The organism is Clostridium sp. Cult1 (assembly GCF_021655095.1).
Classification (GTDB): domain Bacteria; phylum Bacillota; class Clostridia; order Tissierellales; family Tepidimicrobiaceae; genus Schnuerera.
Genome location: NZ_PPXW01000001.1, coordinates 1,158,792 through 1,260,952, shown reverse-complemented (window position 1 = coordinate 1,260,952; position 102,161 = coordinate 1,158,792). Strand labels below are relative to the sequence as shown.

Here is a 102,161-nt window from a genome sequence, read left to right as displayed (position 1 = left end):
TCTTTCTATAAACAAATTCATCTTCTTTCATATTGTTTCTAAGTCGCATAGATGCAAAAAGAGTGTTTTCATAGGCTGGCGGAAAAGGATTTCTAATCCTCTAAAAAAGATTTTAAAAGCCCTTATTTGATGTAATTACAACTGAAGTCTGTTCATGTAAGGCTGATATTAACTGGGAAAACATATTAGCCTTCTCACGATTAATTGGTAGATATCCTATTTCATCAATGATTACAAGGTCTAAAGAATAGATTTTATTTATCTTTGTCTTACTTTTTCTCATTATATCCTGTGTTTTTAATAAATAGACTAGATTACCATTGATATAAAACTTACCTTGTATCCCATGTTTATAGCTTTATAGCCTAATGCTATGACTAAATGTGTCTTCCCCACACTGGGGAGCCTAGGAAGATAAACATATTTGTCCAAAATCAATTTGTCCCTGAAAACCCATTGGAAGTTCTCGTGCTGCTTCATGTTGTCTTTTAGATAAAACCTTTGGAATATCATATTTATCTCTTATGTATCTTACATAATTTCTCACACTCCTATCTGTGCATTTAATCTCTCCATATCTTTCCTTTAACCAATCCAGAATCTGGGCTGGACTCATATCTAGAAAATCTCTTAACTAACCTACTAGCCCATCTTCATATTCATCTAGTATTTTCTTTCTAACCTTCACTTTTTCCATAAATTCAGCAAATTTCTTTACCTGCATACTCCAGTATATAGATACTGTTCCATAGTCCAAATCTAAATATCTTGCTACCTGAGATTTCTTTAGTCCTAATTCTTTCATGTTTTTAATTTGATTAAACATATACCAACCCATCAATCCCATTTTCTATCTACCTCCTGTAAAATATTTTACAGGAAAGTAGATTTGTTTCATATACAACTGGAAAAATTTCAGGATTCTTATTTTCCGAAATCTCATGATTTTATTTTACCACTTACAATTAAATCTACATCCTTATTCATATTACTCACTCCCTATGCTTTGGTTATATATATTTTATATTATAATTGAAATTATAACTGAAATTTTTACCTGTAAAATGTAGCACTAAATGGCAACTTCCGCTTCAATTTGGATTTTCGGTTTATTTAAGGTCTAATATAGGCATAACCTTCCATTTGTTTCTCTGCTATTTCTATAACTCCAGCAGGAATAATCTTTACAAATTCTCCAATATTTTCTGGATTTATATTGTTTCCTTTTAATGCATTATTACAGGCTGAAAATACTACTCCTTTTTTATTAAGCTCTTCCATAGTCTCAAATAATTCATAATCAGGCAAATATCCTTTTACTGCAACTGCATTTGCCACAACTAATATATCTGAATCTTTTGCACCGTTTAAAAAATTATTAATATTTTTTAAAGTTAGTTTCCATTTTTCTATTTCATCTACATGAAATAAAACTTTTAGTTTTTTCATATAAATTCTCCTTTACTTTAATATTCAACTAAATTTAGGATACTTAATTCCATTCTTTTATATTTTATCTCCAATAGCAGTAGATACATCAATATCAAATTGATTTGCCAAAGATAAACAATATATCATTACATCTGCCAATTCTTCCTTTACATGTATGGCTTCTGAAGAATTCATAAGCTCCCATGATTCTTTTTCATTTAGCCATTGAAAAGCCTTCATTAATTCACTAGATTTTATGGCTATTTTCATAGATAAATTTTTTGGATTATGAAACTTTGCCTAATTTCTTTCTTATGTGAATTCTGATATTTTTTTATTGGATTATTATTTAATAAGCTGGGATTAGGTTCAATTTTATTTTTTTGTTTTTTCTATTATAAAATACTATAAATCCAATAGAAAGTAAGGTTAAAATGCTTATTAATGAATCTTTAGCATCTGATAAACTTTTATTGTCCACATTATAAGTTGGTACAAACAAAAGAATATTCATTATTATGCAATATATAATTCCAATGATATTAATATTTCTTTCATAAGGTTTTTTACGTATTAATATAAATATTCCAATGTATGGCATAAATACTATAATAAATATCCTTAATATCTCTTTAAAATATTCTCTATTAGTTTTCATGATCTACCCCCTGCCTTCCTTTACTTCAATCGAAATAAATGTATACTACAATCCTTTAATACTACATATTTATCTTCTTCTATTTTCATTTTAGTCTCTATATTTTTCGTCCTAAATTCAAATATCCTTTCTGCTCTAGGTTTTTTCTTAATTTATTATTTTTGAAATGTTTAAGATAAATTCTTCTGGATTTCTTCTAAATAAATAAAATGCATTTGGTTTTATTCCTTTTAATATATCTGGTATGGCCGTTCTAGTTAATTTTTGTTTCATCAACTAATTTCTCAATTAAATCATATCTTAATATAGTAACTATTTTAGAATAATCTTTATTCGACAAAATTCAGGTGATACCAAGTACCATTTTGGGTTTATTATAGTGTTAATAAATAAGCTGTATTCTTATTCTCTTTAATGCAACATAAAATGACCGTCTTTCCTCTGCAAAATTAAACTCATAGGTGAGTTTAAAACCGTGTATTCTCCAGGATGCATTGAAACTCTCATGTCTGAACTTCTAATTTTTTCTCCTATGGATTTAAACTGAGAAGAAAATATCACCCACCAGTTCAATGTATTTACAGGGCTTGACCCAAATGGAATTAAATCTGAAGTAATTCTAAATAGTTTAATACTATTTTCAATATTGTAATCAATTATATTATTTAAAGATTTCAAATTATGTTCTATAATTTCTAACAATTTTTCTTCACTTGCATTTTTCATGGTTACAGATCTAAAATTTGTATTTTTTATACCTATTACTAAACAAGCATATCCAATTTTCATTTTTATTGACTCCCATATAAATGTAATAGCCTTAACCCTTTGACACAATTAGGGTGGTACTAGGTAATATTTTATTATTTAAATATTTCTATCTGTGAAAATGGAAATACCCTATTTTATCTATATTAAAGCCTATTTTGTATAGCTCTTCTCTAATATCTTTTCTTTCGCCTATAGAAATATCATCGGTTCCTGATACAAAATAATTTCCTATATAATCTGCATTAAGGGCCTTAAAAAATAAATCAATTGTTGGAATAGTGGCAGAAAAATGTTCATGGGAATATTTAGCACCTCCAACTGATAAAAATATTCCAATCCTATTATTATTCCTTTTATAATCTTTTCCTAATTGATATTTAATAGACCAATATTTTTGGCATCTATCTATTAGATTTTTTGTTATGCCATTAACAGTATTAAAATACAAAGGAGAAGCAAGAATAAAAATATCACTATTGTCAAAATAATCATATATCTTTACCATATCATCCTTTATAACACATTCTCCTTTAGTACCACAATAATTGCAACCTTTACAGGGAGAAATATTTTCTTTAGAAATATAAATCTTATTTATCTCATTACCTTTGTCCTCTGCTCCTTTAAGCATTAAATCAAGAAGTGTATCAGTATTTTTATTAATTCTTGGGCTGCCCATTAAGGCTAATATTTTTTTCATAAATCCTCCTTGTGTAAGATAAATTTGTCCATTTACTCTTGCTACTTTTCCTCCTATAATTTTAATAGTATTTTTGTATAAAACATCCTAGGCACCAGATATTAAACCCAGCAAATCATTCTCTATAAAATCCCAATCTTTAGATAAATCCAAGGTTTTAAATTCAATATAATAATTCTCGGGGCTAATGTATTTCTCGTGAAACCTATATCCATTACTCGGATAGATTAATATCCCCCTAATATTTTCATACACTTTTTTGTTTCTATTTATATAGGTACTAATTTGATACAAATGATTGGGAATAAACTTTTTGGATTCAAATCTATAATTAAAAGCATCTTTATAATATTTTGCATCGATTATTATTTTTTCTCTTCCCTTTGTAAGTTCTATATCCGTTTCCATAATAGGTAATAAATTTATGTCACTATTATTTACAGGATCTAAATCCCAATTATATTTCCTTCTACTTACATTATAATTGGAGTGTATTTTATAAAAGTTTCTTATAAAACTTTCAAAAATAGCACTCATTTTTTCTTCATCCTTAAAGATTTCTATAAATTTATATCTCCCATACTCCTCTGTAGGAATTGAACTATTATATATAAATAAGCCCAGCTCAATTGCAAATCTATAATCTTTATTTAATTGATTATAATGGATTCTATTTAATAAATCCTTACTAAGTAAAACTTCCTCAATATCATTGAACTCAAGCAATAAGGCCTTTGCTTTCCTTTTAAAATTAGAATTTATATCTTTAAATTTGGATAACCTTAATAAAACAGTTTTAATAATTTGATTTAGAATATTATTTTGAGAAAACTCATCATATTGACAAATTAAATTTGGTTTCACTAATCTTATTGAATCCTGTATTTGTATTTTCCCTTTAATATACTTTGTATTATGTGTATTTTCATTATACTCACCATATAGACCTTGCTTAGATAATCTACTAACTTCATTTAGAAATAGTTCAATAATGACTTCGTTGCTACTTTGAAGTTTTTCAATGCTTTTGTCATTTAAGAGATCCTTATTATCTATTTTATCCCAAGCATATAGCACCATATAATAAATATTCTTTATAGGTATTTCATTCATATTGTATCTCCTAAAATCATCTTTAGCTCTTCAACAATATCCAAATCATCAAAGAAATATTCTTCTATTAATGGTAGTATTTCATAATTTATTATTTCATTATACCAAGTGTTGAAAACTTGAATATTTTCACTATCCTCTATAAAATAACTATGGCCAATTTCAAATTCCTCTCCCAATGTATCCCTAATTATATTATTAGTTTTAATCAATCTAGAATTAATCTTTTCAATTTGTTCAGAATCTAATTCCATTTTATTTTGAAGATAGTTATTAAATTTTTTAGTACCAAAGGCTGGTTTCAAAGTTATAAATGAAAATCTTCTACGAAGAGCATAATCCACTAAAGCCAAAGATCTATCTGCAGTATTCATTGTACCAATAATATACAAATTAGATGGAACAGTAAATTCTTCTTTTGAATAAGGTAGTCTTACTGTATATATATCTCTTTTATCATTTTCAATTAACATTAATAATTCACCAAAGACTTTAGATAAATTAGCTCTATTTATTTCATCTATTATTAAGAAGTATTCATTCTCTAGGTTTTCTCTTGCATTAGTACAAATATCGTAAAAAATTCCCTTTTCTATATCATATCCACCATTCATCTGAGGCCTTAGACCCTCTACAAATTCTTCATAGGAATAACTTTGATGAAATTGAATCATTTCTATGCTATTTTCAGATAAATTTTCAAAATTATTTTGTATTATGCTTTTAATACTGAATGTTTTTCCAACACCTGGGACTCCCCTTAGAATAATTGCCTTTTTTCGCTTTAATACTCTTACTATTTCATCTATATAATCATCATCAATAAATATATCTTCTAAAGTATCTATTTTAGTTTCAATTGTTACTACATCAGGAGCCTCTGCATCTTCAGAAATAGTCTCTAAATAATAAATCCATATTGCACGGGATAATTTAATTAGATCTCCACCAAGCCCCTGCTCCTCCATAAATTTTTTCAATTTTATATTCATCATTATAGAGTCCATATTTGAATTATATTCCATTCCAAAATATTTAAATATCTTTCTAAAAATAGTTACAGAGCTTAAATGCAACAACTCCCCTGGTCTATATAGCATTAATACTTTTCCCCGAATAGTGTTGGTACCGCTAGGTAATCCCACAATATCTCCACTTTCATAAGTATCTGTGTTAAATTCCTTTATTAATTTATATAGTCCTTTTTTATATAATTCAAATATTTCTTCAATAGTATTATTAGGATATTTATTTTTTAAATATTTAATTGTATCATATTCATTTCCATCAGTATTGAAAATAATTTTGTTTTGGTTATTTCCCAAAAAACCCTTAAATATTTCATTTGTGCCATGTTCTATTGCATAAGCTAGAGTATCCTTAGACCCTTTTTTATCATATTCTTCTAAATTTAAGTCTAGAAGATTCTCCAATGGGAAGTCCTCATTAAATTTTGTAATGCAATCATCTACTTCTTTTGGATCTATGTCTAATTTAAAATCCTTATAAAATTTCTTAAAATCTTCAATTCTATATTGGTATTCCAGTAAATCATCAATTGTTTTCCCATCTCTTGTTTTCCAATTCTTATTACCCGATGTACCATTGGTTAATATAACTCCTGAAGCATGATAGGGTATTTCAAAAACATAGTCTTCAATAAATTCATAGTTTTGAATAATCTTCCTATTAATTAACTTATCCCTTAATCTTGCAATATTTTCATAATATCTTCGAAAAGAATTAGTTTCCTCCTTTGCGACCATGCTACCCTTTAATACCTTTAAGGTATTATCTTTAATATTGTATAAACCTTCTGCTTTGAGATTTTTGCTGCTTAAATACACTCTAATAATTTCATCCATTATTATCACCTTCGTATAATATATATTTGACAAAATTCGGGTTGTACCAAGTGCCTTTTACTTATTCAAAATTAACTTCTATTGCTGGTGTATCCATAATAGCATTCCAACCATCAGTTTCAAATATATGGAAACTCAATTCCATATTATCTATAGATTTTATATCATTATCTATTAGATCACTTTCTAAAAATGTTATAGTATCATATGCCTTTTTGCCAGCAACTACTTCACTAGAAAAAATAGGATCAACCATAATACCGTTAATCGAAACATCTCTTGTTTGAATAGTTATATCCTGGTCGGTATTATTTTCTATATATACATACACGTCAGCGCCCCAAAAACTATCTTCACTGCTAACCCTCTTTATTACAACTTTTATATCGTTTTCGTCTAAAGCTACAATACCACTTTCATCGTATTCTTGGATATATTCTTGATCTGATATAGTATCAATAGAAATAGCAGTAGAGTCAAAAATAGCATCCCAGGTATCAGAATTAAACACATGAAACTTTAATTCAAAATTCTGTATTCTTTCTATTTGAGCATATTCTAGTTCTGATTCCATAAATGTTATTTTATCATTTGCCTTCTTACCTGGTGCTACATCACAAGAGAATATTGACTCGACCATTATTTCGTTGATTGATGAATCACGAACTTGTACAGTAATTGGCGCCGTAGAATTGTTTTCAATAAAAACTTTCAGCGAAGGGCCAAATAGTCCATCAAATTCAAGAGATTTTAGGGTGATTTTAATATCATTTTGATCCAATAGCACCTGTTCTTCGACTGTTTCTCTTTTAGCCTTATCTTTCTGTGTTTCCTGCTGAGTATTATCACTAGATACATTGGTTGCATTGCTATTTTGTTTATTCCCTTGTTCTCCAGGAGATGATGAGCAGGCCACCATCAATACCATGGATAAGATTAACAATAAAGATAAATACCTTTTGTTTGATTTAAGCATAAAATCCCTCCTAATATTTTTAATTTCACTTCCGTCTTTAAGGTATAAATTTGCCCAAAAATACAATATTTATTATCTGATACCTTTTCCATAATCCCTTTCCTTACTAAGCTACTTTTCATTTTATAATAGCTTCCGTGGCAGCTGGTCTATTGTCTAAAACAGCAGTTGATCCTTTAAGAACCATTTATTTATCTTCATCTATTATCACTTTGACTTCAACATTTTTTATTTTATATTCAAATATTTTTCTACTCTAAGCTTTTCTTCTTCGTAAAATATCTTTTGACATTCTAGTATATCTATCCCTATTGAAAACAATATTAACTTTATTACTTCTAATAATTGTTCTATTCCTGAATTATCCACTGCCAAGCTTACAATCTTCATGATTCCAATCTCTTAGGTCATATTTAGGTTCTCTATTGCTCCAGCTAATTAGATTTAATTCTTTAGTCTAGCCTTTAGCTGATTCTGAGATTATATCTATATATTCTGTGATTTCATATTGAAAATTTGACATTTTAACTCCTCCTTAATAGAATTTAAATCCCTTCGATATCAAATATTTTTCCATCTCAATATCTGATTTCACACTATCATAATTACTTTTTATTTTACCTACTTTCAAGTCCTCAATTATATAAATAAAAAATTCTTCAAAATCTACATTATCAGCAATAAGTCTATCTATAGTAGTCCAATCTAAATCAGTCCTTTCTCTAGCAGGTAATATGATCTCGCTTTGAGATACATCTTCACTATTTAATTTAATTACTCCTATACCAAAAGCACTATTTAGTCTTTGTAATTCATTTATAAGTTCTGAATCATCTTGAATATTCAAACATACTAAATACCCTTCATTAGCCCAGCTTGAGTTGGATACAGCTTGAAAATAATATTCTCTTAAACTTGAAAAGTCTAAGTCAATTTTAAGTTCAAAAGAAAATAACTTAATACTATTCACAGATAACGACCTTTGTACCTCCGTTGTTAGATTTTCAAAATCTTCAAAAGGAAAATAAACTGCTACAATATCTGGGTGCAACCATTTGTTTACTCCTTCTCTCTTTTTAATAGATTTTTCATGATAGACTGTCTTAGCATATGCTTTAAAATGTGGATCCTCGTTAATAAATTTAACTAGCAAAGGGTGTATATCTCTTTCATTATATTGTGTAGGTTTCTCAAATCCTTCTGGTTTTTCAATCTTTTCTTGGATAATATTGGGATTCTCCTTCTCAGCATACTCTTTCAAATAAAATCTAGTTGGTCTTTTGCCGACTTTAACATATTTAGAATTTTTATTGTCTCTCATATCTACATACAATCTTGCACTTATTGTTTTCCAAGGAGTCTTTCCAGTACTTCCAAGTTTCTTATCCAATCCTAATTCCACTGCCTTTTCCCATAATTCTTTTTCAGATAATGGTTTTTTACTATATTCTAAAACTTCATCTACTAGATCAAGAAATGTATATGTAGCCAAAATTATCCCCCCATTGATTTATAAATATTACTCCACTCCCAATGCCTTAAATACAGCATCTTCTGCCGAGCTATAAAATATTAAATTAAAAGAACCTACAAGCTCAGGCGGTACTGTTCCTAGATCAGCTGCTGATGTTAGAGGTAATAGTACCTTCTTTGCTCCACTATCTTGACATACTTGTAATGTATTGGCTAATTCTTCAACTTTTATCAAAGTTCCTCCTATACTTACATCTCCTAAAACAGCCATACTAGTAAGTACTGGCTTTTTTAATGCTACTGAACATATAGCTATTATGGTAGGTAAAGTTAATTCTGTTGCCATTCCTATTCCATTTAAATCTTGTATATGTATAAGATAATCCTTTGTTGTTGTACTTATATTTCCACTTATGCTGCTACTATTAGCTTTAAGATACTTATAAGCATTATCTACTGACTCTTTAGCTCTAGAATTTGAACCAATTCCTGTCCTTTCAAATTTACCATTTCCAGAAGTCATTTGAGTTTCTAATTTGAATACTCCTATCATTCCCGATTCTCCCCTAGAGACACTATACAAATGTCCTGGCTTACCTATTCCATCTGGAATAAGGGTTCCGCTACTTTGTTCTGGTACAGGTACATATTCTTCTTCGAATGTTTCATTGTCTATATAAGAGAAGTTAACATCGTAAAATTCCATTCCACCTATTTTCTTAAGTTGTTCCTTAACTCTCCTTCTCATTTCCAATGAAAATCTCAGTATTTTTTCAATATCATTTTTCGTATATTCTCCATGAGGATATATTAGCTTTACCATACCTGATACAGTCTTTTTAACAGCAATAGTATCCCTTTGATTTAATTGGCTACCTAGTTTGAAATATTTTTCATAAGCATCCCCATAGGATATTTTTCTCAATTCTCTCATTACTTCAGCAAAATAATCTGTTATAAATCCATAATCGTTTGTAAAATGGTATGGCCTATACTTTGGAATTTCCCAACCTGGTGAATAGCAATGCATTCTATCTAAAAAAGCTGTATCCATTCCCATGGCTTCAGGAAAAGGTTCAAATAAATGAGAAGTCTTTAATAGAACATCTACAGATTGATTAATATTTCCTACAAAAGCAAAAGAAGCTGTGGCATTTTTTTCTTCCTTTCCTCGTGAGAAAGAACCAGAAGCCATATAGTCTTTCATTATTTGTACACCATCTTTATCTTTAAAAGTAATTCCTGCAACTTCATCAAAAGCTACACAATCCCACATTCCCACAAGCCCGACCTGTCTAGTGTTCATATTATAAAATAGATTAGCTACAGTAGTTTGTCCACCTGAAACCAATATAGAATTTGGTGAAATCTCCTTATATACATGGGATTTCCCTGTTCCTCTAGGACCTAGTTCACAGAAATTATAATTATTTTCTACTAATGGTACTAGTCTTACTAAATGCAACCATTTTTCTCTTTCATTAAGTTTATCTGGTTCCATTCCAGTGCTTCTCAAAATTATGTCTATCCATTCTTCAGTTGTGAATTTTCCCCTAGCCTTTTTAAACTCATCCATATCAATGCTTGGCATCTGAACAGGAGTTAATTTGTTGATGATAAAAGGAACTCTATTCCTATCTCCTTCGTCAAAAAAATATTCCATCTGTACTATACACCAAATACCCCCTGCTAAAAGTCTTTCATATTTTGAGGGATAAGTATCTGATATAGGAACTCCTTTAAGTCCTAAATTGGAAAACTCTGCTTCATAAGTATCCGTTCTATAATTTAATTTTACCGATACCTTGTCTATAACAGTATAGCTTCCTGTCTCTCTAAGCTTTGAAATTATCTTCTGCGCTTCATCAGGTCTTACATAGTTTCTAGATAATATATTCTTTACATTCTGAACTCCTTGTTCTATTACATCTTCATCTTGAGATGAACAATACATACCTAGCAAATATTCCAGTACATATACTGGAACATTTGCCCCTTCTTTTATTCTTTTAGTTAAATCCTTTCTCACAATTTTACCAGGAAAATGAGTTAAAAGTTTGTTAAGTAATTGGTCCCTATCTAATAAATTAGGCATTTAACTCCCCCTTATATATCAAAGCCAAAATCATCTGCAAAAACTATATCTATGATAACTTGCTGTCTATAAATTTCTATTCCTGTTTCCGCATCTGTTATTGTAAAATAATATTCTTCATCTCTACTATATTTTTTATTTCTAAGGCTAAACTTTAAATTAAATATACGATCTGAAGAATCTTCTGACTTACTTTTGGCGACATATATTTCCTCATTGGAAATCAATTCTCCATCTTTATCTATGAATCCAATTTTATAGGTAGCTGGTTTAATAATATCTGAAACGGGTTCCTGTTGAACAAAGTCTAAATTAAGTAATAAACTAGTAATCTTTGATACCATGCTTATAAGAGATATCTTTACCTTTTCTACTTCTACAGCACCTCTAATAGTTTTTACTTTAATTACAGGAACTATAATCTCTTGGGGTGAGCATCCACCATGAACAAAGTTTTGTCCCCCTCCCTGTGTTTTAAATACATTGGATGTTAAAGGTGTTGTTATAGTTCTTTCATCATAATTACCTAAAACATCTGATACAATGATGTTTTTAGTACCTAATATATCATAGCTATGTTCTGATATTATAAATCTCCTATTGATCTTATCCTCTTTTTCAAAAAACTTATCTATCTTGTCAGACTCTTTATTGTTGTTTCTAGTATATATAAACCCATGATCTGATGTAATAACAAATCTAGTTGCTGAAACATTATTGGTAAGTCTTTTTATTATATCTTCTATTTCCTCCATTGCTTCATAACAAGCATCAAAAACCTCATCTTCTGCACTATGTGCCCTAGCATCTATTTGATTGTGATAAATATATATTACCTCTTTGCCAGCAAAAAACTCCCTCATTTCCTGCTTTTTCATTTTGATTAATTTATCATATTGTATGCTATCACTTTTAGGATTTTTAGATTGTAATATGGTATTCCTCTCCACAATATTGCTAGTAGGATTCCCATCCACATAGACTCCATAATCATCAGTAATTTCAATATTTTTATTAGGTAAAAGAGCTGCCATACCTAAAGTAGTATAGCTTGGTAATACACCAATTTGAGGCTCTATTTTAGCTTCAATTTTTTCATCATACTTAAATCTTTCCATTAACTCTTTTCCTACTTCATATCTAAAAGCGTCAGATATTATTACAATTATTCTTTCAGTTTTTCCTACTATAAAATTATTGTAAAAATCCTTTTGGAACTTATATTTGCCTTTTAGCTTACTATAATCCATCATATTACTGAATTCTTTAGAAACTACATCTAAATATCTATTTACATATATGTTTTCAACTAAAGTTTGTAATTCTTCAAATATAACATTATTTTTAACTTTATCTAAATGATAATAGAATCTTCTATAATAAGTGTCCATCTTATAATATTCTTTATCATATTCCACTACTAGATCAAATATATTATCTTTGGGCTTAAAATCTTTATTTAGTATTAAATAATAAGCATTTATTAAAACATCATAATGATTGCTATATTTGTCCTTGAAATGTTTGAACTTTCTACTTTTACATATTTCGGGTATAGTTAAACCTTCGACTTCTACATTTAAATTTTCATCTAATAATCTGTCTGAAATCCAATTAATTATTCTTTCATCAATACCTTTAAATACATCTACATTTATTAAATCTTGTATTTCACAATCTATAAAAATTCTATCTCCATCTATGCTCCTATATACTTCTTCAGAAATTCTTCTAAAACTATCTTGATATAAATTACTATTCATCATCTGATCAACAAAAGCCATAACTGTACCTGGTTTATCTAATATATACTTGTTTAAATTTGAAGGTAATATCCCATTGGTTTGGTTTTTTGCATAGGTTAACAATAAACTTATGCAAAACTTTATAAGGCTTGGTTCTTCGTCTATATAGGAAAATTTAATCTTACAATATTCCCAAAAAACTTCCTCTAATTCATATTTAGAAAACTCCTTCATATATTTATTATTGGATAAATCTTCAGATAACACAATCCTCACAACTTCCTCAAAATTTGCCACCTTTGATTTTGCTAATGCAGCTAATAAACCTACTTCTATACTCTCTTTATTATAGATATCTACTTCTAAATCATAGAACCTTTTAGTCCTCTCTTTGGAATTAAAAAATTTAATATATTTTTCTAATACTGGTTTGTATGCTATATCAATGCCCAAATCTGCAACTAAAAGAGAAACCCTATCGGCAAAAAACTCTTTAGAATAAAGAATGGTATCAGCTAAATGATTGTTCCTATTATCTGGCTTTTCAAATGGTGCATATATAAGGTAATTACTCTCCTTATCTTCCCTCTCTAATAATACTTTGGTTTTAAATAGATTTGTTGGAGTTAAGTAATGAATCTTAGTATTTTCAAGATTCAAACTTTCTATATCATCTACAAATTCTTGTTTTTCATCATACCAAAATATAATAACCCTGTCTTCTTCTTTAAACTCATCATTTAATTTGTCTTCAATTTGTTTTAAATTTAACTCAGCCATAAATCACACTCCACTTCCTAAATCTTAGCAAGTATTTGATATTTTTCCCCATCATTATCTGTTTGCACCTTTTCATAATTTACTTTTACACCATCGTCTAAGTCTATAGCTATTCTTGAAAGAGCTATATGCCCTATTTTTTTATCATAGTCTTTACATTCTTTAAGTTGTTTCATTATCTTTTCTAGTTTTTTTTCTGATTTAGCTACTTCATTTGCATTGCTATTATTTGCTATGTCATCCCTTAAAAAGTCTATCCTATTTTCATAAATTCTTTGTAGTTTGTGCAAATAATCTATTCTTACTCTACCTGTAGTATCCTCATCATATCTATGCATATAGATTAATGCTTTAAAACCATTTTCTTTTCCACTATCGTATAACCAATAAATAGGTCTTTTACCCTCCCTTGGCATACTATATTGACTACAATGATTATCATAAAAATCATTTAAAAAATATTTTCTTATCTTCTCTTTTGGAGTTCCTATACCTTTTAAAGAATCTGCTATGAATTTAAGATTTTCTTCTAGATTTTCTTTTCCAAAACTTATCCTAACAAATTCTACAAACCTATTTGCTAAATCGTCTTCAAAGTATTCCTCATCTGTTATTACTACTATATTGTCTTCTACTGGTTTAAATTTATTATATCTACTTATATCAAATTCCCCACCTGCATAGACTAAGCCTTTTTCATCTAAACTATATCTTCCAAAAATACATCCTACTCCATAGGATATAAAAGATTTAACTACATCCTCTTTAGTTAGAATATATTGATTTCCTTTGATATCTTCATATATATCTTTTTTATCATCAAATATTTTAGCTATGGTAATATCTTTGTCTGATACTTCTGGTGTTAATTCGTCTTCTAAACCATAAATTTCTATAAATATTTCATTTAGTAGTTCTTCATTAGATTTAAGTTTAGCAAATTCACTATGGGTAAAATCCTTCCACTTATAATATGCGTCCTCAATTGTCAAGTGTTTATTATCAATTTTGAAATACAAAAATGGATGGGTTTTAAAATTCCATGAAGTTTCAAAAGAGTCCAAGTCTGTTTTTGAGATTTCAATATTTTCTTTTACTAATTTTATTACCAATTTGTATTTAACATTATCAACAACATATGGCAAATTATATATATCACTTATATAAGTATTTAAAGTTGGATTTAATACACTTAGAAATTTTCCAGATATATTACTATTTAAAAAACCCAACACATAGTGTAGTTCTTCTATATTAGCATTGTATATCATAGGTGTACCTGTACCACATACACAATTTTTTAACATACTATAATTTTTTTGTTTATTTGAACCAGTCTGTGACCATCCTACACCTTTTGCAAAATAATAATTTTTATCCCCTCTTCTCACAGATTTCCCAACCTTATTATCATCCCATAAATCCGAAAGCTTTATAACATAATTAATATTTCCATACCATTTTTTAAACGATCCCCCTTTAGAATATAATACATATTTATGGTTTATATCATATGGTTTATACTCAATAAAATCATTATTTACCTCATACCAATATCTTATAAAATATATATCTTTGCCCGTTACAATCCCCGCCTTCGGTATGAATGATTCTTCTATACTATTATGTTCTTTATATAACTTGATTTGTTTCTCAGTCAATGAATATACAAAAATGTTTTCTGGCAGCTCTAATATTCTTTTCATATCATATAAATATAGGATATTATTGTGCTTGTGTCTAAAATGGAATTTTTCTTCTTTGTTTTTAACTTCTACTAATCTTAAAATCGTAGTGATGTAATCTATATTAAACTTTCCCACTACAAATGCAATCGACTGAACAACTTCCCCAGATATTTCCTCGAAAGTTCCTGGTCCCAAATGCAACATCGAAAGAATATTACTATAATTAACAACATTATATCTAAATTTTACATAACTATATGCGAACATAAAGTTATGTTGGGTTATCATTGAATTATACCCAAATCTACTGGTAATAATAAAACATTTTTCCATAAATACAGAGTACAAATCATACCAACTATCTTTGTAATTTCTTTCGACATACTTTTTTAAAATTTTCGACATATTATCAGAACCTAAGTAAGGTGGATTTGCTAGTACTATACTATATCTATCTGACAATGTTCTAGTTAGCTCTAGTATATAAATTATATCTTCTTGAGTAGTTTCTATTTTGTCTGCCTCCATAGGTACTTGCCCATGGAGGTTTAGTGCACTTGCAAATTTTATAAGTTCATCATAATTATATTCTTTATCAATTTTTATTATAGAACCCAATTCTCTGCCATCTTTAAATAATTCTACTATTTCTAATATGTCCTTTTTAAGGGCTTCTCTATATTTTTCATCTTCTATATTCCCACCTAAAAAATCTATCTGCTTTACATTTATATCTTTACTATCTATAAAATAATATAAATTGTTTTCTATCTCTTTATTAAGTATTCTTCTACTATATTGTCTACCTTTCATCATAAGAGAAAAATATGCTAGTTGATATGCTCTTTTATCTATGTCCAATCCATATAGATTGTTCTCTATTATACTTTCTGCTGCTTCTCGTTCTGTATATCCTTCTTCTAAATGAAATTGCATAAACATTTCAAAAGCATATACAAGTATATGTCCACTTCCCATAGAAGGATCTATAAATGTTATATCTTCAACTTTTAAATATTTTCTATCTTCTCTGATGTTTTTAAGATCTACTTTTACTTCTTCCACTTGTTCTGCTTCTGGTAGATAATATTCCCATCCATATTCTTTAGCTAATTCTTCCTCTGTTTTATCTGTTCCAATTGCTATTTTTCTCTCTATCCAAAGTCTACCTAAAGAGTTTTGTACCATGTATTGTACAATCCATTCTGGAGTAAATAACTGGGTTTTAGCTGGTAGAGTGTTTTTATCCACTTTCTTGTTTTTCTTAACAGCTGCATCTATCTCTGCTTTAAGTTCAGTATTATAATACTGATACAACCAACCTATTATCTCTATCTGCCCTGTTTCTTCTATATCAAAAGGCTCTTCTCCTATGTCTTCTATTAGTTTGTACACTACTCCTTCTGGATCGTTATAAGATATATTTAAAAGCAGCTCTGCATAGTCATCGGTTTTTTCAAATAGTTCTGGTAGATTTTTGTTTAATGCATTACATTGTTTGATAAACATAAATTGGAATAGATCATCCATGGCTTCTGCACTACCGTCCAGTTTTAGTTCATCTAATTTTTCAAATTCTTCTTCTGTTATTCCTATATCTGTATCCCTATAGTAAGTTACAAACTCTGGTTCTCTAACTCCTTCTTTACCTGAAGATAATATTCTCATTTTATCGGGCATATAATTGTTTACTTCCATAAATCTTATAGCAATTATTCTATTAAACCAAGTGTAAGCTACTTCTTCTATTAAGGTTTTATATGCTGTTTTGTAGCCTGATTCATCTTCTCTTTTTTTAAGTTCTTTTACTAATTTTTTATACTTTTTTACATCTTCTCCATGTATTCTATAAGGCTCAATCTCCCCTATATTAAAAATAAACATATCCTCAGTAGATTCAGGAAGAGGGTCTTTAATACCCTCTTTTGTTATTCCTATAAAATTAGCTTTCGTTTCTATATCCTTTATGAGTTTTTGTCTTGAATACATGGCAAAGTTTTTAAGTGCTGTTTTATCCATTGTTGCCCTCCTAAAACTCAATGTTTAAAATAGTGTTTTCTTCTAATTCTTTTTCCAAACTTTCTCTTAGATTCTTTAAATACTCGTCCAAATCTTTCTTATTTTTTATTTCCCAAGAACCTGATGGATTAATGTCTTTTATACTAATATATTTACGCTTTTTAACTGGTGGTACTACTGTTTCAGTTCCTGTACCACCGCCAATAGGTTTTTCCGTTTCTCTTTTCTTTATTTCCTTAGCTATTTCATTTAAATATCTCTTTTTTAAGGTATCTGCTTCAATTTTAAAGCCATTTACCTTTGCAACATTATTGCAAGATGCAGCTCTTTTAATAAGATTGTCAAAGCTATTTCTATATTTATATCCAAGTTTGTCTTCTAAATCTGTTTTTTCTAATTCTTCCATAACTCTAGCCTTTGCCTGTTCAATTTCTTCTTTTACAGGTTCTAATTCTTTGTCTAAAATATCATTATATAGATCTAAAAATCTATTATTTAATTCTGGTAAATCTTTTATTTTATTATAGGGGCTAGGCATAGATATTATCTTTTTCATCTCTTCCGTAATCTTTTCTATATCCTCATTTAATATATAGGATTTACTTTCATCATATATTAATATATAATGTTGAGTCTTATTCCATATGTTTTTTTGGTTTCCTTTAAAAAAGGATTTTATAGGTTGATAATCTTCTTCAAAATCTAAATAATCATCTTCGTTTTTGTTTAAATGTTTAAATATATCTAAAGAATTTGACATGCCCCTTGTTTTGTTTATTAAATCAATTCCTTCTATAATAATTTTTTCTCCAGGATATTCGCCACTGTCATAATAGGATCTTATTGTGTTTAATTCATCAATCATATTTTTAGCATATTCATTAAATTTTTTTACCATCATATCTGTATCTTCAAATTGTATTCCTTTACCAAATACTGTCGAGGATATATTCTTCAAACTCTTTATATATCTTTCATCTATTGCTTCTTTTTCTTCTATTAATAGTTTTTCTACATATTGTTTCTTAGTTATATAATTTATTATTTCTTCTTCTGTTTCGTTATATAATGAAACAGTTTCTCCATGTAGAGTAAAACTTATCTTCCCATCTAAAAATAGTTTAGCTATAATCCATTCTATATCTACGTCTAAAAATCCATAGGGTGCTTTTAAAAACCTTTCTTTTACTTCTTTAAGGGATATTTTGCTATGGTTTTTAGTCCTTAGTTTTATATAGTTTAATACTTCTCTTATTGCGTTTTCATTAGGATTTTCAAGCACATCTAATTGTACATCTCTATTGTCTCTATTTTTAAATAGGTTTTTAATATCTACTTCGTCTACTGGAGTATCTATATATTCCAGTTTATGATATACAATTTCAGTTAGTCTTTCTAAGCTTTCCTGTACATTAAATTTAAAATCCTTACTCTTAAATTCTAGTTTGTCCCCATTTAAGTAAAAATCAGCTTCTTTTAATGCTTCTCCTAAATAAAGCTTTCCTCTATCTTGATGGTCTCTAATTTCTACACGTTTTAAGGCTCTTATTTCTTCTAGTTTTGGAATATTACTAGTACTAGATAGGTTTAAATATTTTTCTATCTTCATTTCTGTTCTTATTTCGTCTATAAAAGCTCTATCATTTGGTAAATCTACATAAACAATATTTTCCCTTTGACTATTCATCCTTAAAGTACTTTCTATTCCATTTTTCTCTGAATTGGGAGTTATTATGTCGATTCCTATATCAAAAGCTTGATTAGATCTATATGGTTCCCCATCTACAAATCTATTAAAGCCAAAATTATATCTATTACCAAATTTACTATAGCTTACCTTATCTTCTGAAAGAATTCCTGCATATATTATTTCTGAAATCTTTTTTGTAATAGCTTGGGATTCAATGTGTTGTCTATCAATTTCTCTATTTATTTCCTGTTCTTCATTGGTTAAGAATATATATAAATCACCATTTTTTTGTACCAGTGTTTGTCCCACTAAAATATTTAGTGCTTTTTCTACTTTATCTTTTAGTTCAATTCGATCATCCTTTATATTAGATACCATAAGAGTAGTAATATTTTCTAAATTAGCCTCTATTTCTTTTACATACTTAATCAAAAATAGGGTCTTTAATACATTTACATTGAAATTGTCTTCTTCTCTACTTGGATTAATATAATCATTTTCTAAGGCTTTAGTTATGACTGCCGAATGACTGTGATCTAAGAACTTATCCAATCCATCATAGAATATATTAAATGGAACTATTTCACCATCTTCTTTATCCATTATCTTTTCTGCACTTTCTTTAAACAAGGCTAACATGGAACGTTCTCCTTCTGATAGATGTTTGCCACTGGCTCCATGTTGTCTTATAGATGTAAGTACACTACCAAGTAAATTAAATTGATATGGTATAAAAGGATATACATCGCAAAAATCTTTTTGATTTTCATAAAGTTTTTTCTCTATACCATCGTTAAATATAATTAAATTTTTAATTATAGTTTCGTTGTTTTCATATAAAACACCTAGAGTTTCATTGGCTGTTTCAGTTTTTTCTAATATACGAAGCTTAATTACTTCGTCTACATTGGCAGATGTCAAATTAAGTCTTGTATCAAATCTACCTTGAATTTTTGAAAAATCTTTTCCACTAACCTCTGTTATAGAGTCTATATCTTGTTGACTTGTTACTACTATCCATGCTTTTCCATTGCAAGCTGTTCCTAAATCTTCTGTTATAGTCTGTAGATTAAGCATTAAATCAGTATTGTCACCTATATATTGTCCCATTTCGTCTACTAAAAATACTATATGGTGGTTTTTACCTTTACTGTCTAAATATTCTTTAACTAGTTCTGCAAATCTATCTATACTTATTTCATAAGGTACTGTTGTACTCTTGCTCCAATCTCTAGCTGATTCTTCACTCATAAAACCTATGTCAGCTAAAGTTTTAACTACCTTGTCTCTATGAAATTTAAATTTATGACGATTTTCTACCCAGTTTAAATTGTGCATTTCTTCATATCTAGTTTTAAATTCTTCATATATTCCATCTTCTGTTAGTTGTCTTTCCAAGTCTGCTAAATGAGGATCCGTGCTAAATCCTTGCATTTCATTGAATACTCTTAAAAATACATTTAATATACTATCTTTACCTTTTGGCCCTGCAGATTTACTTTTAGAATCTATATTAAATAAAATAACGTCTGTTGGAGTATTGCATGCAAGTTTCATATCTGCTACTACCATAGGGTCTTTTATCTTTTCATCTTCTAGGAAATAATCAAGTGCTTTTTTCCCTTCTACTTCACGGTTCTCTAATAAATATGATAATATCTTTAAGAAATGTGATTTACCACTGCCAAAAAAGCCGGATATCCAAACACCCATTTTGTCTGTATTTCCAACTATACCTTTTTTATAACTACTGAAAAAGTCTCTAAAATGTTTTTGAAGTTCTTTGGTTACCACATATTCTTCTAATTCTTGTTTAATGTTTTCTTCATCATCTTGTCCAACTTTAATAACACCTTGTATGTCTCTGTTTATTGGTTTTACAAACATATCTTTAATTTTCATAATATGCCCCCCTATCTTATAAGCGGAAATGCTCTATAATAGTTATCGTCTTTAAACTCCGAAAATAACATTAAGCTTTGGCCATCATATTTGCCTGGATAAAAAAGCACTACCGGAGCTCTATCAAATACTAAATGAAGCTTATTTAAAATTCCATGAGCTCTTGCAAAGGGAAATATTTTTCCTATTCCTGTAATAAATACAACTGAATTATTTGGTGTATTTTCTTCTATATAAGTATTGAAATAATTATCATCATAATCTATTCTTAATATATCATTTACTGCTGAAATCAAATAATCTAGTCCTTCATTTACTTCCATTTCTATGCAATTTTCCATTAAACCTTCTTCTTCTATTAAATCGAGCATAATATCATAAACATCATAAATTACTAACTCATATCCTTGAGGTTTTGATTTGTTTTTTAGGTTTTCTAGATATTTTCTTACTTTTATTTCTTCTTCAGCTGGATAATCAAAAATATAATAGCCTACTTCATTACTTAAGCCTTTATTTTTTCTAAAATTTTCATCACTTATTACTTCTTCAATCATCATTAATTTTTCATCTAATGTTTTCAATGCTATTCCCCCAGAAAAACTCTTAAATAAGGATATAAACCCTTGTTTTTCATCTCATTTTCCAAATTAATATCTAAAATAGGTTTTTTTATTGTTACTGAATTATTATCTTCTACTATAAGATTTGCTTCCTTTAAATATGTCCTATATGCACCTGCTAATCTTTTCTTGGTTTGTGATGTGAAGTTTGCAACTTTTTCGCTTTGCTCAGATTTATTTTTAAAAAATATTCTCGTATCGCTATTATCAAATTGTAAATTCCCTGTTATAATTTTTCCCCTATATACCTCGTACATATACTCAAAGAATAATCTATCCGTCATCATTATTCCTAAAATATTTAATATCTTCTGATCTGAAACCGGTAAGCTGATGAACATTATAGATATTTCTTTAGGTAATGCTCTAATTCGTTTAGATACTTCATTTATCATTTTTTTACCATAGTCAGCTGATGGAGCTAATAGTATGTTTTTTTCTTCTTGCATTTTTTTTATTTCTGCATCCTTTAGCCCTTCACTAATTAAAGTATTATATTTTTTAAACTCTTGAAACCAAAATCCTTTGCTCACAGCCCCAGCACTATATTTTAATTTATTTACTCCATTAATACTCATTTTTTTCCTCCTCATGATATACTACTATATATTATTATACCATTGTAAGGAGTTCAAATTTAAATTTATACTATATTGTTCAAGAGATGTTTTCTTATAAAATTTATATGCTAGTTCTACTATTTCTTATCCTCTATCTTGTAACCCCAATGAATTGTATCTAAAAATTGATTACTTACTGTATACCAACAGTAAGATACATTGGCGTCATATTTATATCCATCTTCAAATTCCTTTGCTTCTTTTTCAGCTATTTTAGATGGTATAAATTTTCTTTCTCTTTTCCTAAAATGCTTATCATGGCCATTGTTTGGCATATCTGCATGTAGTACTTCATGATATACTAAAAATTCCATTACAAATCTCGGTACTTTAAGTGAATTTAGCACTTTATTAATTTTTATAGTCTTATCACTATATCTACATGAGCCCAAATATGTTTATAAATTTCTAATACCTTTCCTTATGGAATCTATCCAGTTTTTCTTCCGTCATATCCTATAAGGCTTCTTCATAGGTCACAGATTTTATCTTTTTATCTTACCTCCCCTTCTCTCCAAATTTCCAGATTATATTATAATATTCTACAAATCTTTAATTTCTCCTTCCACAATTCCCTATTTAAATAACTTTTTCAGGACTTTAAATATATCAAAAGTAGTCCTATTATATACTTTATTGTAGGCATATTTTCTAGGATTTCTTACCCAGCCATATCCTCTTGGCATTTTAAAGCCGCCCCTGTGGACTATTTGTCTTTTGATGCTGGTTCTGGCACCTATTCTCTTTTTTATACTTGGTTTTCTCATTCCAAATTTCATTATATCCATCCTCTTTTCTAATATATAATTATTTATGTAATGTATTATTATATTACATAATATTTGAATATATGTCAATTAGTCTCGATGTTCAGTGCTATTATAGCACATTTTATATTCACAATAATATAAGGGCTTAGCCCTTTTTATCTTTTAAATATTAAATTTTAAATACTCCCTTCAAGATACCTATTTTTTAATCAGTCTACCTTAAAGGGAGTATATTGCAATGATTTGTACTTATTTAGTTTTTCTACGGACAGGAATCCAAACTTCACTATAAGCATAATCTTTTTTGTCTTTATCCATTTTAGTAAAAGAAAAAGCAGGAGCATTGATTACTTCATAGTTGGAAGATGGAAGCCATTCTGAATACACTTTTGCCATTGTTTCTTGTAATGTTGAAGGAAATGGACCTTCATTTGGGAAAACAGCCCAAGTATATGCATCAACTGGCACCTTTTCTAATAGGTCGCTTACTTGATTTTCAGTCGTTAAAACACCTATAAGATGGGTTAAATCTCCTTCTTCTTTTAAAAAATTAGCGTCTGCCTCATAAGAAGCATTGACGATTTCATAAGGTTCCATATTTTGAAGAGAGTGCATTTCTTCTCTTTGTTCGTCTGTTATACTTTCTGCTAGTTTTACAATCTCATTATTGACACCTTCAAATTGCATTGGGACACGTTTACTAACGCCGACTAAATTAAACGCTGGTTTTTCTTCGATTCTAAATTCCATATTAATTCCTCCCTTAACAGTTATGACAAATGAAAGTTTAGGAAAAGTTTTGCTAATGCCTTTTTTTATCACTTCTGAAGGCAAAAAACCACTCCACTTTTTAAATGCTCGAGTAAAGCCATCTATTGATTGGTAACCATATTTAAAAGCAACATCTGTTACTTTTTCTCCATGTAATAAATCCATACTAGCTTCCGATAATCTTCTGTTTTTGATATATTCACTAAGAGTCAATCCTGAAATGTAAAAGAATATCTTTCTAAAATGATAATCAGAAACCCCAGCATATTCAGAAATTTCTTCTAGAGATAGATCATCGGTTAAACGCTCTTCAATATAGTCAATCACATGGTTTAATTCGTTTAACATCACCTTCCTCCTTCCATATCTACATAATACCAAAGTTGCTTTTACTATGCTCGACTTTTTTGACACAAAAAATACCGAATCATTATAGATTGGAAAACAGATGAATTCTTATAACTTATTTATTGTAATGTAAAGTTTCTCTTTATAACTTGCAGTAAAAGAAAAACCACCTATTATTCGGTGGTTTCTATTTATAATCCTTTGACTTTATAGATAATTTCTTCATTATAACTTGTCAATATTCTCATATATCTATTGAACATCTTATTTACCTCATCGTCACCAGTGTCTACTAAGATTGGTTGTCCTCCTAAGGATATGATTTTGTTTTTTGTAGCTATAATACGTATATTATCTTTTCCTACCATTTTTATGACATTTCCACTTAACTGTTGATTGCCTCTACCGAATATATATCCTTGGCCTCCAATTACTGTGACGATGATTTTGGCTTTTTTACCATTTATTATCTTTAATATATCTTTTTCACCAACATCGGAAGCTACAAGTTTTTTATTTTTTACTATATCTATGCCTAGAAGGGTATTAGGTAATCCTAGTTTTTCCATAATAGGTCTTGTAGAGGTTCCAGATCCTATAATATAAAAGATATCTGGTTCCATTTCAGATACTATCCTGTCTGCTATTGATTTTCTTGCAGATTCTTCTTGTTCTGGTCTTCCTGCTTTAAGGCTCTGGACTAATTGGCGTTCATAAGGCACTTTCATATAGCCATATAGTTTTGCTGTCACTTGTCCTTCTCTATAGGCTTCTTCATCAATATCCATTACTTCAGCTTCCCTTATTGTTTTAAGTTCACCTTTTAGATACTTTAATGCCACTTCTCCTGCACTTCTGGGATGGTTAGCATAAACTGCTGAATGAATCTTTACTCCTGCTGGTATACCAATGGCTGGTAGCTTGTCGCCAATTACATTATAAATATTTCTTGCAGTGCCATCTCCCCCAGCGAAAAGCAATAGATCAACGCCCATTTCTAGCATCTTACTTGCTGCTTCTTCTGTATCCTCAGGCCCTACATTAGTTTTTCTATCACCTATAATTATAGATTTAAATCCTAATTGGGTAGCTTCATCTTCTCCCATGCTTCCAGGACAAGTTATGATTTCAATTTGATCAATAAGAGAAATTAGAATTTTCAAAGCTTTTTTAGCCTTCTCTGGTGCTTCGGGATATGCACCTAATTGGCGAGCTTTTTCTAAGACTTCTTTTCCATCAGTACCCTTCAAGCCTACTTTGCCTCCCATGCCTGCAATGGGGTTTACTATGAATCCTAATTTCAAATTTTCACCTCCTTAAATAGTAGATTTTTGTTGCCTGCAAAAGTCTGCAGGCTTTCGCAGGCGATATATAAGTTATTAACATTTATTCTTTTCTATGTTTTTTTAAATATGCTCGCCAAGTTACTGCCCATTTATCTGGATCGTTTAATTCTTCTGGTTTTACTATTACATTACTTGCACATTTATGTGGGGAAGCTTTCACAAGCTCTGGATCTTTTCTGGCCTCTTCCGCTATTCTCTCTAATACTGCTGCATATTCATCAAGATCTGCCTTTGAGTAAGTTTCACAAGGTTCAAGGGTAAATGGTTCTGGTACTACCCAAGGATGATGACTAGTCCAGTAATGTTGTATACCATAATCTCCTATTCTACGCATTATATCGTCAGTACCTACTCCTGTTTCCTTTTCTAGTTCAATCCAATTATACCTTACTTGTTCTAATCGATGACGGCCTCTAGCATACCAAACATCTACTCCTGGGATATCCTCTATCTTCTTCTGTAAATAATTATTGTTTAATACAGAGATTTCAGCTACTTCTTTCAGGCCTTCAGCACCTAGCATCATTACCCAACTATATGCTTTTAGAACTACTGGTGCAACTCCGAAGAATCCTCTTACCTTTCCAATGCTTTCAGGTCTATCATAATCAAGGTAATATTTTTCTCCATTAAATTCTACTGTAGGAATTGGTAAAAATCGAGCTAAATAGTCCCTAACCCCCAAAGCTCCTGTACCAGGCCCTGAACAACCATGAGGTGTACCAAAGGTTTTATGAACATTGAAATGGCACATATCAAAACCAGCTTCCCTAGCCCTAGCAATGCCTAACATACCATTGGCATTTGCCTGGTCATAGAAACATAGGGCTCCGGCTTCATGGACTATTCTAACAAATTCATCAATATCCTTATTATAGATTCCTGTATCTTCTGGATTGGTTATAAATACCGCTGCAGTACGTTCAGATACAGCTTCCTCTAAAGCCTCTATATCTGGAATCCCAGTTTCTTCGTTTGGAAATAATGTTATGACCTTAAAACCTGCAGTAGCTGGTGTTGCAGCATCGCAGGGATGTGAGAATATTGTAGTTATAACCTCATTTCTCTGCTCTAGTTCACCCTTTGATTCATGGTAGGCTCTAATTATCGATGCAGCTGTATATACTGCATGAGAACCTCCACCAGGCTGCAATGTGAATCTATCCATTCCCGATATTTCTTTTAAAAAGTTTTCAAATCTATAGTAAATACTTAATATTCCCTGCATAGTATTTTCATCTTGGGACGGATGTACGTGCTGAATAAGGGTTGCTAATTTTTCATTAATTCTAGGATTATATTTCATAGTACAAGTACCCTGACTTATATCATTGTTTAAGTTAGAACCTAAAGTTTCTTGAGAAAGATGTAAATAATGGGCTAACACATGTTTTTGAGATATTTCAGGTAAATTAGGTTTATCTTTTCGTCGCATATTTTCTGGTAGGCTAGATAATATATCCCCTGATTCATCTTTTATCTCCTTCTCCGGTTGAGGAACCAATATCCCCCTTTCTCCAGGTGTTGAAAGTTCATATATAATGGGTTCATCCCATCTAGCTTGATGGTAATTTTCCCGTATCTTTAACTTTGCCATATTAATACCTCCCTTATCATTCAGAATTTTACGCTAATACTTTCTTAAGGGCATCTGCTAATCTATCTATATCCGATTTAGTATGAATTTCTGTAATACAATATAGAGCATTGTTGCCTAGTTCTGGAAACTCTTTGGAAAGGTCTTTTCCGCCAAATATTCCATAATCCAATAGATCTCTATTTATTTCGGATATTTTTTTGCCAGTTGCATCAAAATTCACTATAAATTCTTTAAAATTTATTGAACTTAACAAAGGTACCTTAACTCCTGGGATTTTACTTAATACCTTTTGAGCATAATCTACCCTTTGCATTATTCCTTCTCCTAATTCTTGCATACCTTTTGGCCCCATTAACGCAAGATATACTCCTGCTGTTATACCCCATAAAGCGGTTTGAGTACCTAAAAAATCCTTAGCATTTTCCCTTGATGCATAAGACGTTCTTTCAAAACTTACATCTCCAAATCCATATTCTCCTTCCCTAGTGGTTTCCGTTATTCCCCAAAGTTGGGTAGGGTATTCAGCAACATATTTTTCTTCATCCCGAGAAGCTATGAATCCAGCAAGACCTCCTCCAGCATTTATGTGGATGCCTAAAGGTTGTAGTTCTCCGCAGGCTATGTCTGCTCCATAATGACTTGGAGGTTCCAATACTCCTAGTGAACTTGGATCTACTCCGACTATACTTATGGCATCTTTTTCATGGGTTATTCTTGAGATTTCTTCTCCCTGAGTTTCTATAAATCCAAGATAAGATGGGTTTTCAAAATAGACAGCTGCTGTTTTATCTGATATCTTGGCTTTTAAATCTTCTAAATCTAGTAAACCCGTTTTCCTATCATATTGTATTAATTTAATTCTAATGGTCGGTTTACAAAGGTTTTTAATACATAGGTAGCGATCAGGTGATATGGTTTTAGGGATTAATACTTCATTCTTTCCTGTCATCCTAGCTGCCATTCTTATGGCATAACCTGCTGCCATTCCCCAGTCATATGTTGGAGTACTTACAACATCAAAATCTAATAGCTCTCCTAACATACTGGTAAATTCGAACATAGCTTGATATTTACCATGATCTGCATAGGCAGCTCCCACATAGGCTGTGAGAAATTCGTCCCTCGAATTAATAGTATCACATACTTCCGGCACATAATGTTGCCAGGTTCCCCCCCCTAGGAAATTTAAATATTCCTTACAATCCTTATCCTGAGCTAAAATCTCTTCAACATGCCTTTTTAGTTCATATTCTGATAAGAGAGGTTCAGGTAAATCCATTTCATCTTTAAACCTTAAATGTTCAGGAATTTCCGCATAGATTTCCTCTACATCCTTTAATCCTAATTCTTCTAACATTTGTTTTTTAACTTCAGGTGCTGAATTAGGTATGTAAGGATATATAATTTTATCCATAATCATCCCTCCATTAATGATTTTAGTTTTTTCTTATAAAAATTCACAGATAATTAACCTAATCTATAGAGATCACCCCCTAGGTAGGTAAATGGATATAATTTTATGAAGTTGGATATTTAATTGATTATTCTAAGTGATATTATAAGATATGAATTTAATAGAAAAATATTATTGTAATTGATTTTCTTTTGTAGTTGTTCTTGTTGCTATTTAGAATTGAATTCTTGATTTGTTTAATGTACTTCGTATTTTCAATTTAATTGTAGCGAATATTTTGAATATTGTCAAACATAAATATATCAACCAACAAAAGCCTAAGTAACATAACTTAGGCTTTTGGTTCTATATTGGAGATAGATATATTATACTTACTGCCACTCTTTATTACCTGTGCTTGATTTTATAAACCTTTCTAATTCTATAACAAATTCCTTTCCAATGTCTCCATCACTATAATTGGTAGGTACATCTATTGTTTTAAGATTAATTTCTAACTCTGATGCTAAACTCAACAATTCCTCCATTAAAATTCCTTTTTCTTTTCTAATACCACAGGTTGGACTACTGTTTATACCTATGAGTCCTACTATTTGGTATCCATTATTCAAATATTCTTTCATAACATTTATTATATCTTTAGATATTTTTTTACAGAGAATTCTATATTCTTCAGTGTCATATTCCTCTTTTGTCATTGGTTCTCTTTTTAATCCTAGATGCCTAAATTCCGGACATGGTAACTGATGAATCCCTATTCCGTAATCCATAATTATATTTATTATATCCCTATAGGGCCCTTTTGCTCTAGCTAATGGTGATACAACTGTATTTTGATTTAATATACAATGAGAAATAAAAATTACTTTTTTGCTTCTTTCCATTTACTTGGCTCCTTGTATAAATTTATTAGGTAACCTTTGCATTAGAAAAGCTACAATCATACAACTTGCTACTTTATCAACTATATTACTAGTTATTCTAGGGATAAAAGCGGCAGTAAAAACTGTTTGACCAGTCTGTACTAACCATGTAAAAAACACATCATTAAAATCTCCAGTTATTCCTCCATAAACATATACAGCAATAGGTGTCCCAACTAATGGGGCTATTACTGCTAAAATTAGCCCAGTTATTATTGCAGTTAGATAAGTAAATTTTTTCTTTCTTGCTATTAAACCAACAATAATCCCTACTACAATATTTACTAATGCAAAAGGAATACTTTTAGGGTTAGTAATGATTCCTTGAATCACATTTGTAAGTCCTCCAGTTAAGGCTCCATAAAATGGTCCAAAAGTTGCGGCAGTAAAAATGGTTCCTATAGTATCTAGAAATAATAGAGGAATGTTTAATATGCTAGATACAGTGCCTAGTACTATATTTACTGCTATTCCCAAGGCAGAGAAGATTAGTGCATAAGTATTATTTCTGTTATTCATTTCATTACCTCCATATAATTTATTATTTCACGATAATTATAGTACGTAGGCTCCTTAATGTACAATAGATATATTCTATAGATTATAATTTAAAAATAAAGTCCTTCTATAATACTAGAGTTTAATTAATAATTTGATGGTGCTATGATTACTTCCCTACCATAGCATTTTACTTTATATTCTAATTATCTTCTAGACTCTCACCATAATACTTCAGATATACTTTTTGCTAGATTATGATTTTTATCATATTAGAACCTTTGTGGACTATTTGTCTTCTGATACTAGTTCTTGCACCTATTCGCTTTTTGATACTTGGGTTTTCTAATTCCAAATTTCATTATATCCATGCCCTTTCGTAACATTATATGTCATTATATTTTAATATATCTCAATCCTTGAAATGTTTTTATACATCTTTATTTCTTATTGTATTTATAGCATAATAAAAACCTAAGTAACACAACTTAGGTTTTTATTATCAATTATATTTAATTTTCCACATATCCTAATTCTTCTGGACTTAATCCAATGAAATCCAAAGTCTTTTTTAACTCATCATAGGAAACTTTCCCATTTTCATAATTAGCTTTAACATATATTAGATATTCTTTTGGGATGTAGTTTTCTTTAGATGGAACAATTAAGTTAATGCTATATCCTTCTTCTTTGGTTAAGGACTGAAGTTTATCTTTGTTTTTTAGAGAAGCAATATCAATAAGCTCCGCATATTTGTCTAAGGAGCAAAGGTCGAATTGAACAAGCCTTTTTAGCATTGCTTTATAGCTTACCTTGAAAAAATTATGCATTCGAACTATATGTTTAGGTTCTATTTTTTGTTTATCTACGTTTACAAATTTATAAAATATCTCTTTTACATAATCTTCTGGCATTAGAAATTCAGCTGCAAATACATCTGCTTTTTTCTCTTCTTCTATATATTTGTCCTTATCTATAAAGACTTTCTCTTTCTTCAATATATCTTCATTATAGATTATATGATATAATTCATGAGCCCCTGTATATCGTTCATGCCCTAAAGTAAAATTACTATTTAAATATACTATGAAATGGCCTTCAAAATAGGTAATGAATCCAGAAAGTCCTTCTATATCTAAAGGCTTTCTGATTAGAAAAGCGCTTTCGGAGAGAATGTCGAATATGTCAGATAGCCCTTTTTTAGCAAATTTTATCCTAACTTCTTCTGCTAATTCTTTAATTTTAAGCCTGAACAATTCATCGGGAATACTTATATTATTTTTCAAACCAATTCATCCTTCCTTTACAACTATCCATTATTCTTGTTCTCCCTTATACATCTTCTCATGATTTATAAACACTTTTACCATATCTTGAAGTTTGGAGATTTCTTTTAGAGAATCTTTAGAGAAATTTTTTTTTCTAAAAAAAGTCACTAAATCCCCTGGTTCTTCTTTATAGAAAAAATCGCTTATATCTACACCTAATACGTCAGATATGGCTTTTAGTTCTATAGCAGAAATGGACCTGTTATTGTTTTCCATTTTACTAAGGGTTTCTCTACTCATATTTATATCTTTTTGTATAAGTTTTTCTACTACTTTTGATTGGCTTAATCTTTTTTCTTTTCTAATTGTTTTTATCTTTTTTCCAATCTCATGTTCTCCAAGCATGAATAAAACCTCCTTGTAATATAATATTACATAAGAGGTTTCAGCTTGTCAATAAGATAGTTATACTCTTATTCTTTAGTCCCTATTACCTAAAAACTTTTCTATATCATTTATAGAACTATATACATCATTTTCATTTATGGCTACAAATGGAATTTCCAAATTATATTGCCCTAGGTATCTTTTTAGTTCCTCCATAAATACTCCTGAACTATTTATCTCCTTTAAGTCTTTGATTTTATGGTTTATATCATCTTTAGAGGAAGGGTCTCCTTCCCAATCTCCTGAACAAGTGAAATTCACCCCACAGCTTGGACTACCATCTATTCCTATTACGCCTATTATCTCATAGCCTGTATCTATATAGCTTTTCATTTGACCAATTATAGGCTTTATCATTTCTCTACAGTTTTCTCTATAGAATAATGTATCGAATTGTTCTTTCACATGACCCCATCGTTTAATCCCATATATTATCATTTCAGGACAAGGAAGTTGAATAATCCCTATACCTTCTTCATAAATCATATCTACAATTTCCTTAAATATACCCTCATATTGACTTAAACCTTCTACTTTTGAATTAGAGTTTAATATACAATGGGAGATAAGTATAATTTTTTTGCTTCTTTTCAATTCATCACTTCCTTCATCAAATATGATCTATAAATTAATGCAGAAGTCTTTTTTTACTCTAAGAAAAACATGTTGTTCTAACTGATAAAGTTCTTTTCCATCATTAAGAACATCTATATCTAATAAAGCTTCTTTTATATTTACAGAATAGCGGACAATATTTCCTTGGGGAAGAATTCCTATAACTTTTCCAGAAAAATAATAGTATTCTTGGTCATTTCTATAGTCAACATTTGAAATATCGATAAGTTCTGGTCGTATAACTATATTATTAAACCCTGGATATACTTCATCAGTTAATTTAGAAAAAATCTTTGTTGGTAAAATATTATAATTGCCTATGAAACTAGCTGCAAAACTATTTTTAGGTCTACTATAAAGTTCAAAAGGGTTTCCCGATTGCTCTATAACTCCATCTTTCATCAAATGTATGGTATCTGACATTGTCATCGCTTCATCTTGGTCATGGGTTACAAAAATTGAAGTCATTCCCAATTCTTTATGAATTTCTTTAATCCTTGATTGAAGGGATTTACGAAGCTTAGCATCAATTGCACTTAATGGCTCATCTAATAGAAGTACTTTTGGCCTTGTCACAATACATCTAGCTAAAGCTACTCTCTGCTGTTCCCCTCCAGAAAGCTGTGATGGGTATTTCTTTTCTTTTCCATCTAGATCAACCATTTTAATTGCATTTTTTACCCGTTCATAGATGATATCCTTTTCTACTTTTTTCATTTTTAGACCAAATGCAATATTGTTATATACATTCAAATTAGGAAAAAGGCTATATTGTTGAAAGATCATACCTACATTTCTATCTCTTGGATTTGTATAAGTAATTTCTTTTCCATCAAGGAAGATTTTTCCACTACTTACTTGTTCCAATCCTGCAAGACATCTTAATAAAGTACTTTTGCCACAACCAGAAGCACCTAATAATGTTACAAATTCACCTTTTTCCACTGATAAATTGGTCTTTTTTAAAACATGATTTTCACCGTAGTATTTTTCTATATCTTGAAAAACTATATATGCCATAATTATCCCTCAAATCCTATTCCCTGAGAATACAGGGAATTCTTTATTGCATATTTAATGTTTCTTTTGCATTGTTTACATAAGTCATATCAATTACATTATCATATCCGATAGGTTTTTCTATAATTTCCTGTTCTAGACAAAACTTTTCGATTGCTTCGTATCCTTCTTTACTGTAATTCCCATCAATTGTTAATGAATCTCTTAATATACTTATTACTTCAACCATATCTTTACCTTCAAACATTGGTGATACCACTTCTGCAATCTCCTCATCTGTATGCTCTGTTTGCCACTGAATGGCCCTCATAACTGCGTTTACAAATTTTTGTATTGTTTCAGGGTTTTCCTCAGCAAACTTTTTCGTAACAGTAACCATTTGGGATTCATAAAATTCAGTGCCGTAGATGGCTTTATGTTGTTCTGGATCCATAGTATTGATTAATATATTTGCATTTATTTCTTCTAATTTGTTTATATAAATACCATCGAAATAAGCAGCCGAAATAGTTCCCTGTTCAAGGGCAGCTAATGCAGCTCCATATTCCATATTAATCCACTCTACATCATTTACTGTTAGTCCTGCTTCTTCTAGAGCCGAGGCAACAAAAGAATATGGTGCAGAACCAGGCATACCTCCAAAAATGGCTTTGCCTTTTAATTCTTCCATACTAGTAATTTCTGAATTAGTAGCAAACATATATTGTTTGCTTCTAACTGTTGGAAGAATAATTGTAGATTCTAATCCTTCATCAAAGGCGCGTAAAACTGGTTCAGTTGAAAGCATACAAAATTGAGAATCCCCTGCATGCATTCCTTGGAAAGCTATAGGTCCATCTTTATAAACAACAAATTCTGTTTCCAGCCCTTCATCCTCAAAGTATCCAAGCATTTCAGCTACATAGACTGGTAGCCAAGATTCTCCTCGCATCTCAGAGATAATAATTTTTTCAAATTCTTGTTCATTCTTTTCAGTTTCTTCACTTTGACTTTGATCCACTGATTCCTTTGGATTATTTAGTTCACTTGTACAGCCTGAAACCAAAGATACCATTAGACCTACTAGTAAAATTAATTTTAAATATTTTTTCATTTATTTTTCTCCTCTCATTATCTAATTTTTTGCTATTTTTATGTATTTCTTTTATTTTCCATAGATAGATTAGTCGGTGCTCTCCAACGAAGTAAATATTTTTCAATTTTATCAAGAGAAAAGTTTAAGAGTATACCAACGATAAGTAATATTAAAATACAGGACATAACACGTGCAATATTAAAAAAAGAACTTGCATATGCTATCATCCATCCAAAACCTGCTGAAGCGCCTATATACTCTCCAATAATAGCTCCTACCAAGCTGGAACCAACTCCTACACGAATCCCTGATAATATGAAAGGCATACTAGATGGTAAAACTACATGTACCAGGGTTTGCACTTTTCCTGCTCCCAGTAAATTAGCTGATTCAATGAGTTTAGGTTCTACATTTTGAATTCCTGCATAAGTGGAAAAAAACACATGAAAAAACACCATAAGACCTGCAAGGAAAATTTTCGATGTAAGCCCTAAACCAAACCACAGAATATAAATTGGTGCTAATGTTAGTTGAGGAATCCCATGTACTGCTGTAATAATAGGCAAAAGAATCTTCCCTAATATTTCAAACTGACCTAATATTAAACCTACTATAATTCCAGTAACCGTTCCATAAAATAATCCAATAAAAGCTTCCCTTAATGTTACCGATGTATGTTTTACTAAATCTCCACTTGTATAAAAATCAACTAAATCTTTAAGGATTTCACTTGGATAACTTGTAAAAAGTGGATTATATAGTTTTGATCGGGCTGACCATTCCCAGAATAAAATAAAAGCTCCAATAAGTAATAGTCTTATGATAATGATAAAATACTTTTTCTTATTTCCCATGGCATGCCTCCAATCTACGAAAGCTATCCGAGATTATTAACTTGTCGTAGTTAATTTCTTAACAATTGCGATAGAATGTATGTTAACAACATAAATTAGATTAGCATATTTTATAACAATAATCCAATAGATAATAGCTATACTCTTTTTTCTATTATTAATTTTTTGAATGGTAGTAATAATACAATATGAATTTTCAATTCTATTTAACAAATATACTAGTAATGATACAATATATTTACTATTAGCAATTTAAAGGAGGCCTAATTCATGATTAAAACGAATAAAGACAAACTAGTGATTCAATCAGTGCAAGGTCAAATATCAAGCCCTGCTACTAGCAACAATCCTTATAGAATTGATCAGGAAGGTTTGGCTCATATACTTCCAGCAACTGGTGGCATTTGTTACAATGTAAAAGTTGGGGATTCTTGTATGAAATGGGTAGGAGATCATATTGAGCCTGGTGTTAGTATCAAAAACGATAATACACCAGACAACAAAGCATTAATGCTTTTAGCATGTATAGGTAATGAAGCTCAAGTTATAACTGGTAATGCAAAAGGTGCCAAAGGTTTTGTAACGGGTGTGCATGGCGGGGTTGACCATACTTTAATCTACTTTGGAGACGAAGATTTGGAGAATATGGCTATTGGAGACACTATTTTAGTTAAAGCTTATGGACAAGGTTTAGCTATAGAGGGATATGAGGATATTAAATGTATGAATATAGATCCTCGCCTATTTGAAAAATTAAATATTAAAGAAAATTCAAAAGGAATTCTGGAAGTTCCTGTGGTTACAGAAATACCTGCTTATCTAATGGGTTCCGGAGTAGGAGGTGCTACTGCCTTTTCTGGAGACTACGATATTATGACTGGAGACAAGAATGCCAATGAAAAGTTTGGGATAAACAAACTAAGATTTGGCGATTTAGTTCTACTTAAGGATTGTGACAATACTAATGGTAGACAATATTTAGAAGGTTCTATTTCCATCGGTGTCATAGTCCACAGCGATTGTATTAAATCTGGTCACGGTCCAGGGGTTACCGTTATTATGAGTTGTAAAACTTCTAAAATTAAAGGTGTTATAGATGAAGAAGCTAATATTGGTAATTATCTTGGAATCTTATAATTAAAAAAACCTTCCATATTCTAAAATTGATTTATCTGGATATGGAAGGTTTTTTCTACATAAATACCATTACTAATTTATAAATCCAATTTGCAGCAATTCCTGCACATATTCCGCCTATGGTATGACTGAATATGGCTTTCCCTGTTAGGTTTCTAAAGTTTAAACCATCCATCATAGCCACATGAGTACTTAAATATCCGCTCCAACACATACACATAGCTGTAAATACTGCCACATCATTACCATGAGCTAATCCAGTACTAACCATAGTTGATGCTATGCCTATAGCTGCACCAGCTGCTCCTAAAGCAGTAATAGGTACAGATATAGCAGCTGCAGAGGTAAATCCAAAAAGAGGAGTGGTTATGAAACTAATCTTTTCTCCAATCCAAGGAAGAAGGTTTACTCCCTCATAAGCAGCCCCTGTATACACTCCAGTTTCTGGAGCACTATTTGATAAAATCATAACAATACTGCATATAATTAATACTCCTGGAATTATTGCAAAACCTACCTTTACTCCAGAAGCGCCCCCTTCTAGAATGGTGTTCATTATTCTTTCAGCTATATTGCCTTCTCTAATTTCACGGTACTCTACTATATCATATTCGTTTCCATGTGATTCTTCAGCTTCAAGTTCCGTTCCATATACTTTTTTAGTATGTAGAAGCATTAAACGGACCGAAACTATACTACCGATTATTGCACCAATATTACCGATAATTGCTGGTAGGATAAAATTTTCTCCACTAGGGCTAGTTAGTCCCATCATAAAAATAGTAACGATTAGTCCCATACCAAAGGAGGTACCAATATTAGTTAGTGCTGGTAATTGATATTTCTTAAAATACCTACGAAATCTTCTGTCTTCAGCTAAAGTCAATACTGCTGGATTGTCTGATAAATAGGTTGTAAATATACTTATTACACTTGCTCCAGGAAGACCGTAGAGAGGCTTCATCAAAGGAGATAATAATTTATTTGCTAGTGAAATAACGCCAAATTCCGTTAAAATACTAGCTACTGCTCCTGCTATTACTGCTATGGCCATTATTTTAAATACTGTATTCATGAGTAAGTCATAGGCTGTATTTAGTAGAGTGTTTATCGCATTTATTAGCCCCATTTTACTTCCTAAGATGGTAAAAAATCCAATTATTATTGCCAAGCATACAAATCCTTCTAAACCTACAGCTTTTTTTAATTTTGTATCTGCCCTAGCTTCAACACCATATTTTTGACTAGCATCTACCTTATTAACATTAGATTGGTTAATCATCCCTTCACACTCCTCTGTGTAATTCTTTACTAAAGCATTTTTTACAGTAAAAGATTTATTTCTTTTAATTTTATTACCATATACTATTATACATTATTATTTAATAAATGCTTATTTTTTTAATTTTTTGACAATTGATTATAATGTAACTAATTTGTAGCATTTTTCTTGTCTATCTATTGTATAATCATATTAAAGAGGTGATCCTAGTGATAAATACTAAAAAGAGAATTCTTTTTTTGTTCAGTGTATTACTTGTTTTATCTATGATAGTTGGTTGCAGTGCAGAAAAAAGTAATAATACATCTGTAGATATGGCTATATCCGATTCTGATTCTCATGAATCCTCGGAAAAAGAAGGAAGCAGTTTTAAAAATGAATCGTCTAGTCCATTGGAACCAGAAAAAGTCATCACCACAATTGATATTAGGTTTGAAACTACTGAGTTTGATAGATCTAATGATGAATTGAATAAGGTTATAGAAAAACATCAGGCTTATGTAGAGTATTCCAATATATCCTATAGTTCTAGGAATTTTCAAAATGGAGAATTTACTATTAGGGTTCCTAAGTATAGTATTAATAATTTCAAATCCGATTTAAAAACGATAGGGAATAAAGTTTGGGAAAGTACTAATAAACAAGATGTGACCAAACAATATACTGATACAGAATCCAGAATGAAAGTTGTTGAAGTAAAAGAAGAAAGAATTCTTTCCCTTATGGAGAAAGCTGACAAAGTAGAGGATATTATCGCTTTAGAAAAACAGTTAAGTGAAGTCATATATGAAAAAGAAAGGTTAAAATCTAGTCTAATGGATTTGGATGATAAAGTGGATTTTACTACAATCAATTTATATATCCAAGAAGTTGAAAAACTAACTAGCTCAACAAGTCCAGAAACTTCCTTTGGTAGAAAAGTTTTAGATGCTATTGATGAATCTTTATATTTCTTTAAAAACACCTTGGAAAAGTTAGTAATTTTACTAATTTATTTATTACCCTTTATTATTATCCTTGGAATAATTGGTTTCTTAATCCATAAGGCTATGGTTAAGTATAAGAAGAGTAAAAAATAATTGAAACATTAGCCTTAGTTTCTTTGTTTAAATTGGAGACTAAGGCTATTTAAATGATTTTGTTTCTTTTCAGCACATTTATTACACAATCCATGAAACATAATATCCACATCATTTATTTGAATTTTATAATTGTTTTCTATAGAATTGTTTATATTTAAATATTGCAATATTATATCCCTATCTTTTATATCAACTAAGGTTTCACATTCTTCACATATGAAATGGATATGTAAAGGTTTTTTAGCATACATTTTTAATTCATAATAGCTTGTTTCATCGATTTTGAATTCCTTCAATATATTTAAATCTACAAAAAGATTTATATTTCTATAAACTGTTGAAATTCCAATTCCTTCAGTTTTTAATATATTATAGACTTTTTCTGCATTCAAATGTTCATCTTTGTTTTCAATAAATTCCATCAATATCCTTTCTCTTTGGGTAGTCAGCTTGTATCCTTTGCTTTCTATGAGCTTTTTTATCAATTCATAACTTTCTTTTTTTTGTTCTTTTAACTCAACCACATAATCAACACCTTGTATAAATTAAAATGAAACTGCCAAAATGAGAAATACATTTATTTTTAGTTTTGGGTTTATGTTCGTTTAATTATATTATATAACTTAGTAAACTTATGTCAATAATGTTGGCTCAATTATTCAAATTATTTATTTCTCTTTCTATTCACTTCCATTATCTTTTCATTTATATAATCATATCCTTTCGGGGAATGGGGTATTAGGCAGTTGGTACAGTCCTTTATTCCATTATTGTCAAAATGATTTCCTCCACATTCTTCTAAAAAATATAATGGACAATAACAGAACATACAATTAAAATTTTCTTCATCTTTTACTTTATGACAAGGAAAATACTCACAAGCAGTATTTCTATAAAATCTATAGCAATTCTCCATTAGACATGCCTCCTTATTATTTTTTCTATGGAATCTAAACTATGAAAGCCATCTTCCATCTCCCTCCCTATTATAATAGGGATTATACCTAATTCCTCACAAGCCCTTATTTTATCTAGGGTACCCCCTTCTTCTCCACTATCCTTCATTACTACATAATCTACACCATACTCTTTAAACATAGCTTTATTATATTCTACTGAGAAGGGCCCTAGGACAGCAACTATGTCCTTTAACTTTATATTATATTTTCTACATATTTTAATACTTTCTAATGCAGGTAGTATTCGATAAATAAATCTGTTTTCTCCTCGCACTTTTTCAAAATCACCTATATTTTTTGAACCTGTGGTGAAAAAAACTGTCCCATTTATTTTAGCAATATAATCATAGGCTTCCTCATAATTCTTCAAGTATATACCTTTAGAATTTGAGACTACTTTCTTTCTAGCATACCTAATATATCCTATATTCTTTTCTTCTGCCACCTTTTTTGCATTTTCTGTTACTACCTTTGCATAAGGGTGGGAAAGGTCTACTATTAAAGATATACAGTTTTTAGAGACAAACTCTAGCATTCCAGCATAGTCCATTCTTCCCGTATAAAACTTTAGATTTTCAATAAACTCTTCCCCACTTTCTGTTGCCACGGTAACAATATAGCTATCCAAATCCTTTATTCTATCTATAAGCCTTCTAGATTCGCTAGTACCACCAATTATCCAGATCATCTTATATGGTACCCCCTTGGAGTTATCATCTGGTCATCTTTTACATAGGTATTACTATTCCCTATTATTAATATACTTAGCATGTCCACCTTTTCATAAGAAATGTTTACTAAGGTAGTTAAGATTATTTCTGTATTTCCACGACCAGAATTCTTTACTATCCCCACCGGTGTGTCCCCTTCTTTATATTTAAGCATTATTTCTACGGCCTTTTCTAAATGGTCCTTCCTTCCCTTACTTCTAGGGTTGTAAATAGCTATTACAAAATCCCCTTCTGCTGCCTTTTCAATCCTTTTCTCGATTACTTCCCAAGGAGTTAATAAATCACTAAGGCTAATGGAAGCAAAATCATGCATAATAGGTGAACCTAATTCGCTAGCTGCAGAAAAAGCTGCCGTAACTCCTGGAATTATTTCTACTTCTATATCCTCCTTCAATTCTAATATTGGCCCAGCCATACCATAAAGTCCAGCATCTCCTGTTGAAATTATAGCGGTGTTTTTTCCTTCCTTTACTTTTTTTATTGCTAATTTACACCTTTCTATTTCCCCTTTCATCCCTGTAGAATAAATTTCCTTTCCTTTTACTAAATCCCCCAGATAGTCTATATACGGGGTATAGCCTACAATAATATCAGATTTTTTTATAGTTTCTATGGCCTTCAATGTCATATGCTCTCTACCTCCAGGCCCTATACCGATTACATATAGTTTAGCCATCTTATACCTCCTTTGCTACAGATATGGTTATTCCATCTATTTTAATTTTCCCAGTTAACATCTTCCCTCCTAGTAGATAGGCAGAAGGTTCTGATACAGAATATACTCCTATTGTTTTCTTTACGAATTGGGATTTTGGAAAATTATCTTCTATCTTTTTTATCTCCTCTAAGGTAAATATTTTCAAAGGACAATTGAAATGATTGCAAGCCTCTATTATACCTATTTCACCCTTTTTCACTTCTATGGTTCCTATAGCTTTAATTCCCTTAGAAGATAAATTTAATTGAGTTAGTATATTTTCAATGGCTTCTATGATCCTTTTACCTTCCATACCCCTTTTACACCCTATACCTATATTGATATTCTTAGGTATTAATCTACAGTGTTTTTCATAGGGGATGTCTATCCTTTTTTGAGAACTTACTATAATAACTCCTTGAATAGAATGGTCTTTGTCCTTATAATTATCTAGTATTTTTAGATTGTCATATTTTATAACTTCCTTCAACTCAGAATAAAACCCTACTTTGTTTTTATTTACCATCATGGCAGTAATATCCTTTACTGCCCCCATATCTTCCATATTGTAATTATTTTTCATAGCAAATAGATCTATAGATTCTACACCTCTGTTATCCGAGGCAGTGGTAATAACAGGAATAGCTCCTATAATATCCCCTACCCATTGGGCCAATCTATTTGCACCACCAATATGGCCTGACAATAGGCTAATGGAAAAATTACCTCCATCATCTACCACAACTACAGCAGGATCTATAGTTTTATTAATAATATAAGGATTCATAAGCCTAACAGCAATTCCTGTAGCAGATATGAAAATGAGTCCATCATATTCCTTGACTAAAAAATCCATTCTAGACTTTATGCCTCCATGAATTTCATCGTTAATAAAATGGTTGGCAGTGTATTTATTATTTTTAAAGCTTGCTTTAACTAGTTTTTCACCTATTTCTTTTCCCTGTTGGGTAAAGGAAATACAGGCAATTTTCATTCATAAGCCTCCCTATATTCATGGGAAAAGGATGGGTCATATAGTTTAGACCTTTCGTATTCTCCTTTTATAAAATCTCCTACTAATATCTGGGCGGTTTTAGCAATTCCTGCCTGCTCTACCTTTTCTTTTATATCCTTTAAAGTACCCATTATTATCTTTTCATCATCCCAAGTTGCCTTATATACTACAGCTACTGGTACATCTTCCCTACCATAACCTTTATTTAACTTTTTAACTACCCTATCCATATCCTTTACTGATAGGAATAAGGCCATTGAGGCTTTATGTTTAGCTAATAGCTCTAAATCCTCTTCTTCTGGCACTGGAGTTCGCCCTTCTATTCTGGTTAATATAACTGTTTGGGTTACATTAGGCAATGTAAACTCTTTTTTTATGGCAGAACAGGCAGCAGTAAAGGAGCTAACACCAGGGATAACTTCGTACTCTATGCCCATTTCATCTAATAAATCCATCTGTTCTCTTATTGCGCCATAAATAGTTGGATCTCCTGTATGTAACCTTACTACTTTCAACCCTTCCTTTACTGCCTTCTCCATCTTATCCACTATTTCTTCTAAGGTCATGGAAGCGCTATTATATATCTTACAAGAATCTCTACAAAATTTTAAATGATCCTTTGACACTAGGCTTCCAGCATATATAACCATATCTGCCTTTTCTAATAGCTGTCTTCCTTTAATGGTTATTAAATCCACATCTCCAGGACCTGCCCCTACAAAACTAATCATTAGATTTCCTCCTCCCTAAAATATAAACATATAGCCTTTTCATCTTTTCACTCCCTTTGCTATAAATATAGGATTATTCCCCCTCATAAGTCCTATCTTATCCATATAAGAAGACTGGATTAATTGGACATCAACATTTGTGTATTCATAAGCTTTTAATAATTGGAGAAAATGGTTTAAATTGTTTAAGGTAATAAAATTGCCACATAATATGCCCTCTGGTTCCATATGATCATTTAGATATTCAAATATTTCCTTTAGCTTACCACCACTACCTCCTAGGAAACATTTATTAAATTTGATATCTGGTAGAACCTCTGGTGCTTCTCCCTCTATTACATCTATAGTTACATTAAATTTAGACTTGTTTTTATTTATAATATCTATCCCCTCTTGATTTTTTTCAATTGCCCAAACTTCAGCCCCTTGTAGGCTAGCTTCTATAGATATGCTTCCTGTACCAGCGCCTATGTCCAATAACTTGTCCCCTTCTTCTATGGATAAGTAGGCCATAGTTAGTATTCTTATATTGAATTTGGTCATGGGAACCTTTCCCCGTATAAATTCTTCATCTCTAATCCATTTCATTTTCTATCACCACCACAGCTAAAGGAGTAATATCATCTATTTTTTTACCTATCTCTGCCTTTATTATCCTTTCATCTTCATAGGAAAGATTGAAACCTACATATATCCTGCCTTTAACTCCCATTTCATATAGGCTTTTAGAGATACGTGAAGGGGTATTGTCTTTATCCGTAAGGATTATAGATAATTTATAATCCTTTACACTTTCTAGCTTTCCTTTTCTTCCATGTAAAGAAAGAAAATTTGCTCCTTGCCAGCTTATGCCTAATTTTGCCATCATATATTGAAAGGAGGATAGTCCAGGCAATATCTTTTCAATCTTTATATTCTCCCTTTTAAGGTATTCAACAATTCCATAAAAACAAGGGTCTCCTGAGGCTAATATTAGAATATCTTCATATTCTTCTAGAAGTTTATCTATATGAGCAATTTTTTCTATTCTTATAAAATCCTTCCTAATATGGCCTAAAGAATTGGAAACCCTGCCAAAGGCTACTACTTTTTCAAAATTTTCTATGGCATCCTTTACCTCCCTAGTTAAAAATCTAGGATTTCCTGGACCTATACCAGCTACCACTACCCCATATGAACACCCCTTTCCATGGAATAGATAATTACCTTAACTGGATAATCTTCATCCTTCAAATATTTTTTAACCCTTTCTTCTGCTCCTTTTTCCATATCCTTTACAATATTCCCGTATCCTGCTTCAATACAAAGATTTAATCCTTCCTCTGCTGTTAAACAATTATTTATCTCTTCTAACAATGATTTAGATACTCCTTTTAAAGATAGATAATAAATAAAAGCTTCCATCCGTGCATCAGATATATTACTATGGGTATTAAATATACCTATGGATAGTTTGGCAAATTTACCAATATGGCCTACTAAAGTCATAGATTTAAATCCTTTATTATATATATAGAGGATACTGTCCCCAATAAAATTGGAGATCTTCACTATACCACCTTTTAAATCTAGAGATTTTGCTAATTTCTCCCCATAATTTCCTGGTACTAAGATTATATTTTCCTTACCATATCTATCTTCTATAGCATCTACTTCCATATATATAGTCTTTATCAAAGCCTCCTGGGACATAGGATATACTATGCCTTTAGTTCCTATAATGGATATACCGCCTTTAATTCCAATATTCTCATTGTAAGTTTTTTTACTAATCTCCTCTCCATTGGGAGCATAGATTAATACATTATATCCTTTAATGGATACCTTTCTTATTTCCTTTTTTATCATCTCTTTGGGTACAGAGTTTATGGCAGCTTCTCCAATCTCTCCAAACAAACCCTTTCTATTTATCCTCCCAATGCCTATTCCTCCGTCTATGACTATTTTTTCATCTTCCCTTTTTTCTACTTGGGCATATATTGCCATTCCATCGGTTACATCTGGGTCATCGCCCCCATCTTTAATTACGGAACAGGAGGCTTTATTTCCTTCTATCTTTGGATTGTTTATTTCAAGTTTCAGCCTTACCCCAGCTGGAGTATCTATTACCACATAGTTTGGAATTTCTCCAGTTTCCAACATAAGAACTGCTGCTTTAGTAGCTGCTGTAGCACAGGAGCCAGTTGTATATCCACATCTTAGTGGTTTCCCATCTTTTATCACATACATATCCAATTTCATCTTCCTACCACCATATACAATAGGGCGTTAACAATAGAGGCTGCAACGTTACTACCGCCTTTAGTGCCTATTGTAGATATGGAAGGAATATGGAATTCCCTTAAGTATTCTTTAGATTCCTTGGCACCAACAAAGCCTACTGGAACCCCTATGATAAATCTAGGATTAACTCTACTTTCCTTTGCTAATTCCAATAGCCTAAATAAGGCAGTAGGTGCATTTCCTATGACGAACATATCTATTCCCTCTTCTATAGCTAAATCTATAGCTGCCGCCGAACGAGTAGTATTTAACCCTTCAGACAGAGCATAGGCCCTTTCATCATCGATTAAATATTTTAATTTACACCGAGTTTTTGATAGGGCTTTTTTATTTATTCCCATATAGGCCATTTTAGTGTCGGTAAAAATAACGCCTCCTTTTTTTATACTATCCACTGCCTCTTCAACAAAATTTCCTTTAAAGGATATAATATTTCTATATTCAAAATCTCCTGTTGTATGGATCATCCTCTTTGCAATTACCTTCTCTTTGTCAGTAAAAGATGTATCCCCCATTACTTCCTCTATAATATCCATACTTTTGTTCTCTATTTCCATTGGATTCTTAATATACATGATTTCCCTCCTTATCTTTTGTTCTCTATCCTATCCAGCAGATAATTAAAAGCCTCCATATTACCTAGGAAATTAATATGGGGATATGCTCCTAAAACATTTTTATAGCTATATCCGCACTGCCAATTTCTATTGGTTTTAGGTTTACTTATATAATATAAAGGTCTATCTTCTATTTCTATTATAGAGCGGTGAAATTCCTGACCGACTAACTCTTCTCCCCTTCTGCCCAATATAGTATCCTCCATTAGTTGAATATTTGTATATCCAAACCTTTGAAGTCTATCCGTCATATAGGCTTTCCCTTTGAATATCCCTACCATAGGAGCATTTTCTATATTCTCTACTAAATACATAAAACCTCCAGCTTCCCCGTATATATAACCTCCTAATTCTACCATTTTTCTAATAGAATTTATCATAGTTTGATTTTGAGAAAGCTCTTTTTTATATAATTCAGGGTATCCTCCACCAATGTATAATAAATCACATTTTGGTATTTCTTTATCCTTTAGTGGAGAAAAGTATTCTACCTGACAGCTATTTTCCAATAGTCTTAAATTTTCATTATAATAAAAAGAGAAAGCTTTATCATAGGCTATGGCCACTTTAATATTTCTTTTTCTTGGATATTCATATTTTGATATATCTAAATCATTCATAAGATGGATTATCTCCTCTAAATGGACAGTTTTTTCCATAATCTTTGATAGCTTATCGATTATATTTTCTGCATATTGGTTTTCCATACTTTGAACTAAACCAAGATACCAACTTTGTATTTCAAGATCCTTATCTTCTTCTACATAGCCTAATACTCTAATCCCTATATATTCTTCGATTTTTTCTTTTAATAGAAGGTAGATATCCTTTCTTACCTTATTCAAAATGATCCCTTTAATCCTAGAATCTGAAAAATCTACCATACCTTTTATCTTGGGAATAGCTGAAAACATCTCACCTTTTGGCGTATAGATAAGAAGAGCATTGATATTTAGTTTTTTTGATATATGATAACTGGAATTCTCAAAAGTATTATATATTCCATCAAAATATCCCATGGCTCCTTCTATTAGGGCGTATTCTCCTCTGTTCATAGATAGACCCACCTCTAATCCTTCCTCACCCATCATATACATATCCAAGTTTCCTGCTCTTTTTCCCGAAGCTAATCCTAAATACCTGGTATCGATAAAATCTGGTCCAGTCTTAAAGGCAGATATATCTAATCCCCTATTTTTTAATGCTCTAATTAGCCCAAGGGTAATTAAAGTTTTACCAGTATTGCTAGAAGGGGCTGTAATCATTATAGTCTTCATCTATGATCTCTCCAATTCCTTAAAGGTTTTTATTAGCTTTAAATTATTCTCTCTGTTTTTTATAGCCAACCTAATATAGGTATTATCTAATCCATTAAAACTGGAGCATCTTCTAACTAACAAACCTCTTTTTAGAAAAAAATAGAATACATATTCTTCATTCCATTTCAATAGTTTTATTAGGATGTAATTAGTATGAGTTGGATAAGGTTTTATCCCTTCAATTTTGTCTAATTCCCTTAATAGAAATTCCCTTTCACCTTCTATATAAGCTTGACTCCTTTTTATATAGTCTTTACATTGGAAAATGTACCTACCAGCCCTATCTGCCAAAGAATTAACGCTCCAGGGTAATTCTATTTCTCCATATTTTTTACTTATATCCATTGATACACAACCATAACCTAATCTAATACCTGGAAGGGCAAAGAACTTAGTAGCAGCTCTAATTATTCCAACATTTTTAAAAGAGTCTTTTCTAAATATTTCAATACTATCATAATCCTTTGGACAGAACTCATAGAAGGCTTCATCTAGTAGTAGGTAGCCTTCCTTTTCCTTGATTATTTCGTATAATTCCATTAAAGTTTCTTTTTCAATCCTCAGCCCTGTTGGATTGTTAGGATTCCCTAGGATTAATAGATCTTCAGCCTTTATTGTCTTTTCTATAGAGGCTAAATCCAGAGTGAAATCCCCATTATAATCTAATCTAACCACTTCCTTTTCATAGATTAAAGCCCTTTGTTCATATTCTGAAAAGGAGGGTAATGTAACTATTATTCTAGGAAACATAAGTACAAAATTATTTATTATATCTACTGCTCCATTGCCTACTATTACATTCCCTGGATTACATCTTAAATACTTTGATATACTGGATTTAAGATGCCTATACTTTATATCTGGGTAGTTTGTCATATTGTTAAAACCGTGGATTAATTCTTCTTCCAGACCTTCTGGAAATCCTAAAGGGTTTATATTGCTACTAAAATCTATTAACTCCTCTTCATAATATTTTTCATAAGTTATTAAATCTCCACCATGTCTCATCTTTTCACCTGCCTAATAAGATATTAATTAGTCCATAAATAACAAGTAATAATACTTCTGTTCTATACATAATCTCAATGGTTTTCTTAATATCCTGTCTATGAATATTCCTAATTCTATCCCCTATAGTTGGCTTTTCTACTATCTTGCCAAAATAATAGCTATTACCCCCTAACTGAATATTTAAAAGACCTGCCACAGCTCCTTCTGGATAGGCTGCATTTGGGCTTTTGTGATTTTTCCTATCTCGTATCATTATCCTAAAACCATTCTTTACATTGAATCTAAATATGGAAGATAGACACATTAAAACTCCTGTAAGTCTAGCAGGAATATAGTTGTATACATCGTCAACCTTTGCAGGAAAAAAGCCTAGTTCCATATATTTCTCATTCTTATAACCTAGCATAGAATCCATTGTATTAACCATCTTATACATAAGACCTCCTGGAGCACCTAATAGCATAATATAAAATAATGGGGCAATGACCCCATCAGCGGTATTCTCTCCTACGGTTTCTATTGCTGCCCTTATTACTTCTTCTTCTGAAAGGTTCTTGGTATCCCTTCCCACTATATAGGAAAGTTTATATCTTGCTTCTTCAATTCCTTTATCTAGCCCATAATATACCTTCATAGCCTCCTTATCTAAAGATCTAGCTGCAATACAGGTATATATAAGGTATATATTGATGATGGAATGGAGAACTTTATATTCCTCTATGGTCTTTAGCAATAGATAAGGTATTGTAAAAGCTAAAATGATGTTTGAAATTACTATTAAAAGCCCTCCAATTTTTAAATTAGAAATTCTTCCCTGACGTCCCCAATTAATTTCTCTCACTAATTTTTCCTCTAAAGATATTAGCCTTCCCATTAGCTTTACAGGATGGGGAAAGCTATAAGGGTCTCCTATTATTAAGTCTAATATTACTGCTATTAAGATACCTTTCATATTTTCACCTAATCTAGTTTCAATAAAGAATATATATAGTCCATATCTAGATTTTCCCTTATCATTTTGGATAGTTTACCTAATTCCCCTTCTATTTCATCTTCCCTTTGAGGAAATAGATTACAATGTTTTTCATAGTCTATTAAGGAATCTTCGTCCACCAATTCCAATGGGGTAAGGGGAAGGGTCCCTATTACAGGTATATTTAGTAGTTCTTCTATCATTTCAATGCCTGGGTCCAACAACCTTTTATCGCCCCTAAACTTGTTGATAATTAGTCCCTTGATTCTAGCTCTTTCCTCTTCTTCTAAAAGCAGAACTGTGCCATAAAGGGATGCGAATACCCCTCCCCTATCGATATCTGCTACTAATAATACTGGTGCATCGACCATCTTTGCCATTCCCATATTTACTATGTCATTTTCCTTTAAATTAATCTCTGCGGGACTACCTGCGCCTTCCAAAACTATAATATGGTTTACTTTTTCTAAATTTTTATAGGCTTCTTTAATCATTGGCTTTAATTCATCTTTATAGGTAAAGTATTCTAAAGCTTCCATTCTGTTATAAAACTTTCCTTTTATGATTACATCACTGCCTTTATCCGAATTAGGTATTAATAATATAGGATTCATATTAGGGTTTGGTTTAATACCTGCTGCTTTGGCTTGCAAAGCTTGGGCAGTGCTCATTTTATAACCTTCTTTTGTTTCATAATATTTTGAAGACATGTTTTGGGATTTAAAAGGGGCAACCTTGTATCCATCTTCTTTAAATATCCTACATAATCCGGTACATATAAAGGATTTTCCAGCTGAAGATGTGGTGCCTTGTATCATAATATTTGCCATTTAATACCTCCATCTTTTAATTTACTTTATAAGGTATAAAATAGGGACAATGGTTTATTTCATCCCTATATATGTGACCTTCTACCCTAAATACCTCTTTTAATAATTCTTTTTTAAATATGGAATTGGGATTATTATATTCCCATATTTGTCCATCTTTCAGTACTAATATATTATCCGAAAACCTAGCTGCTTGATTTAAATCGTGCAATACCATTAAAACCGTCAAGTTTAAAGTTTCATTTAGTTCCTTTACCAATTCTAGTATTTCTAGTTGATAGGATATATCTAAAAAAGTGGTAGGTTCGTCTAGTAGTAATATTTCAGGTTTTTGGGCTAAGGACATGGCTAGCCATGCCCTTTGCTGTTCTCCACCAGATAGAGTGACTATATATCTGTCTTTAGATTCTTTCAGTCTAGTCTTTTCAATAGCCCAGTCCACAATTTCATAATCTTCTTTCCCCAACCTTTGTCCAAATTTCAAATGGGGATATCTGCCATAGGATACTAATTCTCTTACAGTAATATCGGCAGGTGTATTTTTAGATTGGGGAAGAATAGCCATTTTCCTTGCTACCCATTTTGTAGGTAAGTTTAATATATTCTCGTCCTCTATATAAACGGAACCTTTTACAGGCCTTATACATCTAGATAATGTCTTTATCAAAGTGGTTTTTCCTGAGCCATTTGGCCCTATTATACTTACTATTTGACCTTTCTCTACTCTTATACTTACATCCTTTAATATCTCCTTTTCTCCATAATTTACATAAAGATTTTTTGCTAGTAACCCCATGTCTACACCCTTTTTCTAATTGTAATTTTCCCTATTTAAAGGTATCAGGATAAAGAATTTTTGATAACCCTTCATAGGCCTCCACATATCTATGGTTTGGTTTATACATATACAAATCCTTTGGTAAGAATATATATCTATCCTCTTTCACAGCCGTTAAGGAATTCCAAGCTGGATTATCTTCCACATCCTTTTTAAGCCTTTCCAATACCTTTTCTTTATCGGAACCGGTGGTTTGTACGAAAATAAAGTCTGGATCTTCTTCCAATATCTTTTCCATACTAAAGGCTATTGCATCGGGTCCTGTAGCTGCCGTATCCGATATATTTGTAGTGTGTAAATCCTTTAACATTTCCCCTACTGTAGAATCGGAACCCCTTACGGTAATGCTTTTTGCACTGGCCATCATTACTAAGATTTTATAGTTCTTATCCTTTGGAGCCTTCTCAATTGTCTCTTCTATACCATCTCTAACTTTAATTCCATATTCCTCATATAGATCTTCTCTATCATTTAAAGCTGTAAACAATCTTACCATTTTAAAATAATCATCTTTAACAAAATAATTTAATGCCACAATCTCAATTCCATTTTCCTCTAGAATAGGTACCAATTCCATCTGATGCTTCTGATTGGAATTAAGAATTACCAGATCTGGCTCTAAAGATAATACTTTCTCCACATTTATAGCGCCTTGTTTTCCTACCACTTCTGCATCTTTGGCTTCTTCGACTATTTTTTCTGGTGGCGCTTCTAAACGACCGACAACTGTACCTCCAGATTTACACCATACCTCCAGATAGGAATCGAATAATACTATTGTCCTTTCTGGGTGCTTCCTAATGGTCGCCTCTTTATCCCTTCCATCTACAAAAGTAACGGAATCCTCCTTTATATCTATTCCATATTCCAATTCTTCTGTTTCTACTTGCTCTACTTTTCCTGTATTTGTTTTCAAATCTTCATTATTAGAACAAGCAGTAATTAAAGATAGAATTAAAATTAGAATTAATAATGATGAAATTATTTTTTCCCTATTCATTTCTTCCTCCTTTTAATCCATGATTTTTCCTAAATGTTCTAGATAAATATCCTGTATTTTTTCTAATTGGCCTAGACCCTTTAGGATTGGTTTCACATTAAAACCTTCCCTTTCTAGTATGATTTTCCAAGAGATCCCTTCGTCCGAAGCCATATCGTTAATTGCATGGTCTCCAGCTACTAGCATAAGGGGTTTTAAGACCACCTTCTGTATTCCCTTATCTTTCAGTTTTGGAATTATATCCTCTAAGGTAACTCTACCTTCTACAGTAGCTATATACACATTTTCATATCCCTTTTCCCTAAAAGCCTTTTCCAACTTATCATAGGATATATCCTTTTCATGGTCTGTACCATGACCCATAAATACAATCCCTTCCTTGGCCTTTATATCTGAGAGACTTAATCCCTCTACCACCTTTTTATAATCTTCATCATTATAAAGAAGGGGTTTCCCTATTTTAATAGAGTAATCCTTATTATTCTTTAAAAATTCCTCTACTTGTCTTAATAGTTTTTCATACTCATGGCCTAGTATTATATGAAGAGGCTGAATATATATTTCTTTTACTCCATTGGCTTTCATCTTTTCTAAAGCTTCCTTTGGATTGTCAACATGATAGTTGTCCCTATTTTTAAGTTTGTTTATTACCATTTGAGATGTAAAAGCCCTTGATATAAAAAAACCTTTGTACTGTTCTCTCACCCTATCCTCAATACTTTCAATACATAACTTCCTAGTTTCTTCATAGGTTGTACCAAAACTAACTACTATAATTCCTTTTTTCATAGCCATCTCCTTTCCACTGAAATAACTGATTTTCATTTTTATATAATGGTAAGCCTAGTTCCTCGTGAAGTTTTACCAACCAAGGTCTTTCGAGATAAGCTTTTGTTAATAGGTTTTTTTCTAAAAATATTTCTTGTGTTAATCCTTCTCCCAGTATTTCACCTTGTCTTAGTACATAAACATAATCACAAATTTCATATATTAAATCCATATCATGGCTAGATATAACTATTTTCTTTTCCCTACTCAATTTCTTTATAATATCCTTTATTTCTTTAGTCATATAAGGGTCTAATCCACTGGTAGGTTCATCAAATAGTATTACATCTAAATCCATGACTAATACTCCTGCTATAGCAATTCTCTTTTTCTGACCATAGCTTAAGAAATGAGTTGGTCTATCCCTTAATTCGTATCCATCTACAATTTCCAATGCTTTCTTAACCCTTATTTCTATTTCTTCTTCGCTATAGTTTAAATTTCTAAGGGAGAAAGCTAGGTCATCATATACATTAGAATAAAATAATTGCTTGTCTGGATCTTGAAATACAATATTTACCTTTTTTCTGTATTCCCTTAGAAATTTTTTACTATATTGTATATGTGAATTATCATATTTTATACATCCTTTGCTAGGTTTTAAGATACCTACCATATTTAGGAGAAGTGTTGATTTTCCAGAGCCGTTAGCTCCTATAAAACCGATGACATTACCTTTACTTAAATCCATATTTATATTCTTTAATGCTTTAGTTCCATCTTCATATTTAAATTCTAAAGACTCAATAGTAATCATCTAATCACCTATTTTAAATTCGCCATTATATAGTTTGCTATCTAAAGAAATAATCATATCTTCATATCTCAATAGAACCCTTATAAATAAGGATTTTATAAGTAAAGCCATGGATCTGTAACTATTTCTCATATTGTTATAACCAAATTTCATTTCCTGGGCTATTATTATATCTTTTGATTCCTCTAAAAAGATAAATATAGATCTATAAATTAACACCAATAATTCTATTAAAACATTGGGGAGCTTTAGTTTTTTCAATATCTTTATAATATTATTTAATGGTGTAGTCAAAGCTAAAAAAAATGTTGAACTAATTGATGCTAAAACCCTTGATAATGTATTTATAGATTCTGTTAAGGATTCCCTTGTAATTCCTATATATTTGTTAGATATTTTTACACTAAATATAAATATATCATTAGGAGAAATGCTTAATAATATGGAAATTATGCTAATCATTAAAAAAACAATGGGCATTGCCATAATCTTCAAATACTTATTCAAAGGTATATTGGCTACAAATATTGTCAAAAACGACATTATTATAAATATACTCATATTTATATAGGGATTGTTGAAAAAAATAACTATTGTCAAAGCCCCTATGACAAAGATAAACTTTGTCATAGGGTTATAATCAGCTAGTTTATTAGTATAAGCATATTTATCTATTAGTAGCAACTCTTCTCTTCTCCTTCATCACGCCAAAGATATAACCAATAATCCCAGCGCCAATGGCCACCTGTAGGGAGAATAACAAACTTTCTATTTCACCACTAGGTGGTTCCCATATTGAATCAAACCAAGGTTCATAATCTGAATTGATTTCGTTAATAACATCTTCTGCCTGATCATCAGCACCTTCGAATTCAGCACCTTTTTTAATAAACAAAGGGGTTATGATTATAATAATAGCTAATAGAATAAGTAATATATTAGTTTTATTTGATTGTTTCAATTTTAATCACCCCTTCCTTACTATATTCAACTAATAAATTATAAACAATGGCTGTTATTATTCCTTCTACAATAGCTAAAGGAATTTGAGTAACTGCAAATACAGATAAGAACTTGCTTAAGGAACCAACAAAACCACTTACAGAATCAGGGAATGCTAAAGATAATTGGGTTGCAGTTACTACATAGGTCATCAAATCGCCTAAAAAAGCTGCTAAAAATACTACAAAAGTTGTATTGCCGCCTTTCTTCTTAAAAAGTTTAAATATTCCATAGGATACTAATGGCCCTATTATTGCCATGGAAAAAGTATTGGCACCTAATGTGGTTAATCCACCATGGGCTAATAACAATGCTTGGAATAGTAATACTATTAATCCTACTACAGTCATAGTTGTGGGTCCAAATAATATGGCCCCTAGACCTACTCCCGTTGGATGGGAGCAGCTGCCTGTTACAGAAGGTATTTTTAATGCAGATAGTACAAATACAAAACCTCCCGCTAGTCCTAATAGTACTTTTTGATTTGAGTCCCCTTTAAATATTTGATTTATCCTTTTAAATCCAATACCTATAAATGGCAAAGACACAATAGCCCAGATAATAGCCCATTTAGCAGGGAGAAAGCCTTCCATAATATGCATAGCATTAGTAATACGTGGTGTCAATGCCATAAGGAATAGCACGAGCAAAAATACCATTTTTTTGCTTTTCATGAAAATCACCTCTCACTATTATTTAAAGGTATAACTACCTTTAGTGCCTGTATAAAATTAAGTATTTCAAATTCTTTTCTTCCTTCTCAATAGCAAAAGAAAGAACGGTGCTCCTAAAGCTGACATAATAATTCCTACTGGAATTTCCATTGGTGCAAATAGAACCCTAGCCATAGTATCGCATAGCACAACTACTGTTCCTCCTAAAAAGATAGATCCAAGAAATAAATATTTATAATCTGAACCTATGAACAATCTTGCAATATGAGGAACCATAAGACCAACGAAACCCAATAATCCAACAGCAGAAACAGCTGCCCCTGCCAATATTGAGGATAGTATTATGAATACAAATCTAGTTCTCTCTACATTTAATCCAAGACCTGTTGCTATTTCATCCCCTAGCATTAATACATTTAATTTAGTTGGTAACAGTAATACCAATATGATCCCAATCGTTACGTAGGGAAGTATCATCTTTACCTGTATCCAAGTGATAGCTGATAGACCACCTACCATAAAAGATATTACCCCTGCCACTCTATCAGGATAAAAGGTCATCAATGCATTTATACCAGCATTTAATAAAGAACATACAGCTACTCCTGCTAATATTAATCTGGTAGGTAAGGCTCCATCCTTCCAAGCCAGTATATATATGAACAAAGTAGCCAAAAGGGAACCAACAAAGGCTCCACCTGGTACTAGATAATATAATTCGGGAAATAAAACGAGTAAAATTAGTGCTGCAAGGCCTCCTCCAGCAGATACTCCTATAATATTTGGACCTGCTAACGGATTCCTCATGACTCCTTGGAGTATAGCTCCAGATAGTGAAAGACATATGCCTACAAGACCTGCCATTATAGTCCTTGGAAGCCTGACATTCCATATAACCTGTCGATTTACATTATTTTCTTCGGCAAGAATTGCTTTAGCTATTTCTCTTGCGGATATTTTTACAGCTCCATTACCAAGGCTTATAATAAAACTTAATATGAATAGAAAAACAAATGCTAATATTAAGTATTTCTTCCTCATTGTCCACCTCTTTTCCTATACCAATACTAAAACAAGCCCCACCTTCTAAAGGTAGGGCTTGTTGACATAAATGATTAACTTATAAAAATGCCAAATAAAAACAATCCTATCCTTCCCTCCGAAGGTTAGTTAGCAAAAACATCAGGCAGGTCTCCTGACTTTTGATCATCCTACTCTCAACACCTTCCCGAGATATTCTCAGTGGTATAAGTTGATTTCGTCCCAATTACAGTAGCGGGGGCTGTACTGGATTTACACCAGTTTCCCTATTAATCCAAAAGGAACCCAATATTTTTTATATTCAATTTTTTCAATTACATATTATCATAAAACTTTATATTGTCAACAAAATTTTATTTTATTATTACTTATCCATTATATTATTTCACAGTATAGTTGGCCTTTTCAATATATTTGAATCCATATTCATCTATAGAAATTATATTAACGCTTCCGTTTTCTATTTTAAATTTGAAAAAATAATCTAAATTATCAAATACCCAAGATAAAGCAATTCTAGTAACTCCATCATGACATACTAAAACCACATTTTCCTCCTTTTTTGATATTTCCTCTAAAAAGGAAGTCACTCTTTCATATGCCATTTTAATACTTTCTCCTTTAGGAGTAACATAATTAATATAATCCTCATCCCATATTTTAGCTTCTTTAGGAAACTTGTCCTTGATTTCTTCATAGGTATTCCCTTCAAATAATCCAAAGTCCACTTCCTTAATCCTTTCTTCCACTTCTCCATCTAAACCTAATATTTCCATAGTCTGGATAGCTCTGTATAAGGGACTTACATAGACTTTGTCATAGGCTAAAGTATCTACAAAGGTTTTAGTCTTTCTAATCTGCTCCTTTCCCTTATCTGTTAACCTAGTATCTTTTGTGCTAAAAATTCTATCTACATTGTCCTCAGTTTGTCCATGGCGGATTAAAATTATATCCACTTTAACACCTCCAAAAATATTATCAAAGATATTATCTCTCCTATTTCTATTGTAGCTCCATATACATCTCCAGTAAAACCATCTATTTTATTATAGGTTATTTTGGTTATTATCTGTCCTACTAAAAAGGATGCAAATAGTGGTATTAAAAAAATAGGATTGATTAATAGAACTACTAATAAATATCCAATTCCTCCAAATAAAGCATACTTTTTAGGATCACTCTTATAGAACATATACCCTATTCCATCTTTTTTAGCAACTCTTTTAGTACACATTATATAAGCTATTACTAAACGACTATTTCCATAGGCTAATCCTAATATTAAGGGTATATTTCCTTCTAAATTTGAAATGAGAATATATTTGAGCAAAATATCCAGTACTATGGATACTACTCCAAAGGCTCCAATGCGACTGTCTTTCATAATTTCAAGGATCTTATTCTTATCCCTATAGGATAGAAATCCATCACAAGTATCTGATAACCCGTCTAAATGAAGGCCTCCTGTTAATACTATCATGGATAGTAGAGCAAAAAAACTACCTATATCTTCATTTAAAAAGCCAAATATGTAATAAAACAAACCTCCAATTCCACCAATTATAATCCCTACTAATGGATAAAAAAAAATGCTCTTAGATAAATTTTCATCATTAAAATCTATAGACTTTTTTATAGGTAATCGGGTTAAAAACTGGATGGATAATATTAGTCCATTTATCATTTTATTTTCACCGGTATTCCACAACATACCAAATAAACCTCTTGAGATAAAGCTGCTATCCTTTGGTTTATCCTTCCTTGAATATCCCTAAAAACTCTGCCTAAATGATTATCTGGAACTAAAGAATAACCTACTTCATTAGTCACCAACACTAAATTATATCCCCTATCCTCAATAACCTTTATTAGAGAGGATAATTCTCCATATATTCTATTTTCTATTTTACTCTGTAATTGATAATCTATATATTCTATCTCTTTTGTTATATCAAACATTATATTAGATGTAAGGAGGGTTATACAATCCAATAGATAGTTTCTCTCCTCTCCTAGAGCGCTGGTTAATGAATAGTTTCCTTCATAAGTTCTCCAATAGGAAGGCCGACTAGCCTTATGTAATTTAATCCTTTCCTCCATTTCTTCATCCCATATTTTTGATGTGGCAATATACACTACATCCTTTTTGTCCTTATATAGATTTTCTGCAAAAGTACTTTTACCACTTCTAGCTCCACCAGTAACTAAAATAATCATATTATCACCTGAACTATTTTTTTTTTAAATTTATATAATTAATTAGTTATAAGTATATCATGAATGACTGTTACTGAAAACTATTGACTTAATTAACCAGTAGTTATACAATATAAGTGTGCAATTAAATAAAAAAGTCTTATGGACCGAAAGGTTAAAAGGGAAGACGGGTGAAAATCCCGCGCAGCCCCCGCTACTGTAAGTGAAGATAAAACCCTAATAAGCCACTACCTAAGTTTTTAGGTGGGAAGGCAGGGTGGAAGATGAATCACAAGCCAGGAGACCTACCATAAGGTTTTTGTGAATTTACCTTCGGAGGGAAGGTGTAATCTGTTTTTTATGCTTAATTTTTGAAATGAAGGTCTGCCTCCTTAGGTAGACCTTTTTTTAATATTCAATATGAAATTAGGAGGATGTTTATGAGAAAATTTAAAAAACTATTTATTTTTTTATTGGTAATTGTCCTAACATTTTCATTGGTAGCTTGTACTACAGAGGATTCATCAGAACCTAAAGATAAGGTTGAAAACTTAGATGAAATAGTTGAAAATCAGTTCCCATTAAGTATTACTGACTTTTTAGAAAGAAAAATAACTTTAGAAAAAGAACCTGAGAGGATAGTTTCTCTCGCTCCTTCTACTACCGAACTTATATATGCTTTGGGAGCTGGCAATAAAGTTGTAGGTGTTACAGATTATGATAATTATCCCCCTGAGGTTGAAGATATTACAAAGGTAGGAGGTTTTAAAGGACCTAATATCGAGGCAATAACAGCACAAAATCCTGATATAGTGTTGGCTTCTACTCAATCAGGCCAAGAGGAGATGGAAACTTTAGAAAATATGGGGATACCAGTTGTAATGATAGAAGCTAAAGATATAGAAGGTATATATGAGTCCATAAGATTATTGGCTCAGATAACTGGAACTAATGAAAAAAGCCAAGAAATAATTAATGAGATGGAATCTAAGATTAGTGAGATAAAAGATAAGGTAGAAGACCTTCCAACAATAGATGTGTTCTATCTAGTCTCTTTTGACGGAAATTGGACTGCTGGGAAAGGTACATTTATTGATGAGCTTATAACTCTCGCTGGTGGAAAAAATGTTGCTCAAGATGTTGACGGTTGGGCTCAATACAGTGTAGAGGAATTAGTTAAGAATAACCCTGATGCAATAATTACATCCCCTCATGCTGGTAATGTAAAAGATATTGAAAAAGCTGAGGGTTACAAAGATATCAATGCGGTTAAAAATGGAAATATATTTGTAATAAGTAATGATGACATAATAGCTAGAGCTTCTAATAGGATTGTCCTAGGTCTAGAAGAAATTGCCAAATTCTTACATCCGGAGGTCTTCGATTAAAGTGAAAAAAAGCATCTATTTTACTATAGCTATTCTATTCTTTTTCTTAACGGTTATAATCTCTATTTCTGCAGGGGCAGTTAAAATACCCCTGCAGGAAATTATAAATGTATTTACTGGAAATGGAGATGAAACCAGTAGAACTATAATCTTTAATTTAAGGCTTCCAAGGATAATAGGTGCAGCGGTGGTAGGTATGGGGCTTTCAGTTGTAGGAGCCTTCTTTCAAGGACTATTGAGAAATCCTATGGCAGATCCCTATGTTTTGGGAATCTCTTCCGGTGCAGCTTTTGGTGCTACCATTGCTATAATACTAGGCCTTGGACTTTTTGGCCTTAGTTTCTTGGCTTTTATTTCATCCTTAGCAGTTGTAATCTTTGTCTATACCATATCAAAAACTGGATCAAAAGTATCTATGACAACAATGTTACTAGCGGGTATAGCTATAAGCGCTTTTATTTCTGCAATTATATCCCTGTTGATGCTTTTAAACCATGACGAATTTACTAGAATCGTCTTCTGGACTATGGGAGGATTTAGTCTTACTAATTGGAATAGCATTGCTTTTTCTGCTCCTATAATAATTATTGGTTCTTTTGTAATGTATGTGTTTTCAAGAGATTTAAATGCTATTTTAACGGGAGAAGAAGTTGCTGAACACCTAGGAGTTAATACAGAGTTCATTAAAAAAATCATCCTTGTCTTAGGATCCTTGGTCACTGCTACTGCAGTATCAGTAGGGGGAATTATAGGTTTTGTTGGTCTTATTGTCCCCCATGTATCCAGGCTTATAGTAGGTCCTGATAATAGAATCCTTGTACCTTTTAGTGCCCTATCGGGAGCCATATTTCTGACTTTAGCTGATACTTTAGCTAGATTTATTTTAAGACCTACAGAAGTACCCATTGGAATAATAACTGCAACTTTTGGTGGTCCCTTCTTTTTATATTTACTTATAAAGAACAAACAGAAAAATTAAGGAACGTGATAATATGACTATTTTACAAATAAACAAATTATATTTTTCCTATGGAAAAACTGAAGTTTTAAAGGGTATTGATTTCACTATTAACAAAAATATGGTGGCAGGTATAATAGGAGGAAATGGTAGCGGAAAGTCCACCCTTTTAAAAAATATATCTGGATATCTGAAACCAGAATCAGGAAATGTTTTTATTGGAAAGAAAAATATTAAAGATTTTAGCATAAAAGATAAAGCCAAATATATAGCTTATGTACCTCAGGAAATGCCCTATGATTTTGAATTTAATTGCTATGATATTGTGATGATGGGAAGAATGCCCTTTTTAAAAAGGTTCCAGTCAGAAAGTGAAGAAGATAAAAATATTGTAAAAGAGTCTATGGAAATTACGAATACCTGGAGATTTAAAGACAAGAATATCAATGAGCTAAGTGGTGGAGAAAGACAAAGAGTCTATATAGCAAGAGCGTTAGCCCAGAAACCTAAAATTTTGCTTATGGACGAACCAGTTTCACATCTGGATATTAAATATCAAATTGAAATACTATCCCTTGTAAATACTTTATCTAACAATGGAATACTTGTAATTACCGTACTCCATGACATTAATCTTGCTTCCCAATTTTGCGATGAAATTTTTGTAATGAAAGAAGGTAAAATAATGGCTTCTGGCTGTCCTAAAAAGGTTTTAACCCCTGATAATATAAAATCAGCTTTTTCTATAGAAGTGGAATTACTTAATAACCCGATTAATCATAGTCCTTATGTTATTCCTACTTTAAATAGGAAAAAGCAATTTCATGTAGTCTAGTACTAATACTTAGGAGGTTGATCATTTGAAAGAAAAAACTAAAACATTAAAAGATATTAAAACCCTTACTATGGTTGCTATGCTTGTAGCATTAAGTGCTGTAGGTGCCCTTATTAAGGTTTTTAATACCGTTGCTTTCGATTCAATGCCAGGATATTTTGGGGCCTTATATTTGGGAGGCTGGTATGGAGCTATGGTAATAAGTTTAGGCCATTTGCTCACAGCAATTACATCTGGCTTTCCTTTAGGAATTACTGTCCATATATACATATCAATACAAATGGCAGTATATGCATATCTATTTAGATTTTTTTATCAAAGATTTAATATATATATTGCCGTAATAGTTGGAACCATATTGAATGGCCCAATTTCCGCTCTTTTATTCGTACCCATATTTGGATGGGGATTTTTTATAGGATGGAGCCTTCCTCTAACTGTGGCTTCATTTATTAATATATTTTTAGCTTCTTTAATATATAAAGGAATATTAAAAATAGGCGGGGGTCAAATTGATAGAAAGATATAGGGATTTAATCATAATCTATGAGAAGGATATAGCCTATGTAATCTCTTGTGATAGTCTGGGTGCAATAGGTAGTAAAAAAAATGATGTATTGAAAGTAGACGAAGGGATTGTAGGAAAAGCTACTATAAAAGTTGCCCTATCGGAAGCATTGTGCATAGGAGCAAAGCCTATTATAATATCCGATACCCTATCTGTTGAAATGAATCCTACAGGTAAAAAGATCTTAAAAGCTATAAAAAAGGAACTTGAGGAAAATGGACTTACAGATATAGTTTTTACAGGAAGTACAGAAGAAAACTTCCCCACTTCTATGACTGGTATAGGAATTACCGTAATATCTAGGGCAAAGGTTTCTGATTTAAAAATTAAAAATGTTGAAAAAGGCATGTATCTTTCCCTTTTAGGATATCCTCTTGTAGGAAATGAAGTCTTAAATTCTAAGGATGTTCTTCAATTAAAAGACTATGTGGAAATCTCTAGTTCTAAAGAAATAATTGAAGCAATTCCAGTTGGTTCAAAGGGAATAAAATATGAATTAAGCATATTGGAAAAATTATCAGACTTGAAGGTAAATGAAAGTATTCCTTCACATATTGATAAAATGAAATCTGGCGGTCCTTCTACTTGTTGCATTATAGTACATAAAGAAAGAACTCCATCTATTACTGAGTTGATAAATAAGCCTTTTACCTATATTGGAAAGCTGATTTAAATATAAAGCCCTAGTTTTATAATTCTAAAGAAACTAGGGCTTGTTACTATTTATTACTCTTTTTATCTTCTTTGTTCCAATCCTTAAACTTTTTATTGTTTTTCATCTCTTCATTATCTATTACGCCATGTTCTGCTGCTATTTCATAGTTCATTTGATTGAAAAAATTTCCATCAATTTTTCTTTCAAATTTTTTATCTTTCATTATTATCACCTCATATGTATTTTTCACCTAATCTGGTACTACATACGAGGTAATTTAAGGGATTACTTCACTAAAAATAAATTTTTACATCATATTTTTCTTTTAGCTCTTCAGCCTTATTTAAATATTTCTCTTGTTGTTTCACCATCACTAGTTGTTGGTTAATTTGATTTTTAACTTCTTCAAAGGCTCTAACTCCAGGTTCAGTTTTAGAACTCAATTTAATTAAATGGTATCCAAACTGTGTTTTTACAGGTTCGCTTATTTCCCCTTCTTCCATTGCAAAAGCAGCCTCTTCAAATTCTGGTACCATTTTACCTCTAGTGAATTCACCTAAGTCTCCACCGTTTTGTTTTGAAGGACAGCTAGAATACTTAGTAGCAGCATCTTCAAAAGATAAACCATTGTTAATTTCTTCTAATATTTCTTTTGCTTTTTCTTCATCATCAACTAATACATGGCTAGCTCGAGCAGATTCTGGAGTTTTGAAATATTCCTTATTCTCATTATAAAAATTCTGTATCTCTTCTTCAGATACTGAAATGTTTTCAAATAGTTTATTGATTGCATATTGTTTTAGAACATTTTCTTTTACACTTTCTAATTGACTTTTAAAATTTTCTTCCTTATCTAATCCATCTTCAACTGCCTCTAAATATAGAAGTTCTTGATTTACCAACTCAGTTGCCAATTTATTGATACCTTCTGGTGTATTAAACTGAGCTGCCGTTTGTGGAGCTAACTGATTTAAGAAATTATATACTTCTTTATCAGTTATTTCTTTTCCATTAACTGTTGCTAATACTTTGTTTTCACTCATATTTTAATTCTCCTTTTGGTTTATTTGTTAACCTTCTCGACTTATTGAACGTATCATATGAAAATTTCCATGTCAAGCAAGATTATAATTTTAAACTAAACTAATAGCGAATAATGTAGAAAAAATCCCTACTAATGTCCCTAAAATCAATTCTCTTATACTATGTCTTTTTAAATTTATTCTAGACCAATATATTACCGGTATTATTAAAAAAAGCCATAACATCTTTGTTCCAACTAGATCAACTAACAAAGTAATAGGTCCAGATACACCGCAAGCATGTCCACTAGCTTTAATCTTTAATACCTTATTTACAAAGGTTAAAAATACTCCTGATGATAAATAAGCCATAAATATTTTTTTGACCAATACTGGTGCGCCATAATAAAAGGTAAGAATTGAGCCCATTACATAACTTATGACAGCAAATATAAAAGCTAATTTTCTTTCAATTTTTCTTCCCTGTTTTTTAAATCTTGGTACCATCCTATGAACTGGGTAGGCAAGCAATGGAATTACTGTTAAAAAAACAATAGAATATATAAGCCAACCAGTTTTAACAGATTGATCTATCCCATAAATAAAAGATAATAGTATAGTAAAGAAAGCTACTAATGGAACTACCGTTATAAGGCTAATAATTTTAGCAATTTTATATTTCATATTTGAAACATCTCCTTATGATTATATATGTTTATAGAAATAAATTAATCCAGTTGAAAATTTCTTTCACTGGATTTTAGCTACATTCTCTATTGTTGCACTAGCATATTATCTCTAAAAAATTTAATCATTCCATACTGTGCAAGAATCTCCATAAACTGAATATGTGGAGAAGCCTCTACATATCGACCATATTCTTCTGAAAGCTCTTCTTTAAAAAAATTGTCTAGTTCAGGATATCTACTCATATATTCTTTAAGTACCTTTTCTTTGCTTTTCAGTTTTACCATATTCTCACCTCAGTTTTAATTCAAATATATTTTATATACTTTAGCTATATAAATAGTGAATCTTTATTTTATTTTATTGTATAATATTTATTAATATAAATGCAATAAAATTATGAAAATAATCAAAAAATTAAAGCCTTAGTTTTCATTATTATAATAAAAACTAAGGCTTTATACATAGTCTATCAACCTTTTACTATCTTATTTATTGCGTCCACTGCATAATTTACATCTTCTATCGTATTAAAATGACTAAAACTAAATCTAACCGTACCCTTTGGAAAAGTTCCCAAAGTTTTATGAGCTGATGGTGCACAATGAAGTCCACATCTAGTCATTATGCCAAAGTCATTATATAGATTATAAGATACTTCAGCATTATCCATATGAGGAACATCTATTGATACTACTCCAGTTCTATCTTTTAAATCTTTTTTCCCAATAGTTTTCACTTCTTGGATATTTGAAATCTCTTCAATAAAGTGATTTACTAAAAGTAATTCTTTTTCCCTTATGGTCTTTACCTTTTCCTTTAAAATATATCTTAAAGAAGCGTTTAATCCATAAACTCCTGGAATATTCAATGTTCCAGCTTCAAATTTATCGGGCATATATTCAGGTTGTATTTCCTTATCAGATAAGCTACCTGTACCTCCTTCTATGAAAGTATCCAATACTGTCACCATATCATCATTTACAATAAAACCTCCAATTCCTTGAGGACCTAATAGACCTTTATGCCCTGTAAATGCTATAGCATCAGCTCCTATATCTTTGTAATCAATATCTAAAAAGCCTGCTGTTTGTGCCGTATCAATGATAAAATATAATCCATTTTCTTTACATATAGATCCCACTCTTTTTAAATCTAAAATAGTACCACAAACATTTGAAGCATGGGTCATAACTACAGCTTTAGTATTGGGTTTAATATATTCTAATAAATCTTCAGGATTCAATTCTCCTAATTTATTGCAAGGGACTTTAGTAAATTCAACTCCTATTTTTACAAGGCTATTTAATGGTCTAGTAACTGCATTATGTTCCATTGATGATACTATTACATGGTCTCCTGTTTTAACTAATCCTTTTATCAATACATTAAGACTTTCTGTAATGTTTTTAGTAAATATTACATTTTCAACTTTATTATAGTTAAATAGTTCACATATTAATTCTCTAGTTTCAAAAATTATATTCTCAGCTTCAAAAGAACCCTTATAAGCTCCCCTATTTACATTGCAACCTACATTTAATAAATAATTTGACATACTTTCTGCAACTCCCGGTGCCTTAGGAAAAGCTGTTGCTCCGTTATCTAAATATAATCCTTTCACGATTACACCTCCAAATATTTTTTGATGTCCTAATAATAACTAATTTGCTTACTAATTAAAGAATACATCTATTAAAATGAATTATCAATATATATAGATAAAGTTTATGGTATATGCCAAATACATTCAAATTATCTATTATACTTTTTAGGTATTTATTGTTAAACTTTAGATAAAGCCATAATTTAATTTTTAAGGAGGGTTTTTAATGAAAGAAAAAAGAAACATTATTATTACAGGAGCAATCGTTGGAATAATTTCTGTATTATTAGTGAAATTTGGAAATCCAATGAATATGGGATTCTGTATAGCCTGTTTTATAAGAGATATTGCAGGTGGTATAGGTATGCATAGAGCACCTATAGTCCAGTATATTCGTCCTGAAATAATCGGACTTGTCTTAGGTGCATTTATTATTTCAATGAAAAACAAAGAATTTCAAGCTAAGGGTGGTTCATCACCTTTTACTAGGTTTGTTTTAGGGATTGTAGTAATGATAGGCGCCTTAATGTTTTTAGGTTGTCCTTTAAGGATGGTGTTAAGGTTAGCAGGTGGTGATTTAAATGCCATTTTAGGAATTGTAGGATTTGTAGTAGGCATATTTGTAGGTGTTTTCTTTTTAAACAAAGGTTTCAACCTAAAGAGAAGTTATAATTTACCTAAATTTGAAGGTTACCTTTTTCCAATTGTAAATGTTGGGTTATTCCTTCTATTATTATCTGGTTTTAGCATGTTAATCTTTAGTGAAGAAGGTCCTGGTTCAATGCACGCTCCTATTTGGATTGCATTATTTGCAGGATTAATAGTAGGTATATTAGCTCAAAAAACAAGGCTCTGTATGGTTGGCGGTACAAGAGATATGATTATGTTTAAAGACAACTATCTTTTAGCTGGTTTTTTAGCAATTCTTGTATTCGCTTTTATAGGAAATTTAATTTTTGGATATTTTAATCCTAGTTTTGCAGATCAACCTGTAGCACATACTGATGGATTATGGAACTTTTTAGGAATGGCATTAGTAGGATGGGGTTCTGTACTTCTTGGTGGTTGTCCATTAAGACAGCTTATACTAGCCGGTGAAGGAAATGCAGATTCTTCAGTAACAGTTATGGGGAGTTTAGTAGGTGCAGCCATAGCTCATAATTTTGGTCTGGCTTCTAGTCCTGCTGGCGCTACTAATAATGGTAAAATAGCAGTACTTATTTGTTTTGTATTAGTCCTTGTTGTATCTTTAGTAAATTCAGAAATGCTAGTAAATAAAAAAACATTAGGCAAATCAAAAAACTGCTGAAAAAGTCATATTGTCATCCTGAACCAAATGTGAAGGACCTTGCTTTTGAGCTATTTATAGATTCTTCGTTAACGCTCAGAATGACAAATTAAGCACTTTTTCAGTGGTGCCCAAGTCAGATAGTAATTAGTTTGAAGGGAGATGGAATTAATGGAAAAAATTGATGTAAGAGGTATGTCTTGTCCTCAACCTGTTTTAATGACTAAAAATGCAATTGAAAAACATACTGAAGGAATTGATATTTTAGTAGATAATAATACTGCAAAAAATAATATTACTAGATTTTTAAAAAATTTAGGTTATAATTTAGAGTATAAAAATGAAAAAGAAGATATTTTAATTGTAGCGAGGAAATAATATGAATGAATATGTAGCAATATTTTTTACTCATTCTGGTGCAATTAAATTTAATAGAAATTGTAAAGCAAATAATATAGAATGTGAACTTATGCCTGTACCTAGACAATTAAGTTCTAATTGTGGAATAGGTGCCAAGTTTAGATTTCATGAGGATATTATGGATATAATAGATGATGAAATTGAGAAGGTATTTATTATAGAAAATGGAAAATATAGATTGATATATAGTGAATAGAAAAACACCTTAAAATTAAGGTGTTTTTCTAAATCTATTTAATATTAGCTCCAATAAATTTTTAAGCCGTTTTAAATCCTTATACTCTTCTATTTCCCTAAATTAAATCAACCTTTAATTATATAAATATTTGTTTATTAGAGTTCCTAAATAAGGCCAAATTATCTTGTCATATATGGTATTAATTCTCAAGATTTTATAATATTTCACCAATTTTATAGAAGAGTCTATTTACATATGATACTATTATCTTAAGTAATAAATGTAAAACAGGGATGTGAATATATGAGAAAAATACTTATTATTATCCTTATCCTTTGTCTACTACCTTTTGAATCAATAGCAGAAAAAGAAGAGTATCATATTGTAATCAAAAATGGCAATATTTTCAATCCTTCAACAGATCATGAATTAATCGGATATAATCTAGGAATAAAAGATGGTAAAATCTTAAGAATTACCAAGGAAGATATCTCTGGAAAAGAAGAAATAGACGCAACTGGATTAGTCGTTTCTCCTGGTTTTATAGATCTCATATCCTATGACCCTAATTCTGTGGGTATTAGGCTTAAAGTTTTAGATGGAGTAACTAGTAATCTAGCTATGCACGGTGGTACGGAAGATGCAGAACAATGGTATCGGGCTTGGTCTAAGAATGGAGTTTTAACGAATTTTGGTGCTTCCTCTTTTATTACTAGACAACGTTGGCCAATAGTTGGCTATGGAATAGATACTGAGATGACTAATAAAGAGGATATAGAAAAATTAGTAGATAATGTTCGAAAAAATATAGAAGCAGGAGCATTAGGTATTTCCTTTAGCTTTGAATATGTACCTGGTATAAAGCATGAAGTTGTTCCTTTGCTTAATTTAGCTAAAGAATATAATGTGCCCACCTTTTACCATTTACGATATTCAGATGTAGATAAAGGATTGGAAGGTATAGAAGAAGTTATAGAATATGGTAAAAAAACTGGCGCTATAATCCATATAATGCATATTAACAGTACAGGAGGAACCTTCCACATGGAGAAAGCTTTGGAAATGGTTAATAAAGCTAGAGAAGAGGGACTGGATATTACTGCTTGTGTTTATCCTTATGATTTTTGGGCTACCTATATTGATTCAGCTAGATTTAGACCTGGATGGCAGAAAAGATCTAGAATAACCTATGAGGATTTACAGATAGGGGGTACTGATATACGTATTACTAAGGATACCTTTGACAAGTATAGAACTCAACATTTATTAGTGGCAGCACATGGATCTATGCCGGAAGAGGAATTAATTATGGCATTAAAGGACCCTTATATTATGATAGGTAGTGATACTATAATTGAACCCTCTGGAAATAACCATCCAAGAGGAGCAGGAACCTATGGTAGGCTTTTTGGTAAATATGTAAGGGAAAAAAAGGTTCTTTCAACTATGGATGCCATAAAAAAAGTAAGCTATTTACCTGCTAAAAGGATGGAATCTGTTGCTCCACAGATGAGATATAAGGGAAGAATAGAAATAGGTAGTGATGCAGATATTACAATATTTGACCCAGAAACAATAATAGATAAAAGTACTGTAAAGGACACAAACCTTCCTTCAATAGGAGTGGAGTATGTAATTATCAATGGTGTTATGGTTAAAAATAAAAATGGTATTGTAGAAGGAGTAAGTCCTGGAAAACCAATACGCTCCTATTTTGTAGATAAAATAGAAGAAAGTGAACCTATTAACCTTAATATAAAATTAGAGGATAAGGAAAAAAAGTATTTAGAATCAGTTTATGAAATAGATGGACAAGTCTATCTCCCAATTGAAAAACTATTTCACTACCTAAATATTGTATTTAAGGACAATAAAAGGGGAAGTATTAATCTCGGTAATATTGTCAATCTAGAAATAGGCAATAGAAAAGCTAAAATAAGTGACCAGGAGCTGATATTGGACAAGGAACCAATTATATATAAAGAAGGAATTTACTTAGGTGCTAAAGACTTAGAAAAAATTATGGCTGGAAATTTTGATTTGGTTTTCCATGATAAAGGAATAGATTTTAAATATGTTGATTCTGAGAAAGCAATGGAAACCTTTTTACCTATTGATGAAGAAAAAAATAATGTAAATACCGGCAAAAAAACTTTTATTGGAGCTTATGGATTTTCAGTTATCGTTTTAGCCATAGTGCTACTTAGTTTAAAAGACGAAAAAGGATTAGGGAAAAACTAAGTATTCCTGATCCTTTTAATTTCATCGTTCAAATTATCAATATCATACTCTAGGGCTATTATTGGATTAATGCTATATTTATCTAATAATCTCTTAAGAAATGCTATATTTTCATTAGAAGGCCTATGGTGCTCATCATAAGCCCCACCATTCCAATGAAAATGGATATATTCAATCCTTTCCTTTAGCACCTTTATCCAGTTTTCTAAATCATCTTTACTTTCTAGTAATGCATGACCAATATCTAAGCACACTTTGACATTAGGTAGATTTATAGTATCTACTAAATCTTTTATAAAATTTGGATTATCCTCAAATATATTTTCTATAAGTATTTTTCCCTTATAGTCCACTACTTCCTTTAATATTAGGTGCCAAAACTCTTTATTTAATCTATTAGTAAGCTCTTTTATATTAGGATCTTTTATCCAAGGACTTATTTGACTATGGAATATTATATAATCCACATCTAGCTTTTTACCTATATTTAAAGTTAAAATATATCTTTCGTAACTTGCTTGTCTTATTTTTTTATCTGGGCTGACAGGTTTTAAATCTAGAAAAGGTCCATGTAAAGATAAAGTATTGGAAAATCCATCTAAAGCACTTTTATATTCCTCTACCCTTTCTTCCCATCCTTTGTCTAATAAATCAGGTTTTATAAAATCTTGTATCTCTACCCCTATTCCCTGCTGAATATATATAGGCTTATTAAAATCATGAATATTAGATATGCAGTTGACAATATTATACATGATATTAACCTCATTTCTTACTCATTTGTAAATACATATTATATACCAAATATGATTAATTTGCTATAATTGTTTTATGGTCCTTTAAAAACAAGTATATCATAAATATTTCTTGGAAGGAGAAAAGTTGTGAGATATCAAATATTTAATGGCTTTGTATTAAAAATGGTAATGGCTATATTTATGGTGTTTGATCATATTGCTCAATTTATTCCTGGAACCCCTTATTGGTTTCACTGGTTAGGTAGATTGGTTGCCCCTATCTTCATCTTTTTATTAACTGAAGGGTATATCCATACTAGTGATACCAAAACCTATATGAAAAGACTATTTACTTGGGCGGCTATAATGTTTGTTGGAAATTCCATTGTTTGGTTGTTTTTCAGAAGGGATATTTCTATACCAAATAATATATTCTTTTCTATGGCTTTGGGAATAGCTTTTCTAATCAATGTAGAGAAAGATGATAGAAATAGGTTGATGATCTTTATAATTTTATTGTTGTCCGCCTTTGCTGAGGGGTCTTTAATGGTTACAGCCCTAGTGTTTATATTCCATTTCTTTAAAAATGATAAAGTACGATTATCTTTAGCTTATATTATAGTTTCTGCTATTTTCATACAAGGTGGATTTACATACGAAAATCTATTCATTGAAAACCCTCAATGGATGATGGTCTTTGCACTGCCTTTTATTCTTATGTATAATGGCAAAAGAGGCCCTAATATTAAGTATTTTTTCTATATATTTTATCCAGTCCATATATGGATCCTCTATATTTTAGGGTACTTTATGGTAAAATAATACCTCTTTGGGATTTCATGAGTAATTTTCCCCTTATATGATATAATAAATTCACTATGATTTTTAGATTAGAAAGGAATAGATATGAAAATTAATTTCAATTATAATAAAAGAGATATAGACTATGTGTCTGGATATATATTTAAAGGTAAAAGCTACAGATGTAGCTATGTTAGATACAGGACTCTATATGAAAATTATTCACCTGGTACCGAAAATGTGGAAATGTACTTTTTCCAACCTAAAAAGGAAGTTCGAGCCTCTACTTTAGTCCTTCACGGATTAGGAAGTAGAAATATTAAATTTTTATTATGGCTGGGCCCTCATTTAGCAAATGTCGGAGTGAGTACTACCATATTAATACTTCCAGGTAATTATACTAGAGTAGAGGATAATTCCATGAGTGGTAGAAGCTACCTTTATCCTGATATAAATGTTATGTATCGATTCTGGGAACATGGTGTTGTGGATACTCTAAGCACCATCGATTTACTTGAACAATCAAACTACTGGAAAAAAAACAATATAATTCTTGGATATTGTTTAGGAGGAATGATTTCCACAATGGTTGGAGTTTTAGATTCTAGGATTAATCATCTATTGTTTATGACTACTGGTGGCCATATACCTAGAATACTTCACCAATCTCCTGCTACTGCCTTTGTCAGAAGAATGTTTGATAAAGGTTTCAAAGCAGATTTCGATCTGGATAATCAAGAAAGGCTATATAATATTTATGATGAAGAATTCTCAAAAGTAAAAAGTATGTCCTTAGATGAAATAGTATCTAATGATGAAATTCATCCCTTATTTAAAATAGATCCTATTTCCTATGCCCATTTATTAGATATGAAAAAGGTTACTTTCATAGATGCCTATTTTGATTCCACCTTACCTATTCAATCTAGGAAGGTGCTATATAATGAAATGTATGGTGCTAATAGAAAGGTATTACCTATTAGTCATGTAAATTGGTTACCCTTTGGATATTTTCTTGCAAAATATATTCTTCATAAGTTGAATATTAATGCCAAAGAGGCAAAAAAAGCATTGCTTACTAGGGAAGTAATAGAAAATCCATTGGAAAAATAAATTTGGATGGTGTTTATGGATAAAATTAAAGAAAAACTTAAAAAATCTTATTTCATAGCCAATAAAATATATCTTTTTTTAATCTTTATTTTTTTGACTATAGAGGATTTTAGCTTGGGATTCTACTATTTTTTAATATCCCTGTTTATCTATGGATGGAAAACCCTTAGATCAAAAGTTCCTATTGAGGTAAGTAAAGAGTTTGAAAATAGAACTTTTGTATATAAGCGTACTAAAAATAGGGATTTAAAATTAGATCTATGGCTACCTTCTAGAACAAGTAAGAAAAATCCCCTGGTATTCTTTTGCCATGGTGGCGGATGGATTTCTGGTTTTAGAAATCAGCCTAATAATGTTTCTTGGTGTAAATTCTTGGCTTCAAAAGGTTTAGCCGTAGTTAGTATTGATTATAGATATGGTTATAGGAATACTATGGAAGATATACTATCTGACTATACAGATGCTTTAAACTATGTAAGGAAGAATCATAAAAAACTAAATATTGATCGGGATAATATTGTATTGATGGGATTATCAGCAGGAGGTCATCTTTCCTTATTATATTCTACCTATCATACTAATCAAAAAAATAAAAAAGATATGAAGGGAATTAAGGGGGTAGTGGCCTACTATTCTCCTACAGATTTAAATGATATTTTTATCTCGGAAAACAAATCCATATTCGCAAGGTTTGCAACAAAACAAACCCTAAAAGGTAGTCCTGTGAAAAAAGAGGAAATATATAATTACTACTCTCCTATTCATTGGATAAGTGATAGAATGGTGCCTTGTTTAATTGCTCATGGAAAAATGGATACTACAGTTCCCTTTAAATCTTCTGTAAAGCTTGCAAAGGCGTTGAAGAAGTATAAAATAAAGTATACCTTTTTAGTCCATAGAAAAGGTGGACATTCCTTCGATACAAAATTTAAGGATATAGGAACTGTAAATACACTAGAAAGAACTGTAAGATTTATTAGAAAAGCTATTGATATATAAAGCGGGTGATAATATGATTATTACAAAAATTCAACCACAAAAAAATGATAAAAGAGTCAGTATCTATATAGATGGTGAATTTGCCTTTGGACTTATGGTAGAAACTCAATATAAATATAACTTAAATGAAGGAATGGATATAGATAATAATTTTATTGAAACAGTATTATTAGAGGAAGAGCAGCTAAAGGCCAAGAGTATTGCACTAAATTTCTTAGCTCATAGAAAAAGAACAGAGAAGGAAATTACAGATAAATTGAAAGAAAAAGGTTTTGAGGAAAGTATAGTTGATAAAACTTTAGTCTACCTAAAAAACTATGGTCTAGTAGATGATAAGGACTATGCTAATAGTTTTGTTAAGGATAAGGTGAAGTTGAATAAGCATGGTCCTCAAAGAATCAAATACGATCTATATAGGAAAGGTGTCTCTCAAGAAATAATTAAGGAAGTTTTAATGGAAGATAATGAATACCCTAGAGCTTTAGAATTGGCAAAGAAAAAAATGTCTTCCTATAGAAATGATGATAGGGATAAAATCTATAGGAAATTAGGAGGATTCCTTCAAAGACGTGGCTATTCCTATGATTGTATTTCTAAAGTACTGAAAGAATTGATAAAGTAGTGGTGATAAAATGTGCTATGTATATATTTTAGAATGTGCAGATAAGACTTTGTATACGGGGTGGACAATAGATTTAATAAATCGACTAAAAGTCCATAATGAAGGAAAAGCTTCTAAGTATACTAGAGCCCGACTTCCTGTAAAGTTGGTGTATTCTGAAGAATGCGATAATAAAATAGATGCCCAAAGACGAGAATGGCAGATAAAACAACTAAGCAGAAAAGAAAAGCTAAAACTAATAGAAATGAATTATATTGACCTTAATATATAGTTTCATTTGCTTTCCCCTGGACTCTACTTGGTTATAAAGAGGATACTCCCTTATCCTCATCTATTAATTTCTATTACATAGGGTAAGGGAAGGTATCTACTAACTCCTAAATTTTTTGTTTTTATTGTACCATCTTGGTATATAATTTTTATATTAGATTCTACTGTAGCTCCATCTATTCCCTTCAGAATAACTTTTTCTTCTGTCTCTTTTAGGTTTGGATTATTTTTATAATGGATAGGAGCTTCCACCTTGTTTGTAATATGATGTTTCCATTCTACTTTTGGCGGTTTTTCTTGCCCATATAATCCTATATATAGTCTATTTTCTACGATTTCTGACCAGATTAATATGGAGAAATCTTTATCATTTTTAAATCTAAAATCCTTATGTCCATAAGCTACAGTGGCATCTTGCCCATAAGGTACGTAGTTAACTGGCATAGAATGATTATGTCTTTCAATTATCTCTAGATCACTTAATATGGCCACATTATATAAAGTTGATGCAATTTTACATACACCACCTCCCTCTGTTTCTACAATATTAGGCCCGGCAAAAGATGCCCCTTTTCTATATCCCCTTTCTTTGGTATAGGGACCTATCATTTTGTTTTGAGAAAATATTTCCTGAGAAGATAATACTATTCCTTTAAGGGATTTGGCAGCTAGCTTTACATTATATTCTTCTCCTGGTAGTGGGTCTATTAATACTGCACAATAGGCTGCCATTAAAACAGGTGTATCATGGTCTTTTTGAGCTTTTAAGAACTCTTCATCCTTTACCCAAGGCAAATTATTAACTGGTCCGGATATATTAGGAGTATCTATTTTAATCTCTTCTTTTTCCGTTTCATCAATTTGAATTTCAATACAATCCTCTTTTATATCTAAATTTGCTTCTGCTTTTTCTGGGGAATAGGATTCCAAGGCTAATAACATGGCTAAATTGGCAACAAAAGTTGAAATCTTATCCTTAGACATTAATAATCCTCCATTTATATTTTTTACATTCATTATATTATAGTTTCTAATTATGAATCATAAAATATGCATTTATATGTTGCCAAAAAACGAATATAATCGTAATAAAAACTTATTCTTTAAAAGAATATTTAGTTTTACTATAATATCTTTCATTTGGATGTAAAATATTTTTTGGCATATACTTTTGATTTAATGCATCGGGAAACCATTGGGTTTCAAGACATACCCCTTGATATTTAAAAGTTTTTTCTCCTCCTGATAGAAGTAAATCTTCATCTATACCATTACTAGTATAAAGGATTACCACCGGCTCTGTAGTTTCTATAATCAATCTTACACCAGACTTTTCAGAATATAGTTCAATTGGATAGTCATTATGCCTGTTTAATATAAAAGGGTGATCATACCCTCCAGTAATTTTTAGGTCCTCACTGGTTAAATCCATATCTTCTCTTATTGCCTTACCATGTCTAAAATCAAAGGGTGTTCCATCAACTTTTGAAATCTTTAATGGAATATTTTTTTCATCTAATTTTATATACTCCTCTCCATCTATTCTAAGTATATGATCTAATATATTTTCGTTTAAATCATCGTTAAGATTAAAATAACTATGATTGGTAAGGGTAATCGGGGTACTTTTATTGGTTTCTGCAAAATACTCTATTATAAGAGAATCCTCCTTATCTATAGTATATTTAGCATATACCATCAATTCTCCAGGAAATCCCCCTTCCATATCTGGGCTAATATGTTTTAAAGTTATACTAGCTGAATCTTTCGTAATTTTTTCTTCTTCTAGTTCCCATAGTTGGAATGAAAGCCCCTTCCTTCCTCCATGTAGGCAAGTAGAACCTTCATTTTTGTCTAAATCATATGGCTTATTATTTATATAGATTTTTCCATTAGAAATTCTGCCTGCTACTCTACCTACTAAGGCTCCCAAATAACCAGTACTATTTACATAACTATCTATATTATCAAATCCTAACACTCTATTTTTATCTTTATAATTGATTTCCCTTATAATTCCACCATAGTTTAATAGCTTAATATTAAAGTTTTTTTCATTACTCAATGTATATTCAATTATATTTTGATCTTTATATATTCCAAATATTTTCTTTGATATTTTCATTTTTTCTCCTCCCTATAAAAAAGACTTCTATATCAAAATTGGATTCAGACAATATGCCTGAATCCATTTTATTGTTTAAATTCTTTGTCCATAATATGCGTCCTTACCATGTTTTCTTAAAAAGTGTTTGTCTAATAAATTTTGGTCCATTTTATTAATATTTCTGTTTAATTGTTCAGAACCATAAGCCATTAAAGCAATCTCTTCTAAAATTATAGCATTATGGGCTGCTTCAATTGGATTCTTACCCCAAGCGAAAGGTCCATGAGACTTTACAAGTACTGCTGGAATAAGAGTTGGATCCATGCCTCTAAAGGTTTCCACTATTACCTTTCCTGTTTCCCTTTCATAATCTCCCTTTATTTCATCTTCCGTCATACTTCTAGTACAGGGAATCTTTCCATAAAAATAGTCTGCATGTGTAGTGCCATATGCTTCTATTCCTCTACCAGCTTGAGCCCATATAGTAGCCCATTTAGAATGAGTATGGGTTATTCCACCAATATCCTTAAATTTTCTATATAATTCTAAATGGGTTGGTGTATCGGAAGAGGGATTTAAATCGCCTTCCACCTTATTCCCTTCTAGATCCATAACCACCATATCTTCTGGTCTCATCTTATCATAAGGCACTCCTGAGGGTTTAATTGCGAATAGACCTTTTTCTCTATCAATACCAGAAGCGTTGCCCCAAGTTAGTATCACTAAACCGCTTTCTTTCAATAACATATTCGCTTCATAAACTTCTTTTTTTAAATCCTTTAACATAAAAATTCTCCTTATATATTTAGTTTCCAAGCAATATGGTTATACATCAATTCTTTCTTTAGTTCAACTATATCTGTATCTTCATTTATATGGATGAATTCTATTCCTACCATTTCTGCAAAGTCCCTCATATGATCAGCTGTTAAAGCATAACTCATTACTGTATGGTGTGCTCCTCCTGCAAGTATCCATGCTTCTGCAGAAGTCTGTAAATTTGGTAAAGGCTTCCACATAACTCTTGCCACTGGCAAATTAGGCATATTGGCTAAAGGTTTCACAGCCACTGCATCGTTTACAATTAATCTCATTCTACCGCCTAAATCTACTAATGATACAAGTATTATATTACCCTCTTTACCGTCAAATACCATTCTAGCTGGATCTTTTTTGCCGCCTATCCCTAGTGGATGTACTTGGATTTTAGGTTTATCAGCTGCAATAGTTGGACATACTTCTAACATATGTGCACCAAGGTTTAGTTCCTTTCCTTTTGTTAAATGGTAGGTATAATCTTCCATAAAAGATGTACCTCCGTCGAGTCCTTTAGCCATAGTTTTCATAATATTAGTTAAAGCAGCAGTTTTCCAATCTCCCTCTGCACCAAATCCATAACCAGCTTCCATAAGTCTTTGAACAGCTAATCCAGGTAATTGATCTAATCCATATAAATCTTCAAAAGTAGTTGTAAAGGCACCAAAATTGCCTTCTTCTAAGAATTTTCTCATTCCTAATTCTATTCGTGCTTGGTATTTTACAGAATCCATATTCTCTGTATCTAGAGCATACTTTTCTTCATATTCCTTCATTAGTTCATCAATTTCTTTTTCGCCAATAGAGTTTATATATTGTATTAAATCTCCCAGAGGATGATAGTTAACAGACCAGCCAAATTTAATTTGAGCTTCTACTTTATCTCCTTCAGTAACTGCTACTTCCCTCATATTGTCCCCAAATCTAGCAACCTTTAAATTTCGAGATTCCATTACTCCTATGGCTGAACGCATCCAATTCCCTATTTTGATTTGAAACTCTTCATCTTCCCAGTATCCTACTACTATCTTTCTTGGTAATCTTAGTCTAGCTCCGATAAACCCATGTTCCCTATCTCCATGAGCTGATTGGTTTAAGTTCATAAAATCCATATCTATTTCATTCCAAGGAATTTCTCTATTAAATTGAGTATTCATATGAAGATATGGTTTGTTTAATCTGGTAAGCCCTCTTATCCACATCTTGGATGGTGAAAAAGTATGCATCCAAGTCATTATTCCTGCACAATTTTTATTATAATTAGCTTCTTCAATTAAATTAGTAATGGCATCTGGTGTCGTTCCAATATCAACTAATCTTATTTTCCATGGTATATGTGGAGTTTTATTCAATCCTTCTACCATTATCTCTCCATGCTTCCTTACTTGCTCTAAAGCCTCTTCTCCATATAGATGTTGACTTCCTATTATAAACCAAAATTCATAGTTTTTCATATCTTTACCTCCTACCTTATAGTAGTTTTCTTAATGTCTTTCAATCGTTTCATTACATTGTTTGTTCCTCTTCCAAAGTAATCATGGAGTTTTTTATATTCTTTAAATAATTTATCATATACTTCTACATTCTCTTTTATTGGTGTATATACCATATCCTTTACTTTACCCATAATCCTTGATGCCTCAATTACGCTATCATAACCGCCTTCTTTACTCCCAGCAGCTACAGCTGCAAATATTGCCGAACCTAAAGCCGGCCCTTGCTCAGTTCCTGCTATATGGATTGGCATATTCAATACATCTGCATATATTTGCATCATAAATGGATTTTTCTGAGATATTCCACCGGAAGCATAAAATTCATTAACTGGTACTCCATTTTCTCTAAATGTTTCTATAATCATCCTGGTACCATATGCAGTAGATTCTATTAAAGCTCTATATATTTCTTCAGGTTTTGTCTGAAGGTCAATCCCTATTATCAATCCCGTTAGATCCACATCTACTAATACTGATCTATTACCATTCCACCAGTCTAAAGCTATTAATCCACTTTCTCCTACCTTTAATTCTGCTGCTTTTTCAGTTAAATACTGATGTATACTTATTCCTTCTTCTTTGGCTTTTTTCATATATTCAGCTGGGACACAGTTGTCAACAAACCATGCAAAACTATCTCCTACACAAGATTGGCCTGCTTCGTAGCCAAAATATCCAGGTATGATACCATCTTCAACTACACCGCACATTCCTGGCACTTCTTTTTCTTCTTCTCCTAAAAGAACATGACAAGTAGATGTCCCTATTATAGCAAGCATTTTCCCTGGTTCATATATCTTTACTGCAGGTGCACAAACATGGGCATCTACATTACCAACAGCCACTGCTGTCCCTGTATTTAACCCAGTTAGCTTAGAAGCATACTCGGTAATTTCTCCTGCCTTTTTTCCAATAGGGATTATTTCTCTTGATAATTTCTCATCCACCACATTTTCCAATCTAGGATCTAAAGTTTTGAAAAAAGAATTATCTGGATAGCCTTTCTTCTTGTTCCAAATAGCCTTATATCCTGCTGTACAAGAATTTCTAGTTTCCTTTCCCGTTAATTGCCATATTATCCAATCCGTAGCTTCAATAAACTTATCCATTTCATTATAAAGTTCTGGATCCTCTTTTAATATTTGCCATATTTTAGGAAATAACCATTCAGAAGATATTTTACCTCCATATCTATTAAGCCATTCTTCTCCCATTTCCTCAGCTATGCTATTAAGTTGATTTGCTAAATCTTGGGCTGCATGGTGCTTCCATAGCTTTACATAAGCATGAGGCCTGTCCTTATATTTTTCTATAAAGCATAGAGGGGTTCCATCTGATTTAACAGGAATTACTGTACAAGCTGTAAAATCTATTCCTATACCTATTACATCATCGGGATTTATATTATTTCTTTTCAACACATCTGGTATGGTCTTTGCTAACACATCTATATAATCCTGAGGATGTTGTAAAGCCCAGTCATGGGGCAATTCTTTTCCTGATGGCAATCTTTCATCCATAACCTTATGGGGATATTCATATACACTGGAATCTATCTCTTCTCCCGTATTCACATTTACCAGTAATGCTCTTCCTGACAGTGTTCCGAAATCAACTCCTATTGTGTATTTATCCATTTATATCACCTCAATACAATTTTTAATTTTGTGATTTAGATTTTGTATATGCGTCAAAGGCTACTGCAACAAGTAATACAAGACCCTTTATAGCTTGTTGCCAATCTATACCAATACCTAAAATAGACATACCATTATTCAGTACTCCCATTACAAGTCCACCTATCATAGCACCAATAATTGTACCGATACCTCCAGATGCAGAAGCTCCACCTATGTAACATGCAGCTATAGCATCTAATTCAAATCCAGTGCCTGCTCTAGGCATTGCAGCATTTAACCTTCCTGAAAATACTATTCCTGCCAATCCTGTTAATAATCCCATATTTACATAGACCCAGAATAGAACCTTATCGGTTTTTATACCTGATAATCTTGCAGCTTTTTCGTTTCCACCTGTAGCGTAAATATATCTTCCTATTACAGTTTTATTGGCTATGAAACTATAGATTGCAACTAAGAAGAATAACAATACTAAAACATTTGGTGCACCTTTATAGGATGCAAAGCTATAAGTTAATAAATTTATTGCTATAACGATAATAGCAAGTTTAGCTACTAAAAACTTCATAGGCATTACATCAAAGCCATATTTCAGTTTACTTCTCCTATCATTCATTTCAACTAATACATATATTAATGAAAATACTAACCCTATAACTAATGTAGTTATATGAAAGGTTCCTCCACCAAAAATATCTTTAATAAATCCGGAACTTAATACTTGATAGGATTTATCATAAGGAGCTAAAGTTTGTCCTTTTAGTATTACTAAAGTTAAACCCCTAAAAAGCAATTGTCCCGATAAAGTAACTATAAAAGCTGGTATTTTAACATATGCAATCCAAAAACCATGCCAAGCACCTACTAAAGTCCCTATTAATAAGGAAATAAGTATTACTGGCACAACTGACATATTTTGTTCAATCATCAATTTAGCAGCTATTGCTCCAACAAATGCAACTACAGAACCTACAGACAAGTCAACATTTCCTGTAATTATTACCAATAACATACCAACAGCTAATATTAATATATAACTATTTTGTAGGATTAGATTAGTTACGTTTAATGGTTTTAGTAAAATTCCATCGGTTAATATTTGAAATAACACCATTATGAATACTAATGCTATTCCCATTCCATATCTTCTTATATTGTTTTTAAGCAAATTTTTTACCTTATCCATACTACTTTGCCCCCTTGCTATCCATCATAATACATTTCATAACATTTTCTCCAGTGGCTTCTTCACCACTAAGTTCTCCTACAATTCTTCCATTATTCATAACATATATTCTGTCACACATCTCAAGTAACTCTGGGAGCTCAGATGAAATCATCAGAATAGATTTCCCTTCTGCTGCCAACTCGTTTATTATGGTATATATTTCTCTTTTAGCCCCTACATCTATTCCTCTTGTTGGTTCATCTAATATCAATAGATCTGGTCCTGAGAAAATCCACCTGCTCAATACTACTTTTTGCTGATTACCACCACTTAAATCCTCAGTATTTTGGAGTATATCCCTTGATCTTATATTGAAATTGCTTCTATATTTTTCAGCAACTTTAATTTCCTCATTGTTATTGATTATTGAGTTTTTGCTTATTTTATCATAGTTTGATAAAGATATATTATTTTTTACACTATCTATTAATATTAATCCATAATTCTTTCTATCTTCTGTTACATAAGCTATGCCATTCTCTATGGCTTGACTTACGGATTTTAGTTCTAATTCCTTATTTTCTTTCAGAATCTTTCCAGATGTTTTTTTCCCGAAAGACTGTCCAAATACACTCATTGCAAATTCAGTTCTACCTGCTCCCATTAATCCAGAAATTCCAACTACTTCTCCTCTTCTGATATTAATATTTACATCTTTGATTATTTTTTTGCTTTCGTCTAGACTATCACATACATTCCAATCTTTAATTTCGAAGAAAATATCTCCTATTTCATTCTCTCTTCTTGGATAGTAATCTCCAATATCTCTACCTACCATACCTTTAATTATCCTATCCTCGCTTAGAGTTTCATCATTTTCTAAAGTTTCTATGGTTGACCCATCTCTTAATATAGTAATTCTATCTGCTACTTTTGATACTTCTTGTAATTTATGAGATATTAAGATAGAGGTTATCCCCGCTTTTTGGAACTCTAGAAGCAAGTTTAATAGTTTTTCACTATCGTCTTCATTTAATGCTGCCGTAGGCTCATCAAGTATTAATAACTTTACATTCTTAGACAAAGCTTTAGCTATTTCTATTAATTGCTGCTTTCCAACTCCTAATGTATTAACAATAGCCTCAGGATTTTCATCTAACCCTATTTTATCAAATAGTTTCTTTGCTTCAATAATTGTCTTTTCCCAATCTATGACTCCCTTTTTTGCTTGTTCATTACCTAGAAAAACATTTTCTGCTGCTGATAAATGGGGACTTAATGTTAATTCCTGATGTATAATTACTATACCTATTTTTTCACTATCCCTTATATTTGCAAACTTACATTCTTTACCCTCATATAGAATATTTCCTGTATAAGTACCGTAGGGATATACGCCGCTTAGAACATTCATTAGCGTTGACTTCCCAGCTCCATTTTCTCCTACTAAAGCGTGAATTTCACCCCTTTTCACCTCAAGATTAACATTTTCTAAGGCTTTTATTCCATAGAATTCTTTAGTGATATTTTCCATTTTCAATATTAATTCAGACATGCCTACCACCTTCCATTCTTAGAAAATTTGGCGATAGCCTTAAAGACTATCACCAAATTTAATTTATTGCTATAATCCTAAATCCTCTTCTGTATAATATCCACTATCTATTAGTACTTCCTTATAGTTATTAATATCAACTGATACTGGAGGCAATAAATATGAAGGTACCACTTTCACTCCATTGTCATAAGTTTCAGTATCATTTACAGTGGCTTCTCCACCAGTCAATACTGCTTCACACATTTCAACTGCTACTTTTGCCAATTCCCTAGTATCTTTAAATATAGTTTGGGTTTGTTCTCCTGCTATTATAGATTTAACTCCTGGTATATCAGCATCTTGTCCTGTTATTAATGGAAGAGGTAAATCCTCTGTACCATATCCTACACCTTTAAGTGAAGATATAACTCCTAAACTTATTGGGTCATATGGTGATAATATTATATCTACTTTATCATTTGTATAATGAGCTGTAAGTATATTGTCCATACGTGATTGAGCTGTTGCTGCATCCCATCTTAATGTAGATACTACATCCATTCCCATTTGACCAGATTTAACAACTAATTGTCCATTGTCTATATATGGTTGTAATACTGACATTGCACCATCATAGAAGAAATAAGCATTGTTATCATCTGGAGAACCACCAAATAATTCAATATTGAATGGTCCCTTACCTTCATCTAATCCCATTTTTTCTACTATATAATTTCCTTGTTCAACTCCAACTTGGAAATTATCAAAGGTTGCATAATAGCTAACATGTTCACTGTTCATTAATAATCTATCATAAGCTATTACGGGTATACCTTGATCTGCTGCCTGTTGAAGTACGTCTGTAAGGGCTTCTCCATCTATTGAAGCTATTACTAATACATCTGCACCTTTCGTTATCATATTTTCTATTTGTGATACTTGGTTTTCTACTACGTCTTCTCCAAATTGAAGATCTACCTCATATCCTTTTTCCTCTAATAGTTTTTTCATATTATTACCATCTTCGATCCATCTTGGAGCAGATTGGGTTGGCATTGCAACGCCAATCAATTTTGTATCTTCTCCGCCTGTCTCCTTTGATTCACCACAAGCTACTAAAGATAATGCCATGATAGCAGCTAATAAAATAATTAGTACTTTTTTCATGATCCTTTTTACCTCCTAATAATTTATTTATTTGAATCTTGATTACTTTTTCATATATGATATCGTTTTCCAAATATCTAAAAAAAAGGGGGGTATAAAAAAGTAATCAACGATCCATAACTAGTACTTTGGGACTAATAGTCATCAAACGAAAATACTATTGCTTGTCCTTTTCTTCGAATTGTATCATATACTTATGTTTAAGTCAATAATAAAAGTTTGTTTTCTTTCGATTTGTTTCTTTTATTTTTGTTTTCAGAATATTTTTATGCTCTTGATTTTTTGTTTATATCTAAGGTATACTCTATATAAATACAAAATGTCGTAAACTAACAAATGGAATGGTGATTAATAAAATGTTTGCAATCGAGAGAATGAGAGTAATAAAAAATTATATTAAGGCAAAAAAGAAAGCATCCGTAAATGAATTGAGTCAGATGTTAAATGTTTCAGAAGTTACTATTAGGAAAGATCTAGAAAAGCTTGAGGATGAAGGTTTTTTGATTAGAACCCATGGAGGAGCAGTTCTAAATAAACAGGATAGTTCATCTAATCCTAATAATAGCTATGATAATATTATTAGTTTAAATTCTCAATATGATATTTTATATACTGAAATTGCGGATATTGCCATCCACATAATTGAAAATGGAGATATTATCATGTTAACAAATGGCATGATAAACTATCATATTGCAAAAAAATTAAATAAAAAGCAAAATATTACTGTATTAACAAATGATCTTTTGATTTCCTTAGAGGCAGCGTCTAGCAATTCAAACAAAGTAGTCCTTTTAGGAGGAGATGTAGATTTTGATTCTAAAGCTACCTATGGAGCATTAACAGCGTTAAATATACAGAAATTCTTTGTTAATAAATTGTTTATTGAAGTAGATGGTATAGATGTAGAAACTGGTATTAGTGTATCTAATATGGACAAGGCTAATCTAATAAATAGTATACTCCCTAATTCAAGAGAAAAAATAGTTCTTTGTCTTGGTTCAAATTTTAATAAAACCGCCTTCTATAATATAAGTAATTTGGATATTGCAGATAAAATTGTTACTAATCCCAATATAGATAATTTTTATAAAAAGTTTTTATTCGATAATGGAATACAATTGTACACATCTATCACTGCAGTTGAAGGAGGCAGTGCTGAATGAATACTCCAATTTTGTCCTTAATTAATATTAATAAAAGGATCTCTAAATCCTTTAAATTATCTAATATTAATATAGATTTTTATCCTGGAAGAATATGTGCAGTTGTTGGAGAAAACGGATCCGGTAAATCCAGTCTAATGAAGGTTATAAGCGGAATCATATCTCCTGATAGTGGAGAGATAAAATTTAATAATAAATCAGTAAACTTTAAATCTATTCGTGATAGTAAAAAACTTGGTATTTACTATGTACCACAGGAAACTAATCTTTTTGATAATTTAACAGTAGCAGAAAATATCTATCTAAGTTCTGTCTCTTTTGATTATCCACCATATCACCAAGTGGATCACAATAATATGGTTTACATGGCAGAAAAAATTTTTCTAGAACTTGATGTAGAATTAGATCCTCAAGAATACGTTAAAAACATAGGTTTATCTCAACGACAAATCTTATCTTTTGTCAAAGCTTATGTGGCAAATGGAAAGTTTACAATTTTCGATGAGCCTTCTTCCGCTTTAACAGATATAGAAAATGATATACTTTTTAAAATAATCAATATACTTAAATCCAGAGGCAGTTCCATTATACTGATTTCACATAAAATAGACAGAATAAAGAAGATTTGCGATAGAATTGCAGTCCTTAAAAATGGATCAATAATCGATCAAGGGGATATGAAAGACTTTAGTAATGAAAAAATTATTCGAATTATAGCTGAATCTGGTCATATTAGTAAATATCCTAAATTATATTTTAATAACCCCAATGAAATTCTTAAAGTCAATAATTTAAATTATAGGAATTCACTGAAAAACATATCCTTTAGTTTGAAAAAACAAGAAATTATTGGAATTACAGGTAATGCCAATTCGGGTAAAAATAAATTGATAGAATCCTTGTTTGGAATGGTAAAGCCAGACTCTGGAGAAATAATCTTAGATGGTAATAAAGTCCAACTAAACCATCCTAATGAAGCAATGGCAAAAGGATTTGCTTTACTACCTGAAGATAAGATAAAATATTCCTTATTTGAACATTTAGATTTAACACATAATTTAACTATGTCGTCATTGAAAAGGTTTTCTAAATATACTATTTTAGATCACCATATTATGACCACCGTAGCTGAAAGTTATGTATCTAAATTAAGAATCTACCCTGGCCATCCTGAAGATAATGTAATAAACTATAGTGGTGGGAATCAACAAAAAGTAATATTTGCAAAGAGTATAATGCATTTTGCAAAGATCTATTTACTTGATGAGCCCACTAGGGGTATCGATGTTGCAACAAAGAATGATATATACAACATAATGAATAATTTATTGATAAATGGGTCATCAATAATCCTATTTTCATCAGACTTTAATGAAATACTAGGCATGTGCGATAGAATCCTTGTTTTATCAAACGGCAAAATAATCGCTAGATTAAACGGAAATGATGCTACTAAGGAAGAAATAGTTTATTATCTAACATTATAAGTATATAAAGGTAACGATATCTAGATATTGTTACCTTTATATACTTGAGGATGAGCTTTCATAAAATTCCATGCAGTTTCTATTATATTATCCATATGACTATGTTTAGGTTCCCAGCCTAATTTTTCTTTTATCTTTTCCGAGGAAGCAATTAATACTGCAGGATCTCCTTCTCTTCTAGATAAGATTTCTATTTCTATATCCATATTTAGAACCTTTTTAGCAGCTTCAATTACCTCTTTTACAGTAGTACCTTTTTGACTCCCAAGATTAAATACATCGCTATCCTTTCCTTCCCTTAAATAATCAAAAGCTAATATATGAGCTTCAGATAAATCAGTAACATGAATATAATCCCTTATACATGTGCCATCCCTTGTAGGATAATCATCTCCAAAAATTTTAATACTTTCTTTATTTATAACAGCTTTCAATATATTTGGAATAAGGTGGGTCTCCGGTTCATGCCATTCTCCAATCTTACCACTTTCATCTGCCCCGGCAGCGTTAAAGTATCTAAGGGAGATATAATTTATATTATAGATTTTATCAAACCATTTAAACATTTTTTCCATAGTAAGTTTGGTTTCACCGTAGACATTTGTTGGATTAGTAGCATTATCCTCCTTTATTGGTATCACCTCTGGATCTCCATAAGTTGCTGCAGTTGATGAAAACACTATTTTATCTACTCTATGATTTACCATTTGTTTTAAAAGACATAGAGTCCCAAAAACATTGTTTTCATAGTATTTAAAAGGATCTTTCATACTTTCACCTACTAAGGAATTAGCTGCAAAATGTATAACTCCTTCTATATAATTTTCTCTAAAAATTTTTACCATAAACTCTTCATCTCTTAAATCACCGATAAATAGTTTACCACCTAGTACTGCTTCTCTATGTCCAGTTTCCAAATTATCTAGGACTATTACATCCTCTCCTTTGTTTAAAAGCTCTTTTACCACATGAGAACCAATATAACCTGCACCACCTGTTACAAGTATTGACATTTTATCATCTCCTATTCTATGGACATATTTATGAACTTTTCAAATTCAGTATAATTAGTTTTTTTAAAAACCCCACAGTTTTCTAAAACATTAATGAATTTAATGCCTACTTCTTTTTTTATTATATTATCTACATTCTCCTTATTCACTTGACCTAGATATTTTTCCCTAAGGTTTAAAAACCAAGTATAATGAGGACTTTCTTTATCAATATATTTATCTTCTAATAAGGCTATTTTTATATTCTCCAATTCAGCATCCAATCTTCCAGGTAAAATGGCTAACCCCATTACCTCTATTAACCCTATGTTTTCCTTCTTTATATGGTGGTTTTCCTTATGTGAATGGAATATTCCATGAGGATATTCTTCATTTGTCCTATTGTTTCTAAAGGATATATAGAGGATGTAATTTTCTTTTTCTTTTCTAGCTATTAAAGTAGTAGTATTGTGTTTTTCATTTTGAGTAAAAGGAATTATTTCTAGCTCACTATTTTCGTAATAATCCCAATTTTTAATTAGGTTTAAAGAAACCTCTTTCAGTTTTGCTCTGTTTTTAGACATGACTTTTATAGTACTTACTGGCCAATCTAATATCTCAATACTATAAGTGTTTTTATCTATAGCAGTGAATACTTTTGCCTTTTCTATAGGAAATCTATAATTACCTCCCTGAAAATGGTTATGGCTCAATATGGAACCACCTACGATAGGCAAACCTGCATTAGAACCTATAAATAACTCTGGAAACTGTTCTATAAAATCTAGTAATCTATCTAGAGTAGTACCATCTATTTTCATTGGCAAATGGTCATGGGATAGGACTATTAAATGTTGGTTGTAATATACATAAGGAGAAAACTGTAAATACCATTTTTCATCCTTCAATTCTATCGGTATTATCCTATGATTGCTCCTTTCAGGATAGCCTGGTCTACCTTTGTATCCAATATTCTCTTTACATAGTACACATTTAGGATAATCACCAATATTCTTCTCACTATTTTTTCTAATATCCCTTGGATCCTTCTCTGGTTTGGACAAATTTATAGAAATTTCAATATCTCCATATGGAGAAGGACAATTCCATTTCTTATCTCTAATTACCTGATCCATCCTAATATATTTTGTGGCCTGAGAGAATTGATAGTACCAATCTATAGCATCTTGGCTCCCTTTCTCTATGTATATTTTTTTAAATTTTCTTATTATTTCTGAATTTCTTGGAGTAACTTCCCCCATTATCCTACTAACAAATTTATCAAAAGGAAGATTTAAATCATCATATTCGTATAGAATTTCTAAAGCTCTTATATCCTCCATCTTTTCATAGAAAGAAATATATTCTCCTTCTATTTGGAAAATGTTTAATAAGGAGTTCTTGGCAATAATATCATCTAATTCTCCTAATAGTGAATTTGATTTAGCATTATCTATAATAGAGTTAATGGCTATCAATAGTTTATTCTCCATTTCTTCAACACCTCTTCTAAATTATTTTAACTCCATCACCTAGCAATGAATAATAAAAATCAGCCTCTAAACCAGTTTTCATTTTATATGCTTCTTTAACTTTTTTTTCAAACTTTTTTATATGCTTGTTTTCTATTAATGTTATAGTACATCCTCCAAAGCCTGCTCCTGTCATCCTTGTTCCTAATACCCCATCACATTTTCTAGCTTCTTCCACCAGAGTGTCTAGTTCAAACCCAGTCACTTCATAATCCTTTTTTAATGAATCATGAGATTCATTTAACAGTTTACCAAAGGATTCCAAATCTCCTCTTTCTAAAGCCTTTACTGAGTTTAATACCCTTTCATTCTCCGTTACTACATGTCTTACCCTTCTTCTAATATTTTCTTTATGTATATTATTAATTATTTGGTCTAATTCTATGGAATTCAATTGGCACAAATTCTCTATATCTTTATATTTCTGTATTATTCTTAAACCTTCTTGGCATTCTTCCCTTCTTTCATTGTATTTAGAAGAAGATAGCTCTCTTTTTCTATTGCTGTTAATTATTATCAGATTATGATCTTTCATTTTAAATTGAGAATACTGGTATTCTAAAGTATTGCAATCTAATAATATAGCATTATCCCTTTTTCCCATAGTCACTGCAAATTGATCCATAATCCCAGAACTTACACCAATATATTCATTTTCAACTTTTTGACTTAGTTTAATCCAATCTAATTTATCTACTCCTAGATTCCATAAACTATCGACAATGATACAAGTAAGTATTTCTATTGCTGCCGAGGAAGACAAACCTGCCCCTTCAGGAAGATTGCCATAGTAATTAATCTCTAAGCCCGTTGGTTTAAATCCTCTATCTATAAAAGCTTTCACTATGCCCTTAGGGTAGTTAGCCCAGCCATGTTCTTGCTTGTAATCCAAATCATCAAGATCTACCTGAACTTCTAATTCCATATTTCTACTCTTTAATACTAATTTTTTTTCTCCTATTATTTTAGCTGCTCCATATATTCCTAACTCAATAGCACAAGGAAATACATAACCGCCGTTATAATCAATATGTTCTCCAATTAGATTAACTCTACCTGGGCAGAAAAAGTGTTCATATCCATGTTCTTTAGGATATGTTAGTGAAAAATTCCCTAGTTGGTTCATTCCTAGATCCCTCCATGTTTTAGCATAATATTAATAGAAACCGGTTTCTATTAAATCAAAATTTTTGTTATTAATTATTAAATATTGATTAATACCAATTCTATAATATAATATTATAGAAAGCGGTTTCTATATCTATCTTATTATCCATATTCTATTTTGTCAACATAGTTATAATTTCTATAGAATATAAATATGGTTTAGGGGTGTTGTTATATGAGAACTAAAATAAAGGATGTAGCAAAGGAAGCAGGAGTTTCCGTTTCTACTGTATCAAGAGTTATTAATAATAATTATCCAGTTAGTAAAGAAACTAGAGAAAAAGTGGAATTTGCTATTAAAAAATTGAACTTTGAACCAAACTACTTGGCTAAAAGCCTTTCAGAGAATAAATCTTATGTTATAGGAGTTCTTGTACCTAGTATTAATAATCTTTTTTTTACTGAAATAGTATCTGAGTTGGAAAAGCGTCTTATTGAAAATAAATATATGATATATTTGCTTTCTACTAATGATAGATGGGAACAAGAAAAAATTTATCTAAATAATATGCTAAAACGTCAAGTAGATGGCCTTATTCTTATAAATTCCTCTGCCCATAAAGATAAACATTACGATTTTTTAAACAAAATATCTCCCAGAATACCAATGATCATGGTTAATGGTAGATCTTCAAAGGTGAATTCTAGCAAAATAATTTCAAATCAAGAACATGGTGCTAAATTAGCTTTAGAATATTTATATAATACAGTTGGCTCTAATATTTCTATTTTTAGTGGCGAAAATAGTTTTTCTTATGAAATAAAGGAAAAAGTGTTTAAAGATTTTTTCTTTGATAAAGATATTCCAATAAAAGAAGATAGTATTCTTAGAGTTCCAACAGGCAATTCTTTGCAAACCATAGATTATTCTCGAGATTTATTTTTAAAAAATTACAAGAAATTCCCTCATATCAAAGGAATTTTTGCCTTTAATGATTTAATAGCTTTAGGGATTCTTCAAGGTTGTCAAATTTTAAATATCAATGTGCCTAAAGATATTTCAATTATTAGTCATGATAACACTATACTATCTTCAATAGCTTCAGTGAAGCTTTCTACTGTAGATTTAAAGCTAAAGAAAATAGGATATGAGACCTATAAGTTAATTTATAAATTGGTCAATGCAGAAAGAATAACCTATGAAACTATTAAAATAAACACAGAATTAATTCTTAGAGATTCAACGATATAGATTGATTAATTAATCCTTCTTTCTTTCAATAATCTTTACCCTTATAAATTAATATGATAAGATTGAATCAAAGATATTATTAATCTTTATTCTAATAAGAGGTGGTATTTTTGAGTAATTTCTTTGCTAGAATAGAAATCAACCCTATAATAGCTGCTATTCATCAATTAGACCAGTTAGATGAAGCTTTAAAGTCTCCTTGTGAGACTATCTTCTTACTGACTGGTAATATTTTTAATTTAAAGGAAATAGCTAATAGGGTAAGGTCTAAAGGTAAAGGCCTATATATAGATATAGATTCAATTGATGGTTTTTCTAAGGACACTTGGGGTTTGGAATATATTATTAGAAATATTTATCCAGATGGGATTATTACTTCTAAGGAAAACTTAGTTAGACTTAGTAAAGATTTAGGGGCTTTTACTATATTAAGATTGTTTATAAAGGATTCGATATCCTTAAAAAGTGGTATTCAATCCATTAAATCCACAAGACCCCATGCTGTAGAAATTTTTCCTGGAATTATGCCAAAGATTACAAAAATGATATCTGCAAAGACCAATATACCTATTATTACTAGTGGATTAATTATGGATGAAGAAGATGTAATTGAAAGTTTAAATTCAAATGCTATAGCAGTTTCATCTAATAATAAAAATGTATGGTATTATATAAGAAATAAAAGGGATTGGAGTTAAATCCAACCCCTTTTTATTCTATTCTGTATGACCTACTTTTTTATGATCGTCTTTGAAAAGAATCTGATATCCTTGAACTGCTAATACTATAGCAAGTATAAATAATAGTACTGGAAATACTACAAGGATATAATTTGCATTAGCAAAATTGGTTTGTATTAGGAAAACTAATGCAGTAAGAGTTACTATAAGCATGAATATCATTGGTATAGTAATCATATTGAAGCTTCTGTTTTGTTTCTTTAACCATAGAGCTACAGCCATCAAAGCTAATGCAGCTAACAATTGGTTTGCCGAACCAAATATTGGCCATATTTTTGCAAATCCACCTGCTGCTAATACAGAACCTATAACTACAGTAATAGCTGTTGACACATACATATTTGTAAGTGGTGATTGGGTTTCCTTTTCTGGATCTTCAAAATATTCTTGGAAAATAAATCTACCAAGTCTTGTGGCAGTGTCTAAACTGGTTAAAGCAAAAGCTGATACCGCCAATGCTACAAAGGTTTTACCTGTTTCAAAAGGAATTCCAAACTTGGACATAAATGTTCCTACTCCATTGGAGAATACGTTTACAGGTCCACCTTTTAATAGTTCTGACAATTCTCCTTTAGTTATATAGGCTGCAGTTATTAAAGCTATAACTGCCAATGCCCCTTCTATAAGCATTCCACCATATCCTATTGCCTTTGCATCCTTCTCATTATCTATTTGTTTAGAAGTAGTACCTGAACCTACTAAAGAGTGGAAACCAGATATAGCTCCACAGGCTACAGTAACAAATAACATTGGGAATAAATACTGTACACTTTTTCCATCCACTACTTTAAAAGCTGTTACAGCATCAAGTTGGATAGTTGGTCTATAGATAAATATTCCTAATAAAGCTCCTGCCATCATGGCATATAATAAGAAAGAATTTAAGTAGTCCCTAGGTTGTAACAATATCCATACCGGTGCTGTAGATGCAACAAAAATATAAATAGCTAATATTACTATCCAAGTATTTACACTTAATTGAAGTGGAAATACTGTACCTAACCATACACAAATGAATAAAAGAATTACTCCAACTATAGTACCTATCTTTAAAGATACTCCTTTTCTGTATACTGCATATCCAAAGCCAATAGCTAGTACAATAAATAATAATGAAGAGGTAGCTGCTTCTGGTGTTGTAGCAAATGTAGAGGCTACAATATTTGCAAAGGCTGCAACTACCAATAATAAAGTTAACCATGCAAATATAGAAAATAACTGTTTACCTCTTTTACCCATGGTTTCATTAATTACTTCTCCTATGGATTTCCCCTTATGACGGATGGAAACGAATAAGGAACCATAGTCATGGACTCCCCCAAAAAATATACTTCCTATAATAATCCATAATAATACTGGTACCCAACCAAATACAGCTGCTTGAATAGGTCCATTGATTGGGCCTGCACCAGCTATAGAAGAAAAATGGTGTCCTAATAATACTGCTGGGCTAGTGGGTACATAGTCAATTCCGTCACCCATCTCATGAGCAGGAGTTTTTCTTGATGTATCTACTCCCCATTTTTTTGCTAGCCACGAACCGTAAGTAGCATAAGCAATGATAAAAATAATAATACTACTGATCATTATCCATAATGAATTCATAATAACGCCCCTTCCATTTAAAGTGTTAAAGTTTAAGGCTAAACTTTATAAACCTGGATAACCTCCTTTCCTTTTTTATTTGTTACTATATTTTTATCATCCATAGTAACCAAAATTAATCGGATATCCACCCATCCTTTGAAACCAAAAGCAAATCCTTTATGGTACTTAAATTTTTTTATAGCATCTATAATATCAGTGCTAGGTTTGTTGTCCAAAGCAATTACCCCAGTAATAATACTGGACATATGTTCTTCTGTAGGTTTCACAAATATATCAATCATTTTAATTAATGAATTTTTATATTTATTGAGATGGTCTATGTTAAATTCATGGAAATATTTTATGAAACAGTATTCATTATTCTCCATAGCATCTATTACTGTCTTTCTCGTCAATATATAACGTTCCGTTCTTGAATTATATTTGGCGAAAAAATCATAATCATAATTATCAATGATATAATTCCTTACAACATCAAAACTTCTTTCCAGTCTTCTCTCTATGGTTTCCAAATAATCATTAAAATCCATTTCTTCCTCCTTAATCTTCAATTAAATTATATACCAAAATAAGTCATAAATAGAAATTTAAAAATGAGTTGCATAAAATAAGGGGTGAAATACACTATTAAGGTTTAAAATACATTTTTGCTAATTAATATTCATTAGTTCTTTAAATTCCTTTGATTGACTTCTGCTTACTGGTATTTTCATATCCGTATCTCTTAATATCACATTAAAAGTTGAATTAAACCAAGGCTCTATAACCTCAATATAATCTAAATTGATTAGAAAAGATTTATGAGACCTAAAAAATGTAGATTTGTCTAACTTTTCACAAAGTTCACTTAAAGTATAATTAATCTCAAACTTACCCTTGGTACTTATAATTACCGTGTTCCTATCTTCTACAGTAGCATATATAATTTCCTTTAAATCTAGAGGAATAAGTTTTCCCATATCATGTACGCAAATTCTAGTTATAGCATCTTCTTCTTTATTCCTTATATCTTGGATAAGAGTATTTAGTCTGTCCACATACCCTTTTTCCCCTTTCCCTATATTAGCAATAATCCTTTTCATTCCTTTTTCTAGTCGTTCTTCGCAAATAGGCTTTAATATATAATCCATAGCATTTACTTCAAAGGCTTCTAATGCATATTTTTCATAAGCCGTTACAAAGACTATATAAGGTCTATGAATTCCTTCGTATATTTTTCTAGCCACATCAATACCGTTTAATTTTGGCATTTGTATATCTAGAAAGATTAAATCCGGCTTTAAATTTTCATTTAGTTTTAATGCTTCCACTCCATGGGAAGCTTCCCCAATAACTTTAAAATCCCTAAACTTTTCTAACATATAGATCAATTCTTCTCGCGCAGGGGTCTCATCATCTACAACTATGGTTTTTATCATACTGCTACCCTCCTTATTTTTTTAGGAATTCTCATCTTAACAGTTGTACCACAGCCTAATGTACTTTCTATAATCAATTCATAACCCTTGCCATATTTATTTTTAAGTCTATTGTTTACATTTTTAAGGCCTATGCCAGTTGAATTACCCTTATCATCAAACAGGGATGCTAAAAGTTCTTCACTCATTCCTACCCCATTGTCTTTCACAATAAGTTCTGTTTCCATTTCATAGTCTAAGGCAATAATCTCTATAGTACTTCCTTCTACTTTTTCAAAAATTCCATGTTTAACTGCATTTTCTACTATAGGTTGAAGGAGCAAAGGTGGTAATAAACACTCTATATTGTCAGGTATATCATAAATAATATTCAATTTTTCCCCAAACCTTGCCTTTTCAATTTCTAAATAGGACTTAATATTTTCTATCTCCTTATATAAGTCCACTTCATCATTATTTCCTTCTAGATTATTTCTAAAATAATTACTTAAATGGATTAACAATTTTCGAGCATTGTCTGGTTGAGTTCTTATTAATGAAACTATGGTATTTATTGCATTAAAAAGGAAATGTGGATTTATCTGAGCTTGCAATGCTTTTAATTCAGATTTTGCCAAAAGTTCTGATTGATAATCTATCTTACTAAGTTCAATCTGAGTTGAAAATAGATGACCGAGTCCTAGGGCTAACTCCGATTCCACCTTAGTTATGGAGTTTTCTTCATCTTTATATAGCTTTAAGGTACCAACTACCTGCTCTCCTTCCTTTAAAGGAATAATTATGGCTGATTTTAGTTTACAATCAACATTATCACATCCAATTTCTTCTTGGGTGTTGGCAATAATACAATTACCTTTTTTTAGCACCTCCTTTGTCAAATTAGTCCTAATAGCGGTACCTGCTAAATGATGTTTTTCTCCAATACCTACATGAGCTAATATTTTTTCTTTATCTGTAATAGCAACTGCTTTTACGCCAGTCATATTTTTTATAATTTTTACTACCTCTAGGGCAGTAGTTTCATTTAAACCTTTTCTAAAATATTTTAAAGTTTTATTTGCAATTTTTAAGGCTAATTGGGCTTGGTAAGCTTCTGCTGTTTCCAAATCTTTAAAGACACCATAGATTATGGATATACATACAGCAATTCCTAATCCATTAGCAATTGTCATTGGTATACCTATTATTTTTATTAACTCCAAGGCTTCTGAAAAAGGTTTAGAAAAATACAAAATGATAAGCATTTGCCAAACCTCTGCTACCATTCCAGCTATTAAAGCAAATACTATTTTATTATCAGATTTGTCTATTTTTTTCTTTAAAAATCCAGCTATAATCCCTTCTGTAAAGGTTGAAAAACCACAGGAAAAGGCAGTGAACCCACCTATATCTGTTAAAAATCTATGGCCTCCAGCAATAAGTCCCGATAGGGTCCCTACTAAAGGTCCTCCAAATAGCCCACCAACAAATACTCCAATGACACGAGCATTAGCAATGGCTCCTCTAATTGGAATTCCTGTGTAAGTTCCTATGATACCATAGATTCCAAATATAATAGACAATAATAGTTTATCTTTTATATTGATATTCTGTTTTGCTACTAGCTTTCTAAAGGGTTTTATTCGGGTCATGATGAATGCTAATAACATTATTAACCCTACGCGGCTAATCAAGTTCTGGAAAAGTATTACTAACAGTTGAACCACCTCTTCCTATATATGTTAATTCTATTATATTAAAGTATATTATTCTTTACAATAGGAACTGAAATGAAAAAGAGCCAGTAACTGACTCTTTCAGTTACCGGCATGTTTTAAAAATTCTTCTTCCCAAAGTTTGGGATATCTTCCCACAGCCCATTCTGCCATAATTATTTTTTCTGTTGAGTTTAATCTTATACTTTTTACTGGCTTATTGCTAAACTCTCCATCTTCTATTGTATAAATAAATATATCATTATGGGTTATAACTATTCCTATATCTTCGTTAGGTGATGTAAAAGCATCTAATGCTTCTGGCACTTTAGATTTTATTCTATTCCAAGGAATAGATAATTCATCATAATAGACCACTTCCTTTGGTGGAATAGCTTTTATATTGAAGTTCTCATAAATAGATATACCATTATCAACATAATTGATTCTACCATTGAAGACCCAATGGCCATTTCTTCTAAATAGGCCAAAGCTCTCTTCATTGGGCCTTAAATCTATTGAACTATTTTTATATTCTTCCTTATCTGCTAATATCTCTTTATTAACTCCTTCTATAAAAGCCTCTTTTCCAATTTCACCAATAACATCTGATATCATAAGAGGTTTAAATTTTCCAATATTGTCTACTGGATAAAATTCTAATACCCTTTCTCCTTTATTTCGATAGTGTATATTTTCTAAAGAAATATAATCATTGCCAATGTATAAAATATTTTTAATCGTACTTTCTTTATTTTCATCTTCTTTATCTTTTACTTCTGTTCCTTTTTCCAAGGTTTTATTTAAAGGATAGGCCAGAATATTATCGTTAATCTTATCATCCTTCTGTTCCCTTTCTACATTTACCTTCCAAAATCCAGTCTTTCTAGGTAATAATATGTCCTTCATTTCATAGATACTTATTATCTCTTTATTTTCACTTCTAATGAATAATGTCCTATAGTTCCATTTTTCTATGCCTTCTTCATTATTTTCCAAATCTAAAGATTTAAGTCCTAATAAAATGGCTGTACTTAATGATTCCTCATTAAAGGTACGAGCTGTATCAAGTAAGATATTTTCAGTCAATTTTTCCTGTTCTACCCCTTCTACCTCAGGATCTTCTGAAACCTTATTTAAATAATAAAATACTCCCTCTATATTTACTATAATGGTATTCTTAGAAACCTTTAAAAACTCATAGAAAAACTGCTCTGTACCAGTAATAGAAACTACTTCTATTATATTTGAATCTATATTTAAAAATTCTGGAGTTACTTTATAATGGTATATTAAATACTCTTCTGTATCTACATTTTTGATTCTAAAGGATGGGTCTGTACAATAATTCTCTCCTAAGGATATAAGATCATTGTGAAATAGGGCTTCCGTACCTAAGTAGGATTTAGCTTTTTCTTCATCCATTCCACTAGTAGCATTTATTTTATAATCTTCAATTCTCCATTCACCAGAAATAGGAAGATTATTATTCTTAGGTGCTTCTATATTCTCTGATAATTCAATACCATCCATATTGCATGAAGTCATAAACAACATAGATATTATCATTGTTATTAGCAAAGTATTTTTTCTCATTGGCCTTCCACTCCTTTAATGGGAATAGATACGGTTACCTTTGTACCCTGATTTAACTCACTTTCAACTTCCATAGAACCACCATGTAATTTTATGATCTCATCACAAATAGAAAGACCTAAACCACTATTAGACTTACTATTTTTCCCCTTATAGAACTTTTCTTTAATATAGGGCAAATCATCTTCGTATATGCCACATCCATTATCTTCTATTTCAATTAAAACATCTTCTCCCTTTGCTTTAGCTAATAATATTACTTTGCCTCCTTCTGGAGTAAATTTGAAGGCATTATCTAATAGATTTATTAGTACTTGTTTGATTCTATTTTCATCAGCAATAATATGGGGTAGGTTGAAGTCATAATAGGCTTCATATTGTATATCTTTATCTTGAGCCCTAAATCTGAACTGTTTCTCAATCTGTTCTATGGAATCTACAATATCCATCTCATCTTTATTCAAGGTAATTCTCCCTGAAACAAATCGTGAAAAGTCTAACAACTCTTCTACCATATTGGATAATCTATCACTTTCCTTTTCTATTATATCAAGACCATCTATTAAAAGTTGTTGGTCATTTGATTTATCAGATTTTAAAGTAATTGCCCATCCTTTTATAGAAGTCAGCGGAGTCCTTAATTCATGAGATATGGAGGATATAAAATCCGTTTTTAGTTGTTCTTTCTTGATCAATTCTTCAGCCATATAGTTTAAAGTATCTGAAAGTTTCCCTAATTCGTCATCAAACCTTTTTTTAGATCTGATTTTCAATTGCCCTGCTGCCATTTTTTCGGCTACTGTAGTTACTTCCCGCAAAGGTTGGATTATTGTGTTTGCAAGGAATATACTGAGTCCTCCAGATATTAATATAACCATAACACCAACTATCATAAGCACTTCTGCTATATTCTTTATTATTTTATTAACATTCCTTAGGGATGAAATAAATCTAAGAACCCCTATGGTTTCTCCTTCAACAACTAAAGGATAGGATACTGCCATTACTGAAGATGTATCATAGTCTACATTACCTATCCAAGTCCCTTTCTCTCCTTCTAAGGCTTTTATAACATCATTTGTACTTATGGTTTGAAAAGAATGAGAGGCTCCTATGGAATCCATTAATACCTTACCATTTAAATCTAGTATTTGGACTTGAGCCTTAGTCTGACGCCAAAACACATCTATATCATCAATAATTATATCTTCTAATCGATTAGATGAAAAGTATCTAGAATAAAAATCCGTGGAAAGGATAATTTGGTTTGAAAGAATCTCCTCTATACCTTTATAATAGTACTGCTTTACAGCGTTTATTAAAAAGACTTCTAAAATTAATACAGTCATAATTATTACGAGCATAAAATTACCGACTAATCTTTTTTTAATACTGGTTCTCATATTTTCCTCCTAGGCTATTATTTGTCTCTCCATCTATAACCTACACCCCATACTGTTTCAATATAATAAGGATCACTTGGATCATCTTCAATTTTAGATCTTAACCTTCTAACGTTTACATCTACAATTTTTGAATCTCCAACAAAATCATAACCCCATACTAAATTTAAAATCTCATCCCTATTAAATGCTTTACCAGGATTTTCAATAAAAAGCTTTATTATTGAATATTCTGTTGGTGTTAGTTCTATTTCTTTATTCTCTTTGTAAAACTTTCTAGAATATTTATCTATTCTAAATGGGATATCTACTATCATATTTTGATTTTCTTCTTTAGAAGAATCCATTCTTCTAAGTAGAGATTTTACCCTAAGGACTAACTCTATGGGATTAAATGGTTTAACCATATAATCATCGGTACCATATTCTAATCCCATTATCTTATCAATATCTTGAGATTTAGCCGTAAGCATGATAATACCAATTTTAGAGAATTCTTGTCTGAGAATTTTACATACTTCAAACCCATCTATTCCAGGTAGCATAATATCCAATACTACTACATCTATACTTTTAGATTTAACGATATTAAGTCCTTCTTCTCCAGTTCCTGCTTCTTCAACTACAAATCCTTCCCTTTCCAAATTGATTTTAATAAATTTTCTAATATGTTCCTCATCTTCTACCACAAGGATCCTTTTATCTAAGATCATTTTAATACCTCCAACTGGAATAATAAATAAAAGTAATTGCTGCAATTTAACAGCAATTATTTTAAAGTGTAGAATTCATAATCATTATCTTGTAGATATTCAATAATATATGGTAATGATTCTGGTGTAGTATATTTTGCATCCATATCATGCATTAAAATTATAAGTTCTTTCTGACCATAGAAAGTGCTTTTAAATCTATTAATTAATTTATCTTTTGGAATATGATGTCCTTCAGCATCACCGTTTAAAGAGTTCCAATCATAATAAGTATATCCTTTATCTATTACAGCCTTTCTAAAAATTGCTTTTTTATCTCCGAAGGAACCTCCAGGAAATCTAACTATTTTTGTTTCAAAATTTTCCCCTAAAATACCTTTTAGTACATTTTCTGTACTCTCCAACTCCTTCAAAAAATTAGAAGTTCTTTTATATATATAATCATATCTATGGCTATACGTATGGTTTCCTATAGCATGTCCCTCTTGATAAATCTTTTTAATCACTTCAGGATTTTTTTCTGCTAAATTACCTACCACGAAGAAAGTGGCCTTTACATTATATTCCTTAAGTATATCCAATATTTGGCAGGTCACTTTCTCTGATGGGCCATCATCAAAAGTCAAAAATGCTTTTCTTTTATTTTGTTCTTGTGCTAATTCCTTTCGTTGCTCCTCTTCTAATTCAGCTTGTCTTTCCTGTTCAGCTTGAATAAGCTTTTTTTCATACTCTAAAGCTAAATTAACAGCAGATTTTTCAGACATTAATAGAATACTCTCAGAAAAGTTTCCGGCCTCTACCACATCTGAGGCAGTTTTTTTATAGTATTTATAGGAAGTCCTGAGGAAAAACAGAACAAATATTATAATAAATACTGTTAGATACCTCATAGCTTTTCTTTTGTTATTAACCTTTTTTCTTTTCCTCATTTATGTCCCCCCTAGTATAATAATGTCATAGTCAATAAAGACTATGCAGTTAAAACTTTTCTAAAAATCTCATTTCTTTATTCAGTAACTGAAGAAGATATTCA

Annotated in this window: 103 protein-coding genes, 2 pseudogenes and 2 riboswitches; of the genes and pseudogenes, 20 read left to right on the top strand and 85 right to left on the bottom strand. The window is 31.0% G+C overall.

The features are described from left to right. Positions 1–112 precede the first annotated feature (112 nt). The 34 genes and pseudogenes from C3E89_RS13500 to C3E89_RS06030 all read right to left on the bottom strand — a co-directional run bounded on the left by C3E89_RS13500 (position 113) and on the right by C3E89_RS06030 (position 35,098). A pseudogene (locus C3E89_RS13500) lies at positions 113–480 on the bottom strand (ATP-binding protein). Continuing rightward, a complete protein-coding gene (locus C3E89_RS06185) occupies positions 407–616 on the bottom strand; it encodes a hypothetical protein (RefSeq protein ID WP_236911594.1) in 210 nt (69 codons plus the stop codon). Before C3E89_RS06185 ends, C3E89_RS13500 begins: the two are co-directional and overlap by 74 nt. Positions 617–634: 18 nt before the next feature. Continuing rightward, positions 635–847 carry an integrase gene (locus C3E89_RS06180; RefSeq protein ID WP_236911593.1) on the bottom strand — a complete coding sequence of 71 codons (213 nt, stop codon included), beginning with the start codon at positions 845–847 and terminating at the stop codon, positions 635–637. 266 nt (positions 848–1,113) lie between these two features. Next, complete coding sequence (locus C3E89_RS06175) at positions 1,114–1,449, bottom strand: DsrE family protein (RefSeq protein ID WP_089863723.1); 336 nt, start codon at positions 1,447–1,449, stop codon at positions 1,114–1,116. A 57-nt stretch (positions 1,450–1,506) separates the two neighbouring features. Further along, positions 1,507–1,701: a MazG-like family protein gene (locus C3E89_RS06170; protein ID WP_236911592.1), complete on the bottom strand. Its 195-nt coding sequence runs from the start codon at positions 1,699–1,701 to the stop codon at positions 1,507–1,509. A gap of 79 nt (positions 1,702–1,780) precedes the next feature. Beyond that, on the bottom strand, positions 1,781–2,089 hold the full coding sequence (locus C3E89_RS06165; protein ID WP_236911591.1) for a hypothetical protein: 309 nt from the start codon (positions 2,087–2,089) through the stop codon (positions 1,781–1,783). Positions 2,090–2,236: 147 nt separating this feature from the next. Then, on the bottom strand, positions 2,237–2,362 hold the full coding sequence (locus tag C3E89_RS13295; protein ID WP_272876577.1) for a hypothetical protein: 126 nt from the start codon (positions 2,360–2,362) through the stop codon (positions 2,237–2,239). A gap of 138 nt (positions 2,363–2,500) precedes the next feature. Then, positions 2,501–2,878: a hypothetical protein gene (locus C3E89_RS06160; RefSeq protein WP_336512934.1), complete on the bottom strand. Its 378-nt coding sequence runs from the start codon at positions 2,876–2,878 to the stop codon at positions 2,501–2,503. A gap of 88 nt (positions 2,879–2,966) precedes the next feature. Then, positions 2,967–3,560: a flavodoxin family protein gene (locus C3E89_RS06155; protein ID WP_236911590.1), complete on the bottom strand. Its 594-nt coding sequence runs from the start codon at positions 3,558–3,560 to the stop codon at positions 2,967–2,969. A gap of 87 nt (positions 3,561–3,647) precedes the next feature. Further along, complete coding sequence (locus C3E89_RS06150; protein ID WP_089863715.1) at positions 3,648–4,673, bottom strand: 5-methylcytosine restriction system specificity protein McrC; 1,026 nt, start codon at positions 4,671–4,673, stop codon at positions 3,648–3,650. After that, positions 4,670–6,538, bottom strand: coding sequence for an AAA family ATPase (locus C3E89_RS06145; RefSeq protein WP_236911589.1), 1,869 nt, complete (start codon positions 6,536–6,538; stop codon positions 4,670–4,672). The genes C3E89_RS06150 and C3E89_RS06145 overlap by 4 nt, the downstream gene beginning before the upstream one ends. A gap of 61 nt (positions 6,539–6,599) precedes the next feature. After that, positions 6,600–7,514, bottom strand: coding sequence for a hypothetical protein (locus C3E89_RS06140; RefSeq protein ID WP_236911588.1), 915 nt, complete (start codon positions 7,512–7,514; stop codon positions 6,600–6,602). Between the two features lie 228 nt (positions 7,515–7,742). Further along, positions 7,743–7,904 (bottom strand): hypothetical protein, encoded by a 162-nt coding sequence (locus C3E89_RS06135; protein ID WP_176760125.1) that lies wholly within the window; start codon positions 7,902–7,904, stop codon positions 7,743–7,745. Between the two features lie 145 nt (positions 7,905–8,049). Then, the gene (locus C3E89_RS06130) at positions 8,050–9,006 is read right to left on the bottom strand and encodes a COG2958 family protein (RefSeq protein ID WP_236911587.1); all 957 of its coding nucleotides are present in this window, start codon (positions 9,004–9,006) and stop codon (positions 8,050–8,052) included. Positions 9,007–9,033: 27 nt separating this feature from the next. Then, the gene (gene brxL, locus C3E89_RS06125) at positions 9,034–11,082 is read right to left on the bottom strand and encodes a protease Lon-related BREX system protein BrxL (protein ID WP_236911586.1); all 2,049 of its coding nucleotides are present in this window, start codon (positions 11,080–11,082) and stop codon (positions 9,034–9,036) included. A gap of 11 nt (positions 11,083–11,093) precedes the next feature. Next, complete coding sequence (pglZ, locus tag C3E89_RS06120; protein WP_236911585.1) at positions 11,094–13,607, bottom strand: BREX-1 system phosphatase PglZ type A; 2,514 nt, start codon at positions 13,605–13,607, stop codon at positions 11,094–11,096. A gap of 17 nt (positions 13,608–13,624) precedes the next feature. Next, positions 13,625–17,314 carry a BREX-1 system adenine-specific DNA-methyltransferase PglX gene (gene pglX, locus C3E89_RS06115; protein WP_236911584.1) on the bottom strand — a complete coding sequence of 1,230 codons (3,690 nt, stop codon included), beginning with the start codon at positions 17,312–17,314 and terminating at the stop codon, positions 13,625–13,627. Between the two features lie 10 nt (positions 17,315–17,324). Beyond that, entirely contained in the window at positions 17,325–20,906 is a 3,582-nt protein-coding gene (brxC, locus tag C3E89_RS06110; RefSeq protein WP_236911583.1) for a BREX system P-loop protein BrxC, read from the bottom strand. An 11-nt stretch (positions 20,907–20,917) separates the two neighbouring features. Then, on the bottom strand, positions 20,918–21,490 hold the full coding sequence (locus C3E89_RS06105; RefSeq protein ID WP_236911582.1) for a DUF1788 domain-containing protein: 573 nt from the start codon (positions 21,488–21,490) through the stop codon (positions 20,918–20,920). 2 nt (positions 21,491–21,492) lie between these two features. Continuing rightward, positions 21,493–22,107 carry a DUF1819 family protein gene (locus C3E89_RS06100; RefSeq protein ID WP_236911581.1) on the bottom strand — a complete coding sequence of 205 codons (615 nt, stop codon included), beginning with the start codon at positions 22,105–22,107 and terminating at the stop codon, positions 21,493–21,495. 119 nt (positions 22,108–22,226) lie between these two features. After that, a complete protein-coding gene (locus tag C3E89_RS06095) occupies positions 22,227–22,463 on the bottom strand; it encodes a hypothetical protein (RefSeq protein ID WP_236911580.1) in 237 nt (78 codons plus the stop codon). A 261-nt stretch (positions 22,464–22,724) separates the two neighbouring features. Beyond that, complete coding sequence (locus C3E89_RS06090) at positions 22,725–22,928, bottom strand: hypothetical protein (protein WP_025641623.1); 204 nt, start codon at positions 22,926–22,928, stop codon at positions 22,725–22,727. Between the two features lie 240 nt (positions 22,929–23,168). Next, positions 23,169–24,038, bottom strand: coding sequence for an AraC family transcriptional regulator (locus tag C3E89_RS06085; RefSeq protein ID WP_025641626.1), 870 nt, complete (start codon positions 24,036–24,038; stop codon positions 23,169–23,171). 191 nt (positions 24,039–24,229) lie between these two features. Beyond that, positions 24,230–25,342, bottom strand: a complete 1,113-nt coding sequence (locus C3E89_RS06080; protein ID WP_025641627.1) for an ATP-NAD kinase family protein — start codon at positions 25,340–25,342, stop codon at positions 24,230–24,232. A gap of 82 nt (positions 25,343–25,424) precedes the next feature. Next, positions 25,425–26,981, bottom strand: coding sequence for an aminomethyl-transferring glycine dehydrogenase subunit GcvPB (gene gcvPB, locus C3E89_RS06075; protein ID WP_025641629.1), 1,557 nt, complete (start codon positions 26,979–26,981; stop codon positions 25,425–25,427). Positions 26,982–27,009: 28 nt separating this feature from the next. Next, positions 27,010–28,398, bottom strand: a complete 1,389-nt coding sequence (gene gcvPA, locus C3E89_RS06070) for an aminomethyl-transferring glycine dehydrogenase subunit GcvPA (protein WP_025641631.1) — start codon at positions 28,396–28,398, stop codon at positions 27,010–27,012. A 371-nt stretch (positions 28,399–28,769) separates the two neighbouring features. Further along, positions 28,770–29,282, bottom strand: coding sequence for a CD3072 family TudS-related putative desulfidase (locus tag C3E89_RS06065; RefSeq protein ID WP_236911579.1), 513 nt, complete (start codon positions 29,280–29,282; stop codon positions 28,770–28,772). Continuing rightward, positions 29,283–29,840, bottom strand: a complete 558-nt coding sequence (locus C3E89_RS06060) for a CD3073 family putative ECF transporter S component (RefSeq protein WP_236911578.1) — start codon at positions 29,838–29,840, stop codon at positions 29,283–29,285. A 491-nt stretch (positions 29,841–30,331) separates the two neighbouring features. After that, on the bottom strand, positions 30,332–31,105 hold the full coding sequence (locus C3E89_RS06055; protein ID WP_236911577.1) for an ImmA/IrrE family metallo-endopeptidase: 774 nt from the start codon (positions 31,103–31,105) through the stop codon (positions 30,332–30,334). Positions 31,106–31,135: 30 nt separating this feature from the next. Next, complete coding sequence (locus C3E89_RS06050) at positions 31,136–31,492, bottom strand: helix-turn-helix domain-containing protein (protein ID WP_236911576.1); 357 nt, start codon at positions 31,490–31,492, stop codon at positions 31,136–31,138. Positions 31,493–31,567: 75 nt separating this feature from the next. After that, positions 31,568–32,128, bottom strand: coding sequence for a CD3072 family TudS-related putative desulfidase (locus tag C3E89_RS06045; protein WP_236911575.1), 561 nt, complete (start codon positions 32,126–32,128; stop codon positions 31,568–31,570). A 27-nt stretch (positions 32,129–32,155) separates the two neighbouring features. After that, on the bottom strand, positions 32,156–33,169 hold the full coding sequence (locus C3E89_RS06040) for an ABC transporter ATP-binding protein (protein ID WP_236911574.1): 1,014 nt from the start codon (positions 33,167–33,169) through the stop codon (positions 32,156–32,158). A gap of 43 nt (positions 33,170–33,212) precedes the next feature. Beyond that, on the bottom strand, positions 33,213–34,262 hold the full coding sequence (locus C3E89_RS06035) for an ABC transporter substrate-binding protein (RefSeq protein ID WP_236911573.1): 1,050 nt from the start codon (positions 34,260–34,262) through the stop codon (positions 33,213–33,215). A 38-nt stretch (positions 34,263–34,300) separates the two neighbouring features. Beyond that, positions 34,301–35,098 (bottom strand): ABC transporter permease, encoded by a 798-nt coding sequence (locus tag C3E89_RS06030; protein WP_236911572.1) that lies wholly within the window; start codon positions 35,096–35,098, stop codon positions 34,301–34,303. A 270-nt stretch (positions 35,099–35,368) separates the two neighbouring features. Here C3E89_RS06030 and C3E89_RS06025 point away from each other — a divergent pair, with 270 nt between their 5' ends. Beyond that, the gene (locus tag C3E89_RS06025; RefSeq protein ID WP_236911571.1) at positions 35,369–36,235 is read left to right on the top strand and encodes a DUF4438 domain-containing protein; all 867 of its coding nucleotides are present in this window, start codon (positions 35,369–35,371) and stop codon (positions 36,233–36,235) included. 55 nt (positions 36,236–36,290) lie between these two features. Here C3E89_RS06025 and C3E89_RS06020 read toward each other — a convergent pair whose 3' ends face one another. Further along, positions 36,291–37,517: a CD0519/CD1768 family membrane protein gene (locus C3E89_RS06020; RefSeq protein ID WP_236911570.1), complete on the bottom strand. Its 1,227-nt coding sequence runs from the start codon at positions 37,515–37,517 to the stop codon at positions 36,291–36,293. Positions 37,518–37,726: 209 nt separating this feature from the next. On the opposite strand from C3E89_RS06020, the gene C3E89_RS06015 reads away from it, so the two are divergent. Then, positions 37,727–38,596, top strand: coding sequence for a DUF4349 domain-containing protein (locus C3E89_RS06015; protein WP_236911569.1), 870 nt, complete (start codon positions 37,727–37,729; stop codon positions 38,594–38,596). A 14-nt stretch (positions 38,597–38,610) separates the two neighbouring features. On the opposite strand, the gene C3E89_RS06010 is transcribed toward C3E89_RS06015, so the two are convergent. The 25 genes and pseudogenes from C3E89_RS06010 to cobU form a co-directional block, all read right to left on the bottom strand. Further along, positions 38,611–39,123: a Fur family transcriptional regulator gene (locus tag C3E89_RS06010; protein WP_236911568.1), complete on the bottom strand. Its 513-nt coding sequence runs from the start codon at positions 39,121–39,123 to the stop codon at positions 38,611–38,613. A 140-nt stretch (positions 39,124–39,263) separates the two neighbouring features. Beyond that, the gene (locus C3E89_RS06005) at positions 39,264–39,515 is read right to left on the bottom strand and encodes a cysteine-rich small domain-containing protein (protein ID WP_236911567.1); all 252 of its coding nucleotides are present in this window, start codon (positions 39,513–39,515) and stop codon (positions 39,264–39,266) included. Continuing rightward, positions 39,515–40,246, bottom strand: coding sequence for a precorrin-6A reductase (cobK, locus tag C3E89_RS06000; protein WP_236911566.1), 732 nt, complete (start codon positions 40,244–40,246; stop codon positions 39,515–39,517). The genes C3E89_RS06005 and cobK overlap by 1 nt, the downstream gene beginning before the upstream one ends. Further along, a complete protein-coding gene (gene cobJ / locus C3E89_RS05995; RefSeq protein ID WP_236911565.1) occupies positions 40,243–40,965 on the bottom strand; it encodes a precorrin-3B C(17)-methyltransferase in 723 nt (240 codons plus the stop codon). The genes cobK and cobJ overlap by 4 nt, the downstream gene beginning before the upstream one ends. A gap of 1 nt (position 40,966) precedes the next feature. Beyond that, a complete protein-coding gene (gene cbiG, locus C3E89_RS05990) occupies positions 40,967–41,980 on the bottom strand; it encodes a cobalt-precorrin 5A hydrolase (protein WP_236911564.1) in 1,014 nt (337 codons plus the stop codon). Next, positions 41,977–42,732 (bottom strand): precorrin-4 C(11)-methyltransferase, encoded by a 756-nt coding sequence (gene cobM / locus C3E89_RS05985; RefSeq protein ID WP_236911563.1) that lies wholly within the window; start codon positions 42,730–42,732, stop codon positions 41,977–41,979. The genes cbiG and cobM overlap by 4 nt, the downstream gene beginning before the upstream one ends. 39 nt (positions 42,733–42,771) lie before the next feature. Further along, positions 42,772–43,320 carry a precorrin-6Y C5,15-methyltransferase (decarboxylating) subunit CbiT gene (gene cbiT, locus C3E89_RS05980; protein WP_236911562.1) on the bottom strand — a complete coding sequence of 183 codons (549 nt, stop codon included), beginning with the start codon at positions 43,318–43,320 and terminating at the stop codon, positions 42,772–42,774. Beyond that, a complete protein-coding gene (cbiE, locus tag C3E89_RS05975; RefSeq protein WP_236911561.1) occupies positions 43,307–43,897 on the bottom strand; it encodes a precorrin-6y C5,15-methyltransferase (decarboxylating) subunit CbiE in 591 nt (196 codons plus the stop codon). The genes cbiT and cbiE overlap by 14 nt, the downstream gene beginning before the upstream one ends. Further along, entirely contained in the window at positions 43,897–44,973 is a 1,077-nt protein-coding gene (gene cbiD / locus C3E89_RS05970; protein ID WP_236911560.1) for a cobalt-precorrin-5B (C(1))-methyltransferase CbiD, read from the bottom strand. Before cbiD ends, cbiE begins: the two co-directional genes overlap by 1 nt. Further along, positions 44,970–45,590, bottom strand: coding sequence for a precorrin-8X methylmutase (locus C3E89_RS05965; RefSeq protein WP_236911559.1), 621 nt, complete (start codon positions 45,588–45,590; stop codon positions 44,970–44,972). Before C3E89_RS05965 ends, cbiD begins: the two co-directional genes overlap by 4 nt. Before the next feature lie 11 nt (positions 45,591–45,601). Further along, positions 45,602–46,909, bottom strand: coding sequence for a cobyrinate a,c-diamide synthase (locus C3E89_RS05960; protein ID WP_236911558.1), 1,308 nt, complete (start codon positions 46,907–46,909; stop codon positions 45,602–45,604). Next, positions 46,910–47,959: a pyridoxal phosphate-dependent aminotransferase gene (locus C3E89_RS05955; RefSeq protein ID WP_236911557.1), complete on the bottom strand. Its 1,050-nt coding sequence runs from the start codon at positions 47,957–47,959 to the stop codon at positions 46,910–46,912. 4 nt (positions 47,960–47,963) lie between these two features. Beyond that, entirely contained in the window at positions 47,964–48,914 is a 951-nt protein-coding gene (cbiB, locus tag C3E89_RS05950) for an adenosylcobinamide-phosphate synthase CbiB (protein ID WP_236911556.1), read from the bottom strand. A gap of 143 nt (positions 48,915–49,057) precedes the next feature. Continuing rightward, a pseudogene (locus tag C3E89_RS05945) lies at positions 49,058–49,765 on the bottom strand (cobyric acid synthase); the annotation flags it as partial. 16 nt (positions 49,766–49,781) lie between these two features. After that, positions 49,782–50,561: an ABC transporter ATP-binding protein gene (locus tag C3E89_RS05940; RefSeq protein WP_236911555.1), complete on the bottom strand. Its 780-nt coding sequence runs from the start codon at positions 50,559–50,561 to the stop codon at positions 49,782–49,784. Positions 50,562–50,592: 31 nt separating this feature from the next. Continuing rightward, the gene (locus tag C3E89_RS05935) at positions 50,593–51,603 is read right to left on the bottom strand and encodes an ABC transporter substrate-binding protein (protein WP_236911554.1); all 1,011 of its coding nucleotides are present in this window, start codon (positions 51,601–51,603) and stop codon (positions 50,593–50,595) included. Between the two features lie 12 nt (positions 51,604–51,615). Then, positions 51,616–52,392 (bottom strand): sirohydrochlorin cobaltochelatase, encoded by a 777-nt coding sequence (locus C3E89_RS05930; RefSeq protein WP_236911553.1) that lies wholly within the window; start codon positions 52,390–52,392, stop codon positions 51,616–51,618. After that, positions 52,367–53,188, bottom strand: a complete 822-nt coding sequence (locus C3E89_RS05925; protein ID WP_236911552.1) for an energy-coupling factor ABC transporter ATP-binding protein — start codon at positions 53,186–53,188, stop codon at positions 52,367–52,369. The genes C3E89_RS05930 and C3E89_RS05925 overlap by 26 nt, the downstream gene beginning before the upstream one ends. Continuing rightward, the gene (cbiQ, locus tag C3E89_RS05920; protein ID WP_236911551.1) at positions 53,189–53,872 is read right to left on the bottom strand and encodes a cobalt ECF transporter T component CbiQ; all 684 of its coding nucleotides are present in this window, start codon (positions 53,870–53,872) and stop codon (positions 53,189–53,191) included. It abuts the gene before it with no gap. Beyond that, on the bottom strand, positions 53,856–54,149 hold the full coding sequence (locus C3E89_RS05915; protein ID WP_025641679.1) for an energy-coupling factor ABC transporter substrate-binding protein: 294 nt from the start codon (positions 54,147–54,149) through the stop codon (positions 53,856–53,858). Before C3E89_RS05915 ends, cbiQ begins: the two co-directional genes overlap by 17 nt. Further along, positions 54,133–54,864 carry an energy-coupling factor ABC transporter permease gene (locus C3E89_RS05910; protein ID WP_236911550.1) on the bottom strand — a complete coding sequence of 244 codons (732 nt, stop codon included), beginning with the start codon at positions 54,862–54,864 and terminating at the stop codon, positions 54,133–54,135. Before C3E89_RS05910 ends, C3E89_RS05915 begins: the two co-directional genes overlap by 17 nt. Positions 54,865–54,930: 66 nt before the next feature. Beyond that, positions 54,931–55,905 carry a FecCD family ABC transporter permease gene (locus C3E89_RS05905; protein ID WP_236911549.1) on the bottom strand — a complete coding sequence of 325 codons (975 nt, stop codon included), beginning with the start codon at positions 55,903–55,905 and terminating at the stop codon, positions 54,931–54,933. A gap of 127 nt (positions 55,906–56,032) precedes the next feature. Next, positions 56,033–56,209: riboswitch (cobalamin riboswitch) on the bottom strand. 76 nt (positions 56,210–56,285) lie between these two features. Continuing rightward, positions 56,286–56,861: a histidine phosphatase family protein gene (locus tag C3E89_RS05900; protein WP_236911548.1), complete on the bottom strand. Its 576-nt coding sequence runs from the start codon at positions 56,859–56,861 to the stop codon at positions 56,286–56,288. Continuing rightward, positions 56,852–57,589, bottom strand: coding sequence for an adenosylcobinamide-GDP ribazoletransferase (cobS, locus tag C3E89_RS05895; protein WP_236911547.1), 738 nt, complete (start codon positions 57,587–57,589; stop codon positions 56,852–56,854). Before cobS ends, C3E89_RS05900 begins: the two co-directional genes overlap by 10 nt. Further along, the gene (gene cobU, locus C3E89_RS05890; RefSeq protein ID WP_236911546.1) at positions 57,586–58,122 is read right to left on the bottom strand and encodes a bifunctional adenosylcobinamide kinase/adenosylcobinamide-phosphate guanylyltransferase; all 537 of its coding nucleotides are present in this window, start codon (positions 58,120–58,122) and stop codon (positions 57,586–57,588) included. Before cobU ends, cobS begins: the two co-directional genes overlap by 4 nt. A gap of 125 nt (positions 58,123–58,247) precedes the next feature. After that, positions 58,248–58,428: riboswitch (cobalamin riboswitch) on the top strand. 113 nt (positions 58,429–58,541) lie between these two features. Between cobU and C3E89_RS05885 the strand changes: the two genes are divergently transcribed. The 5 genes from C3E89_RS05885 to C3E89_RS05865 are packed head-to-tail and all read left to right on the top strand — an operon-like array spanning position 58,542 to position 62,523. Beyond that, positions 58,542–59,489, top strand: a complete 948-nt coding sequence (locus C3E89_RS05885; RefSeq protein ID WP_236911545.1) for an ABC transporter substrate-binding protein — start codon at positions 58,542–58,544, stop codon at positions 59,487–59,489. 1 nt (position 59,490) lies between these two features. Further along, a complete protein-coding gene (locus C3E89_RS05880; RefSeq protein WP_236911544.1) occupies positions 59,491–60,468 on the top strand; it encodes a FecCD family ABC transporter permease in 978 nt (325 codons plus the stop codon). A 13-nt stretch (positions 60,469–60,481) separates the two neighbouring features. Further along, positions 60,482–61,282 (top strand): ABC transporter ATP-binding protein, encoded by an 801-nt coding sequence (locus C3E89_RS05875; protein ID WP_236911543.1) that lies wholly within the window; start codon positions 60,482–60,484, stop codon positions 61,280–61,282. A gap of 25 nt (positions 61,283–61,307) precedes the next feature. Continuing rightward, positions 61,308–61,811, top strand: coding sequence for an ECF transporter S component (locus C3E89_RS05870; RefSeq protein ID WP_236911542.1), 504 nt, complete (start codon positions 61,308–61,310; stop codon positions 61,809–61,811). Beyond that, entirely contained in the window at positions 61,795–62,523 is a 729-nt protein-coding gene (locus C3E89_RS05865; RefSeq protein WP_236911541.1) for an AIR synthase related protein, read from the top strand. The genes C3E89_RS05870 and C3E89_RS05865 overlap by 17 nt, the downstream gene beginning before the upstream one ends. 46 nt (positions 62,524–62,569) lie before the next feature. On the opposite strand, the gene C3E89_RS05860 is transcribed toward C3E89_RS05865, so the two are convergent. From C3E89_RS05860 to C3E89_RS05840, 5 genes are all read right to left on the bottom strand, one after another. Continuing rightward, positions 62,570–62,728: a hypothetical protein gene (locus C3E89_RS05860; RefSeq protein WP_236911540.1), complete on the bottom strand. Its 159-nt coding sequence runs from the start codon at positions 62,726–62,728 to the stop codon at positions 62,570–62,572. Positions 62,729–62,798: 70 nt separating this feature from the next. Next, the gene (locus C3E89_RS05855; RefSeq protein WP_236911539.1) at positions 62,799–63,548 is read right to left on the bottom strand and encodes a peptidylprolyl isomerase; all 750 of its coding nucleotides are present in this window, start codon (positions 63,546–63,548) and stop codon (positions 62,799–62,801) included. Between the two features lie 90 nt (positions 63,549–63,638). After that, entirely contained in the window at positions 63,639–64,211 is a 573-nt protein-coding gene (locus C3E89_RS05850) for a hypothetical protein (RefSeq protein WP_236911538.1), read from the bottom strand. 89 nt (positions 64,212–64,300) lie between these two features. Beyond that, the gene (locus C3E89_RS05845; RefSeq protein WP_236911537.1) at positions 64,301–64,501 is read right to left on the bottom strand and encodes a hypothetical protein; all 201 of its coding nucleotides are present in this window, start codon (positions 64,499–64,501) and stop codon (positions 64,301–64,303) included. Between the two features lie 185 nt (positions 64,502–64,686). After that, positions 64,687–65,838 (bottom strand): aminotransferase class V-fold PLP-dependent enzyme, encoded by a 1,152-nt coding sequence (locus tag C3E89_RS05840; RefSeq protein ID WP_236911536.1) that lies wholly within the window; start codon positions 65,836–65,838, stop codon positions 64,687–64,689. Positions 65,839–66,046: 208 nt separating this feature from the next. On the opposite strand from C3E89_RS05840, the gene yedE reads away from it, so the two are divergent. From yedE to C3E89_RS05820, 4 genes are all read left to right on the top strand, one after another. Further along, positions 66,047–67,129, top strand: a complete 1,083-nt coding sequence (gene yedE, locus C3E89_RS05835) for a YedE family putative selenium transporter (RefSeq protein ID WP_236911535.1) — start codon at positions 66,047–66,049, stop codon at positions 67,127–67,129. 150 nt (positions 67,130–67,279) lie between these two features. Beyond that, entirely contained in the window at positions 67,280–67,486 is a 207-nt protein-coding gene (locus tag C3E89_RS05830) for a sulfurtransferase TusA family protein (RefSeq protein ID WP_236911534.1), read from the top strand. Position 67,487: 1 nt separating this feature from the next. Beyond that, positions 67,488–67,724: a DUF3343 domain-containing protein gene (locus tag C3E89_RS05825; RefSeq protein WP_236911533.1), complete on the top strand. Its 237-nt coding sequence runs from the start codon at positions 67,488–67,490 to the stop codon at positions 67,722–67,724. A 285-nt stretch (positions 67,725–68,009) separates the two neighbouring features. Continuing rightward, positions 68,010–69,947 (top strand): amidohydrolase family protein, encoded by a 1,938-nt coding sequence (locus C3E89_RS05820; protein WP_236911532.1) that lies wholly within the window; start codon positions 68,010–68,012, stop codon positions 69,945–69,947. Here C3E89_RS05820 and C3E89_RS05815 read toward each other — a convergent pair. Further along, complete coding sequence (locus C3E89_RS05815) at positions 69,944–70,702, bottom strand: sugar phosphate isomerase/epimerase family protein (RefSeq protein ID WP_236911531.1); 759 nt, start codon at positions 70,700–70,702, stop codon at positions 69,944–69,946. The two genes, C3E89_RS05820 and C3E89_RS05815, sit on opposite strands and share 4 nt — an antisense overlap. Before the next feature lie 129 nt (positions 70,703–70,831). On the opposite strand from C3E89_RS05815, the gene C3E89_RS05810 reads away from it, so the two are divergent. The 5 genes from C3E89_RS05810 (at position 70,832) to C3E89_RS05790 (ending at position 74,490) form a co-directional block, all read left to right on the top strand. Beyond that, positions 70,832–71,506, top strand: coding sequence for a TraX family protein (locus tag C3E89_RS05810; RefSeq protein ID WP_236911530.1), 675 nt, complete (start codon positions 70,832–70,834; stop codon positions 71,504–71,506). A gap of 84 nt (positions 71,507–71,590) precedes the next feature. Continuing rightward, positions 71,591–72,598, top strand: coding sequence for an alpha/beta hydrolase (locus C3E89_RS05805; protein ID WP_236911529.1), 1,008 nt, complete (start codon positions 71,591–71,593; stop codon positions 72,596–72,598). Positions 72,599–72,613: 15 nt separating this feature from the next. Further along, positions 72,614–73,597 (top strand): alpha/beta hydrolase, encoded by a 984-nt coding sequence (locus C3E89_RS05800; RefSeq protein WP_236911528.1) that lies wholly within the window; start codon positions 72,614–72,616, stop codon positions 73,595–73,597. Between the two features lie 13 nt (positions 73,598–73,610). Continuing rightward, positions 73,611–74,219 (top strand): regulatory protein RecX, encoded by a 609-nt coding sequence (locus C3E89_RS05795; RefSeq protein WP_236911527.1) that lies wholly within the window; start codon positions 73,611–73,613, stop codon positions 74,217–74,219. Positions 74,220–74,229: 10 nt separating this feature from the next. After that, a complete protein-coding gene (locus C3E89_RS05790) occupies positions 74,230–74,490 on the top strand; it encodes a GIY-YIG nuclease family protein (RefSeq protein ID WP_236911526.1) in 261 nt (86 codons plus the stop codon). Positions 74,491–74,546: 56 nt separating this feature from the next. Here C3E89_RS05790 and C3E89_RS05785 read toward each other — a convergent pair whose 3' ends face one another. The 8 genes from C3E89_RS05785 to chvE all read right to left on the bottom strand — a co-directional run bounded on the left by C3E89_RS05785 (position 74,547) and on the right by chvE (position 84,420). After that, a complete protein-coding gene (locus C3E89_RS05785) occupies positions 74,547–75,473 on the bottom strand; it encodes a VanW family protein (protein WP_236911525.1) in 927 nt (308 codons plus the stop codon). A gap of 112 nt (positions 75,474–75,585) precedes the next feature. Next, positions 75,586–76,614 (bottom strand): aldose epimerase family protein, encoded by a 1,029-nt coding sequence (locus C3E89_RS05780; protein WP_236911524.1) that lies wholly within the window; start codon positions 76,612–76,614, stop codon positions 75,586–75,588. Positions 76,615–76,689: 75 nt separating this feature from the next. Next, the gene (locus tag C3E89_RS05775; RefSeq protein WP_236911523.1) at positions 76,690–77,382 is read right to left on the bottom strand and encodes an L-ribulose-5-phosphate 4-epimerase; all 693 of its coding nucleotides are present in this window, start codon (positions 77,380–77,382) and stop codon (positions 76,690–76,692) included. Between the two features lie 11 nt (positions 77,383–77,393). Then, on the bottom strand, positions 77,394–78,866 hold the full coding sequence (gene araA / locus C3E89_RS05770; protein ID WP_236911522.1) for an L-arabinose isomerase: 1,473 nt from the start codon (positions 78,864–78,866) through the stop codon (positions 77,394–77,396). 11 nt (positions 78,867–78,877) lie between these two features. Beyond that, positions 78,878–80,545, bottom strand: a complete 1,668-nt coding sequence (gene araB / locus C3E89_RS05765) for a ribulokinase (RefSeq protein WP_236911521.1) — start codon at positions 80,543–80,545, stop codon at positions 78,878–78,880. Positions 80,546–80,567: 22 nt separating this feature from the next. Then, complete coding sequence (mmsB, locus tag C3E89_RS05760) at positions 80,568–81,734, bottom strand: multiple monosaccharide ABC transporter permease (RefSeq protein WP_236911520.1); 1,167 nt, start codon at positions 81,732–81,734, stop codon at positions 80,568–80,570. A gap of 1 nt (position 81,735) precedes the next feature. Further along, positions 81,736–83,271, bottom strand: a complete 1,536-nt coding sequence (gene mmsA, locus C3E89_RS05755) for a multiple monosaccharide ABC transporter ATP-binding protein (protein WP_236911519.1) — start codon at positions 83,269–83,271, stop codon at positions 81,736–81,738. Positions 83,272–83,340: 69 nt separating this feature from the next. Next, the gene (gene chvE / locus C3E89_RS05750; RefSeq protein WP_236911518.1) at positions 83,341–84,420 is read right to left on the bottom strand and encodes a multiple monosaccharide ABC transporter substrate-binding protein; all 1,080 of its coding nucleotides are present in this window, start codon (positions 84,418–84,420) and stop codon (positions 83,341–83,343) included. Between the two features lie 356 nt (positions 84,421–84,776). Between chvE and C3E89_RS05745 the strand changes: the two genes are divergently transcribed. Next, positions 84,777–85,586 (top strand): DeoR/GlpR family DNA-binding transcription regulator, encoded by an 810-nt coding sequence (locus C3E89_RS05745; protein ID WP_236911517.1) that lies wholly within the window; start codon positions 84,777–84,779, stop codon positions 85,584–85,586. Continuing rightward, positions 85,583–87,073 carry a sugar ABC transporter ATP-binding protein gene (locus C3E89_RS05740; RefSeq protein WP_236911516.1) on the top strand — a complete coding sequence of 497 codons (1,491 nt, stop codon included), beginning with the start codon at positions 85,583–85,585 and terminating at the stop codon, positions 87,071–87,073. The genes C3E89_RS05745 and C3E89_RS05740 overlap by 4 nt, the downstream gene beginning before the upstream one ends. A 20-nt stretch (positions 87,074–87,093) precedes the next feature. On the opposite strand, the gene galE is transcribed toward C3E89_RS05740, so the two are convergent. From galE to C3E89_RS05725, 3 genes are read right to left on the bottom strand one after another with little or no spacing between them, the layout of a single operon-like run. Continuing rightward, positions 87,094–88,086, bottom strand: coding sequence for a UDP-glucose 4-epimerase GalE (gene galE / locus C3E89_RS05735; protein ID WP_236911515.1), 993 nt, complete (start codon positions 88,084–88,086; stop codon positions 87,094–87,096). 11 nt (positions 88,087–88,097) lie between these two features. Beyond that, entirely contained in the window at positions 88,098–89,558 is a 1,461-nt protein-coding gene (locus C3E89_RS05730; RefSeq protein WP_236911514.1) for a UDP-glucose--hexose-1-phosphate uridylyltransferase, read from the bottom strand. Between the two features lie 16 nt (positions 89,559–89,574). Next, positions 89,575–90,723 carry a galactokinase gene (locus C3E89_RS05725; protein WP_236911513.1) on the bottom strand — a complete coding sequence of 383 codons (1,149 nt, stop codon included), beginning with the start codon at positions 90,721–90,723 and terminating at the stop codon, positions 89,575–89,577. A gap of 216 nt (positions 90,724–90,939) precedes the next feature. Here C3E89_RS05725 and C3E89_RS05720 point away from each other — a divergent pair, with 216 nt between their 5' ends. Together C3E89_RS05720 and C3E89_RS05715 are read left to right on the top strand one after the other, a co-directional pair. Next, on the top strand, positions 90,940–91,956 hold the full coding sequence (locus tag C3E89_RS05720; protein ID WP_236911512.1) for a LacI family DNA-binding transcriptional regulator: 1,017 nt from the start codon (positions 90,940–90,942) through the stop codon (positions 91,954–91,956). 110 nt (positions 91,957–92,066) lie between these two features. Further along, complete coding sequence (locus C3E89_RS05715; protein WP_236911511.1) at positions 92,067–92,654, top strand: glycerol-3-phosphate responsive antiterminator; 588 nt, start codon at positions 92,067–92,069, stop codon at positions 92,652–92,654. A gap of 18 nt (positions 92,655–92,672) precedes the next feature. On the opposite strand, the gene C3E89_RS05710 is transcribed toward C3E89_RS05715, so the two are convergent. The 8 genes from C3E89_RS05710 to C3E89_RS05675 form a co-directional block, all read right to left on the bottom strand. Further along, the gene (locus tag C3E89_RS05710) at positions 92,673–94,301 is read right to left on the bottom strand and encodes a carbon starvation CstA family protein (protein WP_236911510.1); all 1,629 of its coding nucleotides are present in this window, start codon (positions 94,299–94,301) and stop codon (positions 92,673–92,675) included. Positions 94,302–94,339: 38 nt separating this feature from the next. After that, positions 94,340–94,834 carry a hypothetical protein gene (locus tag C3E89_RS05705; protein WP_236911509.1) on the bottom strand — a complete coding sequence of 165 codons (495 nt, stop codon included), beginning with the start codon at positions 94,832–94,834 and terminating at the stop codon, positions 94,340–94,342. Positions 94,835–94,954: 120 nt separating this feature from the next. Next, on the bottom strand, positions 94,955–95,722 hold the full coding sequence (locus C3E89_RS05700) for a LytR/AlgR family response regulator transcription factor (RefSeq protein WP_236911508.1): 768 nt from the start codon (positions 95,720–95,722) through the stop codon (positions 94,955–94,957). Next, the gene (locus tag C3E89_RS05695; RefSeq protein ID WP_236911507.1) at positions 95,719–97,371 is read right to left on the bottom strand and encodes a sensor histidine kinase; all 1,653 of its coding nucleotides are present in this window, start codon (positions 97,369–97,371) and stop codon (positions 95,719–95,721) included. Before C3E89_RS05695 ends, C3E89_RS05700 begins: the two co-directional genes overlap by 4 nt. 147 nt (positions 97,372–97,518) lie before the next feature. Beyond that, positions 97,519–99,012, bottom strand: coding sequence for a hypothetical protein (locus C3E89_RS05690; protein ID WP_236911506.1), 1,494 nt, complete (start codon positions 99,010–99,012; stop codon positions 97,519–97,521). Then, positions 99,009–100,415 (bottom strand): sensor histidine kinase, encoded by a 1,407-nt coding sequence (locus C3E89_RS05685; protein ID WP_236911505.1) that lies wholly within the window; start codon positions 100,413–100,415, stop codon positions 99,009–99,011. The genes C3E89_RS05690 and C3E89_RS05685 overlap by 4 nt, the downstream gene beginning before the upstream one ends. A 17-nt stretch (positions 100,416–100,432) precedes the next feature. Next, the gene (locus C3E89_RS05680; protein ID WP_236911504.1) at positions 100,433–101,128 is read right to left on the bottom strand and encodes a response regulator transcription factor; all 696 of its coding nucleotides are present in this window, start codon (positions 101,126–101,128) and stop codon (positions 100,433–100,435) included. A 56-nt stretch (positions 101,129–101,184) separates the two neighbouring features. Then, the gene (locus C3E89_RS05675; RefSeq protein ID WP_236911503.1) at positions 101,185–102,057 is read right to left on the bottom strand and encodes a polysaccharide deacetylase family protein; all 873 of its coding nucleotides are present in this window, start codon (positions 102,055–102,057) and stop codon (positions 101,185–101,187) included. Positions 102,058–102,161: the final 104 nt, after the last annotated feature.

Bases quoted from the DNA above. Each gene is read 5' to 3' on its own strand.
- C3E89_RS06185 (WP_236911594.1), bottom strand. From the start codon at position 616: ATGAGTCCAGCCCAGATTCTGGATTGGTTAAAGGAAAGATATGGAGAG.
- C3E89_RS06180 (WP_236911593.1), bottom strand. From the start codon at position 847: ATGGGATTGATGGGTTGGTATATGTTTAATCAAATTAAAAACATGAAA.
- C3E89_RS06175 (WP_089863723.1), bottom strand. From the start codon at position 1,449: ATGAAAAAACTAAAAGTTTTATTTCATGTAGATGAAATAGAAAAATGG.
- C3E89_RS06170 (WP_236911592.1), bottom strand. From the start codon at position 1,701: ATGAAAATAGCCATAAAATCTAGTGAATTAATGAAGGCTTTTCAATGG.
- C3E89_RS06165 (WP_236911591.1), bottom strand. From the start codon at position 2,089: ATGAAAACTAATAGAGAATATTTTAAAGAGATATTAAGGATATTTATT.
- C3E89_RS13295 (WP_272876577.1), bottom strand. From the start codon at position 2,362: ATGAAACAAAAATTAACTAGAACGGCCATACCAGATATATTAAAAGGA.
- C3E89_RS06160 (WP_336512934.1), bottom strand. From the start codon at position 2,878: ATGAAAATTGGATATGCTTGTTTAGTAATAGGTATAAAAAATACAAAT.
- C3E89_RS06155 (WP_236911590.1), bottom strand. From the start codon at position 3,560: ATGAAAAAAATATTAGCCTTAATGGGCAGCCCAAGAATTAATAAAAAT.
- C3E89_RS06150 (WP_089863715.1), bottom strand. From the start codon at position 4,673: ATGAATGAAATACCTATAAAGAATATTTATTATATGGTGCTATATGCT.
- C3E89_RS06145 (WP_236911589.1), bottom strand. From the start codon at position 6,538: ATGGATGAAATTATTAGAGTGTATTTAAGCAGCAAAAATCTCAAAGCA.
- C3E89_RS06140 (WP_236911588.1), bottom strand. From the start codon at position 7,514: ATGCTTAAATCAAACAAAAGGTATTTATCTTTATTGTTAATCTTATCC.
- C3E89_RS06135 (WP_176760125.1), bottom strand. From the start codon at position 7,904: ATGAAGATTGTAAGCTTGGCAGTGGATAATTCAGGAATAGAACAATTA.
- brxL (WP_236911586.1), bottom strand. From the start codon at position 11,082: ATGCCTAATTTATTAGATAGGGACCAATTACTTAACAAACTTTTAACT.
- pglZ (WP_236911585.1), bottom strand. From the start codon at position 13,607: ATGGCTGAGTTAAATTTAAAACAAATTGAAGACAAATTAAATGATGAG.
- pglX (WP_236911584.1), bottom strand. From the start codon at position 17,314: ATGGATAAAACAGCACTTAAAAACTTTGCCATGTATTCAAGACAAAAA.
- brxC (WP_236911583.1), bottom strand. From the start codon at position 20,906: ATGAAAATTAAAGATATGTTTGTAAAACCAATAAACAGAGACATACAA.
- C3E89_RS06100 (WP_236911581.1), bottom strand. From the start codon at position 22,107: ATGAGTATTAATGGAGTAAATAAATTAAAATATAGTGCTGGGGCTGTG.
- C3E89_RS06095 (WP_236911580.1), bottom strand. From the start codon at position 22,463: ATGGAATTTTTAGTATATCATGAAGTACTACATGCAGATATGCCAAAC.
- C3E89_RS06090 (WP_025641623.1), bottom strand. From the start codon at position 22,928: ATGAAATTTGGAATGAGAAAACCAAGTATAAAAAAGAGAATAGGTGCC.
- C3E89_RS06085 (WP_025641626.1), bottom strand. From the start codon at position 24,038: ATGTTAAACGAATTAAACCATGTGATTGACTATATTGAAGAGCGTTTA.
- gcvPB (WP_025641629.1), bottom strand. From the start codon at position 26,981: ATGGCAAAGTTAAAGATACGGGAAAATTACCATCAAGCTAGATGGGAT.
- gcvPA (WP_025641631.1), bottom strand. From the start codon at position 28,398: ATGGATAAAATTATATATCCTTACATACCTAATTCAGCACCTGAAGTT.
- C3E89_RS06065 (WP_236911579.1), bottom strand. From the start codon at position 29,282: ATGGAAAGAAGCAAAAAAGTAATTTTTATTTCTCATTGTATATTAAAT.
- C3E89_RS06060 (WP_236911578.1), bottom strand. From the start codon at position 29,840: ATGAATAACAGAAATAATACTTATGCACTAATCTTCTCTGCCTTGGGA.
- C3E89_RS06050 (WP_236911576.1), bottom strand. From the start codon at position 31,492: ATGCTTGGAGAACATGAGATTGGAAAAAAGATAAAAACAATTAGAAAA.
- C3E89_RS06040 (WP_236911574.1), bottom strand. From the start codon at position 33,169: ATGGCATATATAGTTTTTCAAGATATAGAAAAATACTACGGTGAAAAT.
- C3E89_RS06035 (WP_236911573.1), bottom strand. From the start codon at position 34,262: ATGAAAAAATATTTAAAATTAATTTTACTAGTAGGTCTAATGGTATCT.
- C3E89_RS06030 (WP_236911572.1), bottom strand. From the start codon at position 35,098: ATGGGAAATAAGAAAAAGTATTTTATCATTATCATAAGACTATTACTT.
- C3E89_RS06025 (WP_236911571.1), top strand. From the start codon at position 35,369: ATGATTAAAACGAATAAAGACAAACTAGTGATTCAATCAGTGCAAGGT.
- C3E89_RS06020 (WP_236911570.1), bottom strand. From the start codon at position 37,517: ATGATTAACCAATCTAATGTTAATAAGGTAGATGCTAGTCAAAAATAT.
- C3E89_RS06005 (WP_236911567.1), bottom strand. From the start codon at position 39,515: ATGGAGAATTGCTATAGATTTTATAGAAATACTGCTTGTGAGTATTTT.
- cobK (WP_236911566.1), bottom strand. From the start codon at position 40,246: ATGATCTGGATAATTGGTGGTACTAGCGAATCTAGAAGGCTTATAGAT.
- cobJ (WP_236911565.1), bottom strand. From the start codon at position 40,965: ATGGCTAAACTATATGTAATCGGTATAGGGCCTGGAGGTAGAGAGCAT.
- cbiG (WP_236911564.1), bottom strand. From the start codon at position 41,980: ATGAAAATTGCCTGTATTTCCTTTACCCAACAGGGAAAAGAAATAGGT.
- cobM (WP_236911563.1), bottom strand. From the start codon at position 42,732: ATGATTAGTTTTGTAGGGGCAGGTCCTGGAGATGTGGATTTAATAACC.
- cbiT (WP_236911562.1), bottom strand. From the start codon at position 43,320: ATGAAATGGATTAGAGATGAAGAATTTATACGGGGAAAGGTTCCCATG.
- cbiD (WP_236911560.1), bottom strand. From the start codon at position 44,973: ATGAAATTGGATATGTATGTGATAAAAGATGGGAAACCACTAAGATGT.
- C3E89_RS05965 (WP_236911559.1), bottom strand. From the start codon at position 45,590: ATGTATATTAAGAATCCAATGGAAATAGAGAACAAAAGTATGGATATT.
- C3E89_RS05960 (WP_236911558.1), bottom strand. From the start codon at position 46,909: ATGAAGACTATAATGATTACAGCCCCTTCTAGCAATACTGGTAAAACT.
- C3E89_RS05955 (WP_236911557.1), bottom strand. From the start codon at position 47,959: ATGAGACATGGTGGAGATTTAATAACTTATGAAAAATATTATGAAGAG.
- cbiB (WP_236911556.1), bottom strand. From the start codon at position 48,914: ATGAAAGGTATCTTAATAGCAGTAATATTAGACTTAATAATAGGAGAC.
- C3E89_RS05940 (WP_236911555.1), bottom strand. From the start codon at position 50,561: ATGGGGTTACTAGCAAAAAATCTTTATGTAAATTATGGAGAAAAGGAG.
- C3E89_RS05935 (WP_236911554.1), bottom strand. From the start codon at position 51,603: ATGAATAGGGAAAAAATAATTTCATCATTATTAATTCTAATTTTAATT.
- C3E89_RS05930 (WP_236911553.1), bottom strand. From the start codon at position 52,392: ATGAAAAAAGGAATTATAGTAGTTAGTTTTGGTACAACCTATGAAGAA.
- C3E89_RS05925 (WP_236911552.1), bottom strand. From the start codon at position 53,188: ATGATTACTATTGAGTCTTTAGAATTTAAATATGAAGATGGAACTAAA.
- C3E89_RS05910 (WP_236911550.1), bottom strand. From the start codon at position 54,864: ATGAAAAGCAAAAAAATGGTATTTTTGCTCGTGCTATTCCTTATGGCA.
- C3E89_RS05905 (WP_236911549.1), bottom strand. From the start codon at position 55,905: ATGAGGAAGAAATACTTAATATTAGCATTTGTTTTTCTATTCATATTA.
- cobS (WP_236911547.1), bottom strand. From the start codon at position 57,589: ATGATAAATGGACTAATATTATCCATCCAGTTTTTAACCCGATTACCT.
- cobU (WP_236911546.1), bottom strand. From the start codon at position 58,122: ATGATTATTTTAGTTACTGGTGGAGCTAGAAGTGGTAAAAGTACTTTT.
- C3E89_RS05885 (WP_236911545.1), top strand. From the start codon at position 58,542: ATGAGAAAATTTAAAAAACTATTTATTTTTTTATTGGTAATTGTCCTA.
- C3E89_RS05875 (WP_236911543.1), top strand. From the start codon at position 60,482: ATGACTATTTTACAAATAAACAAATTATATTTTTCCTATGGAAAAACT.
- C3E89_RS05860 (WP_236911540.1), bottom strand. From the start codon at position 62,728: ATGAAAGATAAAAAATTTGAAAGAAAAATTGATGGAAATTTTTTCAAT.
- C3E89_RS05855 (WP_236911539.1), bottom strand. From the start codon at position 63,548: ATGAGTGAAAACAAAGTATTAGCAACAGTTAATGGAAAAGAAATAACT.
- C3E89_RS05850 (WP_236911538.1), bottom strand. From the start codon at position 64,211: ATGAAATATAAAATTGCTAAAATTATTAGCCTTATAACGGTAGTTCCA.
- C3E89_RS05845 (WP_236911537.1), bottom strand. From the start codon at position 64,501: ATGGTAAAACTGAAAAGCAAAGAAAAGGTACTTAAAGAATATATGAGT.
- yedE (WP_236911535.1), top strand. From the start codon at position 66,047: ATGAAAGAAAAAAGAAACATTATTATTACAGGAGCAATCGTTGGAATA.
- C3E89_RS05830 (WP_236911534.1), top strand. From the start codon at position 67,280: ATGGAAAAAATTGATGTAAGAGGTATGTCTTGTCCTCAACCTGTTTTA.
- C3E89_RS05825 (WP_236911533.1), top strand. From the start codon at position 67,488: ATGAATGAATATGTAGCAATATTTTTTACTCATTCTGGTGCAATTAAA.
- C3E89_RS05820 (WP_236911532.1), top strand. From the start codon at position 68,010: ATGAGAAAAATACTTATTATTATCCTTATCCTTTGTCTACTACCTTTT.
- C3E89_RS05815 (WP_236911531.1), bottom strand. From the start codon at position 70,702: ATGTATAATATTGTCAACTGCATATCTAATATTCATGATTTTAATAAG.
- C3E89_RS05805 (WP_236911529.1), top strand. From the start codon at position 71,591: ATGAAAATTAATTTCAATTATAATAAAAGAGATATAGACTATGTGTCT.
- C3E89_RS05800 (WP_236911528.1), top strand. From the start codon at position 72,614: ATGGATAAAATTAAAGAAAAACTTAAAAAATCTTATTTCATAGCCAAT.
- C3E89_RS05795 (WP_236911527.1), top strand. From the start codon at position 73,611: ATGATTATTACAAAAATTCAACCACAAAAAAATGATAAAAGAGTCAGT.
- C3E89_RS05790 (WP_236911526.1), top strand. From the start codon at position 74,230: ATGTGCTATGTATATATTTTAGAATGTGCAGATAAGACTTTGTATACG.
- C3E89_RS05785 (WP_236911525.1), bottom strand. From the start codon at position 75,473: ATGTCTAAGGATAAGATTTCAACTTTTGTTGCCAATTTAGCCATGTTA.
- C3E89_RS05780 (WP_236911524.1), bottom strand. From the start codon at position 76,614: ATGAAAATATCAAAGAAAATATTTGGAATATATAAAGATCAAAATATA.
- C3E89_RS05775 (WP_236911523.1), bottom strand. From the start codon at position 77,382: ATGTTAAAGGATTTAAAAAAAGAAGTTTATGAAGCGAATATGTTATTG.
- araA (WP_236911522.1), bottom strand. From the start codon at position 78,866: ATGAAAAACTATGAATTTTGGTTTATAATAGGAAGTCAACATCTATAT.
- araB (WP_236911521.1), bottom strand. From the start codon at position 80,545: ATGGATAAATACACAATAGGAGTTGATTTCGGAACACTGTCAGGAAGA.
- mmsB (WP_236911520.1), bottom strand. From the start codon at position 81,734: ATGGATAAGGTAAAAAATTTGCTTAAAAACAATATAAGAAGATATGGA.
- mmsA (WP_236911519.1), bottom strand. From the start codon at position 83,271: ATGTCTGAATTAATATTGAAAATGGAAAATATCACTAAAGAATTCTAT.
- chvE (WP_236911518.1), bottom strand. From the start codon at position 84,420: ATGAAAAAAGTACTAATTATTTTATTAGCTGCTATCATGGCATTATCT.
- C3E89_RS05745 (WP_236911517.1), top strand. From the start codon at position 84,777: ATGTTTGCAATCGAGAGAATGAGAGTAATAAAAAATTATATTAAGGCA.
- C3E89_RS05740 (WP_236911516.1), top strand. From the start codon at position 85,583: ATGAATACTCCAATTTTGTCCTTAATTAATATTAATAAAAGGATCTCT.
- galE (WP_236911515.1), bottom strand. From the start codon at position 88,086: ATGTCAATACTTGTAACAGGTGGTGCAGGTTATATTGGTTCTCATGTG.
- C3E89_RS05730 (WP_236911514.1), bottom strand. From the start codon at position 89,558: ATGGAGAATAAACTATTGATAGCCATTAACTCTATTATAGATAATGCT.
- C3E89_RS05725 (WP_236911513.1), bottom strand. From the start codon at position 90,723: ATGAACCAACTAGGGAATTTTTCACTAACATATCCTAAAGAACATGGA.
- C3E89_RS05720 (WP_236911512.1), top strand. From the start codon at position 90,940: ATGAGAACTAAAATAAAGGATGTAGCAAAGGAAGCAGGAGTTTCCGTT.
- C3E89_RS05710 (WP_236911510.1), bottom strand. From the start codon at position 94,301: ATGAATTCATTATGGATAATGATCAGTAGTATTATTATTTTTATCATT.
- C3E89_RS05705 (WP_236911509.1), bottom strand. From the start codon at position 94,834: ATGGATTTTAATGATTATTTGGAAACCATAGAGAGAAGACTGGAAAGA.
- C3E89_RS05700 (WP_236911508.1), bottom strand. From the start codon at position 95,722: ATGATAAAAACCATAGTTGTAGATGATGAGACCCCTGCGCGAGAAGAA.
- C3E89_RS05695 (WP_236911507.1), bottom strand. From the start codon at position 97,371: ATGTTATTAGCATTCATCATGACCCGAATAAAACCCTTTAGAAAGCTA.
- C3E89_RS05690 (WP_236911506.1), bottom strand. From the start codon at position 99,012: ATGAGAAAAAATACTTTGCTAATAACAATGATAATATCTATGTTGTTT.
- C3E89_RS05685 (WP_236911505.1), bottom strand. From the start codon at position 100,415: ATGAGAACCAGTATTAAAAAAAGATTAGTCGGTAATTTTATGCTCGTA.
- C3E89_RS05680 (WP_236911504.1), bottom strand. From the start codon at position 101,128: ATGATCTTAGATAAAAGGATCCTTGTGGTAGAAGATGAGGAACATATT.
- C3E89_RS05675 (WP_236911503.1), bottom strand. From the start codon at position 102,057: ATGAGGAAAAGAAAAAAGGTTAATAACAAAAGAAAAGCTATGAGGTAT.